The 113,944-nt window shown below is 71.1% G+C and carries 102 protein-coding genes and 2 pseudogenes (1 of these 104 only partly in view); 47 read left to right on the forward strand and 57 right to left on the reverse strand.

The window, feature by feature from the left end:
• On the reverse strand, positions 1–2,038 hold the 5' portion of the coding sequence (locus FDO69_RS01050) for a galactose oxidase family protein (RefSeq protein WP_420878473.1). Its footprint begins 329 nt before the window's first position; the window shows 2,038 of its 2,367 coding nt (coding positions 1–2,038); the start codon lies at positions 2,036–2,038; the stop codon falls past the left edge of the window.
• Positions 2,039–2,158: 120 nt separating this feature from the next.
• Entirely contained in the window at positions 2,159–2,317 is a 159-nt protein-coding gene (locus tag FDO69_RS01055; protein WP_104777662.1) for an Arc family DNA-binding protein, read from the reverse strand.
• Positions 2,318–2,367: 50 nt separating this feature from the next.
• On the opposite strand from FDO69_RS01055, the pseudogene FDO69_RS41725 reads away from it, so the two are divergent.
• Positions 2,368–3,219 (forward strand): annotated as a pseudogene (locus FDO69_RS41725) (RNA-guided endonuclease InsQ/TnpB family protein).
• Between the two features lie 34 nt (positions 3,220–3,253).
• Here the strand turns inward: FDO69_RS41725 and FDO69_RS01065 are convergent.
• From FDO69_RS01065 to FDO69_RS01080, 4 genes are all read right to left on the reverse strand, one after another.
• Positions 3,254–4,453: a glycosyltransferase gene (locus tag FDO69_RS01065; protein WP_104777663.1), complete on the reverse strand. Its 1,200-nt coding sequence runs from the start codon at positions 4,451–4,453 to the stop codon at positions 3,254–3,256.
• Positions 4,450–6,099 (reverse strand): ArnT family glycosyltransferase, encoded by a 1,650-nt coding sequence (locus FDO69_RS01070; RefSeq protein WP_104777664.1) that lies wholly within the window; start codon positions 6,097–6,099, stop codon positions 4,450–4,452. The genes FDO69_RS01065 and FDO69_RS01070 overlap by 4 nt, the downstream gene beginning before the upstream one ends.
• On the reverse strand, positions 6,096–7,379 hold the full coding sequence (locus FDO69_RS01075) for a glycosyltransferase (protein WP_104777665.1): 1,284 nt from the start codon (positions 7,377–7,379) through the stop codon (positions 6,096–6,098). The genes FDO69_RS01070 and FDO69_RS01075 overlap by 4 nt, the downstream gene beginning before the upstream one ends.
• 146 nt (positions 7,380–7,525) lie before the next feature.
• Positions 7,526–9,559, reverse strand: a complete 2,034-nt coding sequence (locus FDO69_RS01080; RefSeq protein WP_167526495.1) for a thioredoxin domain-containing protein — start codon at positions 9,557–9,559, stop codon at positions 7,526–7,528.
• Between the two features lie 171 nt (positions 9,560–9,730).
• Here FDO69_RS01080 and FDO69_RS01085 point away from each other — a divergent pair, with 171 nt between their 5' ends.
• The gene (locus FDO69_RS01085) at positions 9,731–12,931 is read left to right on the forward strand and encodes a tetratricopeptide repeat protein (RefSeq protein ID WP_104777666.1); all 3,201 of its coding nucleotides are present in this window, start codon (positions 9,731–9,733) and stop codon (positions 12,929–12,931) included.
• Positions 12,932–13,247: 316 nt separating this feature from the next.
• Here the strand turns inward: FDO69_RS01085 and FDO69_RS01090 are convergent, their stop codons facing one another.
• The gene (locus tag FDO69_RS01090; protein WP_104777667.1) at positions 13,248–13,547 is read right to left on the reverse strand and encodes a hypothetical protein; all 300 of its coding nucleotides are present in this window, start codon (positions 13,545–13,547) and stop codon (positions 13,248–13,250) included.
• A complete protein-coding gene (gene mca, locus FDO69_RS01095; protein ID WP_102908134.1) occupies positions 13,540–14,421 on the reverse strand; it encodes a mycothiol conjugate amidase Mca in 882 nt (293 codons plus the stop codon). The genes FDO69_RS01090 and mca overlap by 8 nt, the downstream gene beginning before the upstream one ends.
• Before the next feature lie 147 nt (positions 14,422–14,568).
• Between mca and FDO69_RS01100 the strand changes: the two genes are divergently transcribed.
• Together FDO69_RS01100 and greA are read left to right on the forward strand one after the other, a co-directional pair.
• The gene (locus tag FDO69_RS01100; RefSeq protein ID WP_104777668.1) at positions 14,569–14,967 is read left to right on the forward strand and encodes a DUF4307 domain-containing protein; all 399 of its coding nucleotides are present in this window, start codon (positions 14,569–14,571) and stop codon (positions 14,965–14,967) included.
• A 179-nt stretch (positions 14,968–15,146) separates the two neighbouring features.
• Entirely contained in the window at positions 15,147–15,644 is a 498-nt protein-coding gene (gene greA, locus FDO69_RS01105) for a transcription elongation factor GreA (protein ID WP_031104770.1), read from the forward strand.
• 55 nt (positions 15,645–15,699) lie between these two features.
• Here the strand turns inward: greA and FDO69_RS01110 are convergent, their stop codons facing one another.
• From FDO69_RS01110 to ilvA, 3 genes are all read right to left on the reverse strand, one after another.
• A complete protein-coding gene (locus FDO69_RS01110; RefSeq protein WP_104777669.1) occupies positions 15,700–16,557 on the reverse strand; it encodes an ABC transporter permease in 858 nt (285 codons plus the stop codon).
• Complete coding sequence (locus FDO69_RS01115) at positions 16,554–17,531, reverse strand: ATP-binding cassette domain-containing protein (protein WP_104777670.1); 978 nt, start codon at positions 17,529–17,531, stop codon at positions 16,554–16,556. The genes FDO69_RS01110 and FDO69_RS01115 overlap by 4 nt, the downstream gene beginning before the upstream one ends.
• 267 nt (positions 17,532–17,798) lie before the next feature.
• Positions 17,799–19,028, reverse strand: a complete 1,230-nt coding sequence (gene ilvA, locus FDO69_RS01120; protein ID WP_104777671.1) for a threonine ammonia-lyase — start codon at positions 19,026–19,028, stop codon at positions 17,799–17,801.
• A 163-nt stretch (positions 19,029–19,191) separates the two neighbouring features.
• Here ilvA and FDO69_RS01125 point away from each other — a divergent pair, with 163 nt between their 5' ends.
• The 3 genes from FDO69_RS01125 (at position 19,192) to FDO69_RS01135 (ending at position 20,850) form a co-directional block, all read left to right on the forward strand.
• Positions 19,192–19,698 carry a MarR family winged helix-turn-helix transcriptional regulator gene (locus tag FDO69_RS01125; protein WP_170320824.1) on the forward strand — a complete coding sequence of 169 codons (507 nt, stop codon included), beginning with the start codon at positions 19,192–19,194 and terminating at the stop codon, positions 19,696–19,698.
• 380 nt (positions 19,699–20,078) lie between these two features.
• Entirely contained in the window at positions 20,079–20,579 is a 501-nt protein-coding gene (locus tag FDO69_RS01130; RefSeq protein WP_104777672.1) for a sigma factor-like helix-turn-helix DNA-binding protein, read from the forward strand.
• Positions 20,580–20,601: 22 nt separating this feature from the next.
• A complete protein-coding gene (locus FDO69_RS01135; RefSeq protein ID WP_104777673.1) occupies positions 20,602–20,850 on the forward strand; it encodes a hypothetical protein in 249 nt (82 codons plus the stop codon).
• A 22-nt stretch (positions 20,851–20,872) separates the two neighbouring features.
• Here the strand turns inward: FDO69_RS01135 and FDO69_RS01140 are convergent, their stop codons facing one another.
• The gene (locus FDO69_RS01140) at positions 20,873–22,027 is read right to left on the reverse strand and encodes a cystathionine gamma-synthase (protein ID WP_104777674.1); all 1,155 of its coding nucleotides are present in this window, start codon (positions 22,025–22,027) and stop codon (positions 20,873–20,875) included.
• Positions 22,028–22,179: 152 nt separating this feature from the next.
• Here FDO69_RS01140 and FDO69_RS01145 point away from each other — a divergent pair, with 152 nt between their 5' ends.
• From FDO69_RS01145 to FDO69_RS01175, 6 genes are all read left to right on the forward strand, one after another.
• Positions 22,180–23,301 (forward strand): hypothetical protein, encoded by a 1,122-nt coding sequence (locus FDO69_RS01145; protein ID WP_104777675.1) that lies wholly within the window; start codon positions 22,180–22,182, stop codon positions 23,299–23,301.
• 135 nt (positions 23,302–23,436) lie between these two features.
• The gene (gene msrA / locus FDO69_RS01150; RefSeq protein WP_104777676.1) at positions 23,437–24,105 is read left to right on the forward strand and encodes a peptide-methionine (S)-S-oxide reductase MsrA; all 669 of its coding nucleotides are present in this window, start codon (positions 23,437–23,439) and stop codon (positions 24,103–24,105) included.
• Positions 24,098–24,424, forward strand: coding sequence for a hypothetical protein (locus tag FDO69_RS01155; protein ID WP_167526496.1), 327 nt, complete (start codon positions 24,098–24,100; stop codon positions 24,422–24,424). Before msrA ends, FDO69_RS01155 begins: the two co-directional genes overlap by 8 nt.
• A gap of 62 nt (positions 24,425–24,486) precedes the next feature.
• On the forward strand, positions 24,487–25,617 hold the full coding sequence (locus FDO69_RS01160) for an AI-2E family transporter (RefSeq protein ID WP_104777677.1): 1,131 nt from the start codon (positions 24,487–24,489) through the stop codon (positions 25,615–25,617).
• A 196-nt stretch (positions 25,618–25,813) separates the two neighbouring features.
• On the forward strand, positions 25,814–26,509 hold the full coding sequence (locus tag FDO69_RS01170; protein ID WP_104777679.1) for a DUF4389 domain-containing protein: 696 nt from the start codon (positions 25,814–25,816) through the stop codon (positions 26,507–26,509).
• Between the two features lie 82 nt (positions 26,510–26,591).
• The gene (locus tag FDO69_RS01175; RefSeq protein ID WP_104777903.1) at positions 26,592–27,533 is read left to right on the forward strand and encodes a DUF5829 family protein; all 942 of its coding nucleotides are present in this window, start codon (positions 26,592–26,594) and stop codon (positions 27,531–27,533) included.
• 41 nt (positions 27,534–27,574) lie between these two features.
• Here the strand turns inward: FDO69_RS01175 and FDO69_RS01180 are convergent, their stop codons facing one another.
• The 3 genes from FDO69_RS01180 to FDO69_RS01190 form a co-directional block, all read right to left on the reverse strand.
• On the reverse strand, positions 27,575–28,336 hold the full coding sequence (locus tag FDO69_RS01180; protein ID WP_104777680.1) for an SDR family oxidoreductase: 762 nt from the start codon (positions 28,334–28,336) through the stop codon (positions 27,575–27,577).
• Between the two features lie 92 nt (positions 28,337–28,428).
• Positions 28,429–28,812 carry a VOC family protein gene (locus FDO69_RS01185; protein ID WP_104777681.1) on the reverse strand — a complete coding sequence of 128 codons (384 nt, stop codon included), beginning with the start codon at positions 28,810–28,812 and terminating at the stop codon, positions 28,429–28,431.
• Positions 28,813–28,959: 147 nt separating this feature from the next.
• Positions 28,960–30,000: an NAD(P)-dependent alcohol dehydrogenase gene (locus tag FDO69_RS01190; protein ID WP_104777682.1), complete on the reverse strand. Its 1,041-nt coding sequence runs from the start codon at positions 29,998–30,000 to the stop codon at positions 28,960–28,962.
• A gap of 179 nt (positions 30,001–30,179) precedes the next feature.
• On the opposite strand from FDO69_RS01190, the gene FDO69_RS01195 reads away from it, so the two are divergent.
• Complete coding sequence (locus FDO69_RS01195) at positions 30,180–31,094, forward strand: helix-turn-helix domain-containing protein (protein ID WP_104777683.1); 915 nt, start codon at positions 30,180–30,182, stop codon at positions 31,092–31,094.
• A gap of 13 nt (positions 31,095–31,107) precedes the next feature.
• Here FDO69_RS01195 and FDO69_RS01200 read toward each other — a convergent pair whose 3' ends face one another.
• The 6 genes from FDO69_RS01200 to FDO69_RS01225 all read right to left on the reverse strand — a co-directional run bounded on the left by FDO69_RS01200 (position 31,108) and on the right by FDO69_RS01225 (position 39,475).
• The gene (locus tag FDO69_RS01200; RefSeq protein ID WP_104777684.1) at positions 31,108–31,620 is read right to left on the reverse strand and encodes a hypothetical protein; all 513 of its coding nucleotides are present in this window, start codon (positions 31,618–31,620) and stop codon (positions 31,108–31,110) included.
• 94 nt (positions 31,621–31,714) lie between these two features.
• Positions 31,715–34,969 (reverse strand): S8 family peptidase, encoded by a 3,255-nt coding sequence (locus FDO69_RS01205; protein WP_104777904.1) that lies wholly within the window; start codon positions 34,967–34,969, stop codon positions 31,715–31,717.
• A 267-nt stretch (positions 34,970–35,236) separates the two neighbouring features.
• On the reverse strand, positions 35,237–35,920 hold the full coding sequence (locus FDO69_RS01210; protein ID WP_104777685.1) for an ABC transporter ATP-binding protein: 684 nt from the start codon (positions 35,918–35,920) through the stop codon (positions 35,237–35,239).
• Between the two features lie 101 nt (positions 35,921–36,021).
• Positions 36,022–37,470 carry an ABC transporter permease gene (locus FDO69_RS01215; RefSeq protein WP_104777686.1) on the reverse strand — a complete coding sequence of 483 codons (1,449 nt, stop codon included), beginning with the start codon at positions 37,468–37,470 and terminating at the stop codon, positions 36,022–36,024.
• 144 nt (positions 37,471–37,614) lie between these two features.
• Positions 37,615–38,865, reverse strand: coding sequence for a L,D-transpeptidase (locus FDO69_RS01220; RefSeq protein ID WP_104777905.1), 1,251 nt, complete (start codon positions 38,863–38,865; stop codon positions 37,615–37,617).
• Positions 38,866–39,145: 280 nt separating this feature from the next.
• Positions 39,146–39,475 (reverse strand): hypothetical protein, encoded by a 330-nt coding sequence (locus tag FDO69_RS01225; protein ID WP_104777687.1) that lies wholly within the window; start codon positions 39,473–39,475, stop codon positions 39,146–39,148.
• A gap of 109 nt (positions 39,476–39,584) precedes the next feature.
• On the opposite strand from FDO69_RS01225, the gene FDO69_RS01230 reads away from it, so the two are divergent.
• Positions 39,585–39,899, forward strand: a complete 315-nt coding sequence (locus tag FDO69_RS01230; RefSeq protein ID WP_170320818.1) for a hypothetical protein — start codon at positions 39,585–39,587, stop codon at positions 39,897–39,899.
• A gap of 46 nt (positions 39,900–39,945) precedes the next feature.
• On the opposite strand, the gene hutH is transcribed toward FDO69_RS01230, so the two are convergent.
• The 3 genes from hutH to FDO69_RS01245 all read right to left on the reverse strand — a co-directional run bounded on the left by hutH (position 39,946) and on the right by FDO69_RS01245 (position 43,798).
• Positions 39,946–41,484 carry a histidine ammonia-lyase gene (gene hutH, locus FDO69_RS01235; protein WP_104777689.1) on the reverse strand — a complete coding sequence of 513 codons (1,539 nt, stop codon included), beginning with the start codon at positions 41,482–41,484 and terminating at the stop codon, positions 39,946–39,948.
• A 192-nt stretch (positions 41,485–41,676) separates the two neighbouring features.
• Positions 41,677–42,825, reverse strand: a complete 1,149-nt coding sequence (locus FDO69_RS01240; RefSeq protein WP_167526497.1) for a GGDEF domain-containing protein — start codon at positions 42,823–42,825, stop codon at positions 41,677–41,679.
• A 172-nt stretch (positions 42,826–42,997) separates the two neighbouring features.
• Complete coding sequence (locus FDO69_RS01245; protein WP_104777690.1) at positions 42,998–43,798, reverse strand: enoyl-CoA hydratase/isomerase family protein; 801 nt, start codon at positions 43,796–43,798, stop codon at positions 42,998–43,000.
• 228 nt (positions 43,799–44,026) lie between these two features.
• Here FDO69_RS01245 and FDO69_RS01250 point away from each other — a divergent pair, with 228 nt between their 5' ends.
• Entirely contained in the window at positions 44,027–44,839 is an 813-nt protein-coding gene (locus tag FDO69_RS01250) for a RodZ family helix-turn-helix domain-containing protein (protein WP_167526498.1), read from the forward strand.
• Positions 44,840–44,982: 143 nt separating this feature from the next.
• Here FDO69_RS01250 and FDO69_RS01255 read toward each other — a convergent pair whose 3' ends face one another.
• A complete protein-coding gene (locus FDO69_RS01255) occupies positions 44,983–46,089 on the reverse strand; it encodes an adenylate/guanylate cyclase domain-containing protein (RefSeq protein ID WP_104777691.1) in 1,107 nt (368 codons plus the stop codon).
• 242 nt (positions 46,090–46,331) lie between these two features.
• Positions 46,332–47,198: a biotin--[acetyl-CoA-carboxylase] ligase gene (locus FDO69_RS01260; RefSeq protein ID WP_104777692.1), complete on the reverse strand. Its 867-nt coding sequence runs from the start codon at positions 47,196–47,198 to the stop codon at positions 46,332–46,334.
• Between the two features lie 110 nt (positions 47,199–47,308).
• Here FDO69_RS01260 and FDO69_RS01265 point away from each other — a divergent pair, with 110 nt between their 5' ends.
• The 4 genes from FDO69_RS01265 (at position 47,309) to FDO69_RS01280 (ending at position 50,040) form a co-directional block, all read left to right on the forward strand.
• Positions 47,309–48,913 (forward strand): acyl-CoA carboxylase subunit beta, encoded by a 1,605-nt coding sequence (locus FDO69_RS01265; RefSeq protein WP_104777693.1) that lies wholly within the window; start codon positions 47,309–47,311, stop codon positions 48,911–48,913.
• A 25-nt stretch (positions 48,914–48,938) separates the two neighbouring features.
• Entirely contained in the window at positions 48,939–49,148 is a 210-nt protein-coding gene (locus FDO69_RS01270; protein WP_104777694.1) for an acyl-CoA carboxylase epsilon subunit, read from the forward strand.
• Between the two features lie 110 nt (positions 49,149–49,258).
• Positions 49,259–49,387, forward strand: a complete 129-nt coding sequence (mmpB, locus tag FDO69_RS42640; protein WP_104777695.1) for a morphogenic membrane protein MmpB — start codon at positions 49,259–49,261, stop codon at positions 49,385–49,387.
• Positions 49,388–49,419: 32 nt separating this feature from the next.
• The gene (locus tag FDO69_RS01280) at positions 49,420–50,040 is read left to right on the forward strand and encodes a Maf family protein (protein WP_104777696.1); all 621 of its coding nucleotides are present in this window, start codon (positions 49,420–49,422) and stop codon (positions 50,038–50,040) included.
• Here FDO69_RS01280 and FDO69_RS01285 read toward each other — a convergent pair.
• Entirely contained in the window at positions 50,009–50,485 is a 477-nt protein-coding gene (locus tag FDO69_RS01285) for a hypothetical protein (protein ID WP_104777908.1), read from the reverse strand. The two genes, FDO69_RS01280 and FDO69_RS01285, sit on opposite strands and share 32 nt — an antisense overlap.
• A gap of 367 nt (positions 50,486–50,852) precedes the next feature.
• On the opposite strand from FDO69_RS01285, the gene FDO69_RS01290 reads away from it, so the two are divergent.
• Positions 50,853–52,625: an acetyl/propionyl/methylcrotonyl-CoA carboxylase subunit alpha gene (locus tag FDO69_RS01290; RefSeq protein ID WP_104777697.1), complete on the forward strand. Its 1,773-nt coding sequence runs from the start codon at positions 50,853–50,855 to the stop codon at positions 52,623–52,625.
• An 822-nt stretch (positions 52,626–53,447) separates the two neighbouring features.
• On the opposite strand, the gene FDO69_RS01295 is transcribed toward FDO69_RS01290, so the two are convergent.
• Positions 53,448–54,428, reverse strand: a complete 981-nt coding sequence (locus FDO69_RS01295) for a DeoR/GlpR family DNA-binding transcription regulator (RefSeq protein WP_104777698.1) — start codon at positions 54,426–54,428, stop codon at positions 53,448–53,450.
• A gap of 165 nt (positions 54,429–54,593) precedes the next feature.
• A pseudogene (locus tag FDO69_RS01300) lies at positions 54,594–56,051 on the reverse strand (NAD(P)H-quinone dehydrogenase); the annotation flags it as partial.
• 86 nt (positions 56,052–56,137) lie between these two features.
• Between FDO69_RS01300 and FDO69_RS01305 the strand changes: the two are divergent.
• From FDO69_RS01305 to FDO69_RS01315, 3 genes are all read left to right on the forward strand, one after another.
• The gene (locus FDO69_RS01305) at positions 56,138–56,575 is read left to right on the forward strand and encodes a gamma-glutamylcyclotransferase family protein (protein ID WP_104777700.1); all 438 of its coding nucleotides are present in this window, start codon (positions 56,138–56,140) and stop codon (positions 56,573–56,575) included.
• A gap of 107 nt (positions 56,576–56,682) precedes the next feature.
• Positions 56,683–57,507 (forward strand): purine-nucleoside phosphorylase, encoded by an 825-nt coding sequence (locus FDO69_RS01310; protein ID WP_104777701.1) that lies wholly within the window; start codon positions 56,683–56,685, stop codon positions 57,505–57,507.
• 457 nt (positions 57,508–57,964) lie between these two features.
• Positions 57,965–59,620 carry a phospho-sugar mutase gene (locus tag FDO69_RS01315; protein WP_104777702.1) on the forward strand — a complete coding sequence of 552 codons (1,656 nt, stop codon included), beginning with the start codon at positions 57,965–57,967 and terminating at the stop codon, positions 59,618–59,620.
• Between the two features lie 73 nt (positions 59,621–59,693).
• Here FDO69_RS01315 and FDO69_RS01320 read toward each other — a convergent pair whose 3' ends face one another.
• Positions 59,694–60,053: a DUF6204 family protein gene (locus FDO69_RS01320; RefSeq protein ID WP_104777703.1), complete on the reverse strand. Its 360-nt coding sequence runs from the start codon at positions 60,051–60,053 to the stop codon at positions 59,694–59,696.
• A gap of 77 nt (positions 60,054–60,130) precedes the next feature.
• Positions 60,131–60,835: a PH domain-containing protein gene (locus tag FDO69_RS01325; protein WP_104777704.1), complete on the reverse strand. Its 705-nt coding sequence runs from the start codon at positions 60,833–60,835 to the stop codon at positions 60,131–60,133.
• Between the two features lie 124 nt (positions 60,836–60,959).
• Here FDO69_RS01325 and deoC point away from each other — a divergent pair, with 124 nt between their 5' ends.
• From deoC to FDO69_RS01340, 3 genes are read left to right on the forward strand one after another with little or no spacing between them, the layout of a single operon-like run.
• Positions 60,960–61,922 carry a deoxyribose-phosphate aldolase gene (gene deoC, locus FDO69_RS01330; RefSeq protein WP_104777909.1) on the forward strand — a complete coding sequence of 321 codons (963 nt, stop codon included), beginning with the start codon at positions 60,960–60,962 and terminating at the stop codon, positions 61,920–61,922.
• A 21-nt stretch (positions 61,923–61,943) separates the two neighbouring features.
• Positions 61,944–63,380: an aldehyde dehydrogenase family protein gene (locus tag FDO69_RS01335; RefSeq protein ID WP_104777910.1), complete on the forward strand. Its 1,437-nt coding sequence runs from the start codon at positions 61,944–61,946 to the stop codon at positions 63,378–63,380.
• Positions 63,373–64,260, forward strand: a complete 888-nt coding sequence (locus tag FDO69_RS01340) for an aldehyde dehydrogenase family protein (RefSeq protein WP_104777705.1) — start codon at positions 63,373–63,375, stop codon at positions 64,258–64,260. The genes FDO69_RS01335 and FDO69_RS01340 overlap by 8 nt, the downstream gene beginning before the upstream one ends.
• A 99-nt stretch (positions 64,261–64,359) precedes the next feature.
• Here FDO69_RS01340 and FDO69_RS01345 read toward each other — a convergent pair whose 3' ends face one another.
• Positions 64,360–65,166 (reverse strand): TetR/AcrR family transcriptional regulator, encoded by an 807-nt coding sequence (locus FDO69_RS01345; protein WP_234387802.1) that lies wholly within the window; start codon positions 65,164–65,166, stop codon positions 64,360–64,362.
• A 50-nt stretch (positions 65,167–65,216) separates the two neighbouring features.
• Between FDO69_RS01345 and FDO69_RS01350 the strand changes: the two genes are divergently transcribed.
• Together FDO69_RS01350 and FDO69_RS01355 are read left to right on the forward strand one after the other, a co-directional pair.
• Positions 65,217–65,813, forward strand: a complete 597-nt coding sequence (locus FDO69_RS01350) for an NADPH-dependent FMN reductase (RefSeq protein WP_104777706.1) — start codon at positions 65,217–65,219, stop codon at positions 65,811–65,813.
• Between the two features lie 26 nt (positions 65,814–65,839).
• The gene (locus tag FDO69_RS01355; RefSeq protein ID WP_234387803.1) at positions 65,840–67,354 is read left to right on the forward strand and encodes a DHA2 family efflux MFS transporter permease subunit; all 1,515 of its coding nucleotides are present in this window, start codon (positions 65,840–65,842) and stop codon (positions 67,352–67,354) included.
• Between the two features lies 1 nt (position 67,355).
• Here the strand turns inward: FDO69_RS01355 and FDO69_RS01360 are convergent, their stop codons facing one another.
• A complete protein-coding gene (locus tag FDO69_RS01360; RefSeq protein WP_104777708.1) occupies positions 67,356–67,751 on the reverse strand; it encodes a hypothetical protein in 396 nt (131 codons plus the stop codon).
• A 56-nt stretch (positions 67,752–67,807) separates the two neighbouring features.
• Here FDO69_RS01360 and FDO69_RS01365 point away from each other — a divergent pair, with 56 nt between their 5' ends.
• Positions 67,808–68,512, forward strand: a complete 705-nt coding sequence (locus FDO69_RS01365; RefSeq protein ID WP_104777709.1) for a uridine kinase family protein — start codon at positions 67,808–67,810, stop codon at positions 68,510–68,512.
• A 261-nt stretch (positions 68,513–68,773) separates the two neighbouring features.
• On the opposite strand, the gene FDO69_RS01370 is transcribed toward FDO69_RS01365, so the two are convergent.
• The gene (locus FDO69_RS01370; protein ID WP_104777710.1) at positions 68,774–69,529 is read right to left on the reverse strand and encodes a SigE family RNA polymerase sigma factor; all 756 of its coding nucleotides are present in this window, start codon (positions 69,527–69,529) and stop codon (positions 68,774–68,776) included.
• 239 nt (positions 69,530–69,768) lie between these two features.
• Here FDO69_RS01370 and afsQ1 point away from each other — a divergent pair, with 239 nt between their 5' ends.
• The 5 genes from afsQ1 to FDO69_RS01395 all read left to right on the forward strand — a co-directional run bounded on the left by afsQ1 (position 69,769) and on the right by FDO69_RS01395 (position 73,611).
• A complete protein-coding gene (afsQ1, locus tag FDO69_RS01375) occupies positions 69,769–70,446 on the forward strand; it encodes a two-component system response regulator AfsQ1 (protein ID WP_104777711.1) in 678 nt (225 codons plus the stop codon).
• A complete protein-coding gene (locus tag FDO69_RS01380; protein WP_104777712.1) occupies positions 70,443–72,047 on the forward strand; it encodes a sensor histidine kinase in 1,605 nt (534 codons plus the stop codon). Before afsQ1 ends, FDO69_RS01380 begins: the two co-directional genes overlap by 4 nt.
• Complete coding sequence (locus FDO69_RS01385) at positions 72,044–72,664, forward strand: hypothetical protein (RefSeq protein ID WP_389830079.1); 621 nt, start codon at positions 72,044–72,046, stop codon at positions 72,662–72,664. Before FDO69_RS01380 ends, FDO69_RS01385 begins: the two co-directional genes overlap by 4 nt.
• 85 nt (positions 72,665–72,749) lie before the next feature.
• On the forward strand, positions 72,750–73,334 hold the full coding sequence (locus tag FDO69_RS01390; protein WP_104777714.1) for a VanZ family protein: 585 nt from the start codon (positions 72,750–72,752) through the stop codon (positions 73,332–73,334).
• A 64-nt stretch (positions 73,335–73,398) separates the two neighbouring features.
• On the forward strand, positions 73,399–73,611 hold the full coding sequence (locus tag FDO69_RS01395; protein ID WP_104777715.1) for a PspC domain-containing protein: 213 nt from the start codon (positions 73,399–73,401) through the stop codon (positions 73,609–73,611).
• An 80-nt stretch (positions 73,612–73,691) separates the two neighbouring features.
• On the opposite strand, the gene FDO69_RS01400 is transcribed toward FDO69_RS01395, so the two are convergent.
• Both FDO69_RS01400 and FDO69_RS01405 read right to left on the reverse strand, forming a co-directional pair.
• Entirely contained in the window at positions 73,692–74,033 is a 342-nt protein-coding gene (locus FDO69_RS01400) for an ATP-binding protein (RefSeq protein WP_104777716.1), read from the reverse strand.
• Positions 74,034–74,178: 145 nt separating this feature from the next.
• The gene (locus FDO69_RS01405; protein ID WP_104777717.1) at positions 74,179–75,330 is read right to left on the reverse strand and encodes an adenosine deaminase; all 1,152 of its coding nucleotides are present in this window, start codon (positions 75,328–75,330) and stop codon (positions 74,179–74,181) included.
• A 123-nt stretch (positions 75,331–75,453) separates the two neighbouring features.
• Between FDO69_RS01405 and FDO69_RS01410 the strand changes: the two genes are divergently transcribed.
• Complete coding sequence (locus tag FDO69_RS01410; RefSeq protein WP_104777718.1) at positions 75,454–76,212, forward strand: alpha/beta hydrolase; 759 nt, start codon at positions 75,454–75,456, stop codon at positions 76,210–76,212.
• 74 nt (positions 76,213–76,286) lie between these two features.
• Here the strand turns inward: FDO69_RS01410 and FDO69_RS01415 are convergent, their stop codons facing one another.
• Positions 76,287–77,246 carry a LysR family transcriptional regulator gene (locus FDO69_RS01415; protein ID WP_104777719.1) on the reverse strand — a complete coding sequence of 320 codons (960 nt, stop codon included), beginning with the start codon at positions 77,244–77,246 and terminating at the stop codon, positions 76,287–76,289.
• A gap of 63 nt (positions 77,247–77,309) precedes the next feature.
• Here FDO69_RS01415 and FDO69_RS01420 point away from each other — a divergent pair, with 63 nt between their 5' ends.
• Positions 77,310–78,584, forward strand: coding sequence for an MFS transporter (locus FDO69_RS01420; RefSeq protein WP_104777720.1), 1,275 nt, complete (start codon positions 77,310–77,312; stop codon positions 78,582–78,584).
• 320 nt (positions 78,585–78,904) lie between these two features.
• Entirely contained in the window at positions 78,905–79,921 is a 1,017-nt protein-coding gene (locus FDO69_RS01425; protein ID WP_104777721.1) for a sigma-70 family RNA polymerase sigma factor, read from the forward strand.
• On the opposite strand, the gene FDO69_RS01430 is transcribed toward FDO69_RS01425, so the two are convergent.
• Positions 79,805–80,191 carry an STAS domain-containing protein gene (locus FDO69_RS01430; protein WP_138430022.1) on the reverse strand — a complete coding sequence of 129 codons (387 nt, stop codon included), beginning with the start codon at positions 80,189–80,191 and terminating at the stop codon, positions 79,805–79,807. The genes FDO69_RS01425 and FDO69_RS01430 overlap by 117 nt on opposite strands.
• A gap of 156 nt (positions 80,192–80,347) precedes the next feature.
• On the opposite strand from FDO69_RS01430, the gene FDO69_RS01435 reads away from it, so the two are divergent.
• Positions 80,348–81,271, forward strand: a complete 924-nt coding sequence (locus tag FDO69_RS01435; protein WP_104777722.1) for an AEC family transporter — start codon at positions 80,348–80,350, stop codon at positions 81,269–81,271.
• A gap of 1 nt (position 81,272) precedes the next feature.
• Here FDO69_RS01435 and FDO69_RS01440 read toward each other — a convergent pair whose 3' ends face one another.
• The 10 genes from FDO69_RS01440 to FDO69_RS01485 all read right to left on the reverse strand — a co-directional run bounded on the left by FDO69_RS01440 (position 81,273) and on the right by FDO69_RS01485 (position 94,480).
• Positions 81,273–81,857, reverse strand: a complete 585-nt coding sequence (locus FDO69_RS01440; protein ID WP_104777912.1) for a Uma2 family endonuclease — start codon at positions 81,855–81,857, stop codon at positions 81,273–81,275.
• Between the two features lie 91 nt (positions 81,858–81,948).
• Positions 81,949–83,733, reverse strand: a complete 1,785-nt coding sequence (gene ltrA / locus FDO69_RS01445) for a group II intron reverse transcriptase/maturase (protein WP_104777723.1) — start codon at positions 83,731–83,733, stop codon at positions 81,949–81,951.
• Between the two features lie 750 nt (positions 83,734–84,483).
• Positions 84,484–85,767, reverse strand: a complete 1,284-nt coding sequence (locus FDO69_RS01450; RefSeq protein ID WP_104777724.1) for a thymidine phosphorylase — start codon at positions 85,765–85,767, stop codon at positions 84,484–84,486.
• Between the two features lie 85 nt (positions 85,768–85,852).
• Complete coding sequence (locus FDO69_RS01455) at positions 85,853–86,257, reverse strand: cytidine deaminase (protein WP_104777725.1); 405 nt, start codon at positions 86,255–86,257, stop codon at positions 85,853–85,855.
• Positions 86,254–87,519, reverse strand: coding sequence for an ABC transporter permease (locus FDO69_RS01460; protein WP_104777726.1), 1,266 nt, complete (start codon positions 87,517–87,519; stop codon positions 86,254–86,256). The genes FDO69_RS01455 and FDO69_RS01460 overlap by 4 nt, the downstream gene beginning before the upstream one ends.
• Positions 87,516–88,634: an ABC transporter permease gene (locus FDO69_RS01465; RefSeq protein ID WP_104777727.1), complete on the reverse strand. Its 1,119-nt coding sequence runs from the start codon at positions 88,632–88,634 to the stop codon at positions 87,516–87,518. The genes FDO69_RS01460 and FDO69_RS01465 overlap by 4 nt, the downstream gene beginning before the upstream one ends.
• Positions 88,634–90,205: an ABC transporter ATP-binding protein gene (locus tag FDO69_RS01470; protein ID WP_104777728.1), complete on the reverse strand. Its 1,572-nt coding sequence runs from the start codon at positions 90,203–90,205 to the stop codon at positions 88,634–88,636. Before FDO69_RS01470 ends, FDO69_RS01465 begins: the two co-directional genes overlap by 1 nt.
• A gap of 210 nt (positions 90,206–90,415) precedes the next feature.
• Positions 90,416–91,465 (reverse strand): BMP family lipoprotein, encoded by a 1,050-nt coding sequence (locus FDO69_RS01475; protein WP_104777729.1) that lies wholly within the window; start codon positions 91,463–91,465, stop codon positions 90,416–90,418.
• A 280-nt stretch (positions 91,466–91,745) separates the two neighbouring features.
• On the reverse strand, positions 91,746–92,789 hold the full coding sequence (locus tag FDO69_RS01480; protein WP_104777730.1) for a BMP family lipoprotein: 1,044 nt from the start codon (positions 92,787–92,789) through the stop codon (positions 91,746–91,748).
• A 458-nt stretch (positions 92,790–93,247) separates the two neighbouring features.
• Positions 93,248–94,480: a M20 family metallopeptidase gene (locus tag FDO69_RS01485; protein WP_104777731.1), complete on the reverse strand. Its 1,233-nt coding sequence runs from the start codon at positions 94,478–94,480 to the stop codon at positions 93,248–93,250.
• Positions 94,481–94,779: 299 nt separating this feature from the next.
• Here FDO69_RS01485 and FDO69_RS01490 point away from each other — a divergent pair, with 299 nt between their 5' ends.
• The gene (locus FDO69_RS01490) at positions 94,780–95,469 is read left to right on the forward strand and encodes a class I SAM-dependent DNA methyltransferase (protein ID WP_104777913.1); all 690 of its coding nucleotides are present in this window, start codon (positions 94,780–94,782) and stop codon (positions 95,467–95,469) included.
• 39 nt (positions 95,470–95,508) lie between these two features.
• Here the strand turns inward: FDO69_RS01490 and FDO69_RS01495 are convergent, their stop codons facing one another.
• From FDO69_RS01495 to FDO69_RS01510, 4 genes are read right to left on the reverse strand one after another with little or no spacing between them, the layout of a single operon-like run.
• Positions 95,509–96,732: a ferritin family protein gene (locus FDO69_RS01495; RefSeq protein ID WP_104777732.1), complete on the reverse strand. Its 1,224-nt coding sequence runs from the start codon at positions 96,730–96,732 to the stop codon at positions 95,509–95,511.
• Between the two features lie 46 nt (positions 96,733–96,778).
• Positions 96,779–97,717: an N-acetylneuraminate synthase family protein gene (locus tag FDO69_RS01500; RefSeq protein WP_104777733.1), complete on the reverse strand. Its 939-nt coding sequence runs from the start codon at positions 97,715–97,717 to the stop codon at positions 96,779–96,781.
• A 13-nt stretch (positions 97,718–97,730) separates the two neighbouring features.
• Positions 97,731–98,978 (reverse strand): acylneuraminate cytidylyltransferase, encoded by a 1,248-nt coding sequence (locus FDO69_RS01505; RefSeq protein ID WP_104777734.1) that lies wholly within the window; start codon positions 98,976–98,978, stop codon positions 97,731–97,733.
• Between the two features lie 35 nt (positions 98,979–99,013).
• Entirely contained in the window at positions 99,014–100,384 is a 1,371-nt protein-coding gene (locus tag FDO69_RS01510) for a DUF6716 putative glycosyltransferase (protein ID WP_170320819.1), read from the reverse strand.
• 198 nt (positions 100,385–100,582) lie between these two features.
• Between FDO69_RS01510 and FDO69_RS01515 the strand changes: the two genes are divergently transcribed.
• The 4 genes from FDO69_RS01515 to FDO69_RS01530 all read left to right on the forward strand — a co-directional run bounded on the left by FDO69_RS01515 (position 100,583) and on the right by FDO69_RS01530 (position 105,218).
• Positions 100,583–101,569, forward strand: a complete 987-nt coding sequence (locus FDO69_RS01515) for a glycosyltransferase family 2 protein (RefSeq protein ID WP_104777736.1) — start codon at positions 100,583–100,585, stop codon at positions 101,567–101,569.
• On the forward strand, positions 101,569–102,900 hold the full coding sequence (locus FDO69_RS01520; protein WP_104777737.1) for an alpha-2,8-polysialyltransferase family protein: 1,332 nt from the start codon (positions 101,569–101,571) through the stop codon (positions 102,898–102,900). Before FDO69_RS01515 ends, FDO69_RS01520 begins: the two co-directional genes overlap by 1 nt.
• Before the next feature lie 178 nt (positions 102,901–103,078).
• Positions 103,079–104,233, forward strand: coding sequence for an acyltransferase family protein (locus FDO69_RS01525; protein WP_104777738.1), 1,155 nt, complete (start codon positions 103,079–103,081; stop codon positions 104,231–104,233).
• 64 nt (positions 104,234–104,297) lie between these two features.
• A complete protein-coding gene (locus FDO69_RS01530) occupies positions 104,298–105,218 on the forward strand; it encodes a class I SAM-dependent methyltransferase (protein WP_104777739.1) in 921 nt (306 codons plus the stop codon).
• Positions 105,219–105,232: 14 nt separating this feature from the next.
• On the opposite strand, the gene FDO69_RS01535 is transcribed toward FDO69_RS01530, so the two are convergent.
• The gene (locus FDO69_RS01535; RefSeq protein ID WP_104777740.1) at positions 105,233–105,883 is read right to left on the reverse strand and encodes a TetR/AcrR family transcriptional regulator C-terminal domain-containing protein; all 651 of its coding nucleotides are present in this window, start codon (positions 105,881–105,883) and stop codon (positions 105,233–105,235) included.
• A 74-nt stretch (positions 105,884–105,957) separates the two neighbouring features.
• On the opposite strand from FDO69_RS01535, the gene FDO69_RS01540 reads away from it, so the two are divergent.
• Positions 105,958–107,364 carry an FAD-dependent oxidoreductase gene (locus FDO69_RS01540; RefSeq protein ID WP_104777741.1) on the forward strand — a complete coding sequence of 469 codons (1,407 nt, stop codon included), beginning with the start codon at positions 105,958–105,960 and terminating at the stop codon, positions 107,362–107,364.
• Between the two features lie 58 nt (positions 107,365–107,422).
• Here the strand turns inward: FDO69_RS01540 and leuE are convergent, their stop codons facing one another.
• Both leuE and FDO69_RS01550 read right to left on the reverse strand, forming a co-directional pair.
• The gene (gene leuE, locus FDO69_RS01545) at positions 107,423–108,070 is read right to left on the reverse strand and encodes a leucine efflux protein LeuE (RefSeq protein WP_104777742.1); all 648 of its coding nucleotides are present in this window, start codon (positions 108,068–108,070) and stop codon (positions 107,423–107,425) included.
• Positions 108,071–108,117: 47 nt separating this feature from the next.
• A complete protein-coding gene (locus FDO69_RS01550; RefSeq protein ID WP_104777743.1) occupies positions 108,118–109,698 on the reverse strand; it encodes an acyl-CoA mutase large subunit family protein in 1,581 nt (526 codons plus the stop codon).
• Between the two features lie 139 nt (positions 109,699–109,837).
• Between FDO69_RS01550 and FDO69_RS01555 the strand changes: the two genes are divergently transcribed.
• A complete protein-coding gene (locus FDO69_RS01555) occupies positions 109,838–110,686 on the forward strand; it encodes a L,D-transpeptidase family protein (protein WP_104777744.1) in 849 nt (282 codons plus the stop codon).
• Positions 110,687–110,938: 252 nt separating this feature from the next.
• On the opposite strand, the gene FDO69_RS01560 is transcribed toward FDO69_RS01555, so the two are convergent.
• Together FDO69_RS01560 and FDO69_RS01565 are read right to left on the reverse strand one after the other, a co-directional pair.
• Positions 110,939–111,931, reverse strand: a complete 993-nt coding sequence (locus tag FDO69_RS01560) for a hypothetical protein (RefSeq protein ID WP_104777745.1) — start codon at positions 111,929–111,931, stop codon at positions 110,939–110,941.
• Entirely contained in the window at positions 111,931–112,605 is a 675-nt protein-coding gene (locus FDO69_RS01565; RefSeq protein WP_104777746.1) for an RNA polymerase sigma factor, read from the reverse strand. Before FDO69_RS01565 ends, FDO69_RS01560 begins: the two co-directional genes overlap by 1 nt.
• Before the next feature lie 594 nt (positions 112,606–113,199).
• On the opposite strand from FDO69_RS01565, the gene FDO69_RS01570 reads away from it, so the two are divergent.
• Positions 113,200–113,796 (forward strand): carbohydrate-binding protein, encoded by a 597-nt coding sequence (locus tag FDO69_RS01570; RefSeq protein WP_138430024.1) that lies wholly within the window; start codon positions 113,200–113,202, stop codon positions 113,794–113,796.
• Positions 113,797–113,944 lie beyond the last annotated feature (148 nt).

Raw genomic sequence — 113,944 nt, forward strand, 5'->3', positions numbered from 1 at the left:
GGCCCTGGAGGTGCACCCACTCGGCCACCGACGGAACCCCGTTCGCGTCGACCGCGAAGAGCATGTACCAGCCGGGCGGGGCCAGGTTGGGGTTGCTCGTCACGTTCAGGTCGACGTTGTTGCCGTCGACGGACAGCGGCAGGTCCACGAAGCGCTGGTTCGGGTCCGAGGAGTGCGTCACGGCGGCCGGGCGGATCAGTTCGGCCTTGGCGATGGGCCGGTCGACGGTGATCCGCTGGGTGTCGCCGTAGTTCCACCGGGTGTCGATGACGGAGGTGATCGCCGGACGCGGGCCCTTGAACAGATAGGGCGGGCTGTACACCGACACGTCGTGGTTCCACGTGCCGTTGCCCGGGTTGTCGCCGGTCGTCATCACACGGCCGTCGGGGAGCAGGAACGCCGAGGAGTGGTAGCCGCGCGCCTCGGGGTCGACGGCGACCGGGTCGAAGGTCTCCGACGCGGGGTCGAAGATCGACGTCTCGTAGACCGGGTTGGCGCGGTTGTGCAGCGCGCCGCCCGTCTCCAGCACCTTGCCGTCGGGCATGAGCACCGTGGAAACGTACATCTTGCCCTGGTTCCCGGTCTGCGGGACCGGGCCGTTGCCGAGGTCGACCGTGCCCTGCGGGATGGGCGGCCCGGCCACGTAGGCGGGGTTCGGCTGCTTGAGGTCGATGATGTCGGTCAGGCGGTTCGCGTCCGGGTTGGAGTCGATGTTGCCGCCGCCGAGGGTGAGGACCTTCTGGTCCTGCGCCGGGGGCAGCAGCACGCTCGCCGACTGGTCACGCTCGTCCTTGTTGCGCAGGCCCGGGACCTGGGTGGTGGTGTTGGCGCCGTAGTCGTAGATCGCCGAGCCCGTGCCCGGGATGTTGTTGCCGAAGACGTGGCTGCCCGAGTAGAAGAGGCGGCCGTCCTGCATGAGGATCATCGACGGGTACAGACCCCAGTACGACCAGGTCTGGTTGACCTTCCACAGCGGCTGCCACTGCTGCTCGGCCTCGGAGAACAGCTCGGCGGCGACCGAACCGGTGGAGTCCTCGCGCAGCCCGCCGAAGGAGATGACGTCGCCGTTGCCGAGAATCGTCGCCGACGGGTACCAGTGGCCGTCGTTCATGTCGTTGGTCTTGGAGTAGGTCTCGGTCTCCGGGTCGAAGATGTACGAGTCCTTGAAGCCCTCGTAGCCGTGCCCGCCGGGCACCGGGTACGCCTTGTTGCCGCTCATCACCAGCACGCGCCCGTCCTGGAGCTGCACGTGGCCGGAGCAGAACATGTCCTTCGGGGTGGGGATGACCTTGTAGGTGCCCTTCTGCGGGTCGTACACGGCCGAAGTGAAGGTGCCGGCCTTGAACAACGACTCGTCGTTGCCGGAGCCCGCGATCAGCAGCACCTTGCCGCCCCGCAGGACGACCGAGTGCATGGAACGCACCGGGTTCTGCGTGGGCAGCACGTCCCACTTGCCGTTGGCGCACTGGTCGGCGCTGCCGGTGCACGCGGGCGGCAGGACCGGGTCGGGCACCTGGTCCATCGTGTAGTCGTCGGTGGTGGCCGAGCCGGTGCCGTACACGGAGACGCCCCAGGTGATGCGGTCGGTGCCGGCCGGGACCTCGGGGGTGCGGACGGTGGCCTCGGTCCAGTTCCCGGCCAGGTCCAGCGTCTTGAGGTCGGTCCAGTACTGCCAGCCGGCCGTGGTGTCGTGCCGGAACAGGGTGATCGACGCGTCCGGGGTCGTCGTCTTGTACCAGAGGCCGAGGTCGTACTGCTTGCCCGGCGTCACCACCGGCGCGCACGCGGCGGACTCGGTGATCAGCGCCTTGCGGTCGCCCTCGACGCGGCGGGTCAGTTCGACCTTCATCGCCTTGGAGCCGGAGTGCGCGTCGGCCGTGGTGGTGAACGTGAAGTCGTTGTCGCCCCAGCCGGACTTCTCCCAGCAGTACGGCATGCCGTCGGCGCCGGCGGTCTCGAAACCCGGGTTCTTGATGAGGTTGGCGGCGGAGGCGGGCTGGGGTGCGGTCAGGAGCAGACCCGAGGTGAGGGCTGCCACGGACAGGAGTGCGGTCGTTCTGCGACGAGGTTTCACCGGGTACCTCCGAGGGTGCCTCGGCCTCCAGACCGCAGAGGCATCGGACGCCGGCGGAGCAAGGCTGGAAGAGCCGATTCGCCGTCAGGTCGACTCGGTGTTCGCCAAAGCGGTAGTGCGCTCGGCCTCCAAGCGGTAGACGATCTCGGAATTGAGGGACCTGCGGGCGAAGCGGGCCTGGGTGGCCAGCCACTCATGCAGGTCGGCGGGCAGACGGAGCGTGATGCGCTTCTCTTCATCCATGACACCAGACTAGTGCCTTTCTGACGGATTCCCGGTGGTAGAGTGACATCATGACGACACGTCAAAGGAGTTCGGGGGTTGCCGGGCACGCCCGGTACACGTACCGGCTGCGCGTGTCGACGACCGCCCGCACCGCCCTGCTCGCCGAGTGGGACCGATGCCGGTGGATCTGGAACGAATGCCGCGCCAAATCCCGCGCCACGCACACCCACAACCGAACGCAGCCCGAGGACAGGCTGACGTGCGGCCCGGCCCAGCTCGACAAGATGCTGACCGAAGCCCGCGCCGTGGCTGCGTGACTTCGCCAAGTCCCGTTCCAAGGCCTTGAAGGACATCGAGAAGCGGCTGCCAATGCGGCACCCGCCGCGCAGAAGCTGGCGCGCTACCAGCGGATGATGGCCCGCCGTAAGCCCACATGTGGACAGACCGCCTCCAAGGGTTACCGCCAGGCGCAGCATCAGGCCGCGAAGCTGCACAAGAAGGTGGCCCGTCAGCGGCAGGACACCGCCCGCAAGTGGGCCAAGCGCGTCGTGCGCGACCACGACGCCATCGCCGTCGAGGACTTCCGGCCGAAGTTCCTCGCCAAGACCACCATGGCCCACAAAGCCGCTGACGCGGCGATCGGCGCCACACAACAGGCCCTGCTCGAGATGGGCCGCAAGCACGGGCGCGACGTGCGCCTCGTGCACCCAGCGCACACCACCATGGACTGCGCGTCGTGCGGAGCGAGAACCAAGCACGCACTTCCTCTTTCCGAACGTACCTACACCTGCACCGCGTGCGGAGTCGTGTCCCCGAGGGACAAGAACTCCGCACGCGTGATGCTTGTCCGGGCTGGTCTCAACCCGGCTGGTGCCGAGGGCGTAAGACCTCCGGGAGCGCTGCTCCAGGAGGCAGCCTGAGCCAGGATCCTCTCCCTTGAGGGAGGGGAGGATGTCAAACGGCTCTCCTTGCTGTACGGCCGTCGCGCGCGGGCTTCTCCCGGACCCGGCGCGGCAGGTAGACCAGCGCTTCGGTCCCGGCGAAGCGCAGGACGAACGTCGTCACCAGTGCGAGCGCGGTGGCCGACAGCACGCCCAGGTGGAACTGGTGCACGAACAGGGCGATCAGCGGGATGCGCAGCACCAGATCGGCGTTGGCGAGCAGCGCGAACCGCCCGGCCCGGTCCCACCAGCGCCGGTGCCGGCGCCGCTCGCGGAACAGCAGGTGCTCGATGAGCAGGAAGTTCCAGGCGACACCGAGCTGGTTGGCGAGGATCTCCGCCGGTACGTAGTGCATGCCGAGCTCGGTCAGCGCCCACAGGCCGACCAGGTTCGGCAGGAAGCCGGTCAGCCCGATCAGGCCGAACCCGACCATGCGCGCGACCGGCGAGGCGGTGCGCAGCCCGGCCAGGTGCCGCAGAAAGCGGAATCCTTCCTGCGCGGTCGACTTGGACTCCCCGGCGAACCGGTCCTGGAAGACGAAGGGCACCTCGGTGACCGTGCGCGGGCGGCTGCGGACGGCGAGTTCGAGGAGGATCTTGTAGCCGAGCGGCTGGAGCACCTCCGCCGTGACCGCGCTGCGGCGGATCGCGAAGAAGCCGCTCATCGGGTCGCTGATGCCGTGCAGCCGGCGCGGGAACAACGCCTTGGTCAGCCAGGTCGCCCCGCGTGAGACGAAGACGCGGTAGCTGCCCGCGAGTCCGGCCCGGCTGCCGCCCTTGATGTACCGGGAGGCCACGACCAGTCCCGCGTTGGCCCGCTCGCCGGTGGCGACCAGATCGGGCACCAGGGACGGCGGGTGCTGGCAGTCGCCGTCCATGACGACGATCCAGTCGGACGTGGCGGCCTTCATGCCCTCGACGACCGCGCCGCCGAGCCCGCCCACCGGCTCCTCGCGGTGCAGCACGGTCACCGGGAACGGGCAGTCCTGCGCCGCCTTCTCGATGACCTCCGGGGTGTCGTCGGTGGAGTCGTCCACGAAGACGACCTCGCAGGGCAGCCGGGCCGGGACGGCCTCGGTGATCTGGTGCAGCAACTGCCGCACGTTCGCCGACTCGTTGAAGGTCGGTACGACGATGGTGACGGCGCCCGGCTCGGGGACCTCGGTGGTCTCGGTCTCGACGATCTCACCGGGGACGGTGTACTCCTGGCTCATCGCGCGCCTCCGGCGGACGTCTGGATCTGGCGGATCTCGATGCGGTCCTCGCCGGTGCCGAAGGTGGCGACCGGGTCCGAGTGCTCCATGGCGGCCTTGACGTTGGGCAGGTCGGCCGCGTCCCGCCGCACGGTCGGCGAGGCGACGACGTAGTCGAGGTCCTTCCAGCCGCGCGGCATCGTCTTCGTCACCGCCGGGTCGAGGTCGGCCTTGTAGAACCAGATGACGCCCAGGCCCGGCCGGTAGCCCTGGTGCACCAGGTCCAGCCAGAGCGCGTCGTCGACCAGCACCCGGGTGCGCTCCGGGTCCTCGACCTCGGTGGCCAGCCACCTGGACGCGGCGTGGTAGGGGGCGTTGGCGTCGGTGGTGACGGCCGTGCGGGCGCCGTCGTACCAGTGCGGGACGACGTAGGCGCCGGCGGCCAGCGCGAGCACGCCGGCGAGCGCGTACCGGCCCGTGCTGACGTACCGTTTCTCCGCCTCGGAGCGCCAGCGGCTCAGCACCGCGTGGGCGACGGAGGCGGTGCCTCCGGCGAGGACCAGCGCGAGGAACGGCAGGGCCTGGATGACGTACATCGCGGGCAGGTAGCCGTTCGGGCGCAGGGCCAGCGCGGCGAAGACGGCCACGGCCAGGGCGGGCCCGGCCAGGGCGCGGGCCGTGACCGACCAGCGCCAGGTGACGAGCAGCAGCAGGGCGCCCGCGAGGCCGCCGAGGGGCAGGATCCGGTCGTAGTAGAGCCACGACTGGAGCACGCCCCAGGAGCCGGAGCCCTGGTCGAGGATGAACCCCGAACCGGGTCGGGTCATCTGGTACTTGACGCCGTCCCAGAGGGACACGTGCCCTGCGCCCGGCAGCAACTCGCCCTTGAGCAGGGCGAACAGCGGATACGAGAAGCCGATCAGGGTGCAGGCCGTGACGGCTCCGGTGATCGCGAACTTGCGGGTGTCCTGGTGGCTGTGACGCCACATGGTGAGGAACAGGGCGGGCAGGACGACGAGCATCGTCTCCTTGGTGAGCACGGCCGTCGCGGCGGCGATGCCCGCGCCGAAGTGGTGCCAGAGGTGACGGCTCGGGGAGGCGGCCAGGGTGAAGGCGAGCAGTGTCCACATCACCGCGAGGTTGTCGAGGAAGATCTCCCGCTGGAGGACGACCGACAGCGGGGAGAGCCCGAAGAACACCATGCCGAGCGCTGCGGCCCAGCGGGGCAGCGCGAGGCGCCGGCCCAGCACGTAGACCAGGACCGCGCTGATGCCGCTGATCACGAGCATCGCGGCGCGCATGGTGCCCACCGTCATCGACTCGGGGCTGATCAGCGCGGGGATCCAGGTCAGCAGGGCGATCTGGATCCAGCCGAGCGGCGGATGGTCGTACCAGTAGGTGTAGTGGGCGAGTCCGTCGCCCTGCTGGACCGACCAGGCTTGGGCGAGATAGGTGCCCTCGTCGTCGCTGAGGGCCGGGTAGTCGCCGATGTTCCAGCCCTGCACGACGAGGATCGCCACGAGGAGGACACCGCACAGGATCAGGTCGGACCGGGAGGAGCGCAGCCGGCGCGGCGGCTCCACGCGGCGGTGCGCGCCGGTGCGGGGCGCGGGCCGGCGCTGCGCGGGGACCTTCGCAGTGGTCGCCGCGGGAAGGGTGGAGGTCACGCGGGAACGTCCTCTCGGGTCGCGTCCTGCCGGCTCACGGCGCTCTCGTCGAGATGCGCGCCGACGTGGCTCGTCAACTCCCAGTCGTTGCGGCCGCGTTGCTCACGCCACACGGCCCGCACGGCCGCACCGGCGAGCAGGACCTGGTAGAAGGGGCCGCCCAGGACGAGTTTCAGGTAGTGCGCGAAGCGGACGCGCAGCCCGTACTGCCTGCCGAAGTCGTGCAGTCCGACGATCTCGAAGACGAAGGTGACCAGGGCGGTGACGGCCGGCAGGAAGGTGATGAAGGCGATGCCGACGGGCACGTCCAGGAACAGGGCGATCGCCACGTTGAGCGGGATGATCAGGCCGGTGAAGGCCTGCATGAACGGGGTCATCAGGGTGTAGCGGGCGAGCAGCCGCTGCCCGAGGGTGGGCAGTTGCTTCCAGTCCTTCTTCCGGTACACCTGGAGGAAGCCCTGGTTCCAGCGGGTGCGCTGCTTCAGCAGGGACATCAGCGAGCCGGGGGTCTCCTCGCGGGTCACCATGTCGGAGTCGTAGGCGACGACGACCTTCTTGCCGACGCTGGACAGGCGCACGCCCAGGTCGCAGTCCTCGGCGAGGCAGTCGGGGTCCCAGCCGCCGGCTTCCCTGAGGACGTCCGTGCGGACGAAGACGGTGTTGCCGCCGAGCGGAATGAAACCTTTCTGCGCGTGCAGATGGAGCCGCGAGCGGAACCAGAAGAAGTACTCCAGGCAGTTGCGCAGGCTGTACCAGCTGGAGTGGAAGTTGATCAGCTGCACCCCGCCCTGCACGACGTCCGCGCCGGTGGTGAGGAAGGCGTGGTCGACGTGGGCGAGGAGCTCGGGGTGGACCTGGTCCTCCGCGTCGAAGACCCCCACGACGTCGCCGCGGCAGTGCGGCAGCGCCGTGTTCATGGCCTTCGGCTTGTTCTTCCTCTCGTGCGTGTCGACGACGACCCGGACCCGAGGGTCACGCGCGGCGGCCGACTCGGCCACCGCGGTGGTCTCCGGGTCGTCGTGCCCGACGATCACGATGATCTCGAAGTCGGTGTGGCTCGACTCCAGCAGCCGCTGGATCGTGTGGTCCAGCACCGCCTGCTCGTGCCGGGCGGGCAGCAGCAGCGAGAAGGAGACGTGCTCGTCCCCGTCCGGACTGCTGAACCGGGTGGAGGCGAGCACTTCCGGCGTACGCCAGGCGTGCATCTGCCACCACAGGGTGAACGCCGCCATCCAGAACAAGGCAAGCGAAACGGCAGCGATGAAGACAGACGTCAGCAAGCAGATCCCCCCAGATCCCAGAACCCCCGATCGTGACGGTGGGCCGATGCGGCCTCGTCCGCCACGTCACTGTGCAGAGATTAGGGGGGAACTGTGAAGCCTGGGGGCTGTTCAGATAAAGAGCATGTTTCCGTTGATACGTGACTTCAGCCACTCAAGACCGTACTGAGCCGGTCAGGCTCGGTCGTCGGGGCGTCGCATGTGAAGTTACGGCAGACGTACGCGGCCGGTTCACCGCCGACCAGCGGACGGTCCGCGAGCAGGGGAAACTCCTCGCTCCCCGGAACCCCCACAGCGACCACCGCACCGGGCGCGGTGCCCAGGAGTGCCGTGCGGTGCAGGGTCCTCGTGCCCTCGTCGTCGAGGGCCGGACCCACGATCGCGACCTCACGCGGCCCGTCCAGCACCGCCTCCGCCGCGGCCAGCCCCCAGCCGATGAAGCGCGGCACCCGCGGCCCGAGCGCCTTCACGACACCCAACGCCCTCTCGGCCGCGGTGCGGTGAGGCTCGGATCCCGTGTGCGCGGCGTAACTCAGCAGGGCGTTCGCCGCTGCCGTCCAGCCGGACGGGGCCGCGTTGTCGGTCGGGTCCTGCGGACGGCGGATCAACCGCTCGGCGTCGGCCGCGGTGTCGTACAGCGCACCCGACTCGGCATCGGTGAAACGGACCAGGACGTGATCGAGGAGGAACCCGGCGAACTCCAGCCAGACGCCCTCCCCCGTGACGGACGCGAGCGCGAGGAAGCCCTCCGCCACATCCGCGTAGTCCTCCAGCACACCGGCGTTGGCGCCCGCGCGGCCGTCCTTGCTGGTGCGGGTGAGCCGGGCCTGCTCGTCCAGGTGCAGCCGGACCAGGAGGTCGGCAGCGGCGACGGCGGCCTCCACCAGGTCGGGCCGGTCGAAGTAGGCGCCGGTCTCGGCGAGCGCGGCGATCGCGAGGCCGTTCCAGGCGGCGACGACCTTGTCGTCCCGGCCGGGCGCGGGCCGCCCCGACCGCGCCGCCAGCAGTCGCTCCCGGATGGCGGCGACCCTCCCCGCATCGACGACACCGTCCCGCACGGGACGTTGCAGGACGGACGCGCCCTCCTCGAAGGTCCCCTCCTCGGTCACCCCGAAGTGCTGCGCCGCGAGGTCGGCCTCCTGCTCGCCGAGCACCTCCCGCAACTGCTCGGGCGTCCACACGTAGTACGCGCCCTCGACGTGCCGCCCCGTGCCGTCGTCACTGTCGGCGTCCAGCGCGGAGGCGAACCCGCCCTCGTTCGTGCGCAGTTCACGCACCATGAAATCGGCGGTCTCCAGGGCGACGCGCCGCGCGAGCTCCGAGCCGGTGGAACGCCAGAGATGGGCGTACACCCGGCACAGCAGGGCGTTGTCGTACAGCATCTTCTCGAAGTGCGGCACGACCCAGTCCCGGTCGACGGAGTAGCGGGCGAAGCCGCCCCCGAGCTGGTCGTACATCCCACCCCGGGCCATGCGCTCGCAGGTGTCCTGCGCCATCTGCAGGGCCCCCTCGGCGCCGGTGCGGGCGTGGTGGCGCAGCAGGAACTCCAGCACCATGGACGGCGGGAACTTCGGCGCCCCGCCGAATCCGCCGCGCTGCGGGTCGTACTCCCGGGTGAGCCCGAGCAGAGCCTGCGCGAGCTCCTCCTCGCCGGGGGTCCGGGCGTCGCCGTAGGAGATCTCCCGCCCGGCCAGATCCCGGACGATCTTCCCGGCGACCTCGTTCACCTCGTCCCGCCGCTCGTCCCACGCCTGGTGCACGCCTTGGAGCACCTGCCGGAAGGAGGGCATGCCCTGGCGGGGAGCGGGCGGGAAGTACGTACCGAAGTAGAACGGCTCGGCGTCCGGGGTGAGGAAGACGGTCATGGGCCAGCCGCCCTGCCCGGTCGCCGCCTGCACGGCCTCCATGTAGACGGCATCGACGTCGGGGCGCTCTTCGCGGTCGACCTTCACGCTCACGTAGTGCGTGTTGAGGTACTCGGCGGTCTCCTGGTCCTCGAAGGACTCGTGCGCCATGACATGGCACCAGTGACAGCTGCTGTATCCGACGCTGAGCAGCACGGGCACGTTCCGCTTCCGGGCCTCCTCGAAAGCCTCTTCCGACCACGGCCACCAGTCGACGGGGTTGTCGGCGTGCTGGAGCAGGTACGGGGACGTTTCATGAGCCAGTCGGTTCGGCATGCTTCCATCCTGCCTCACGACGGCCACCCGGCCGCGGAACGCGCCCCCCTCGGGCGAGGAGCGGCCCACAGGTCACCTAAGGGCAAACGTTGATCGTCGCCCCCTCGCGCTCGCGCCTCGCACCAAGGACACTCGTAGGCACAGGAGTTGCCGCCGGAGGGGGACCTTGACATGCGGGACGGTCATCGGGCCGAGGCCGAGCGGCTGTTGGGGCGGGCCGTGGAGGAGGAGGTGCGGCGCTCGGGCGGCCGCACCGACGGGAAGGTGCTGCTCGCGCGGGCGCGAGGGGCGCTCGATGTGATGGCGCGGAGCGCGTCCGAGGAGTACGAGGCCTACACCCGCGCCCTGGACGAGGCGGCGGCCGGTCAGCTGACCTTCGGGCAGCGCTACGCCCGGGAGGGCGCCGGGACGCCGCTGCTGGTTGCCGGGGTCGCGGCCCTCGCGGCCGTCGTCGCGGACATGGCACTGGGCACGGGGGCCGGGACCGCTCTCGGGGCGGGTGTGACGGTGGGTGTCGTGGGGGCCGCGGCGACGGTGTTGAAGGTGGTCGGGTCGCATCTGCCGGCCGCGAGCCGGCGCGCCGGGGCCGCGAGCCAGCCCGGCGGGCCCGAACAGCTGCGACTCCAGTGGCTGACGGCGCTGGAGGTGCGGGGTATCCGGCCGTTCCTGGACCAGCAGCGGGTGCTCGCGGCCTCGACCGGGCCGAAGAAGACGGGCGGCCCGCGGCTGCGGGGCGCGGACAAGAGCGCGGCGGCGCGCGGGCGCAATGTGCTGGGGCAGTCCTTCGGGCAGCTCCCGGAACCGGCGGAGCCGTTCGCGGGGCGGCGGCACGAGCTGGCGCAGATCCGGCAGTGGGTGCAGGCGGCCCGCGCGAGCACGGAGACGCAGCCGACCGTGGTCGTGCTGCACGGCAGGCCCGGCAGCGGCCGTACGACGCTCGCGGTGCACGCCACGCATGATCTGAAGGACTACTTCCGCGGCGCGTGCGTCGTCGACCTGCGCGCCGAGGGGCCGGGCGGGTCCCCGCTGTCCACCCGTGACGCCCTGCTGCATCTGCTGAACCGGCTCGGCGCGCCCCGTGAGCAGCTGCTGTTCCGCGAGCGGTCTTCGCCGGACCAGCAGGTCAAGCGGCTGAGCGAGCTCTATCACCAGCATCTGACGGGCCTGCCGGTCACCGTCGTCCTCGACGACGCCTCGGACGCGGAGCAGATCCGCGCGCTGGTCCCGGAGCGGTCCGACAGCCTGGTGCTGGTGACCGCGCGGGGCCCGCTGGAGCTGGAGGGCCTGCCCGCGCGGGTGCACGGGCTGGCGGTGGAGCCGCTGGACGCCGCCGGTGCGGAGGAACTGCTGGGCGCCGCGGCGCAGGACCGCTCCGGGCCGTACGACGCGGAGTCCGCTGACCGGGTCCGGGAGCTGTGCGGTGGGCTGCCGCTCGCGCTGCGCATCGCGGGCTCGTGTCTCGGCCCGCGCTCGCCCCGCGCGCTGGCCACGGACCTCGACGCCTACGGTCCCGTCGAGCCGGTCGAACGCGCCCTGTGGCTGCGCTACACGGACCAGCCGGAGACCGTACGGCGGTTGCTGCGCCGGCTGGCCCTGGCCGGGCGGGCCTCGCTGGGTGCCGCGGCGGCCGCCGCGCTGCTGGCCACCGACGAGGCGGAGGCCAAGCGTCATCTGGGGGTCCTGACCCGGGCCGGCCTGATCGACCACGTCCGGGGCGACCGCTACCGGCTGCACGACCTGGTCCGCTCCTTCGCCCAGGCCCGCCTCCTCGACGAGGAGGAGCCCGCCGAGCGCACGGCGGCGCAGGAGCGGCTGATCGTTAACTACGCCGAGCTGGCCGACTCGGTGCTGCGGATGGTCGACGGCAACATGTCGACCCGCACCAACCGCTTCAGCCCGTACGGCTTCACGTCCCTCGACGAGGCGCTGCGCTGGCTGGACGACGAGTCGAGCTTCATCACGGCGGCGCTGCGGCACGCCGAGGGTGTGGATCAGGCGGCGGTCCTGAACCTGCTGGGCGCCCTGTGCGACTACTGCCTGCTGCGGGGCGACCTGTACCGGCTGGGTGAGATCAGTGAGCTGGCCCAGGCGGTGGACGAGGGCCTGCTGGTCCGCTCGGTGCAGTGGCGCACGGGTATCGCGGCGCGGCAGCTGGGCGAGCTGGACAAGGCCCGCACCACCCTCACGTCGGTCGTGGACCTCTACCGGGAGGCCCACCATGACGCCGGTGCCGCTCGCGCGCTGTGCTCCCTCGGCATCACCCTGCACCACCAGGGCAATCTGACGGAGGCGTCGGAGAAGCTCCGCGAGGCCCTGGCGCTGCAGGCCTCCCCCGAGCTGGCGACGGACCGTGCCTGGACGATGCACGCCCTGGCGGCCGTCGAGCGCGACCGTGCCCGGGTGGGAGAGGCGCTGGACCTGCTGACCGAGTCCCTGGTCCTGCATCGCGCGGGCGAGTCCGTGCACGGCCAGGCATGGGCGCACTTCCAGCTCGGTCAGCTCGGGCTGCGCATGGGCGATGTCCCGCGTGCCGAGGCCGAGCTGCGGGCGGCCCTCGAGCTGTACGGGCGGACCCGTGACGCCCGCGGTGAGGCCTGGGCGCTGACCCAGCTGGCCCGGGCGCTGCTGGTCGCGGGGGACGCGTCCCCCGCCGTGGAGGAGCTGCGCGGGGCGGCTGCGCGCCACCGCGACAACGAGGACGCGCGCGGCGAGGCATGGACGCTGTACTACCTGGGGCAGGCCCTGGAGGAGACGGGCGACCTCGACCAGGCGGTGCGCGAGCTGGAGCGTGCCCGCACGATGTTCTCCCGTATGCGGGACGTCTACGGGCTGGCCTGCGCCCGCCACCACTCGGCCCGTGTCACCCGGGACCAGCGGGCTGCCCAGACGGGCTCCCTGCGCAACTCGGGCTTCGCCCGCCAGCTCCTGGTCGACGCCCGGGCCGACTTCCAGCGCATCGGCGTCGCCCACGGCGAGGCCTGGACGTGTCTGGAGCTGGTGGTCGTGGACGCGGGCAACGCCCGCACCCAGCAGGCCCTGGCCCTGTGCGACGAGGCGGTGGAGCTCTTCGCGTCCTACGGCGACCGCCGGGGCGAGGACTGGGCCCGCTTCCTGCGCTGCACGCTCCTCCCCTACGCGGCCCCGGGCGGCATGGAGGTGGGTACGGCGGTGGCGCAGGAGGAACTGGCGCGGCTGTCCCGCGCGGGCCACGGCCTGCGTGACGGCAAGCTGGACGACTACCTCGACGCGTACGGGCTGCTGCTGGAGCGGGGCATCACCCTGGAGGCGGGCTGGCAGGCCTGGCGCCTCGGCATGGTGCCGAACCGGCATGCGCGGGAGGTGATGGGGGTGGCGGTGGACCCGAAGGCGTAGGCCGTTGCCGGCCTCGGGCGACAAGGCCGGCGCCGGGGCGCTCACGGCACCCGCCGCCGGCGGCGCCCTCCGCGGAACGCGAAGAGACGGAGCACGCGCCCCGGGCGTCTGAAGAGACGCGCCGCTGGAGAGCCCCAGGCGCACGGTTCGCCCGCCCGGCGTGCTCTTCCTCGCCCACGTCTGGAGTCGGCCGCGCGGCCCGTCGGCGGCGATGCGTCGCCGGCCGCCGACGGGTGGTGCCCCTCCGGGTGGTGCCCCTCCGGGTGGTGCCCCTCCGGGTGGTGCCCCCCGGGTGGTGCCCCTCCGGGTGGGGGCGTCAGCCCTGCTTCTTGCCGCCCTGGCCGGAAGGCTCCGCTTGCGCGGCTTCCGCTTGCGTCCGGGACGGCTCCGCCGCCGACTGTTCCGGCTGCTCGGCCTCCGGGTCGGGGGCCTGGTCGAAGTCGACCCGGTTCATGTGCCGGCTCATGGACTTCATCAGGGCCCACACCGCCAGGGCCATCGCCGCGAAGACGATGAAGCCGAGGACGCCGGGGGTGACCTTGTCCTCGTCGACCTCCTTGGCGAAGGAGACGAGGTGCGTCATTGCCAGGCTTGCGCTTGCGCTCATGTCAGGCATTGTCGCGGATGCCCGCAAAGAGGTCGTCCTCGGGGAGGGAGGTATCGACGAGGGCCTTCGCCAGCTCGTACTCCTCCGTCGGCCAGACCTCCTTCTGGATCTCCATGGGCACCTTGAACCAGCCGCCGTCCGGGTCGATCTGCGTGGCGTGGGCGATCAGCGCCTTGTCGCGGATCTCGTAGAACTCGGCGCAGGGGATGTGCGTGGTGAGCGTGCGCTGCTTCATGCCGAACTCCTCCCAGCGCTTGAGCCAGTCCCCGTAGGGAGACTCCATGCCGCGGTCGAGCATCGCCTGGTGCAGGGCCTCGGTGCGCGGGCGGTTGAAGCCCTGGTTGTAGTAGAGCTTCTGCGGCTGGTAGGCGGGGCCGTACTCGGCCTCCGGGTACTTCTCGGTGTCCGCGGCCGACTCGAACGCCACCATGGAGATCTTGTGGGTCATGATGTGGTCGGGGTGCGGGTAGCCGCCGTTCTCGTCGTAGGTGGTGATCACCTGGGGACGGAAGGCGCGGATCTTGCGCACCAGCTCACCGGCCGCGTGGTCCACGTCCTCCAGGGCGAAGCAGCCCTCGGGCAGCGGCGGCAGCGGGTCGCCCTCGGGCAGGCCCGAGTCGACGAAGCCGAGCCACTCCTGCTTGACGCCCAGGATCTCCCGGGCCTCGTCCATCTCCTTCTTGCGTACCTCGTGGATGTGCTCCTCGATGTACGCGTCGCCCTGGAGCTTCGGATTGAGGATGGAGCCGCGTTCCCCGCCCGTGCAGGTCACGACCAGCACGTCCACCCCCTCGGACACGTACTTCGCCATGGTCGCAGCGCCCTTGCTCGACTCGTCGTCGGGGTGGGCGTGAACGGCCATCAGTCGCAACTGGTCAGTCAAGACTCAATCCTCAGTAAGTCGGCGCCCTGTGTGCGTCGGCGCAATCAGCGGCTTCTATAGTGACCGAATCGCGGGGTGAATAATTCCGGGGCCCGGTCCTGGAGCCCCTTCCGGGACCTTCGTCCCGGCCCTGCCAGGAGGACGATCATGAGTTCGGCGAGCACGCGACTGCCCGAGGGCCGTTACGGCCGTTCCTCGGACGAGCGCGCCGACCGCACGCTCAAGGTCGTGGGGGCCGTCCTCGCGGTGGCACTGCTGGGGCTCGTCGGCTGGTTCGGCTACCACTACGTCGCCAAGAACGAGATCAGCGCCGAGGTGATCAGCTTCGAGCCGGGCAAGAGGTCCGTGCGGGTGCATCTGGAGGTCCGCAAGGACGCCGGCGCCGACGGGTACTGCACCGTGCGCTCGCAGGCCGAGAACGGGGCCGAGGTGGGCCGGGCCGACTTCCGCTTCGACGGGGACAGGACCCGCATCGACAAGGTCGTCACGCTCCGTACGACCTCCCCGGGGACGACGGCCGAGCTGCTGGGCTGCCACGCCGGCTGACGACAGCTCGGCGTCACCTGGAATACGTAGAGCCTGACCTGCATTGACGTGATTCTCGTCGCTTATGTCCTCCCCCTCGGGCCCCTGAATTGTTAGGCTCGTGGTTTCGCCCTTCCGTGAAGGAACATTCTTCTGGGTAGGGCGATGCTTTGTATTCCCAGTACCTACGAGGAGCACCTGTGACCCAGACCAGCGAGAACGTCACCTGGCTGACCCAGGAGGCGTACAACAAGCTCAAGGCTGAGCTTGAGCACCTTACTGGTCCCGCGCGGGCGGAGATCTCCGCGAAGATCGCCGCGGCGCGCGAAGAGGGCGACCTGCGTGAGAACGGCGGGTACCACGCGGCCAAGGAGGAGCAGGGCAAGCAGGAGCTCCGTGTGCGCCAGCTCACCCAGCTCCTCGAGAACGCCAAGGTCGGCGAAGCTCCCGCGGCGGACGGCGCGGTGGCGCCCGGCATGGTCGTCACGATCGCGTTCGACGGTGACGAGGACGACACGCTGACGTTCCTGCTCGCGTCCCGCGAGTACGCGAGCTCCGACATCGAGACGTACTCGCCGCAGTCCCCGCTGGGCACCGGCGTGATCGGCCACAAGGTCGGCGAGGACGCGGAGTACGAGCTGCCGAACGGCAAGAAGGCCCTGGTGAAGATCCTCAAGGCCGAGCCGTACGAGGGCTGACCGGCCACCCGATCTCTGAAGTGCCCCCGGCGCCGCTGCGGCGCCGGGGGCATCGTCATGCCGTCGCCGAGCGGTACTTGCGGACCGCCAGGGTCCGGAAGATCACCAGGATCAGGATCGAGTAGATCAGCGAGGCCCACACCGGGTGCTGCATGGGCCAGGCGTCCGACGGGGACTGGCCCGGGCTTGCGAACAGCACACGGCAGGCCTGGACCGTGGCGCTGAAGGGGTTCCACTCCGCGACGTGGCGCAGCCACGGGGTCATGTGGCTGGTGTCCACGAAGGCGTTGGAGATGAACGTGACCGGGAAGAGCCAGATCAGGCCGCTGGACGTGGCCGCCTCGGGGGTCTTCACCGACATGCCGATCAGGGCGCCGATCCAGGTGAACGCGTAGCCGAGCAGGAGCAGCAGGCCGAAGGCCGCGAGGACCTTGGCGGCGTTGGTGCTGCCGTCCGACCCGACGCGCCAGCCGACCAGCAGGGCGACGACGGCGAGGACGACCAGGGTGAGGGCCGTCTGCACGGAGTCGGCGAGGGTACGGCCGGTGAGCACCGCGCCGCGCGCCATCGGCAGGGAGCGGAAGCGGTCGATGAGGCCCTTGTGCATGTCGTCGGCGATGCCGGCGCCGGAGCTGGCGGTGGCGAAGGTGACGGTCTGCGCGAAGATGCCCGCCATCAGGAAGTTCTTGTAGTCGGCGGCGCTGGTGCTGTTGCCGATCTGCATGGAGCCGCCGAAGACGTAGGTGAACAGCACCACGAACATGATCGGCTGGATGAGGCCGTAGATGATCATCTCGGGGATCCGGGACATGCGGATCAGGTTGCGCTTGGCGACGACCATCGAGTCCCGGATCGACTGGCTGACCGGGTTCGCTGCCGGTGCGACCCGCACGGTGTCGGTGACGATGCTCATTGGGCGGCCTCCTTGTCGTTCCCCTGGTCCTTGGCCTCGGCCACGTGTCCGGTGAGGGACAGGAAGACGTCGTCGAGGGTCGGCCTGCGCAGGCCGATGTCGTCGATCTCGATGCCGCGCGTGTCCAGTTCGCGGATGACCTCGGCGAGGAGCTTGGCGCCGCCGGTCACGGGGGCGGTGAGCTTGCGCATGTGCTCCTCGACGGTGGTCTCGCCCTTGCCGAAGCCGGCGAGGACCTCGGCGGCGGACTGGATGTGCTCACGCTGGTGCACCACGACCTCGACGCGCTCGCCGCCGGTGCGGGCCTTGAGCTGGTCGGAGGTGCCCGTGGCGATGACCTTGCCGTGGTCGACCACCGCGATGTCGTGGGCCAGGTGGTCGGCCTCCTCCAGGTACTGCGTGGTGAGCAGCAGCGTGGTGCCGCCGGAGACCAGCTGCTTGATGACCTCCCACAACTGCTGGCGGTTGCGGGGGTCGAGGCCGGTCGTCGGCTCGTCCATGAACATCACGGGCGGCGAGACGACCAGGGCCGCCGCGAGGTCGAGGCGACGGCGCATGCCGCCCGAGTAGGTCTTGGTGGGGCGGTCGGCGGCGTCCGCTAGGTGGAACTGCTCCAGCAGTTCGGCCGCGCGCTCCTTCGCCGCCTTCGCCCGCATCTGGTAGAGCTGGCCGACCATCTGGAGGTTCTCCCGGCCGGTGAGGTATTCGTCGACGGCCGCGAACTGACCGGACAGGCCGATGGAGCGGCGGACCGCGTCGGGCTGTTTGAGCACGTCGATGCCCGCGACGACCGCCCGCCCGCTGTCGGGTCGCAGCAGGGTGGTCAGGCAGCGGACGGTGGTGGTCTTGCCCGCGCCGTTCGGCCCGAGCAGGCCGAGGACCGTGCCCTCGGGCACGTCGAGGTCGACGCCGTCCAAGGCCCTTACATCACCGAAGGTCTTGACCAGACCTTCGGCGTAGATGGCGCCTGGCATATGAGTCTCCACGTCTTCGGGGATGACCGGACGGATGTCCGGTGAAGCTTCTCACCGACACACCATAACGCGATGTATCGCGTCTTACAACGAGTTTTTCCTCGTTGCTCTCCGTGAGACGAAAGGATCTTGGACCGGCTCGGGAGCCGGGCCGGCCGAAGGCCGTGTGGTCAGCCGATGCCGGACGGCTCGGTGCCGGACAGCTCGGTGCCGGACGGCTCGGTGCCGGGCGCTCGGTGGGGGGGCCATCGAGCCGATGGTCCTGAGTCAGCCGATGACCGTGTAACCCGCCTCGCGCAGCGCCTGCCCCACCTCGGTGCAGTGCGCCGGGCCCTTCGTCTCCAGGTGCAGCTCGACCTCCGCCTCCGTGAGCCCGAGCCGTGGGTCGGTTCGCAGGTGGCTCACATCGAGGACGTTAGCGTCGACCACTGACAACACGCCCAGAAGAGTGGCAAGAGCACCGGGCCGGTCCGTCAGCCGCAGCCGGACCGCCAGGTAGCGGCCCTGCGCGGCCATGCCGTGCCGCAGCACCCGCTCCATCAGCACCGGATCGACGTTGCCGCCGGACAGCACCGCGACGACCGGGCCCTCGAAGGCGCCGGGGTCGCTCATCAGCGCCGCGACCGGGCTCGCCCCGGCCGGCTCCACGACCAGCTTGGCCCGCTCCAGGCACAGCAGCAGCGCGGCGGACAGCTCGTCCTCACTGACCGTGCGCACCTCGTCGACCAGCTCGCCGACGATCCTGAACGGCACGTCGCCCGGCCGCCCGACCTTGATGCCGTCGGCCATCGTCGCCGGATTCTCCACCGCCACCGGCCGGCCCGCGGCCAGCGAGGGCGGGTAGGCCGCCGCGCCCGCCGCCTGCACACCCACGACCCGCACCTCCGGGCGCAGCGCCTTCACCGCCACCGCGATCCCGGCGGCCAGCCCGCCCCCGCCGATGCCGACGAGAACCGTGCGCGCCTCGGGGCACTGCTCCAGGATCTCCAGGCCGACCGTGCCCTGGCCCGCGATGATGTCGGGGTGGTCGAAGGGGTGGATGAACACCGCGCCCGTCTCGGCCGCGTACTCCTGCGCGGCGGCCAGCGTCTCGTCGACCACCTGGCCGTGCAGCCGCACCTCCGCCCCGTAGTCCCGGGTGGCGCTGACCTTGGGCAGCGGGGCGCCCTTCGGCATGAAGACCGTGGAGCGCACGCCGAGCAGGGCGGACGCGAGGGCGACGCCCTGCGCGTGGTTGCCGGCGCTCGCGGCGACGACACCGGCGGCACGCTCCTCCGGAAGCAGACCGGCGATCCGCACGTACGCGCCGCGCAGCTTGAACGAACCCGTCCGCTGGAGGTTCTCGCACTTGAGGTGCACCGGCGCGCCGACCATCTGGGACAGGTGCCTGCTGCCCTCCATCGCGGTCACCCGCGCCACACCCGACAGCATCTTCTGCGCGCCGCGCACGTCGTCGAGGGTGACGGGCCGAAAGGAGTCAGCCGTGCTGTAGCTCATGACTCCAGCATCGCAGTTCACAGGCGGGAACGACCGTTGTGACCAACCTCCGAGACCCGCTTTGCGCAGCCCTGGTACGGCCTGCCCTCCGGCCGCGTACCCTGTCCCCCAATCTGCCAGCCCTCCACGAAGTGAGCCCCCGGCCATGCCCACAACACCTGAAATGTCGATGGACATGACGACCGTCGGTGACACCGGTCTTCTCGACACGCTGCAGCACGAGGTGGCGCTGTTCGCCCGCCGTGCCGAACAGACCCGGCTCGGCGGGGTCGGGCAGGTGCGCAACTCCATGGACCGCGCCGCCTATCTGCTGCTCAACCGCCTCGACAAGGAAGGCCCGATGGGCGTCAAGGCGCTCGCCGCCAGCATGGGGATCGACTCGTCGACGGTCACCCGGCAGGTGGCTCCGCTCGTCGACACCGGCCTGGTCAAGCGCACCTCCCACCCCGAGGACGGGCGCGCGGTGGTGCTGCAGCTGTCCCCGCGCGGTCAGGCCCGGCTGGACGAAGTGCGCTCCTCGCGGCGCCAGTTGATGGCCGAGCTGACGCACGACTGGGAGCCCGACGAGCGCGAGGCGTTCTGCGACCTCCTCACGCGCTTCAACACCGCGCTGTCCTCCCGGATGACGGCCCAGGGACTGCCGGGGCCGGAGGCACAGCCGGCGTCCTGAACGCCCCGCGGCCCGGCTCCCGACGGTGTCGGCACGACGACCGGGCCCGCAGGCGGAGGACCGGCCCACCCGTGAACGCCCCGGCCCGCAGGCGGAGGATTCGGCCCACCAGCGAACGCCCCGGCCCGCACGGGGAGGACCGGGCTCACACGCGGACGGCCGGGCCCGCATGCGTGTGGCACCGGCCGAGCCGTGCACTCCACCTGCCGAGGCGCGCCTGGCCCCCCTAGCCGTGCACTCCACCTGCGAGCCGCGGGTACACCGGCCGAGCCGTGCGCGGCTCTTGACCCCGGGGCCTTCCCTGGCCTGATATGAGACCGGGCCCCGTCGCGTGTGGCCGGGGCCCGCGTCCTCAGGGTCGCCGTCGGGCGGGAGGTGCGGTGCTGGAGCGGCATGCGTCCCGGGCAGCCCGTCGCGCCCGGGAGTTCGAGGCGTTCGTCGCGGGCGCGGCCGGGCGGCTGCTGAACGCCGCCACGCTGCTCACCGCCGAGTCCCCCGACGACAACCCACGCGCGCGGCGCCTGCTGACGCTGTCGCTGGCGCACACGTACGCGTGCTGGGACCGGCTGCACGGCGAGGATCCGTACGACCGCACCCGTCGGCAGCTGGCCACCCGCTTCGCGCGCGGCGCCTGGCACCAGCACGGCGCACTCGGCCGCGCCCGGCCGCACCCCGCGAGTCCCCTGGCCCCGCTCACCCCGCAGGAACGGCTGATCCTCGTGGTCCGGCTCCACGAAGGTGTCGCCGAGGAGCAGACGGCCGCCCTGCTCGGTCTGTCCCCGGAGCGCGTACGGGCGATCTGCCACCGGGCGACCTCGGCCCTGCTGCACCGCTCGCGGGGCCCGGCCCCGGCGGTGACGGCCACGAAGGCGATGCCGTGAGCCCGGCCGGCCGGAGAGCGGCATGAGCGGGAACGACCGCGAGGCGACCGTACGCAGGCTCCTGGAGCAGCCGGCGCGGCCGGTGCCGCCCGAGATCCACGCGGAAGCGGTGCGCCGTGGTGGCCGCATGCTGCGGCGCAGGACGCTCGCCCGCCGTCTCATGTGGCTGCTGCTGTTCGCGGCGGCCGTGGCGTTCACGGTGTGGGCGCTGACGGCCCGCCCATGGGTGGAGCCGCCGTCCGACACGACTCCACCCCTCACCGGCTGGTGACCCCGCCAGGGGCCGAACCGGTCTAGCCGAGCGCCTGCTGGAGGTCCTCCACCAGGTCCTCGGCGTTCTCGATGCCGACGGACAGCCGGACCAGGTCGGCGGGGACCTCCAGGGCCGAGCCGGCCACGGAGGCGTGCGTCATGCGGCCGGGGTGCTCGATCAGCGACTCGACGCCGCCCAGGGACTCGCCCAGCGTGAAGATCTTGGCGCGGTTGCACACCGCGACGGCCGCCTCCTCGCCGCCCTCGACGCGGAAGGAGACCATGCCGCCGAACGACTTCATCTGCTTGGCGGCGACCTCGTGACCGGGGTGCTCCGGCAGGCCCGGGTACAGCACGCTCGTCACGCGCGCGTGCCGGGTGAGCATGTCGGCGACCTTGACCGCGTTCTCGCTGTGCCGGTCCATGCGCACGGAGAGCGTCTTGGTGCCGCGCAGCACCAGCCAGGAGTCGAAGGGCCCGGCGACCGCGCCCATCGCGTTCTGGTGGAAGGCCAGTTCCTCGCCCAGCTCGGCGTCACCGGTGATCAGGGCGCCGCCGACGACGTCGGAGTGACCGCCCATGTACTTGGTCAGCGAGTGCACGACGACGTCCGCGCCCAGCGACAGCGGCTGCTGGAGGTAGGGCGTGGCGAAGGTGTTGTCGACGACGAGGCGGGCGCCGGCGTCCCGGGCGACCTGCGCGACGGCGGCGATGTCGGTGATGCCGAGCAGCGGGTTGGAGGGCGTCTCCACCCAGACGACCTTGGTCTTCGGGGTGATGGCGGCCCGGACGGCGGCCGGATCGCTGGTGTCGGCGACGGACCACTCGACGCCCCAGCGGGCGACGACCTTCGCGAACAGGCGGAACGTGCCGCCGTACGCGTCGTTCGGGATGACCACGTGGTCGCCGGGGCTGAGCAGCGTACGCAGCAGGCAGTCCTCGGCCGCCAGCCCGGACGCGAACGCGAGCCCGCGGCGGCCGCCCTCCAGGGCGGCGAGGTTCTCCTCCAGCGCGGTCCTGGTGGGGTTGGCGCTGCGGCTGTACTCGTAGCCGCCGCGCAGTCCGCCGACGCCGTCCTGCTTGTAGGTCGAGACCTGGTAGATCGGCGGGACGACCGCGCCCGTCAAGGGGTCGGCGGTGTTGCCCGCGTGGATCGCGAGCGTCTCGAAGTGCTGACTGATGTGCCTGTCGCTCATGAGCACCGAGGGTAGTGCGCCGGAGCGGCGCGTGCCGGGGGACGGGGCGAGCCGGGGTTGCGCACAGGTCGCGGGACGGCGTGAGCCGGAGTTTTCCACAGGTTCCGGGAGCAGGTTGGCCAATTGTCGGCGCGGTCTGGTTCGCTTGTTGCATGGAGATTCTCTGGGTCCTGATCGCGCTGGTCATGCTGGGCTTCGTGCTGCTCCCCTTCCTGCGGCGCAAGCGCGGTGGTGCGACAGGGCTGGTCTCGCCGGACCACCCGGACGCCGCGGACCCGGCGAACTACGGCTTCGTCCGGGAGGAGGAGCTCGACATCCGCATGCCGGGCCCCGACCAGGACCTGCTGGACGTCCTGGACGTGGTGCAGCGCACGCAGGACCACCGCGCCGCCCAGCAGCTCCTGGCGGGCACGGAGACGGAGGGCGAGCGGCGCTGGCAGCGCGTGCAGGCCTTCGCGGGCGCGGCCTCGCTGGAGCTCTCGCGGCGGCCCGGCGGGGTGAGCGAGGCGCCGGGCGGGCAGTGGCTGCGGGTGTGGCGGGCCGAGGCGCCCAAGGACGCGGGCGGCGCGGCGGTGCACGCCGAGTTCCTGGTGCAGCAGGCGTGGCGGACGGCGACGCCGGGGACGGACGAGTTCCGGATCATCATGGAGGAGGCGCGGACGGCGTGCGGTGAGGCGGCGCTGCTGGCCCCCGGTGACCCGATCCCGTACATCGTCGAGCTGTCGGTGGCCCGCGGCCTCGGCTACTCCCAGAAGGACTTCGAGCAGGTCTGGCTGAAGATCCTGGACCGCGCCCCGGCCCACATGGGGGCGCACCTGGCGGCGCTGCACTACTGGTGCGAGAAGTGGCACGGCTCGCGCGCGGAGGCGTACGCGTTCGCCGAGGCCGCGGCGGCCCGGGCGCCCCGGGGCTCCCTCCTCTCGGCGATGCCCCTGTTCGCGGTGTTCGAGCACCTTCCCGAGGTGACCCTCGTAGCGAGCTTCTGGCAGAGCGAGGTCGTCACGAAGGCGGTCCACGGCGCGCTGCACGCGGTGCACTCGGCCCGCCCCGACGACCCGATGCTGGCCCATGTCCGGCACATGCTGGTGTTCTTCCTCGTCCGCAGCGAGCGCTGGTCGGAGGCCATGAACCAGCTGGTGCACATCGACGGCCACGTGGGCGCCCTGCCCTGGACCCTGTCGGCCGACCCGGCGGCGGAGTTCGCGGTGTACCGGGCCCTGGCGGTGGCGGGCTACGAGGCGAACGGCGGCAGCCCGGCGAGCCTGCCGCACTGACACCCCGCGCGGGGTCCAGTCGGGGTTCAGTGCGGCACTGCACCCCGCACGGGCCCGTCACGCGGGCCAGGGGCCCCGCCGGAATTCGGGGTGGCACCGGCACGTTGCAGTGGCGTCGCCCCGATTGGAGACCGCATGTTCCTGCACAGCCGTACGCCCCAGCTGCCGACTCCCGAGCAGGCGCTGCAAGGCCGCCCGGAGCCGGCGTTCACGGTCCCCGACCGCCACACCGTCCTCGGCAATCCGCTGCTCGGCCCCTACCCCGGGGGCCTGGAGATCGCCGACTTCGGCCTGGGCTGCTTCTGGGGCGCCGAGCGCGCGTTCTGGCAGCTCCCGGCCGGCGTCTGGACGACCCTCGTCGGCTACCAGGGCGGCCACACCGAGAACCCCACGTACGAGGAGGTCTGCTCGGGCCTGACCGGCCACACGGAGGTCGTGCGCGTGGTCTTCGACCCGAGGCAGGTCTCGTACGAGCGCCTGCTGAAGACGTTCTGGGAGTCCCACGACGCCACGCAGGGCTTCCGCCAGGGCAACGACGTGGGCACGCAGTACCGCTCGGCCGTCTACACCCACACCCCCGGGCAGGAGGCCACCGCCAAGGCGTCCCGCGAGGCGTACCAGAAGGTCCTGACGTCCTCCGGCCACGGCGACATCACCACGGAGATCGTCACGGCGCAGGACCGCCCCTTCTACCCGGCGGAGGGTTACCACCAGCAGTACCTCGACAAGAACCCCGCGGGTTACTGCGGCATCGGCGGGACGGGAGTGTCCTGCCCGATCGGTGTGGCCAGGGCCGGTGACTGAACCGGCGAGCTTCGGCGGTGGCTGGATCTTCGAGGAGGGTCTGCGGCCGTTCTGCGAGTCGGTCGCGGAGTTCTGCGGCTACGACTTCGACGACGCGGACTGGCAGGCCGTCGAGAACGCCCTCGCCGAAACGGACGTGGACAAGCCCGACGGCTGGTACGACCACCCGCTGGCGGGCCGGGTGCCGATGACCCTGCTGGTGGCCGCCGACCCCGGCTCCTCCGTCGTCTTCGTCCGGCTCACGGGGGAACCCGACGACCGCACGGGGGCACAGATCGAGGCGGCCCTGCACATCTTCAGCATGTACACCGTCCGCTGACGGCCCGCTTCCGAGGGACGGGGGCTGCTGGGAGCGGACCCGCAGCCAATAGGGTGCCCACTGTGACTGCGCCCCTGAATTCCGAGAGGTCCCGTGCCGCGCTGCGGACATCCGCGCGGGTTTCCGCCGAGTTGCTGCTGGTGCTCGTTATGTCGGCCGTGGCGTTGTGGTTGCTGGGCCGGATGTGGTCCGTGGTGTGGCCGCTCGTGGTCGGGCTGCTGCTGACCACGCTGACCTGGCCCGCGGCCCGGCTGCTGCGCCGTCGCGGGTGGCCGCCCGCGCTGGCAGCGTCCGTGGTGACCGTGCTGTTCCTGCTGGTCGCCGCAGGTGTGGTGGCGCTGATCGCCGTACCGGTGGCGTCCCAGTCCGGGGAGCTGACCGACGGCGTCGTGGAGGGGATCCAGCGGCTGCGCGAGTGGGCCGCCGGGCCGCCGTTGAACATCGGGGACGCGCAGATCAACCAGGCCTTCGACAGCGCGGTCTCCCGCGCCCAGGAGGGCGTCGGCAGCATGGTGGGCGCCGTCGTCACAGGGGTGAGCACCGTGGTGAACGGCGTCGTCACCGCCGTCCTCGCGCTCTTCCTGATGTTCTTCTTCCTGAAGGACGGCCCGCGGTTCCTGCCGTGGCTGTCCCGGCAGCTGCCCGGCCGGCTCGCCACCGACGTGCCGACCGTGTGCGCGCGGAGCTGGGACACCCTGGGTGCCTTCGTACGGTCCCAGGCGGCCGTCGGCCTGCTCGACGCCGTCCTGATCGGGCTCGGCCTGTGGATCCTCGGCGTCCCGCTGGTGCTTCCGCTCGCGGTGCTGACCTTCGTCTCGGCGTTCGTGCCGATCATCGGCGCCCTGTTCGCGGGCTTCGTCGCGGTGCTCATCGCGCTCGTGTCCAACGGGCTCACGGACGCGGTGATCGTGCTGGCGATCATCGTCGTGGTGCAGCAGCTGGAGGGCAACGTCTTCCAGCCCATGATCCAAAGCCGTGGTCTGGGCCTGCACGCGGCCGTCGTCCTGCTGGCGGTGACTCTGGGCGGCAACCTGGCCGGCATCGTGGGCAGCCTGCTCGCCGTGCCCGTGGCCGCGCTGATCGCGGTGGTGTGGAACTACGTGCGCGAGCAGCTCGTCGATCCGGCGGGCGAGGCGGAGGCCGACGAGCCGGGCACCGACGAGCCGGATCCCGGAGTGGCCGTTCCCTCGTAGCGGTCCGGCCGCGGCGGCCCGAGCGCACCGAACCCCACCCGACCGCACCGACCGCACCGACCGCACCGACCGCACCGACCGCACCGACCGCACCGACCGCACCGACCGCACCGACCGCACCGACACGCGAACGGCCCTGCCGGGTCGCGGGACTCCTCCTCGCTTGCGAGTCTGCAGGCGAGAGGAGAGCCGCCCCATGAGTGCTGTCGCCGCGTCACCCGTGCGTCTGGAGGCGTCCGTCGATCCCCGCCTGTCCCGGTGGATGTGGCTGGTGAAATGGCTGCTCGCCATCCCGCACTACGTCGTGCTGGTGTTCCTGTGGATCGCGTTCACCGTCGTGACCGTGATCGCCTTCTTCGCCATCCTGTTCACCGCCCGCTACCCGCGGTCCCTCTTCGACTTCAACGTCGGCGTACTGCGCTGGAACTGGCGGGTCGGCTACTACGCGCACACCGCGCTCGGCACCGACCGGTACCCGCCCTTCACCCTCGCCGACGTGCCCGACTACCCGGCGCGTTTCGACGTCGCGTACCCCGAGCGGCTGTCGCGCGGACTGGTCCTGGTGAAGTGGTGGCTGCTGGCGATCCCGCAGTACATCGTGGTCGCGATGTTCCTCGGGGGCGGCTGGGGCGGGGACGACTGGCGGGGCGGCGGGCTGCTGCCCTTCCTCTCCCTGGTCGCCGTCGTCGTCCTGCTCTTCACCGCCCGCTACCCGCGGCACCTCTTCGACTTCCTGATCGGACTCGCCCGCTGGGCCGCCCGGGTGACGGCCTACGTCACGCTGCTGACGGACCAGTACCCGCCGTTCCGGCTCGACCAGGGCGGGCAGGAACCCTCACCGGCGTCACCAGCGGCCTCACCGCCCCCGGCGGACCCACTGACCAAGGCCTGACCCCGCAAAGGGAACAAACCGCGGCGGAATGGTTTCCTCCCGCCCTACGCTCCCTCGCATGGTTCTCAGACGAGCGTTACAGCTGATCATGGTCATCGCTCTGGCCCTCGCGGGGGCGGTCCAGGGCGGTGTGAGCACGGCACGGGCGGCGGAGAACGGGACCTCGGACGGGCGGCAACTGCTGTTCTACAACCACGCCTACGGCGTGTTCGACCGGCAGACCGCGGACGCCATCGAGCACTCCTCCTACCTGCGGGACTTCGCCGACTTCCAGGTCCGCACCACGACCGGCTCCGGCGGGCAGACCTGGACCGGCCGCTATCTGATGGGGCGCGAGACCTACTTCGAGCTCTTCGGAGTGGGCGATGTACCGGGCAAGGACGGCACCCTCGGCTCCGCCGGCCTGGGCGTGTCCACCGAGCGCGCCGGCGACCTGCCCACGGTGGTCGAGCGGCTGCGGAAGGCCGGGATCAGCGACCCGGTCGAGTTCCCGCAGACGCGCGACTTCGGCGACGGCGTCCCCGTGCCCTGGTTCGACGCGGTCCTCACCACCGACCAGTACGACCTCTTCGGCGCCTGGGGCATGGAGTACCGGCCGGAGTACTTCGCCGACCCGCGCAGCAACACCGAGCCCGCCTCCCACCCCGGTGACGTGGGCCGGGAGCGCTACCTGTCCGACGCCTACCGCGACCACCTGATGCGGGACGTGACCGGCATCCGGCTCGCGGTGACCGCGCGCGACCTCGCCGCCACGGTGCCGCTGCTGAAGGCCGGCGGGTTCGCCGTCCGGTCCCTGCCGGGCGGGGGCGTCCTCGCCAAGGGCGGCGGCACCACGATCCGGTTCGACTCCGTGCCCCTGGACCAGGTGGGCCTCAGGCAGATCGACATGGCGCTGAACCACCCGGTGTCGTACCGGCACGTGGAGCGGATCGGCCACTCGGCCCTCGTGGTCGGCCCGGGTTCCCGAGCGGTGTGGACCTTCGAGGAGCAGGACCGGCCCGACGCGCCGGGCCAGGGCTCCTAGGGCCTGCTGCGGACGCGGGATCGACGCGGAGGGGGCAGGCCTCAGCCCAGCCTCTCCGCCAGGAACTCCTCCCAGGTCCGCTTCCCCGCCTCCGCCCCCGCCGGCGCCAGGTTCTCCCCCGCCCGGTACGCCCGCCCCGCCTTCCCGGGGATGCGCACCGGCAGCATGGGGCGGCGCCTGCCGGTCAGGCGGAGGTAGGGGCGGGCCAGGGCGGCGAGGTCGTGGAGGTGCGGTCCGGCCAGGTCCGGTACCAGGCCGGAGGGGGCGCCGAGGGTCAGTTCCGCGAGGCGGGCGGCGACCTCGCGGGAGTCGACCGGCTGGAGCCTGAGGCCGCCGGGGACCGGGAAGACCGGCAGCTTCGCCATCTTCTCGACCATGGTCAGCGTGAGCTCGTGGAACTGGGCCGCGCGCAGGGTGGTCCACGGGATGCCCGACTCGGCGACAGCCCGCTCCGACTCCAGCTTCGTCCGCATCCAGGCCAGCGGGACCCGGTCGGCGCCGATGACCGAGACGTAGACCAGGTGCCGCACGCCGGCCCGGGCCGCGGCGGTCACCAGGGCTCGGGTCGCCTCGTCGTCGCCCTTGGGGCCGCCCGCCAGGTGCAGCACGGTCTCCACCCCGTCGACGGCGGCCTCGACGCCCTCGCCCTTCAGCAGGTCACCGGTGACGTGCTCGATGCCGTCCCCGGCGGGGCGGGCGTGCCGGGTGAGGATCCGCACCTCGTGGCCGGACGCGCGCAGCAGCGGGACGACGTGGGCACCGAGGGTGCCCGTGCCGCCGGTGACCAGGATCGGTGCTGTCATGACTGCTCCCCAGCTGTTTCATCGGGTGATGTCGCCTTCGCCGGTATGACGCGCGGCGGCGCGATGATGTGACGAGCAGGGGTGCGGACGGCTCAGCCGCCGCTGCCGTAGGGCCTCGTGATGATCTCCAGGCGGTGCCCGTCGGGGTCGTCGAAGTAGGCCCCGCGGCCGCCGTCGTTGTGGTTGATCTCCCCGGGGCGGCTGTGGAACGGGTCCGCCCAGTAGGTCAGGCCGGCCTCCTGGATGCGGCCGAAGATCTCGTCGAACTCGTCCTCCGAGACGAGGAAGGCGTAGTGCTGCGGCGTGATGGCGCCGGGGCTGTCCATGAAGTCGAGCGTCACGCCGTTGGAGATCTCGACCGGGAGGAACGGGCCGTAGGGCGGGCTCACGTCGAGCCCCAGGAGGTCGGCGAGGAACCGGGCCGAGGCGCGCTTGTCGTGGGCGACGACGATGGTGTGGTTCAGCTGCACGGTCATGGTGGCCTCCCCTGACGTACGTGGCGGCGGACCCCTCTGGTGCACTCCCCCACGTGTACCCCGCCCGCACCCCGCCGTGCATCCCGAAAGCCCTGAGGGCCCCGGCACGCGGCCGGGGCCCTCAGGGCAGCTGTAACAGGTCAGAAGTCAGATCGTCGCCGTGTCGATCACGAACCGGTAGCGCACGTCGCTGCTCTGGACCCGCTCGTACGCCTCGTTGATCTGGTCGCCGCGGATCAGCTCGATCTCGGCGCCGAGGCCGTGCTCGGCGCAGAAGTCCAGCATCTCCTGCGTCTCGGCGATACCGCCGATCATGGAACCGGCGAGGGTCTTGCCGCCGCCGATCACCGAGAAGAGGTTGAGGGAGACGGGCTCCTCGGGGGCGCCGACGTTGGCCAGCGTGCCCTCGGTCTTCAGCAGGGACAGGTAGGCGTTGAAGTCCAGCGGGGCGGACACCGTGGACACGATCAGGTCGAACGTGCCGGCCAGCTCCTCGAAGGTCTTCGGGTCGCTGGTGGCGTAGTAGTGGTCCGCGCCCAGCCGCAGGCCGTCCTCCTGCTTGCGCAGGGACTGCGACAGCACGGTCACCTCGGCGCCGAGCGCGTGGGCGATCTTGACGCCCATGTGGCCGAGGCCGCCCAGGCCGACGATCGCGACCTTCTTGCCGGGACCGGCGCCGAAGCGGCGGAGCGGGGAGTAGAGGGTGATGCCGGCGCAGAGCAGCGGCGCGGCGACGTCGAGGGAGAGGCCGTCGGGGATGCGGACGACGAAGTTCTCGTCGACGACCACGTTCTGCGAGTAGCCGCCGTAGGTGGGCTCGCCGTCACGGCCGATGCCGTTGTACGTCGGGACGTTGCCCTGCACGCAGTACTGCTCGCGGCCGGCCTTGCAGTTCTCGCACTCGCGGCAGGAGTCGACCATGCAGCCGACGCCCACGCGGTCGCCGACGGCGAACTTCGTGACGCCCGGGCCGACCGCGGAGACGACACCGGCTATCTCGTGGCCGGGGACCATCGGGAAGATCGCCTCACCCCAGCCCTCCTGGGCCTGGTGGATGTCGGAGTGGCAGATGCCGGCGAACTCGATGTCGATCAGGACGTCGAACTCGCGGACCTCTCGGCGCTCGATGGTGGTGCGCTCCAGCGGAGCCTTGGGGGCGGGAGCGGCGTACGCAGCAACAGTGGTCATGCCGGGGGTTCTCCTAGCGGGGTTGTGTGCCCGGCTGCCTTCTGGATCTTCTGACCGGGCACGACACCAGCCTGCCCGATTCGCGAGGGCTCACCCAGACCACGGTTTTGCGTACGCACACGGTGCGTACCACTGGCGGGGTCAGGCTGGTGTGCGTACGACCGTGAATACTGGAGCGCATGGACGAACAGCCCGAACCCGCACAGACGGCCGGCGGCGGCCTGGACCGGCGCGCCGAGCTCAGCGAGTTCCTGCGCACCCGGCGGGCCCGGCTGAAGCCCGAGGACGTGGGGCTGCCCGACTTCGGGCGGCGGCGGGTGCCCGGGCTGCGTCGTGAGGAGCTCGCGCAGCTGGCGGGGGTGTCCGTGGCGTACTACACGCGGCTGGAGCAGGGCAACGGCCGCAACGTCTCGGCGGAGGTGCTCGACGCGATCGCCCGCGCCCTGCGGCTGAGCGACGCCGAGCACGCGCACCTGATGCACCTGGCGAAGCCGAAGCAGCACAAGAAGAAGCCGGTGGCACGCAGCCAGCAGGTGCGGCCGGCGCTGCGGCATCTGCTGGACTCGATCGAGAGCGTCCCGGCGTACATCGTCGGGCGCCGCTCCGACATCCTGGCCTGGAACCGGATGGCGTCGGCCCTCTTCGGCGACTGGGCGGAGGTGCCGGCCCAGGAGCGGAACTGGGCGCGGATGGTGTTCCTGCGGCCGGACTACCGCGAGCTGTACCTGGAGTGGGAGCAGAAGGCGTCCGACATGGTCGGCTACCTGCGCATGGACGCGGGCTGCCACCCGGACGACCCGCGGCTGTCTGCACTGGTGGGTGAGCTGTCGGTGAAGAGCGAGGACTTCCGCCGCCTGTGGGCCGCCCACAACGTGAAGGAGAAGAGCTACGGCGTCAAGCGCATGCGCCACCCCCTGGTCGGCGACCTGACCCTCTCCTTCGAGACGTTCCGCCTGGTCGACGACGCCGAGCAGTCCCTGGTCACCTACCACGCGGAGCCGGACACCCCGTCGGCGGAGGCCCTGCGGCTGCTGGCGAGCTGGGGGGCGGACGCGACGCGCTCCGGGACCAGGGCTTCGACGCCGTCGGAGTGAGCGGGCCGGTGTGTCAGTCCGGCACGCCGAGGTCCTCCCGCATCAGTCGGCGCATCGCGGACAGCCTCGGCTCGGCCTCCTTCAGCTCACGAAGAGCCCCCTCCGCGCTCTCGCCGTCCCGGGCCACGCCCCGGTCGAGCCGCTTGACCGCCGCGTCGATGCCGGCGAGGACCTCGTTCACGGAGCGCGAGGCATCGAGGATGCGCTCCGGCACGATCATCTGGGCCTCGGCGTACCGGTCCCGGTAGTCGCGCCGGGTCTCTTCGAGCTGGTCGCGCTCGGCATCGCCGTAGACCCCGTCGCGGAGGCGGTGCAGGGCGTCCTTCAGCAGTGTGTGGAACTGGCGTGAGGCTCTGTTCATCGCCGTGTACGCGTCCCTGCGCTCCTCGAAGCGCCGCCGCCGCTCGTCGGCCCGGGTCTCCTCGTCCCGCTGCCGGGCGGAGAGCCGCTGGCCGAGCACCGGCGCGAAGAGGGTGCCGAGGACGCCCACCACGGCGGTGATCATGGCGGTCACTGCGGCAGTCATGCCAGGACCCTACTGACGCGACGGGCCCGCCGGGAAGCCGAAGCTCCCGACGGGCCGTCAACGCGCTTGCGCTACTGCCTGCTTGCCACGCGTGCTACTTGCCGTAGAACGCGTTGTAGATCGAGATCGTCGACTTGTTGCCCTTCTTGTCGGCGATCTTGGCGTGGAAGGAGATGCCCTTGCCCTTCGCCGGGTTCTTGACGCTCACCTTGCCGTCCTTGACGGTGAGCTTCTTCCAGGTCTTGCCGTAGTCGTACGACACGTACACCGACAGCGACTTCAGGTTGCTGCCCTTGGCCGCGCCCTCGACGGTGACCGGGACCTTGACGGTCTTGTCGGCCGGGGCCTTGCTGCCCAGGTCCGTGGTCGCGAGGAAGCGGGCCGTGGAGACGGGCAGCTTCGTGATGTCACTGGTCTTCTTCGAGCGGAACGTCCAGCTGGCGTCGACGCGGGTGGAGGCCGAGGCGACCTTGACGCTGCGCTTGACCGATGTGGTCAGCTTGTACTCGGCGTCGGCGGCCGGGACCTTGAACTGCTTGTCCCCGAACAGCGGGTCGTCGTTGCTGCCGACCTTGGTGCCGTTGCGGTAGAGCGTCGTGTCGACCGCGGAGAACTTCGAGTAGCCCACGTTGCCCTTGCCGTCGGCGAACAGCGGCAGCGAACCGTAGATCTGGTTGCCCTCACGGATGACACCGAAGTCGCCGGTCAGGCGCGGCCCGAAGACAGCCGTGTTGACGGTCTTGGAGTAGCTCTTGCCGGCGGCGAACGTGTGCGTGCCCATCGCGTAGGCGGCCTCGTCGATCGGGAAGCCGTCCGCGTCCAGACCACCGGACTGGGCGAACTCGAGCTGCCATTTCACGCCACCCTGGGCGGACAGGTGGAGTGTGCGGGTGTCGGGCAGGGCCTGCTGGAGGCCGATCGAGGAGGCGCTGGAGCTCCACGGCATCCAGCCCACCGCGTTGATCGAGCCCTTCTTGCCGCTCGCCGAGGCGCCGAGGCCGGCCTTCACCGTGGCGAGTTCGCTCGCCTTGTAGTGCTTGGTGAAACCGGTGGCCAGCTGCTTGACCGGGCCGCCGGCGATGATGTCGTACTCCTCCTTGCCGCCCTTGGACCAGTGGCCGTCCCATTGCTGGGTCACCGAACCGTCGGTGATCTGCGGGCCGACGTGGGCGCTGCGGAACTTGTCGTAGGAGTCCAGCCACCAGCCGAAGCCGTAGCTGGTGTCATCGGTCTCCACCGTGTAGTCGGCCGAGGCGAACTCCGACTTGACGCCCGTGGCCGGGACGGTGATGTCCACCGGCTTGGCCTTGCGGGCGTCCAGGGTGACCGTCGTGTTCTTGGTGAGGTTCAGCTTCGGCTGGGCGAGCCAGTCCACGCCCTCGAACTTCTCCGGGTCGTCGCCCACGAAGACGCTCGTGTTCAGGATGTAGGTGCCCTTGGGGAGGCGGGCGGTGACCGTGCCGTCCGCGTCGTACGGCATGGCCTCCTTGCCCTTGCCCAGGCCCGCGATGCCGGTCAGGTCGGCGCTGTAGTTCTTGGCCGCCTTGCCGTCGCGGTCGAGGAACTTCAGCGTCACGTCGTACGACTCGACCTCACGCTGCACCGCCGCCGCCGTGCGGACGGTCTGGCCGTCGCCCGTCGCCGTCACGTACGCCGAGTACGCGCCGTCGACGGTGCCGCCCAGCTTGGTGTCGACGGTGAACGGCACGGAGGCCTTGCCGCCGGCCGGGACCGTCACCGAGGTGGCGCCGAGCTTGAAGAAGCCGGCCGGGACGGCCTGCCCCTTCGGGTTGGTGGCCGTCGACGAAAGCTTCAGCGTGACGTCCTTCGTACCGAGGTTGCGGTACGTCAGCTCCTTGGTGACCGGCTTGTCGTCGGTGTGGGGCCACTGCTGCACCCCGAAGCTCACCGAGGCCGGATCGGCGATCACGGACTGCTTGATGGCCTTGTCGACCTGTATCCGGCCCGAACCCTGCTGGAACGGGGTGTACTTGCCGCCCTTGGTGGAGCCGGTGAGGGCGCCCTTGAGCTCGGCGTACTTCCAGTCCGGGTGCTGCTGCTTGAGGATCGCCGCCGCGCCCGCGACATGCGGGGTCGCCATCGACGTACCGGAGATCGTCATGTAGCCGGCCGGCTTCTCGCCGACCTCCTGGGCTATCTGGTTGCCCGGGGCGGAGGCCGCGGTGATGTCCACGCCGGGCGCGGTCACGTCGGGCTTGAGGGCGCCGTCCAGGCCGGGGCCACGGCTGGAGAAGTCGGCCAGCACGTCCTTGTCGTCGACCGCGCCGACCGTCAGGGCCGCGGCGGCGCTGCCCGGGGAACCGATGGTCTGGTCGCCGAAGTCGCCCTCGTTGCCGGCCGCGATGGCGAACAGGACGCCCTTCTCGTCGGACAGCTTGTTCACCGCCGCTTCCAGCGGGTCGATCGCGGGCGTGTCGCCGCCGCCCAGGCTCATGTTGATGACGTCGGCGCCCTCGGCGGCGGCCCACTCCATGCCGGCGAGGATCTCGGAGTCGCTGCCGAAGCCGCCGTCGTCGAGGACCTTGCCGTTGAGGATCTTCGCGCCGGGCGCGACGCCCTTGTACGTGCCGCCGGACTTCTTGCCCGTGCCGGCCGCGATGGACGCGACGTGCGTGCCGTGGCCGACCTTGTCGGAGGCGTCGGGCGAGGTGGTGAAGTTCTTGGCGCCGACCACCTGACCCTTGAGGTCGTCGTGGGTGCCGTCGACACCGGTGTCCAGGACGGCGATCTTGACGCCCTTGCCGTCGTAGCCGGCCGACCAGGCCTTGGGCGCGCCGATCTGCGCGACGGACTTGTCGAGGCTGGCCTTGCGGACGCCGTCGAGCCAGACGTGCGCGATCCCGGCGGCGGTCTTCTCGCCGTTGGTGACCGCGTCCCAGAGCTCGGGGGTGTCCTTCTGCGGTGTCTGCACCGCGTCCGCGTTCACGGACTTCAGCGCGCGGCTCAGGGTGCCGGCCTCGCGGACGTCGGCCTTGGTGGCCGCGGCGCTGCCCTGGTAGCCGACGATGACCTTCAGGCCCTTCTTCTGGGCCTTGCGGGTCGCGGACTTGTTCAGCTCGGTGACGTCGAAGAGCCGCTGGTCGAGCTTGCCGGAGGCGACCAGGCGGGCGGCGTCGGCCGGGATGACGAGGGTGTGGCCGTCGACCTTGCGGACCTGGGCGGGTACGTTCTCACGGCCCTTGGCGTGCTCCAGGCCGATGACACGGCCCTTGGCGTCGAGGACGACCCGGTCGCCGGTGATCAGCGTGATGCGGTGCTTGGCGGTCAGGGACGCCGGCTTGGCGGCCGCTGCCGCCTGTTCGCCGTTGGCCGACGCCGGGCTGGTCATGCCCGCCGCCAGGGCCACGGCAGCCGCTGTGGCGACCGTGGCCGCGCACGCCCTTTTCACTTGTCTGCGCAAGTTTCCCCCTTGCAGAAGAACCGGGCGAATTCCCCGTTCACCCGGCCGGGGGTGGTCTCGTACGCATGCACGTCCACCCCCCGGAATACGCAGTATGCCGAGGGGTGATCAGGTGCTCAATAGATGAGATGAAGGTAAGAAATTCGTCGGCCGACTGTTACACGGCCGTCGGAACTCCGTTACAGGGCCGCGGGGTTACGCACGCGCGTTCTCCTTGACAGTGATCCGGCCCTTGCGGAGCGTCGCCAGGCGCGGGGCCTTCCGCGCTATCGCCGAGTCGTGGGTGACCATCACGAAGGTGAGGCCGAGCTCCTCCCACATGCGTTCGAGTACGTCCATGATCTCGTCGCGCATCGATTCGTCGAGATTGCCGGTGGGTTCGTCGGCGAGGAGCACCTTCGGCTGTTTCACCAGGGCCCGGGCGATGGCCACGCGTTGCTGCTGACCGCCGGACATCTCGCCGGGCAGATGCGCGAGGCGCTCGCCGAGACCGACCGACTTCAGTGCCTCGGCGGCCTGTTCGCGTCGCTGTTTCGGTTTCACGCCGAGCGGGACGAGGGCGGTCTCCACGTTTTCCTGCGCGGTGAGCGTCGGGATGAGGTTGAAGGACTGGAAGACGAAGCCGATGCTTTCGCTTCTGACCCGGGTCAGTCGTGCCTCCGGCAGTGCGGCGAGATCGGTGCCGTCCAGGACGACCCGTCCGGAGGTGGGGCGGTCCAGACCGCCGAGCATCTGCAGCAGGGTGGATTTGCCGCCACCGGTGGGGCCTTGAATGACGAGCCGGTCGCCGTCGGGGATGGTCAGGTCAATGCCGTCGAGGGCTTGGACGGTGTCTTTGGAACGGGTGTAGTGCTTGGTGACAGCTCTCAGTTCGTACATGGCGGAAACTCCTGAATCGTCTCGAAGTGCGGGTGCGTGGGGGTTGTTCGCGCTCACGCGGCGGAGCCGCGTATCGACACGGCCCCGCGCCCCTGAAGGCGCTATTCGACTCGGCGCAAAGCGTCCGCCGGGCGGAGCCGCGAGGCCCGCCAGCCGCCGAAGGCACCTGCGATCAGCCCGCCCGTCACGGCCAAGGCCACCGCCAGCGCGATGGTCGTCAGGCTGACCGGTGCGGTGAGGGCGACGTCGAGGGTCTTCGTGACCGCCGCACGGCCCGGGCCACCGCCGAAGCCGCCTCGGAAACCCTCGCCCCCACCGCCCCCGCCCACCTGCGCCTGCAGCGTGGGGCTGACGGCTGTCACGGCGTACGCCCCCGCCAGGCCCAGCGCGATCCCCAGCGCACCGCCCACCAGGCCGTTGACGACCGCCTCTCCGACCACCTGCCGCGTCACCCGGCTCGACTTCCAGCCCAGTGCCTTGAGGGTGCCGAACTCGCGGACCCGCCGGGAGACCGCCGAGGACGTCAGCAGGCCCGCCACGAGGAACGCGGCCGCGAGCACCGCGATCGAGAGCCACTTGCCGACGCTCGCGGCGAGGGAGGAAGCCGTGGACAGCGAACCGGAGACGGTGTCCGCGAGGTCGGCGGAGGTGGTGACCGTCGTGCCCGGGATGTTCTTCTGGATCTCCGACTTGACGCCGCCGATCCGCTGCGAGTCGGTGGCCTTGACGTAGATCGTGGTGACCTTGTCCTTGGCGCCGGCCAGTGTCTGCGCCTGCTTCAGCGGGACGTAGAGGTTCGCGGCCGCGTCCCCGCTGTCGGCCGTGGCGATGCCGATCACCTTGAAGGTGCTGCCCTTGATGGTGACCGTGGAGCCGGCCTTGAGCTTCTTCTCCTTGGCGTACGCCGAGTCCGCGACGGCGACCTTCGCGTTCGTCTCGGCCGTCGTGAACGTGCGACCGCTGGTGATCTTCGAGGAGGTCAGCGGGCCGAGGGCCGGCTTGGTGACGTCGGTGCCGTAGACCGAGTAGTTGTTGACGTCGAAGTCGGCGCCGCCACCCTCGACCCGGCCCTGCGGCGAGGGCAGGGCCCCGCCCCGGCCGCGGCCCTGCCCGCCACCCGCACCCTGCTCGAACCGGCCCCGCGTGAACGCACCGCTGACCTTGACGACCTGGAGGCTCAGCCCGCCCACCGCGTCGGCGACGCCGCTCTGCGCGTCGACCTTGCCCACGGTCGAACTCGCCAGCGTCTGGAAGCCCCGCACCATGACGCGGTCGCTGCTCTGCTCACCGGTCGAGCCGTCGTCCTGTGCGTCGAAGCGGAAGCGCGGCCGCTCGGAGCTGCTCGCGGCGGGTGCCGCTGCCTTGGTGACGGTCATGTCCGTGCCCAGCCCGTACAGCGACTGGAGGACCTTGTCCTGCGCCCTGCCCATGCCGGCGGACACGGACGTGACGACGATGACCAGCGCGATACCCAGCGCCAGTCCGGAGGCGACGACGAAGGCCGCCTTTCTGCGGCGGCGCAACTCGCGCCTCAGGTAGGTGAAGAACATGGCCGCAAGCTAGGGACGGTCTGTGATGAGGGCTTGAGCCTGGCATAAGAGGTGGATGAGAACAGCGCAAAGGCCGCCGCCCGCCCCTCGTCCGGGGGTGGGCGGCGGCCTTTCGTCAGCCAAGCGGTGAGAACCGGCGCGCCGTCAGGCCGCCGAACCGGCCTTCCAGTCGGCCCAGCTCATGTTCCAGCCGTTGAGGCCGTTGTCCGGCGCGACCGTCTTGTCGCCGGTGTTCTCCACGACCACCACGTCACCGATGATCGAGTTGTTGAAGAACCAGGCGCCCGGCGTGTTCGGGTCGTTGGCGCCCTTGGCGTCCTGCAGGCCGACGCAGCCGTGGCTGGTGTTCACGCTGCCGAAGATGGACTTCGCGCCCCAGTAGTTGCCGTGGATGAACGTGCCGGAGCTGGAGAGGCGGATGGCGTGCGGCACGTCCTTGATGTCGTACTCACCCTTGCCGTCGTCGTCCGTGAAGCCCACGGTCGCGCCGTTCATGCGCGTCTCCTTGAACTTCTCGGACATCACCATGGTGCCCTCGTAGGTCTTGTTCTCGGGCGAGCCGGCGGAGATCGGGATCGTGCGGACGACCTTGCCGTCCTGCGTGATCTTCATCTTCTTGGTCTTCGCGTCGACGTACGAGACCTGGTTGCGGCCGATCTTGAAGGTGACCGTCTTCTGCTGGACGCCGAAGACGCCCTTGGCTCCCTCGACGCCGTCGAGCGCGAGCTTCAGCGTGACGGTGGAGCCTTCCTTCCAGTAGTCCTCGGGCCGGCAGTCCATGCGGTTGGCGTTGAACCAGTGGCAGGCGACCTCCTGGCCGCTGGTCGTGCTGACCTTGATGCCCTTCTGGACCGCGGCCTTGTTGGTGATCGCCTTGTCGAAGTTGATCGAGACCGGCATGCCGACGCCGACGGTGGTGCCGTCGTCCGGCGTGAAGTTGCCGATGAAGCTGTTGGCCGGGGAGACCGTGGTGAACGAGGCGTTCTCGTGGGCGACGCGACCGTCGGAGTCCTTCGCCTCGGCCGCCAGCTTGTAGGTGGTGGACCGCTCCAGCTGGCCGGTCGGCTTCCAGCTGGTCTTGTCAGCGGATATCTGGCCGCTCACCTCGGTGCCCTCGGACGTCGTCATCTTGACGTCCGTGAGCGTGCCCTTGCTCACGGTGACGGCGGCGGAGTTGTTGATGGAGGCGTTGTCCGAGCCGTCCTCGGGCGTGATCTTGATCTGGGCCTCGGAGGTCTTCTTCGCCGCGGCCTCGTCGACCTTCGACTGGGAGCTGTCACCTCCGTCGCCCCCGGAGGCGTTGTCGTCGCCGCCGGAACACGCCGAGAGCATCAGAACTCCGCCGAGCAGTGCGGACGCGACCGTCAGGCCCTTGCGCCGCTTACTGACCGTCATCACACGCTTCTCCATCGTTGCCGATTTCCCCAAAACCCCGAGTGTCCCCGTCATCACCGAGTGCCCCGTCACCACTGAGTGCCCCCGCCGGATCTCGTGAGTCCTCATCCGGAACTTTCAACGCTACGGCCGGCTCGTCCGGTTCCCCAGGTCGCGCAGGTGTGGGGATCACCACGTCCGTGACGGACGGTACCGGCGAAACGGGTGCGGTCGGTGCGCCGTTTGAGACGCGAAGACCCCGGGCGGCGGTTGCCACCCGGGGTCACGAATCCCGGACGGTTCAGCCGTCGCCGTCCTCGCCATCATCCTCGTCAAGGTCCCAGTCCGGCGACTCGGGGTCGTAGTCGACCCGCTCGCTGCTCCAGGAGGCCTGCTGGAGTTCCACCCCCGGCACCTCGCTGACCAGGTCGAACGGGTCCACGAGGTACGCGAGGGCCTCCGCGGTGTCTTCCGTCACAGTGCTCTCGGCGTGGGCCCGCTCCGCCGCAGGCACCTCCGCCTCGTCGGCGATCTTGCGCAGCGCGGACTTGGTGACCGCGTCCGCGTCGTCCACCTCGAGAACGAGTTCCACCCGAAGCCGTACAAAACGTGATGTCTCTGGAGTGCTCATGGCGGGAGCGTACGTCCAGGCCCTCCCGTGACTTTCCCGTGACCCGCGACTTTCACTAACATCGCTCCACACGGCCAATTCGCCGACGTCACAAGGGGATCGATATTCCGTGTCATCCGCTCGCCGCCCGTTGCTGACCGCCACCGCCGCAGCGTCCCTGCTGGGCGCCATGTGGTTCGTCCCGTCCGCGAACGCGACGCCGGACTCCCCGGTGAGAGACGCGGTATCGACGAGCCCGTCGCCGCAGGTCACGCAGCAGGCCCGGATCGCGGCCACGACCGCCGACGCCTCCGTCACCGGTACCCGCCTCGCCGACACGGGCACCTTCGACAGCACCCCGTACGTGATCGGCGGGACCTTCTGCCTGACGCTGGGCGCCGGGTTCGTCGTGTACTCGGTGCGCCGGGAACGCCTCGGTTTCTGACGGCCGTTGAGGCGGGGCCCCGCCGGACGACGGGACCCCTCCTGCCCTACTGGAGCGGCCCGGTGACCTTCTCCACCGCGGCCAGCAGCCGCCCGTCGCGCACGAACGCGTCGGCCGCGGCGAGGTCGGGCGCGAGGAACCGGTCCGGCCCGGCCCCCTCGACTCCGGCCTCCCGTGCCGCGTCGATGGCCGCCCGCGACGCGGGCGCCGGAGTCAGCCCCTCGCGCAACTCCACTGCGCGCGCGGCGGCGTAGAACTCGATGGCGATCACGCGCGTGAGGTTGTCGACGGCCGTGCGCAGCTTGCGCGCCGCCGACCAGCCCATCGATACGTGGTCCTCCTGCATGGCGGAGGACGGGATCGAGTCGGCGGACGCCGGTACGGCGAGCCGCTTCAGCTCGCTCACCAGCGCGGCCTGCGTGTACTGAGCGATCATCAGGCCCGAGTCCACACCGGCGTCGTCGGCGAGGAACGGCGGCAGGCCGTGGCTGCGGTTCTTGTCGAGCAGCCGGTCGGTGCGCCGCTCGGCGATGGAGCCGAGGTCGGCGGCGGCGATGGCCAGGAAGTCCAGGACGTAGGCGACGGGCGCCCCGTGGAAGTTGCCGTTGGACTCCACCCGGCCGTCGGGCAGGACGACGGGGTTGTCCACGGCGGAAGCCAGCTCGCGGTCGGCGACCAGCCGGGCGTGGGCCATGGTGTCCCGGCCGGCGCCGGCGACCTGCGGGGCGCAGCGCACCGAGTAGGCGTCCTGCACGCGCGGCGCGTCGTCCTGGTGGTGCCCGGTCAGGCCCGAGCCCTTGAGCACGGCCAGCATGTTGGCGGCGCTGGCGGCCTGCCCCGGGTGCGGCCGGATGGCGTGCAGCTCGGGGGCGAGGACCTTGTCGGTGCCGAGCAGGGCCTCCAGCGACAGGGCGGCGGTGACGTCGGCGGACCGGTAGAGCCTCTCCAGGTCGGCCAGGGCCATCACCAGCATGCCGAGCATGCCGTCGGTGCCGTTGAGGAGGGCGAGGCCCTCCTTCTCACGCAGTTCGACGGGCTGGATGCCGTGCGCGGCGAGGAGTTCGGCGGCCGGGCGTACGACACCGTCGGGGCCCTCGGCGTCACCCTCGCCCATCAGCGCGAGGGCGCAGTGGGACAGCGGTGCGAGGTCGCCGGAGCAGCCGAGGGAGCCGTACTCGTGCACGACCGGGGTGATCCCGGCGTTGAGGAGGTCGGCCATGGTCTGCGCGACCTCGGGGCGTACGCCGGTGTGGCCGGAGCAGACGGTCTTCAGCCGCAGGAACATCAGGGCGCGGACGACTTCGCGCTCCACGGCCGGGCCCATCCCGGCGGCGTGCGAGCGGACGATGTTGCGCTGCAGCTGCGCGCGCAGCTCCGGGCTGATGTGCCGGGTCGCCAGGGCGCCGAAGCCGGTGCTCACGCCGTACACGGGGTCCGGCTTGGCCGCCAGCGCGTCCACGATCTCGCGGGCCGCGGCGAGGGCGGCCACGGCCTCCTCGGAGAGCTCGACGCGGGCGCCGCCGCGCGCCACGGCGAGCACGTCGGACGCCGTGACCCCGGCCGTCCCCACCACCACAGTGTGCATATCCATATTCAGGAGCGTACGCAGTGAATTCGATGATGTCACCACTGGGGGCGGCGTTCACCCCTTACCGAATGCGTCACACGACCCGGTCGGGGGCAAAGTGCGTCCCGGATCAGGGTGCCGGCGGGACTTCAGGGCGGGTGCGGGATCAGGGCGTGCGCGGCCGGGGGCGCGGAATCGAGGCGTGCGGGGTCAGGGCGCGTGTCGGCCCCGGAATCGCCGGCGCTCACCGCCGGCCTCCCGGGACGGTTCGTCCGCGAGCCGCACGACGGGATCGTCGGGCCCGGCCCGCCCCGCGACGACCGGCCTGGCCGCCCGTTCGGCCTTGGCCCGGTACTGGGCGGCGTCGGCGAGCCGGAACAGCCGACGGGCGGAGCGGACCTGCCCGATCGGGTCCTCGGTGGAGGCGACCCCGCAGGCCACCCCGTCTCCGAGCTCCAACTCGGCGGCCCTGCGGCACAGTTCGTTGGCCGCCTTCACGACCTGGTCGGCGGGCGGCCCGACCGCGAGCAGACAGAACTCGTCCCCGCCCAGCCGCGCGGCCAGCGCCCCCGGCAGCATGGCCCCGCACAGCGACAGCACCGACCCGAACCGCTCCAGGAGCCGGTCACCGGCGGCGTGCCCATGGGTGTCGTTGACCCGCTTGAGCCCGTTGAGATCGCAGACGACGAGACTGACCACGACGTCGTCCCGGCGGTGCCGCTCGATCGCCTGCTCCAGGCGTACGTCCACGGCGCGGCGGTTGGCGAGTCCGGTGAGGGAGTCGGTGAAGGCGAGCCGCCGGACCTCCTCCAGCCGCTCGGTCTGGGCGAGGCCGGCGGCCACGACGGAGGCCAAGACGGTGGCGAAATCGGCGTCGCCCCGCCCGAAGACGGCCTCACCGGCCGGACGGGCGACATACAGCTCGCCCCAGGCCCGCCCGTGCAGCACGATGGGCGCGACCACGCAGCAGCCGCGGCCGCGGCGCCGCAGGGCGGCGACCCGCTGGTGGCAGTACCCGGGCCGCCCGGCGGCGGGCCCCTCGGCGGTCTCCACCCACGCGTCGGGCTCCCCGCCACCGGCCCACTGCTCGTGCAGGAACTCGGTGATCTCCGCGAACTGGTGCACCGGGTAGGCCTCGTCCTCCGGGAATTCCTCCTCCCCTTCCGCCAGCTCGCCCACGTTCACGAGGACCCGCAGCCGCCCGAGCTCGCGCTCCCACACCGACAGCGCGGCGAAACTCCCACCCAGCGCCCGGCACGCCCCGGCGGCCGCGGCGCGCCACGCCTCACGTGACCCGTGCGCGGCCGCCATCCCCTGAGCCAACGCGACGACGGCCGCCAGCCGTCTGTCCTCACCCATCACTCCAGGCTAGGGAGTTTTCAGCCAGACTGACGTGTTTACGACGCGAACGGGGACGACCGGTTGGTGTGGGTCGCCCCGGCCGTGCTGTTCGGCGCGGGGCTGTGATTGGCGGGTGGGAGCGGGGCTGTGGTTCGCGGGTGGGAACGGGCGCCCGGGTCCGCCTCGGCCGCTACTCCCCCGGCCACTGCGGCTTGCGCCGCTCGTTGAAGGCCGCGACCCCCTCCGCCCGGTCACCCGAGAAGGCCGTCGCCCGCCATGCCGCGTCCTCGACCTCCAGCCCGGCCCGCAGGTCGAGCCCCTGCCCGAGCCTCAAGGCCCGCTTCGCCGCCCGCAGCCCCACCGGCGAGTTCCCGGCGATCCGCGCCGCCAGAGCGAGCGCCTCCTCCCGGTCCCGCCCCTCCTCCACCAACTGATCGACCAGCCCCAGCTCGCCCGCCTCCACGGCCTCCACCCGCCGCGCGGAGAAGATCAGCTCGGCCGCCCGGGCCGCCCCGACGCGCCGCGGCAGCAACTGCGTGCCCCCGCCCCCGGGGATCACCCCGACCGACACCTCCGGCAGCCCCACCACCGCGGTCCGGTCCGCCACGATCACGTCGCACGCCAGCGCCAGCTCGAACCCGCCACCGAGCGCGAAGCCGTGGACCGCCGCCACCGTCGGCACCGGCAGCTCCAGGACGCCGGTGTACGCCCCCCGCGTCACCGGGCGCTGCCGCAGCAGGTCCGCGTCGCTGAAGGAGTTCCGCTCCTTCAGATCCGCCCCGACGCAGAAGGCCCGCTCATGCGTCGAGGTCAGCACGACCGCCCGCACGTCCCGGTCCTCCCCCAGCGCCGTACAGGCCCCGGCGATGGACCGCGCCATCTCCGTCGACACCGCGTTCATGGCCTTGGGCCGGTCGAGGACGAGCTCCGCGACATGCCCCTGCTCATGCCGCCGCACCAGCACGAACTCCCCGAACCGTTCCTCACTCATGACACCCTCCGGTTAACGCGGGTTAACAAGGTCGACGGTTCGATCATCGCAGCCCCACCCGACCCGCGAAAGGGCGGACTCGCCCGGCTTCCACCACCCCCCGCCCACCCGTTCGAGTGACATCACCCCAACTCCGGCACAACCGCCCATGGGAGCGCATAGCGTGCGTCCCCCACGGCGCACAGGGGGCGCATGTGCTGCGGGGAGGGATCGTTTCGGGGAGGGACCGTGAGGACGACGAACACGCCGACGAGGCCACGAGAGAACACCAGAGCCACCACGACACCGCACCGACGTGAGCCCGCGCCCCACCAGGCCACCACGACACCGCACCGACGTGAGCCCCCGCCCCACCAGGCCACGACGGCACCACACCGCCCTGAGCCCGCGCCCCACCAGGCCACCACGACACCGAACCGCCCTGAGCCCGCGCCCCACGAGCCGGCCCCGGCCGAGATCGGCCCCTTCGCACCGCGTGTCCGGGGTCGTCACCGCAAGCCCCGCCCCCGCAAGGTCCTGCTCGCCGCCGGCGGCCTCGCCCTCGCCACGGGCGCCCTGAGCCTCCTGCGCCTGACCTCCGGCCCGGGCTCCGAGGCGGGCACCCTCGGGGCCGGCCCCCGCCCGGACCCCGCCGCCACCTCCACGGACTCCACGGACGACGCCACCCGCACCGCCGCAAGCCTCCCGGCCGACCCCGACGCGAGCCCCTCCTCCACCACGGCCCTGGGCGGCCTGACCCCGTCGCCGGTCGCCAAGGGCACCCGGCCGTCCCAGTCCGCCACGGCCGACACCCCGGGGGCGGCCACGGCCGACACCCCGGCACCCATCACCGTCCCCGGCACGCCGAACGCCCCCGCCCCCTCACCGACGGCCTCAAAATCCGGCGACGCGCCCCGCCCGGCCCCTCCCCCACCCGCCCCGCCGACCCGGACCACACCGGATCCCGCACCCGCACCCGAGGAGCCGAAGAAGCCCCACGACCCGGACCTGTGCGTGCCGGTCATCGGCCTGTGCGTGGACTCCCCGGTCGACCGCCCCTGACGAGCGAGGCGAGGCGCTCCGGCACAGGGACCCGACACTCCGGCACAGGGACCCGACACTCCGGCACGAGGACCTCGCACTCCGGCACAAGGACCCGGCACTCCACACGGATCCGGCGCCCGGCACAGGGACCCGACGAGCGGCTACGGGGCCCCGTCGCGCCGCGTGAGCAGCCACGGCTCCACGACGCCCAGCCCACGCACCGGCCGCTGCCACATCGGCTGCAGCCCGAACCGGTAGACCGGGGGCTCCTCGCCCTCCTTCTCCGCCGCCGCGGCCTCCTCGGCCGCCTCCGCCTCCGAGGCCGGAGCGTCCTGCGTACGGATCAGCTCCTCGGCGAAGGCGGTGTCCACCAGCACGGCGTCCTTCGGGGCTATCGACGTGAGCCGGGAGGCCAGGTTCACGGTCGTACCGAACACATCACCCATACGGGTGGTCACCGTGCCGAACGCCATGCCGACGCGCAGCTCCGGCATCGTCTCGTCGTGCGCCATGGTCTCGATCAGCCGCAGGGCGATCTCGGCGGCCGTGCCCGCGTCGTCGGCGGCGTAGAGCACCTCGTCGCCGAGGGTCTTGATCAGCCGCCCGCCGTTCGCGGCCACCAGGTCAGCGGCCGTGGTCTCGAAGGCCTCGACCAGTTCGCCGAGCTCCTCCTCCTCCATGCGTCGGGTCAGCCGCGTGAACCCGACCAGGTCGGCGAAGCCGACGGCCAGGCGCCGGTCGACCATCTCCTCGTCGTCCGCCACCTGCACGACCCGTCCCGCGGAGGCGGCGAGCTGGCGGCGCCAGACGTAGACGAGGAACTCCTCCAGCTCGGGCAGGAGCAGCTCGACGATCGGATACGTCACCTCGGTGCGGGTCATGCCCGGCTCGGGCGGCTCGGTCAGTCCCTCCAGGAAGGAGTCGATCTGCCACTCGGCGAGCCGCGCGGTGGTCTGCCCCGTGGACCGGGCGACCTGAACGGCCATCGCCTCGCTCAGCAGGCCCGCCTCCACGAGACCGGCCAGGCGCCGCAGCGCGAGGACGTCGGCCTCGGTGAGGGCCTTGGCCTGACCGATGTCGGCGAAGCCCATGGCCCGCCAGAAGCGGGAGGCCAGTTCCATGGAGACGCCGGCGCTGCGGGCCGCCTGAAACGGGGTGTAGCGGCGCTCGGCGCCCAGGATGAGCCCTTCGAGGCGCAGGGCGAGCGGATCCTCGCCGGAGTCGGCGCCCTGCGCGTCCGTGCCGGAACCCGAGTCGTCGACGGTCACGCGTGTTGCCCTTCCGATCTGTCACGGTCATGTATCGACCGGCCTCAACTCTACGGCAGGTGTGCGCCAGCTCACTCCGTCAGGTTCGGCCGAGGGGTGGGTGCCCGGGGTTTGCCCGCTACTCGGCGTTGGTGCCGGGCCCTCCGGGGGCTGCCGCCCAGACCCCCGCTTCGGCCTGAGCGGCCTCGTCCTTCATCGCCGGACGGGCTGGAAGCACCTGGCCCGCGCCCGGCCTCAGGCGCTCACGCCGGCCTCAGGTGCACGATGTCCCCGGCTCCGACAGGCTCCTGCACCCCCGCCTCCGTCGCCAGTACGAGCCGCCCGTCTCCGTCCACGGCCACCGCTTCCCCCACGACCGACCGATTCCCCGGCAGCTCCGCCCGCACCACCCGCCCGAGCGTCGCGCAGCCTGCCGCATATGCCTCCTGCAACCCGCACACCCCCGGTTCGCCCTCGGCCGCGCGCCACTTGCCGTACCAGTTCTCCAGGGAACGCAGCACCCCGCGAAGCAGCGGATCGCGGTCCGTGCTCACCGCCCCGGCCAGCGCCAGGGAGCCCGCCGTCGGCACGGGCAGCTCGTCGTCCTTCAGCGAGACGTTGATGCCGACCCCGATGACGACCCCACCGTCGCCGGCTCCCTCGGCCAGAATGCCGCCGGCCTTGCGTTCCTCCTCCCCCACCGTGACCAGCACGTCGTTCGGCCACTTCAGGGCCGTGTCCACGCCCGCGGTCCGGGACAGCCCCGTCGCCACCGCAACGCCCGTGAGCAGCGGCAGCCAGCCCCACCGCGCCACCGGCACCTCGCCCGGCGTGAGCAGGACCGAGAAGAAGAGACCGGACCTCGGCGGTGCCGTCCACTGCCGGTCCAGGCGCCCGCGCCCGGCCGACTGCTCCTCGGCGATCAGCACCGCGCCCTCGGTGACCTCCCCCTTCGCCGCCCGGGCCACCAGATCGGAGTTGGTAGAACCGGTGCGCTGCACCACCTCCACCTCCGACCACAGCCCTTCCGGCCGCAGCAGACCCCGGCGCAGGGCGGTGACATTGAGGGGCGGACGGTCCAGGTCGGACCAGCGGCTCCCGTTCGGCTCTGATGCATCTCGCGGCGTCATGCAAGCCACCCTAGGTGTGGTAAACGCCGCACTGCCGATGCCGAGGCACCCCACTAGTCTACGGATGAGTAACCGTCCCCCCTTTTGAGCAGGCAGGGAGCCGCATCCCGATGTCCGAGCCGGAAGAGCAGCAGCAGCCCGACATTCACACGACCGCGGGCAAGCTCGCGGATCTGAAGCGACGCATCGAGGAAGCGACACACGCCGGCTCCGCTCGTGCCGTCGAAAAGCAGCACGCCAAGGGCAAGCTGACAGCCCGTGAGCGGATCGACCTCCTGCTCGACGAGGGCTCCTTCGTCGAGCTCGACGAGTTCGCCCGGCACCGCTCCACGAACTTCGGCCTCGACAAGAACCGCCCGTACGGCGACGGGGTCGTCACCGGGTACGGCACCGTCGACGGCCGCCCGGTCGCCGTGTTCTCGCAGGACTTCACCGTCTTCGGCGGTGCCCTCGGCGAGGTCTACGGCCAGAAGATCGTCAAGGTCATGGACTTCGCCCTGAAGACCGGCTGCCCGGTCATCGGGATCAACGACTCCGGCGGGGCGAGGATCCAGGAGGGTGTCGCCTCGCTCGGCGCCTACGGCGAGATCTTCCGCCGCAACACCCACGCCTCCGGCGTCATCCCGCAGATCAGCCTGGTCGTCGGACCGTGCGCGGGCGGCGCGGTCTACTCGCCGGCCATCACCGACTTCACGGTCATGGTCGACCAGACCTCGCACATGTTCATCACCGGCCCCGACGTCATCAAGACCGTCACCGGCGAGGACGTCGGCTTCGAGGAGCTGGGCGGCGCCCGGACCCACAACGCGACCTCCGGCGTCGCCCACCACATGGCGGGCGACGAGAAGGACGCCATCGAGTACATCAAGCAGCTGCTGTCCTACCTGCCGTCCAACAACCTCTCCGAGGCGCCGGTCTTCCCCGAGGAGGCCGACCTGGAGGTCAGCGACGAGGACCGCGAGCTGGACGTGATCGTCCCGGACAGCGCGAACCAGCCGTACGACATGCACACGGTGATCGAGCACGTCCTGGACGACGCCGAGTTCTTCGAGACGCAGCCGCTGTACGCGCCGAACATCGTCACCGGCTTCGGCCGGGTCGAGGGCCACCCCGTCGGCATCATCGCCAACCAGCCGACACAGCTCGCCGGGTGCCTGGACATCAAGGCCAGCGAGAAGGCCGCCCGCTTCGTGCGGACCTGCGACGCCTTCAACGTCCCGGTGATCACGTTCGTCGACGTCCCCGGCTTCCTGCCCGGCGTCGGCCAGGAGCACGACGGCATCATCCGCCGCGGTGCCAAGCTGATCTACGCCTACGCCGAGGCGACCGTCCCGCTCATCACGATCATCACGCGCAAGGCCTTCGGCGGCGCCTACGACGTCATGGGCTCCAAGCACCTGGGCGCCGACCTCAACCTCGCCTGGCCCACCGCCCAGATCGCCGTCATGGGCGCCCAGGGCGCGGTCAACATCCTGCACCGCCGCACGATCGCGGAGGCCGAGGCGAACGGCGAGGATCTGGAGGCGGTCCGGGCCCGGCTGATCCAGGAGTACGAGGACGCCCTCCTCAACCCCTACGTCGCGGCCGAGCGCGGTTACATCGACGGGGTGATCATGCCGTCCGAGACCCGCCGGCACGTCGTACGGGGTCTGCGTCAACTGCGTACGAAGCGGGAATCCCTGCCCCCGAAGAAGCACGGCAACATCCCCCTCTAGCCCGCAGCGAGCCCAGGAGGCCCACATGACGATCAAGGTCGTACGGGGCAACCCGACCCCGGAGGAGCTGGCCGCCGCCCTGGCGGTGGTCAGGGCGCGCGCCGCGGCGGTGGCAGCCGCCCCGCCCGGCGCGCCGACGTCCCGCGATTCCTGGTCCGACCCGTCCCGCATCGCCGCCCACCGCCTGCCCCAGCCGGGGCCGTCGGCATGGGGCCGCACCTACTGGCCGGGCTAGAGCTCCCGTCCCGAGGGGCGCGGGGAACCGCGCACGTGGCAGAAACGCGGGGCGCCGATTTGAGTACCGCTACTCAGGCGCCCCGCCCTGCCGGGCCGCACGCTGGTGGCATGCTGTGGTCCGACCCCGAGAACGAACCGCCCGACGAGATGCGTGACATGCAGGACATGCTGCGGCGGCTGAGCGTTCTCCTGGCCCTGGCCATGGTGCTGGGGATGATCGTGATCGGCGTGAGGTGAGACGCGCCGGGTGACGCCGATACGCTGAACGCATGACAGATCAGCCGCGCCGCCGACTCGTCCTCGCCTCCCAGTCCCCCGCCCGGCTCGGCCTGCTCCGCCAGGCCGGCCTCGCCCCCGAGGTGATCGTGAGCGGCGTCGACGAGGACGCCGTCACCGCTCCCACCCCCGCCGAGCTGGCGCTGGCCCTGGCCGAGGCGAAGGCCTCGGTCGTGGCGGCCCGGCCGGAGGTCAAGGGCGCGCTCGTGATCGGCTGCGACTCGGTGCTGGACCTGGACGGCCAGGCCCTCGGCAAGCCCGCCGACGCCGAGGAGGCCACCGCGCGCTGGAAGTCGATGCGCGGCCGGGCCGGCACCCTCCAGACGGGCCACTGCGTCTACGACACGCTCACCGGCCGGTACGTCTCCGCCACCGCGTCCACGGTCGTCCACTTCGGCGAGCCGACCGACGAGGAGATCGCCTCCTACGTCGCCTCCGGCGAACCCCTCTACGTCGCCGGGGCGTTCACCCTAGACGGCCGCTCGGCGCCGTTCATCGACGGCATCGACGGCGACCACGGCAACGTCATCGGCATCAGCCTCCCCCTGGTCCGGCGGCTGCTCGCCGACCTGGGCGTGGGCATCACGGAGTTGTGGGCGCCGGCGGAGAAGTGACCGGGGACCCGTCGCCGCTCTTCCCGCCCGCGGGCGCGGCGTCGGCGTGCTCCGCCGGGCGGTCGTAGGTCATCAGCAGCAGCACGATCAGGGCGAGCACCAGCTCCATGAACAGGAACGCGGGCCAGCCGACGGGGCCCCAGGTGAACGCGCCCAGCAGTGCGTGCACGACGGCCGCGCTGATCAGCAGCACGCGTCCGAAGCCCGCCGGGGGCCGGTCCCGCAGCGCCACCAGCAGGGCGACCAGGCCGCACAGGGCGAAGTAGAGGCCGAAGGCGATCCCGCCGATCTTCGACGACATCGACATCATGTGCGGGTCAAGGCCGGCCAGCGACATGTCCTGCCGGTCGACGACCATCCCCAGGAACCAGTTGAGTGCCGCGACGCCGAACGCCTCCGCGAACAGCACCACCGCCACGACCCACGCCACCGGCCTGCGTATCACCGGGCCCACCCTCTTCCCTTGAAGACATCGCGAACGCTACATGGGGGCACCCCCTGCTCCGTTGAGCTTGGGGGACGGTAAACCGGGGGACAAGGGTCCGGTAGCGGGCAAAGAATCATTGGGCCATTCGTAGGGACTCGACAAAGAAACCGAGTGGCCCGCAGCACGTGATGACAGAGACCTTGACCACAGGAGACGGCTAGGGTTTCCCGCAGGAGTACTGCGTACCGCGGTGCGACAAGGGATTTCGCGAGTCGAGCGAGCCACGCATCACGCTCCGTGTGGGCAAGCTCACCACTGGGGACGGGTCGAAGTGTCGTGTCGGCTGTCCCTAAACTCGGCTTGTTTCAAGGAGGGAGCCTCAATCGTGCGCAAGGTGCTCATCGCCAACCGTGGCGAAATCGCTGTCCGCGTGGCCCGGGCCTGCCGGGATGCCGGTATCGCGAGCGTGGCCGTCTATGCCGACCCGGACCGGGACGCTCTGCATGTCCGCGCCGCGGATGAGGCGTTCGCCCTGGGCGGTGACACGCCGGGCACCAGCTACCTCGACATCGAGAAGGTGCTGGGCGCCGCCCGCGAGTCGGGCGCGGACGCGATCCACCCCGGCTACGGGTTCCTCTCCGAGAACGCCGAGTTCGCTCAGGCGGTCCTGGACGCGGGCCTGATCTGGATCGGCCCGCCGCCGCAGGCGATCCGCGACCTCGGTGACAAGGTCGCCGCCCGGCACATCGCGCAGCGCGCGGGTGCCCCGCTGGTGGCCGGCACGCCCGACCCGGTGTCCGGTGCCGACGAGGTCGTCGCGTTCGCCGAGCAGCACGGCCTGCCGATCGCGATCAAGGCCGCGTTCGGTGGTGGCGGTCGTGGTCTGAAGGTCGCCCGCACCCTCGAAGAGGTGCCGGAGCTGTATGACTCGGCGGTCCGTGAGGCCGTCGCCGCGTTCGGCCGGGGCGAGTGCTTCGTCGAGCGCTACCTGGACAAGCCGCGGCACGTGGAGACCCAGTGCCTGGCCGACCAGCACGGCAACGTGGTCGTCGTCTCCACCCGTGACTGCTCCCTGCAGCGCCGCCACCAGAAGCTGGTGGAGGAGGCCCCGGCCCCCTTCCTGTCCGACGCGCAGGTGGAGGAGCTGTACTCCTCCTCCAAGGCGATCCTGAAGGAGGCCGGCTACGTCGGCGCCGGCACGGTCGAGTTCCTCGTCGGCCTCGACGGCACGATCTCCTTCCTGGAGGTCAACACCCGTCTCCAGGTGGAGCACCCGGTCACCGAGGAGGTCGCCGGCATCGACCTGGTGCGCGAGATGTTCCGTATCGCCGACGGCGAGGAGCTCGGTTACGGCGACCCGGAGCTGCGCGGCCACTCCTTCGAGTTCCGCATCAACGGCGAGGACCCGGGCCGCAACTTCCTCCCGGCTCCCGGCACGGTCACGACGTTCGCCCCGCCGTCCGGCCCGGGTGTCCGTCTGGACGCGGGTGTGGAGTCCGGTTCGGTCATCGGCCCGGCGTGGGACTCCCTGCTGGCCAAGCTGATCGTCACCGGCCGCACGCGTAAGGAGGCGCTGCAGCGGGCCGCCCGTGCGCTGGAGGAGTTCCAGGTCGAGGGCATGGCGACGGCGATCCCGTTCCACCGCGCGGTGGTGAAGGACCCGGCGTTCGCGCCGGAGCTCACGGACTCGACCGACCCGTTCACGGTGCACACGCGCTGGATCGAGACGGAGTTCGTCAACGAGATCAAGCCGTTCGCCGCGCCGGCCGATGTGGACGCGGACGAGGAGCCGGGCCGCGAGACGGTCGTCGTCGAGGTCGGCGGCAAGCGCCTCGAGGTCTCCCTGCCGTCGTCGCTGGGCATGTCGCTGGCCCGTACGGGTCTTGCGGCCGGCGCCAAGCCGAAGCGCAGGGCGGCGAAGAAGTCGGGCCCCGTGGCGTCCGGCGACACCCTCGCCTCCCCGATGCAGGGCACCATCGTCAAGGTCGCCGTCGAGGAGGGCCAGGAGGTCAAGGAGGGCGACCTGGTCGTCGTCCTGGAGGCCATGAAGATGGAGCAGCCGCTGAACGCACACCGCTCGGGCACGATCAAGGGCCTGAGCGCGGAGATCGGCGCGTCGGTGACGTCGGGCGCGGCAATCTGCGAGATCAAGGACTGACGTCCCCATACTTGGCGCGGCGCCTACCCCTCGGCGGGGTCGGGGCCGCGCCTCGGTGTTTCCGGCCTACCCCTCAGGGTGGGTCGAGGCGCAGCGGTAGGTGTACGGCCTACCCCTCGGGAGTGGGTCGTGGCCGCACCGGGGGTAACGAGCGCCTACGGCGCGGGTCTGAGTCGGGGCCGCGCCGGGGGGTGTCCGTCCTCGGAACGGCGCGATGGGGTCTCACGCCGACTGACTGTCCGTTGACGCGCCAACCGCTGCGGGCGGACACCCCCCGACACGTCCCCTTCCCGCCGTACGCGGGTGCGGGAGCGTCGTGGCTTGCGCCGCGTACGCGCGGCGGCGTGCTTGTCCCGCGTACGCGCGGCGGCGGGCTTGTCCCGCGTACGCGCGGCGGCGGGCTTGCCCCGCGTCCGCGCGGCGGCGGGCTTGCCCCGCGTCCGCGCGGCGGCGGGCTTGCCCCGCGTCCGCGCGGCGGCGGGCTTGCCCCGCGTCCGCGCGGCGGCGGGCTTGCCCCGCGTCCGCGCGGCGGCGGGCTTGCCCCGCGTCCGCGCGGCGGCGGGCTTGCCCCGCGTACGCGCGGCGGCGGGCTTGTCCCGCGTACGCGCGGCGGCGGGCTTGCCCCGCGTACGCGCGGCGGCGGGCTCAGCTGCGGGCATGCGTGCCGCTGGGGCGGCACGGGTGGGCGTGGGGGTCCCACCTGCTCGAGCGAAGCCGAGAGCTTGGGGGAGGCACCCCGCTCCGCCGGGTTGCGGACCCACCCGGCCTCAGCCACAACACCGGGTGCCGGGAAGGAAACCGGGGCTCAGGTCGCCGTCGGCGTCACCGGCGCCGCAGATCAGCCACCCGCGCCCGCTCCGCCCCCTGCTCACCCAGCATCGATGCAGAGGCAGACCTCAACTGTCCCCCGGCCCCCGGCACCTGGCGCCGAGGCCCGGGCACCGGCACGTCCCGCCGCTGCTGGCGCGCCGGGACGGAATCACCCCCCGGGCCCCCCGCACCCGACCCGGCCGTGCCCCCCTGCCCCCCGGCGACAGCGATCTGCACGCCCTGGTCGGCCAGCGCCTGGAGTTCCGTGCCCGCGCGGTCGTCATGGGCGGGCGGCTCGTCCGTGACGAGGCGCGTGATGAGATCCGTCGGCACGGTCTGGAACATGGTGTCGGTACCGAGCTTCGTGTGGTCGGCGAGCACCACCACCTCCGCCGCGGCCTGGACCAACGCCCGGTCGACGGACGCCGACAGCATGTTGGACGTGGACAGCCCGCGCTCGGCGGTCAACCCGGCCCCGGACAGGAACGCCCGCGACACCCGCAGCCCGTGCAGGGACTGTTCCGCCCCGCTCCCGACCAGCGCGTAGTTCGAACCGCGGAGCGTGCCGCCGGTCATGACGACCTCGACCCGGTTGGCATGGGCCAGCGCCTGGGCGACGAGGAGGGAGTTGGTGACGACGGTGAGCCCGGGCACCCGGGCGAGCCGGCGGGCCAGCTCCTGGGTCGTCGTACCCGCCCCGACCACGATCGCCTCTCCCTCTTCCACGAAGGTCGCGGCGAGGTCGGCGATGGCGGTCTTCTCGGCGGTCGCGAGATGAGACTTCTGCGGAAAGCCGGACTCCCGCGTGAAACCGCCCGGCAGTACCGCACCGCCGTGCCGGCGGTCGAGGAGTCCTTCTGCCTCCAGCGCGCGCACGTCCCGCCGTACGGTCACTTCGGAGGTCTGGACGACGCGGGCGAGCTCACGGAGCGACACGGCCCCGTTCGCTCGCACCATTTCGAGGATCAATTGGCGACGTTCTGCAGCGAACACGAAACTGACAGTAACGCCAGCGACCGTCTGCTTTCAGCAGTTTGCGCTGAATAGCAGAAGATGTTCGCACTCAGCAGCGGGAAGTGGTATAGGGCCTAGTCCCGCCGCCTATGCCGTACGAATGGTCGAACACTCCCCGTGACCAGCGAGGAGTCGATTTCGGACTCAGCCCTCGCCGTTCTCCTTGCGCGTGTGCAACTGCCGTGCCACCTCGGCGATCGAGCCCGACAGGGAGGGATAGACGGTGAAGGCGTTCGCGATCTGTTCGACGGTCAGATTGTTGTCGACCGCGATCGAGATGGGGTGGATCAGTTCCGAGGCACGCGGCGCCACGACGACACCGCCGACCACGATGCCCGTGCCCGGCCGGCAGAAGATCTTGACGAAGCCGTCGCGGATGCCCTGCATCTTGGCCCGCGGGTTGCGCAGCAGCGGCAGCTTCACGACCCGGGCGTCGATCTTCCCGCCGTCCACGTCGGCCTGGGTGTAGCCGACGGTGGCGATCTCCGGGTCGGTGAAGACGTTCGAGGAGACCGTCTTCAGGTTCAGCGGGGCCACGGCGTCGCCCAGGAAGTGGTACATGGCGATGCGGCCCTGCATGGCGGCCACGGACGCGAGGGCGAACACGCCGGTCACGTCACCGGCCGCGTACACGCCGGGAGCGGTCGTACGGGAGACCCTGTCGGTCCAGATGTGGCCGGACTCGCGCAGCCGGACACCGGCGTCCTCCAGCCCCATGCCCGCGCTGTTGGGCACGGCACCGACGGCCATGAGGCAGTGCGACCCGGTGATGACCCGCCCGTCGGCGAGGGTCACCTCGACCCGGTCCCCCACCCGCTTGGCGGACTGCGCGCGAGAACGCCCCATGACGTTCATGCCGCGCCGCCGGAAGACGTCCTCCAGCACGGCCGCCGCGTCCGGGTCCTCGCCGGGCAGCACCCGGTCGCGCGACGACACGAGCGTCACCCTGGAACCCAGCGCCTGGTAGGCACCGGCGAACTCGGCACCGGTCACACCGGACCCGACCACGATCAGCTCCTCGGGGAGCTCGTCGAGGTCGTACACCTGGGTCCAGTTCAGGATGCGCTCGCCGTCCGGCTGGGCGTCGGGCAGCTCACGAGGATGTCCGCCGGTCGCGATGAGCACGGCGTCCGCGGTCAGGGTCTCCTCGCTCCCGTCGGCGGCGCGCACCACCACCTTCCGCGACCCGTCGAGCGCCTGCATGCCCTCCAGCCGCCCGCGCCCGCGCATGACACGGGCCCCGGCACGCGTCACGGAGGCCGTGATGTCGTGCGACTGGGCGAGCGCGAGCCGCTTCACACGCCGGTTGACCTTGCCCAGGTCGACGCCCACCACCCGAGCGGCCTGCTCCATCGGTGGGGTGTCGTCGGCGACGATGATCCCCAGCTCCTCGTACGAAGAGTCGAAGGTGGTCATCACCTCGGCCGTGGCGATCAGGGTCTTCGACGGCACGCAGTCGGTGAGCACCGACGCCCCGCCCAGACCGTCGCAGTCGACGACGGTCACCTCCGCGCCGAGTTGGGCGGCCACCAGGGCCGCTTCGTATCCGCCGGGTCCGCCACCGATGATCACGATCCGAGTCACGTACTCCATTGTCCCGCACGCAACAACGTGACACCGCCCGGGGGCCCACCCATGCGCCTGTCGTTACACGAGTGACGCCGGACCACCTGCCGTACCCTTCCCCCATGTCGCTCTACGCCGCGTACGCCGGCAACCTCGACGCGCGGCTGATGTCCCGCCGCGCCCCGCACTCGCCGCTGCGCGCCACCGGCTGGCTGAACGGATGGCGACTGACCTTCGGCGGCGAGCACATGGGCTGGGAGGGCGCGCTGCCGACGATCGTGGAGGACCCGTTGTCCCAGGTCTTCGTCTCCCTCTACGACATCGCCCCGATGGACGAGGAGTCGCTGGACCGCTGGGAGGGCGTGGGCCTCGACATCTACCGCCGTACGCGCGTACGGGTCCACACCCTGGACGGTGAGGACAGCGCCTGGGCCTTCGCCCTGAACGCCTACGAGGGCGGTCTGCCCTCCGCGCGCTACCTGGGCGAGATCGCCGACGCAGCCGAGTCGGCCGGCGCCCCCCACGACTACGTGATGGAGCTCCGCAAGCGCCCCTGCTGAGGGGCCGCCCGCGCGAGGCCACTCGTCGGAAACGACAAGACAACGATCGCCACCCCGTGAGCTCTGCCATCTACGCGCGTAGGCAAACAGCGGCTACCCTCTTCGGCGTGAACGCATCTCTTCTTCCGGACGACATCCAGGGCGACCCCCACGCGGCCGCCGACGCCGCCGCGGCCCGCCTGCGCGAACTGACGGGTGCCGAGACCCACGACGTCGCCCTCGTGATGGGCTCCGGCTGGGCTCCGGCCGTGGACGCCCTGGGCGCCCCCGAGGCCGAGTTCCAGGTCACCGAGCTCCCCGGTTTCCCGCCGCCGGCGGTGGAGGGCCACGGGGGCAAGATCCGCTCGTACCGGATCGGCAACAAGCGCGCCCTGGTCTTCCTGGGCCGTACGCACTACTACGAGGGCCGCGGGGTGGCCGCGGTCGCCCACGGCGTCCGCACCGCGGTCTCGGCCGGCTGCAAGACGGTCGTCCTCACCAACGGCTGCGGCGGCCTGCGCGAGGGCATGCGCCCCGGCCAGCCGGTCCTCATCAGCGACCACATCAACCTCACCGCCACCTCCCCCATCATCGGCGCGAACTTCGTCGACCTCACCGACCTGTACTCCCCGCGCCTGCGGGCCCTGTGCAAGGAGGTCGACGCCACGCTGGAGGAGGGCGTCTACGCCCAGTTCCCCGGCCCGCACTACGAGACTCCGGCCGAGATCCGCATGGCCCGGGTCATCGGTGCGGACCTGGTGGGCATGTCGACGGTCCTCGAGGCGATCGCCGCGCGTGAGGCGGGCGCGGAGGTCCTGGGCATCTCCCTCGTCACCAACCTCGCGGCGGGCATGACGGGCGAGCCCCTGAACCACGAGGAGGTCCTCCAGGCGGGCCGCGACTCCGCGACGCGCATGGGTTCCCTGCTCACGCAGGTCCTGGGCCGCCTGTAAGAAGGCTTCGCGGCAGGGGGAGGCACCGCCAGGCGGCTGCGGGTCCATAGGGGCTGGTCGCGCAGTTCCCCGCGCCCCCAGGGGGTTGCAGCCGCGTCCGCCCACTCCTGCGGCACGAGTGCCGCAGCTGGGCGGGACGAGTGCCGCAGTTGGGCGGGACGAGCGGCCCGCCCCACTCGCCGCACCCGCCGTCGGACGCAAGGGGACGTGTCGGGGGGTGTCCGCCCGCAGCGGTTGGCGCGTCAACGAAGGGTTAGTCGGTCTCCGACCCCATCGCGCCGTTCCGAGGACGGACACCCCCCGGCGCGGCCCCGACCCCCACCCGGCGCAAGGCGAAAGACGCGCACCCCCACCACCCCGCGCAGGCCACCGCAAGCCGCCGCAGGCCACCGCAAGCCGCCGCAAGCCGCCGCAGACCGTCGCACACACACCACACCGGAGAGGCTGACCCCACACCGTGCACGAAGAACTCATCGCACAGGCCCAGGCGTGGCTCACCGAGGACCCCGACCCGGACACCCGCACCGAGCTGGCCGGCCTCATCGACGCCCGGGACCACACCGAGCTCGCCGCCCGCTTCAGCGGCACGCTCCAGTTCGGCACGGCCGGCCTCCGCGGCGAACTCGGCGCCGGCCCCATGCGCATGAACCGCTCGGTCGTCATCCGCGCCGCCGCGGGCCTCGCCGCGTACCTCAAGAAGCAGGGCCACGACAACGGCCTCGTCGTCATCGGCTACGACGCCCGCCACAAGTCCCACGACTTCGCCCAGGACACCGCCGCCGTCATGACCGGCGCGGGCCTGCGCGCGGCCGTCCTCCCCCGCCCCCTCCCGACCCCCGTGCTCGCCTTCGCGATAAGGCACCTAGGCGCGGTCGCGGGCGTGGAGGTCACCGCCAGCCACAACCCGCCCCGCGACAACGGCTACAAGGTCTACCTCGGCGACGGCTCGCAGATCGTCCCCCCGGCGGACGTCGACATCGCGGCGGAGATCGCCGCCGTCCCGTCCCTCACCACCGTCCGACGCCCCACCGACGGCTGGGACACCCTCGACGACAGCGTCCTCGACGCCTACCTCGCCCGCACGGACGCCGTCCTGTCCGAGGGCTCCCCCCGCACGGCCCGCACGGTGTACACGGCGATGCACGGCGTCGGCAAGGACGTCCTCCTGGCCGCCTTCGCCCGCGCCGGCTTCCCGGAGCCGGTCCTCGTCGCCGAGCAGGCCGAACCCGACCCGGAGTTCCCGACCGTCGCGTTCCCCAACCCGGAGGAACCCGGCGCGATGGACCTGGCCTTCGCGACGGCCCGCGCCGCCGGGACCGCCCCGGACCTGATCATCGCCAACGACCCGGACGCGGACCGCTGCGCCGTCGCCGTACAGGACGGAAGGCAGGGCACCCCCGGCACCGACTGGCGCATGCTGCGCGGCGACGAGGTCGGCGCGCTGCTCGCCGCCCACCTGGTCCGGCGCGGAGCGACCGGCACCTTCGCCGAGTCGATCGTCTCCTCGTCCCTCCTCGGCCGGATCGCCGAGAAGGCGGGCCTCCCCCACGTCGAGACCCTCACCGGCTTCAAGTGGATCGCCCGCGCCGAGGGCCTGCGCTTCGGCTACGAGGAGGCCCTCGGCTACTGCGTGGACCCCGACGGCGTACGCGACAAGGACGGCATCACCGCCGCGCTGCTGATCACGGAACTGGCCTCCCAGCTCAAGGAGGAGGGCCGCACACTCCTCGACCTGCTGGACGATCTGGCGGTGGAGCACCGCCTGCACGCGACGGACCAGCTCTCGGTCCGCGTGGAGGACCTCTCCCTCATCGCCGCCGCGATGCGCCGCCTGCGCGAACAGCCCCCGACGGAACTGGCCGGCCTGCAGATCACCCGAACCGACGACCTCACCAAGGGCACGGCGGAGCTCCCGCCCACGGACGGTCTGCGCTACACCCTGGACGGCGCGCGGGTGATCGTCCGCCCGAGCGGCACGGAGCCGAAGCTGAAGTGCTACCTGGAGGTCGTGATCCCGGTCGGGTCGCACAAGGACCTCCCGCAAGCCCGCGCGAAGGCGACGGCGCTACTGCAGTCGATCAAGCGCGACCTGTCCACGGCGGCGGGCATCTGAAGCCGAAGCCCCGCACCACCACCCCCGCCGAGGCTCCGCACCCCGCCGAGGGTCCGCACCCCCCGCCGAGGCCTCAGGACCCCTTCCGGGCGGCCTCCCGCCGCTGCCGCTTGCCGAGAGGCGCCTGGGAGAGGTCCTCGGCGGTGGACCTGAGGTTCTTGTAGCCGTACCCACGCTGCTCCAGCCACGCCCGCGCCGACGCCTCGGCCCGCTCGGTGGCCTCCAGGATGTCCTCCTCGGCCTCCCCGGAGTCCAGGAAGCGGAAGGTGAAGGCGGGCCGCACGGCCACGTCGTAGGTGAGGCTGCCCTCGGGCGTGAAGGCCGCGCGCAGCACGTCGTGCTCGGCGGCCCGCTCCAGCAGTTCGGCCCGCTGCTCGGCGCTCAGCCCGTCGAAGACGCCTCGCACGGTGACACGGAAGGTACGGGTACTCATGCCCCGAACCTAGGCGCGGGGGTCGCACCGCCTCCACCACTTTTTCGCGGCGGCCGGCCATCGCCCTTTCGCGGCGGTCAGCCCAGAGCCACAAGGATCAACACCAGCACGGCCCCGGCGACCGCCGGCGCCAGCACCTCGTAGGCCCACCGGACGGTCACCTCGCCCTGCGCCGACTCCGCCTGGTGCCGCGCCTCGTACAGCCCGCGCAGCTCGTCCATGATCCGGTCGGTCTCGGCCCGTACGGGCCCGTCGGAGACGGAATCCCCGCCGAGGCCATCGCCCAGGCCCGCCCGCATCCCGAGCGCACTGCCTCGGCCCTCGTCCCGGCCCATCTCCCGCCGCGCCTGTGCCGTCGCCCGCATCTCGCGCCGCGCGGCCTTCTTGCGCGCACGCAGCGAGACGGGCACGGCCCACAGCTGGTACTTCGTACCGGACTCGGTGAGGACCTCGTTCGAGTACGCGGAGCGCAGCGAGGCGACCCGGCCCCAGGGCACGACGACGAGCCGGAAGGGGTTGCGGATCCGCAGCCGGTCCTCGCCGGCGTACACCGCCGGCCGCAGGGTGAAGGCGACGACCAGCGGTGCGACGAGGAGCAGCACGGCGAGCGCGAGCCACGGGGTGCGTCCCTCCCCGGAGATCACCGCGTCGATACCGAGCCACCCGGCGATGGCGAGCAGCAGGACGCCACCGGCGATGGCCGGGACCGACCGGTACACCCGGTCCTTGGACTCGGACTCCGAGGGCTGCGGCGCCGGCGGCTGTGGTTCGGGGCTCGTCATGCCTCGATTCTGCCGGACCCTCGCGCGGGTCCCTCATCCGCCCGAGGGCAAGCGTCGGATCCGCCCGGGAGAGAACCGGGGACTGTACAGCCGCTACGCGCGTAGATATGCTCGTCTGGTGACCATGCCCAGTTCTGCACTCACCGCAGCTCACCCCCTCAAGGACGTCGCCGCGTCCGACAGCGCGCTGCGCCGCTTCCTCCACGGGCTCCCCGGCGTCGACGCGGTCGGACTCGAGGGCCGCGCGGCCTCGCTCGGCACCCGTTCGATCAAGACGACCGCGAAGGCGTACGCCATCGACCTCGCCATCTCGATGGTCGACCTGACGACGCTGGAAGGCGCGGACACCCCGGGCAAGGTCCGGGCGCTCGGCGCGAAGGCGGTCAAGCCCGACCCGACGGACCGTACGACGCCCGCCACCGCGGCGGTCTGCGTCTACCCCGACATGGTGGCCGTGGCCAAGGAGGCCGTCGCCGGCTCCGGCGTGAAGGTCGCCTCCGTGGCCACGGCGTTCCCGGCCGGACGCGCCGCGCTCGACGTCAAGCTGGCCGACGTGCGCGACGCGGTCGCGGCGGGTGCCGACGAGATCGACATGGTCATCGACCGCGGGGCGTTCCTCGCGGGTCGATACTTGAAGGTGTACGACGAGATCACCGCCGTGAAGGAGGCCTGCGGCACCTCGGCGCGCCTGAAGGTCATCTTCGAGACCGGCGAGCTCTCGACGTACGACAACATCCGCCGCGCGAGCTGGCTCGGCATGCTGGCGGGCGCGGACTTCATCAAGACCTCCACCGGAAAGGTCGCGGTCAACGCGACCCCGGCGAACACGCTGCTCATGCTGGAGGCGGTGCGGGACTTCCGAGCGGAGACCGGCATCCAGGTCGGTGTGAAGCCGGCCGGCGGCATCCGCACCTCCAAGGACGCCATCAAGTTCCTCGTGCTGGTCAACGAGACCGCGGGCGCGGACTGGCTGGACAACCACTGGTTCCGCTTCGGCGCCTCCTCGCTGCTGAACGACCTGCTGATGCAGCGGCAGAAGCTGGCCACCGGCCGATACTCCGGTCCCGACTACGTGACGGTGGACTGAGACCCCATGACTATGGAAAACGTGTCTTCGGTATTCGCATACGCCCCGGCCCCCGAGTCGCGCGCGATCGCCGACATCGCTCCCTCGTACGGCCTGTTCATCGACGGCGAGTTCGTCGAAGCGGCGGACGGCAAGGTCTTCAAGACCGTCTCCCCGTCCACCGAGGAGGTCCTCTCCGAGATCGCCCAGGCCGGTTCCGAGGACGTCGACCGCGCGGTGAAGGCCGCGCGCCGGGCCTTCGAGAAGTGGTCGGCGCTGCCGGGCTCGGAGCGCGCGAAGTACCTCTTCCGGATCGCGCGCATCATCCAGGAGCGCTCCCGCGAGCTCGCCGTCCTCGAAACGCTCGACAACGGCAAGCCGATCAAGGAGACGCGCGACGCCGACCTGCCCCTGGTCGCCGCGCACTTCTTCTACTACGCGGGCTGGGCCGACAAGCTCGACCACGCCGGCTTCGGCGCGAACCCGAGGCCCCTCGGTGTCGCGGGCCAGGTCATCCCCTGGAACTTCCCTCTCCTGATGCTGGCGTGGAAGATCGCCCCGGCGCTCGCGACCGGCAACACGGTCGTGCTGAAGCCGGCCGAGACCACCCCGCTCTCGGCGCTGTTCTTCGCGGACATCTGCCGCCAGGCGGGCCTGCCCAAGGGCGTCGTCAACATCCTCCCGGGCTACGGCGACGCGGGCGCGGCGCTGATCGCCCACCCCGACGTGAACAAGGTGGCCTTCACCGGTTCCACGGCCGTCGGCAAGGAGATCGCCCGCACGGTCGCCGGGACCAACAAGAAGGTCACGCTCGAACTGGGCGGCAAGGGCGCCAACATCGTCTTCGACGACGCCCCCATCGACCAGGCCGTCGAGGGCATCGTCAACGGCATCTTCTTCAACCAGGGCCAGGTCTGCTGCGCGGGCTCCCGGCTGCTGGTGCAGGAGTCGATCCAGGACGAGCTCCTTGAGTCCCTGAAGCGCAGGCTCTCCACCCTCCGCCTCGGTGACCCCCTCGACAAGAACACCGACATCGGCGCGATCAACTCCGAGGAGCAGCTCACCCGCATCACCTCGCTCGTCGAGCAGGGCGAGGCGGAGGGCGCCGAGCGCTGGTCGCCGGCGTGCGAACTGCCGGAGAGCGGTTACTGGTTCGCCCCGACGCTGTTCACGAACGTCACCCAGGCGCACCGGATCGCCCGGGACGAGATCTTCGGCCCGGTGCTGTCGGTGCTGACCTTCCGCACCCCGGACGAGGCGGTCGCCAAGGCGAACAACACGCCGTACGGCCTGTCCGCCGGCATCTGGACGGAGAAGGGCTCGCGCATCCTGGCGGTCGCGAACAAGCTCCGCGCGGGGGTCGTCTGGTCCAACACGTTCAACAAGTTCGACCCGACGTCGCCGTTCGGCGGTTACAAGGAGTCGGGCTTCGGCCGCGAGGGCGGCCGCCACGGCCTGGAGGCGTACCTCGATGTCTGATGCACGACTGTCGGTGTTCAAGACCTACAAGCTGTACGTCGGCGGGAAGTTCCCGCGTTCCGAGAGCGGCCGGGTGTACGAGGTGACCGACTCGAAGGGCAAGTGGCTGGCGAACGCGCCGCTGTCGTCCCGCAAGGACGCCCGTGACGCGGTCGTCGCGGCGCGCAAGGCGTTCGGCGGATGGTCCGGGGCGACGGCGTACAACCGCGGCCAGGTCCTCTACCGCGTCGCCGAGATGCTGGAGGGCCGCCGCGACCAGTTCACCCGTGAGGTGGCCGACGCGGAGGGCCTGTCGAAGTCCAAGGCGGCCGCGGTCGTGGATGCGACGATCGACCGCTGGGTCTGGTACGCGGGCTGGACCGACAAGATCGCCCAGGTGGTCGGCGGCGGCAACCCGGTCGCGGGCCCGTTCTTCAACCTGTCCTCCCCCGAACCGACCGGTGTGGTCGCGGTGCTGGCGCCGCAGGAGTCGTCGTTCCTGGGACTGGTGTCGGTGCTCGCCCCGGTGATCGCGACGGGCAACACGGCGGTCGTGGTGGCGAGCGAGAAGTCCCCGCTTCCCGCCCTGTCCCTGGCCGAGGTGCTGGCCACCTCGGACGTCCCCGGCGGCGTGGTCAACGTCCTGTCGGGCCGTACGGCCGAGATCGCGACCCCGCTGGCGGCCCACCAGGACGTCAACGCGATCGACCTCGCGGGCGCCGACGAGGTGCTGGCGAAGGAACTGGAGATCGCGGCGGCCGACAATCTGAAGCGCGTCGTCCGTCCACAGCCTGTGGATTACGCGGAGACCCCCGGGATCGACCGCCTGACGGCGTTCCTGGAGACCAAAACGGTCTGGCACCCCACGGGGTCACTGGGCGCGTCGGGTTCCTCGTACTAGCCCACGCCCCCGATACGGAAGCCCCGGCCCTCCTCCGTCCAGGAGGCCCGGGGCTTCTCCGCGCCTTGATCCAGGACGCTTCTCCCCGTCCGCTGCGCCTCAGACCCCGAGCCGCAGCCCGATGCCGTCGAGAACGCAATCGAGGCCGAATGCGAACTCCCAGGCCCGGTCGTCCTTGCGGGTCGCGCCGAGGGCGTACTGCTCGAAGGCCGGGTAGCGGCCCGTGCTGATCAGGTAGCGCATCTGCGGGGCGAGCGCCTGGCGGGTCTCGTCGCCGCTGGTCCAGCCGTTGCGTTCCTGGTAGTCGCGCAGGGCGATCTCGGTCTGGGCCGAGCCGTGGACGAAGGAGGTGACGGCCCGGAAGGCGGCCATCATCGAGTCGGCGTCCAGGCCGCAGACGGCGAGGGCGGCCAGCTGCCGTTCCGCGACGGCCATCCGTGACGGGGTGAGCATGATGACCGAGGTGGGCATGGCCGCCATCCACGGGTGGGCGAGCATCAGCTCCCGGGACTGCAGGGCGTAGGAGCGCAGCACCTCCCGCCAGTCCGTGGTGCCCTCCGGGACGGTCAGGTCCCGGGAGACCCGGTCGATCATGAGTGCCCACAGGTCGTCCTTGCCGTCGACGTGCCGGTAGGCCGCCATGGGGGCGACGCCCAGCTTGCCGGCGAGGCGGCGCATGGTGACGGCGGCGCCGCCCTCCTCGTCGGCGATCTCGACCGCGGCGGCGGCGATGCGCTCCAGGGTCAGCGAGGCGCGCGGGAGGGGGGCGGGCCGCTCCATGCGCTCCCACAGCGAGGGCGCCTCGGCCCCGCCCTCCTCGCCCTCCTTCTTCGCGACCGCCATGGCCGGCTCCTCTCGGTCGATGTCGCGTACAGCGTATCTCCAGTAGACGGCGTACACATCCATGTGTACGTTGTACGCAAGAAGATACGCCGTACTCATCCAGGGGGAGATCCATGCCCGACACCACCGAACCGCTCCGTGTCGCCGTCCTTGTCGGCTCGACCCGCGAGGGGCGCTTCGCACCCGTGGTGACGAAGTGGCTGACCGGCCATCTCGACCAGCGCGACGACCTGGTGGCCGACGTCGTCGACCTCGCGAAGACGCCACTGCCGACCGTGTTCCCGGCGTTCGGCCGGCAGCCACCGCCCGGCTCCCGGGAGCAACTGGCCCTCGTCTCACCGCGGCTCGCGGCGGCCGACGCCTTCGTCCTCGTCACGCCCGAGTACAACCACAGCTTCCCGGCGTCCCTGAAGAACGCGATCGACTGGCACGGCGAGGAGTGGCACGGCAAGCCGGTCGGCTTCGTCTCCTACGGCGGCATGTCCGGCGGCCTGCGCGCGGTGGAGCATCTGCGGGTCGTCATGGCCGAGGTGAACGCCACGACCATCCGCAACACCGTCAGCTTCCACGACGCGTGGAGCCGCTTCGACGAGGACGGCGCCTGCAAGGACCCCGCCGCCGACACGGCCGCCAAAGCCCTGCTCGACCAGCTCGCCTGGTGGGGCCACGCCCTGCGGGACGCCAAGTCCGTCCGCCGCTACGTCGCCTGACCACCGGCCCGGACACAGGGGGAATCATGGACACTCGCACCACGGCGACGGCCACGGAAGAGGCCGCCCGCCCCGCCCCGCCCTCCCGGCTCGTCATCCTCGGACTGCTCCTCGGCATCGTGCTCGCCACGCTCGACGGAACCGTAGTCGGCACCGCGCTGCCCACCATCGTCGGCGATCTCGGCGGCCTCGACGCCCTCTCCTGGGTGCTCACCGCCTATCTGCTGACCACGGCCGTCTCCACCCCGATCTGGGGCAAGGTCGGCGACCTGTACGGCCACAAGGGCAGCTACCTCACGTCCATCACCGTGTTCCTGACCGGCTCGGTGCTGTGCGGACTCGCGCAGGACATGGGCCAGTTGATCGCCTTCCGGGCCCTGCAGGGAATCGGCGCGGGCGGCCTGTTCGTAGGGGCGCTCTCACTCATCGGCACGCTGCTCACCCCTGCCGAGGCCGGCCGTGCCCAGTCACTGATCGGGGTGCTGCTGCCCGCCGCGATGATCGGCGGCCCCCTGGTCGGCGGCTTCCTCACGGACCACCTGGACTGGCGCTGGGTGTTCTACGTCAACGTCCCGGTCGGCGCCGTCGCGCTGATCCTCATCGGCCACGGTGTCCGGCTGCGCACGGCCCGTGTGAAGGCTCCGATCGACCTGGCGGGGGCCGGGCTGCTCACCGGCGCGATCCTCGCCCTGACCCTGCTGGCGAGCTGGGCCGGGACGACGTATGCCTGGACGTCACCGCAGGTCATCGGGCTGGGTCTGGCCTGTGTGGTGGCGCTGGCCGCCTTCGTGCGGGTCGAGCGGCGCGCGCCTGAGCCGGTGATCCCGCCCCGGCTGTTCAGGGACCGGAACTTCACGGTGGCGCAGGTCCTCAGTTTCGTCACGGGCGCGGCCATGCTCGCGGCGGCGAGCTACCTGCCGCAGTACCTGCAGTTCGTGCGGGACATGTCGTCCACCGAGAGCGGACTGCTGCTGCTCCCGCTGATGCTGGGCATGATGGGCGCCCAGCTCGCCATCGGCCGGCGGATCGCCGGTGGCGGACGCTACCGCGCCTATCCGGTCATGGGCGGCGCGCTGGCCGCGGCGGGGGCACTGTCCCTGCTGACGCTCGGCACGGACACGACGGTGCCCGTCACCTCCGGCCTGACGCTGGCGCTCGGCGTCGGCATCGGCTGTCTGATGCAGCCGGCGATGCTCATCACCATGAACAGCGCCGAGCCCCGCGACATGGGTGCGGCCAGCGGCACCCAGACGCTGCTGCGCACCGTCGGCGGCTCCCTGGGCGTCGCCGTGCTCGGGTCCGTCTACACCGGCCGGCTCACGGCTGCCGTGACGGACGGGCTCGGTGCCGAGGGCGGGCGGCTCGCCGAAGGGGAGCTGACGCCCGGACTGTTGCGGGACCTGCCGGAACCGGTCCAAGACGCGTTCCGGACCGGCGTGGTGGACGGCCTGCACGGCGTCGCGCTCGGCGTTGTCGCACTGTCCGCCGTGGCCTTCGCGGTGGCGTGGCTGGTCCGGGAGGTCCCGCTGCGAGGGCGGTGAGTTACCGCGAGAGCGGCTCGTTCAGGCGCTCCACCACCGGGATGCCCCCGATCGACGGCGCCTGCGCCACCGGCCCCGTCACCTCCCGGGACGACATCGGCTCGAAGTCGGCGACCTCGGTGCCGACGCTGTTGTCGAGCGGGTCGACCCCCGTGCCGGCGAGGGGGTTGGGCTTGAGGCCCGTGATCGTGCCGGTGGTGTAGGCGAGGGTGTCGCTCGCCGCCTGGAGGCCGGCCCGCGGGTCGGTCTTCCCCACAGAGGTGTGGACCACGTCCAGGACCGAGCCGGTGCCCGCCGCTGCCGCCGCCGCACCGGCTCCCAGCGCCATGCCGGCGGTCGCGAGGACGGCCAGGGCACGCTGGGCGGTCGGCTTCATGGGTGAGTCGTGTCGGGCCATCACTGCCACCTTTTGACGCTGCGGGTAATCGGAACGACACGAAGGGTAGTTGAGATGTGACGCACGCATCAAAGCCGACCCGCGGGGTCGTACGGCCCCCGGTCGATGCCTCACACTGGTGTCCCGTGAGTTCTCCTGCGCCCATACCGACGCGAGTCGTGCTGCTCTGCGGCCCTTCCGGCTCCGGCAAGTCCCTCCTCGCGGCCCGCTCCGGCCTCCCTGTGCTGCGGCTCGACGACTTCTACAAGGAGGGCGACGACCCGACACTGCCCCTGGTCGCGGGGAGCTCCGACATCGACTGGGACCACCCGGACTCCTGGGACGCGCAAACGGCCGTCGCCGCGATCACCGACCTGTGCCGCACGGGCCGTACGGAGGTTCCCGTCTACGACCTCTCGCTCAGCGCCCGCACCGGCGACGAGACGGTCGACATCGGACGGACCCCGCTGTTCATCGCGGAGGGCGTCTTCGCCGCGGAGATCGTCACGCGCTGCCGTGAACTCGGCGTCCTCGCCGACGCGCTGTGCCTGAGCCGGGGCCCGGTGAAGACGTTCCGCCGACGCTTCCTGCGGGACCTGAAGGAGGGCCGCAAGTCGGTGCCGTTCCTGCTGCGCCGCGGCTGGCGCCTGATGCGGCAGGAGCGCACGATCGTCGCCCGCCAGACCGCGTTGGGCGCGTACGCCTGCGACCGCGACGAGGCGATGGGCCGGCTGGCGGCAGCGGCGGCAGGCAGGTGCGAGAGCCTCCGCACGGCGGCCTAGACGGAACAGCCGAGGTGGCAGATGACCTGGGCGTAAGGCGACCGGACAGCAGGCGGCCTCGACAGCAGGTGCCCGAGGGCGCCTGCCGGTCGCGGCGGTCAGGGCACGAAGAAAGCGGGACTGGACGGACCCCCCCGGCCCTCCAGTCCCGCTTCCCCGTTCCCCCGTTGTCCTCCCCCGAGTCCCCACTCTCCTGCGAGGACGCCCCCCAGCGTCCGTGCAGTTCCCCCGTGGGTCCCCTTGTGGTGCTCCCCCCGACCTTCAGGCGACGAGCTCGCCGAAGGCGTCCTCCTCGTCACGGCCGAAGCTGAGGACCTCGTCCTCACGCAGCCGGCGGAGTGACCGCCAGATGCTGGACTTCACCGTGCCGACACTGATGTCGAGGATCTCCGCGATCTCCGGGTCCGTGCGGCCCTCGTAGTAGCGCAGGACCAGCATGGTGCGCTGGAGTTCGGGCAGCCGGGCCAGCGCCTGCCACAGGACCGCGCGCAGCTCGGTGCCGCGCATCGCGTCCGTGTCACCGGGCGTCTCCGGCAGTTCCTCGGTCGGGTACTCGTTGAGCTTGCGGCGCCGCCAGGCGCTGATGTGCAGGTTGGTCATGGTGCGGCGGAGGTATCCGCCGACCGCGGCCTTGTCACTGATCCGGTCCCACGCCTTGTACGTCGAGAACAGCGCGCTCTGCAGCAGGTCCTCGGCCGCGAAGCGGTCGCCGGTCAGGTGGTAGGCGGTTGCGTACAGGGAGGCGCGGCGCTCCTGGACGTAGGCGGTGAACTCCGCCTCCGCCGCCGAGCGGCGCTCCCCCGAGCCCTCCCCGTACGCGGCTCCCCCGTGAGCCGCCCCCGTCCCCTTGTTCTCCCCCGTGTGTGCGTCAACCACCGTCATGAACCCGGTGTGCTGACGCCCGGTACCGTGAGCGCACCCCCGCGTGCTCACCACACCGGACTTCTCGGAACCCCGGTGCACGTCGTGCAGACGCGTGACAACTGCGCTGGTGCTGATGCCGTGCAGCGTGTTCATCTCGCGCCCCCCGTCGTGGACTTCCGATGTGCGGCCCGCCTGTTCGGGCGGGCTTCCTTGCCTGTGCCGAGAAGCTTGCCGCGGCACTTTCATGGCCGTGTCCGCCGACTGTCACAGGCCTGTCACAGGGGTCGGCCACAGGCCGGCCACGGGTCGTCCACAGGCGCCGGCGCTATCGGCCCGCAACGACTGGGCCCCACCGGTCGAACCCCGACCCCTCCATGGGCCAGAATGAGCGCGTGCCTTCCCTGTTGCTGATCGAGGACGACGACGCCATCCGGACGGCCCTGGAGCTCTCACTGACGCGCCAGGGTCATCGCGTGGCGACCGCTGCCAGCGGTGAGGACGGTCTGAAGCTGCTCCGTGAGCAGCGGCCGGATCTGATCGTTTTGGACGTGATGCTGCCCGGCATCGACGGGTTCGAGGTGTGCCGGCGCATCCGGCGCACGGACCAGTTGCCGATCATCCTGCTGACCGCGCGCAGCGACGACATCGACGTGGTGGTCGGGCTGGAGTCCGGCGCCGACGACTACGTGGTCAAGCCGATCCAGGGGCGGGTGCTGGACGCCCGGATCCGGGCGGTGCTGCGGCGCGGCGAACGCGAGTCGACCGATGCGGCGAGCTTCGGGTCGCTGGTCATCGACCGTGCGGCCATGACCGTGACGAAGAACGGCGAGGACCTCCAGCTCACGCCGACCGAGCTGCGGCTGTTGCTGGAGCTGAGCCGGCGGCCGGGCCAGGCGCTGTCCCGGCAGCAACTGCTGCGGCTGGTGTGGGAGCACGACTACCTGGGCGACTCGCGTCTCGTGGACGCGTGTGTCCAGCGGCTGCGTGCCAAGGTCGAGGACGTGCCGTCGTCCCCGACGCTGATCCGTACCGTGCGGGGTGTCGGCTACCGGCTGGACGCGCCTCAGTGACACAGGCGCACCAAGGGGGGGCCCACGGCTGGACCGGGGCGCGCAAGGGAGTTCTGTCGCGGCTGCGTTTCACCAGCCTGCGGCTGCGGCTGGTCGTCGTCTTCGGACTGGTGGCCCTCACGGCCGCCGTGTCCGCGTCCGCCATCGCGTACTGGCTCAACCGCGAGGCCGTGCTCACCCGCACCCAGGACGCCGTGCTGCGCGACTTCGAGCAGGAGATGCAGAACCGGGCGGGCGCGCTGCCCGAGCGTCCCACGCAGGACGAGCTGCAGCACACCGCGGGCCAGATGGCGGGCAGCGACCAGCGCTTCAGCGTGCTGCTGGTCGGCCGCGACACCGAGGGCCGGACCGTCTACGGCAGCTCCGGCGGGCTGAACGGCTTCTCGCTGCGGGACGTGCCGAAGTCGCTGCGCACGGCGGTGAACAGGACGCAGAAGGTCGACGGGGCCAACAAGTACCCGTACCACCTGTACTGGCAGCGGATAGTCGACCACGACACCCCGTATCTGGTGGCCGGTACGCGGGTGATCGGCGGCGGCCCGACCGGTTACATGCTCAAGTCGCTGGAGCCGGAGGCCAAGGACCTCAACTCGCTGGCCTGGTCGCTGGGCATCGCCACGGGACTCGCGCTGATCGGCTCGGCGCTGCTGGCGCAGGCCGCGGCGACGACCGTGCTGAAGCCGGTGCAGCGGCTCGGGACGGCCGCGCGGCGGCTCGGCGAGGGCAAGCTGGACACCCGGCTGCGGGTGTCCGGGACCGATGAACTCGCCGATCTGTCACGGACGTTCAACTACGCTGCCGAGGCGCTGGAGAAGCGGGTCGAGGACATGGCCGCGCGGGACGAGGCGTCCCGGCGGTTCGTCGCGGACATGAGCCATGAACTCCGTACCCCCCTCACCGCGATCACCGCCGTGACGGAGATCCTGGAGGAGGAGCTGGAGGCGGAGACCGGCAGCATGGACCCGATGATCGAGCCCGCCGTCCGGCTGGTGGTCAGCGAGACGCGGCGGCTGAACGACCTGGTCGAGAACCTGATGGAGGTCACCCGCTTCGACGCGGGCACCGCGCGGCTCGTCCTGGACGACGTCGACCTCGCCGACCAGATCACCGCCTGCATCGACGCCCGGGCCTGGCTGGACGCGGTGGAGCTGGACGCCGAGCGCGGCCTGCACGCCCGGCTGGACCCGCGCCGCCTGGACGTCATCCTGGCCAACCTCATCGGCAACGCGCTCAAGCACGGCGGCTCCCCGGTGCGGGTGTCCGTGCGGGAGGCGGACGACTCGATCGTCATCGAGGTCCAGGACCACGGGCCCGGCATTCCGGAGGACGTCCTGCCGCACGTCTTCGACCGCTTCTACAAGGCCAGCGCCTCCCGGCCGCGCTCCGAGGGCAGTGGCCTCGGGCTGTCCATCGCGCTGGAGAACGCCCACATCCACGGCGGTGAGATCACCGCGGCCAACTCGCCCGACTCGGGCGCGGTGTTCACCCTGCGGCTGCCGCGCGGCACGTCCCCCGCGGAGGAGCAGCCCGCCGAGGACGAGCTGGGGCAGGACAGCGGCACCGACCGGCCGCAGGGCGAGGACTCGAAGGGGGACGCATGATGACCGCGCGTCTGGCGGCCGTGTCCCGGCTGCTCGCCGTTCCGGCGCTCGCCGTGCTGCTGGCCGGCTGCGGGATCCGGGCCACGGAGGTGCCGACGAACTTCGGGCCCGCGCCCTCAAGGGTGCAGTGCTCCCTCTCCGAGTCGGACGTCTCCACCCAGGCGACCCGGGGGGTGCCGGTGCAGGTGTTCCTGCTGTGCGGGTCCTCGCTGGTGACCGTCGACCGGACCGTGCGGGTCCCGGACGGCGCGGCCGACTCCGAGCGGCGCATGCTCGTCGCGCAGGGCCTGCTGGACCAGCTCGCCACACCGCCGTCGACCGCCGAGAAGGAGGCCGGCTACAGCACGGACGTCCGCGGCGGCATCACGGTCGGCCGGCCGCGCCCCGGCGACCCGGAGGACACGCTGCGGCTGAGCACGGCACCGGCCGGCCTCACCAGTTACGCCCTCGCGCAGATCGTGTGCACCTTCTCCGACTCGGCCGCGGCCGAGGGCGACGGCTCGGTGATCCTGGGCGGCCCCGGTGCCGAGAGCCCGCGCCGCTACGAGTGCACCGACGAGGTGCGGGCCCGGCCGGGCAGCACGGAACCGCCGTCGAAGGACGCGGCCGGGGAGTGATCCGCCGGGGCTGTGGCGTATGCCTCACAGGGCCGACGGGGTCCATCCCGGAACCGAAGGCGCCGAAGGCCGCGTCTTGGGGGGCGTGCAGCGTCAAGGCTCCATCGGCGGCAGCGCCGCGTCCCGCATCCGTGTGACAGGAGGTGTCCTCCTCGTCGCACACCTGGCGTTCGTCGCCTGGTTCACGCTGCGGCCGCTGGACGTGCCCTGGGTGATGCCCGCCAATCTCCGACCGTTCGCCGGTATCCGGGCCGATCTCGCCCTGGGCTGGCCCGAGGCGGCCCGCCGGATCGGGGAGGGGCTGGCCCTGCTCGCCCCGCTGGGTGTGCTGCTGCCGCTGGCGGGCGGCAGGCTGGTCGTCTCGCCGCTGGCGTCCCTGCTGCGCACCGTCGCGGCCGGGGCGCTGCTCTCCTGGGGCATCGAACTGCTGCAGACCGGCGTGCCCGGTCAGGTCGTCGACGTCGACTCGCTGTTCCTGAACACCGTGGGCGTGGCCCTCGCGCATCTCGCGCTGGTTCCGGCGGGCCGCTCCTGGCTGCGCCGCCGCACCACCGCCCGGCTGCTGCGCGCGCCCCTCCCTCCGGAGGAGCCGGCTCAGGGTCGGACCCCGACGATTCCCAGGGTCGGGATCGCCCCGTGGAGCGACGCTTTGCCCCCTTCGTCTCCGTAGCGTGGAGTGCAGATGGGGTACTCGGACGAGAGGCCTCACCGCACCGACGTTGAAGGAGTCGCACATGTCCCGCCTCGCCCGCCCCACCCACGGCCGCATGATCGGCGGAGTGTGCGCCGCACTGGCCCGGCGCTTCGGCACCTCCGCGACCACGATGCGGGTGATCTTCCTGATCTCGTGTCTGCTGCCCGGCCCGCAGTTCCTGCTGTACATCGCGCTGTGGATCCTGCTGCCCGCGGAGGACAAGACGCACGGCAAGGCCCGGACGGCCTGGTGACGCCCGTATGTGAGAACGCCGATGGGGCGCACCCGTGCGGGTGCGCCCCATCGGCGTGTGCGTCCGCCTCGACGGGAGGCTCAGACGGCCGGAACGCCGTTCACCGGCAGACCCTTGGTCGGGAGCCCGCCGAGCAGCTTGGCGGCCGGGCCGGTCGGGCCCTGGGCGAGCAGCTGCCCGGCGACCGGCTGGGCGGCGGCGAGACCGGTGCCGGCCAGAGTCTGCCCCTGGCCCACCGCCTCACCCGCGCCCGCCGGCAGCGTCTGGGAGAGCTGCTCCGCCGGGGCCACCGCGGTGACGGTCTCCAGCGCCTGGGCGGGGTCCGGGAGGGCCGGGGCGGCGTTGGCGGCACCCGCACCGGCGGCGGCGAAGGCGGCACCGAGAGCGGCGACACCGAGGGTCTTGGCAGCAGACTGCTTCATGAAAATGCGTCCTCGTTACGGGATGACGGGTGTGAGCGGTTCCGCGACCGTAATCAGGCGGCCCTGCCCGCCGCAAACATCGAAATGCGGACGGATGGTGAACACCGCCCGCATTCACTGTGTGCCGAACACCCCTGATTCAGCCCTACAAGGCGCCAGAACCGCTGGTGGAAGCGGTCTGACGGAACAGCCATTCGGATTTCAGCTCGGCATATCCGGGCTTGATCACGTCATTGATCATGGCCAGTCGTTCATCGAAAGGAATGAAAGATGATTTCATCGCATTGACGGAGAACCACTGCATGTCGTCGAGCGTGTAACCGAACGCCTCGACAAGGTGCTCGAATTCCCGGCTCATACTGGTGTGGGACATCAGGCGGTTGTCCGTGTTGACCGTGGCCCGGAAGTGCAGCCGGCGCAGCGGACCGATGGGGTGCTCGGCGTACGAGGACGCGGCCCCGGTCTGGAGGTTGGAGCTCGGGCACAGCTCCAGCGGGATGCGCTTGTCGCGGACGTAGGAGGCGAGCCGCCCGAGTTCGACCCGGCCGTCCTCGTGGACCTGGATGTCGTCGATGATCCGCACGCCGTGGCCGAGCCGGTCGGCGCCGCACCACTGCAGGGCCTGCCAGATGGAGGGCAGGCCGAAGGCCTCGCCGGCGTGGATGGTGAAGTGGTTGTTCTCGCGCTTGAGGTACTCGAAGGCGTCCAGGTGCCGGGTGGGCGGGTAGCCGGCCTCGGCACCGGCGATGTCGAAGCCGACGACGCCCAGGTCCCGGTACCGGTTGGCCAGTTCGGCGATCTCCAGGGCACGGGCCGCGTGCCGCATGGCGGTGAGCAGCGCGCCCACGCGGATGCGCAGACCGTTGCCCCGGGCGCGCCGCTCCCCTTCCCGGAAGCCCTCGTTGACGGCCTCGACGACCTCTTCGAGACCGAGGCCGCCCTCCAGGTGCTGCTCGGGGGCGTAGCGCACCTCGGCGTAGACGACGCCGTCCGCGGCCAGGTCCTCGGCGCACTCGGCGGCGACCCGGACCAGGGCGTCACGGGTCTGCATGACGCCGACGGTGTGCGAGAACGTCTCCAAGTACCGTTCCAGGGAACCGGAGTCGGCGGCCTCGCGGAACCAGACGCCGAGTTTCTCGGGGTCGGTGTCGGGGAGCTGGGTGTAGCCGCAGGCGCGGGCGAGTTCGACGATCGTGCCGGGGCGCAGACCGCCGTCGAGGTGGTCGTGCAGCAGAACCTTGGGTGCCCGGCGGATCTGGTCCGGTGTCGGGGTGTTCGGCGTGGTCTGGCTCGTCATTTCCGCACTGTAACTCCTACGCGCGTAGACGGCGCGTTCCCGGACGCTTGACGTTTTCGTCGATACGTAACGGTGACCCCGAGGACGGGTCGAGTACACCCGCGTTTCTGACACTGTTCTGTCATGGCACACCAAGCGACGCCGGTTCGCAGGGCCCGGCTGGGCAGGGCACTGGGTCCGGCACCGACGGCGGTGAGCGGCGTGGTGCTGCTGCTCCCCGGCGGCGACGAGGTCAGTGGCCGCAGACCGTCGCCCCTGCTGGCGGCCGCTTCCGTGCGTGCCGTCGGGCGCCGCCTGGCCCGCGCGGGCCGGGACGAGGGTCTCGCCGTGCACGTGGTGCACTACCGCTGCCGCGGCTGGAACGGCGACGAGGCCAATCTCGCGCAGGACGCGACCTGGGCGGCCGACGAGGTCGTCCGGCGGTACGGGGACGTCCCGGTCTGTCTCGTCGGTCTCGGGATGGGCGGCCGGGCCGGGCTGCGGGCGGGGGGCCACGACGCCGTCAACTCCGTGCTGGCGCTCGCCCCTTGGCTGCCGGAGGAGGACGTCGCGGCGCCACCCGAACCGGTGAAGCAGCTGGTCGGGCGCCAGGTGCTGATCGTGCACGGCACGAGCGACGGGCGGACGGATCCAGAGCTGTCGTTCCGGCTGGCGGCACGGGCGAAGAAGGCGAACCGGGACGTGTGCCGGTTCGAAGTGCACGCGGACGGGCACGGGTTGCATCAGTACCGGGACGAAGTGGTGGCTCTGGCCGAGGACTTCGTGATGGGGGCGTTGTTCGGGCGGGCGGTGTCGCGGCCGGTGCGGGACGCGTTCGCGGCGCCGCCGCCGTTGGGGTTGCGGATGCCGCTCGCTGCGGGGTTCAGTCCTTCGAGGCGGTAGCGCCGTTCAGGTTGCGGTGGTTTCGGGGTGCGGGTGGTGTGTGGTTGCTCGCGCAGTTTCCCGCCCCCCCAAGATCAGGGCAGCAGGCTCCCCCTCCTTGAGAGCAGGAACTTCTTGAAAGCCGCTACCGGCGGCGTGTCCGGGTGGCCCTCCAGCCAGGCCACGCCGATTTCCCGGGCCGCTCTCGGGGCCGTGACCGTCAGTTCCACCACCCCTGGGCGCGGGACCGCCGGTGGAGGCAGGAGGGCGACTCCGAGGCCCGCTGCCACCAAGCCCCTCAGTGTTTCCGCCTCCTCGCCCTCGAAGGCGATGCGGGGCTTGAAGCCGGCCTCGCTGCAGAGGTCGTCGGTGATGCGGCGCAGGCCGTAGCCGGGTTCCAGGGTGACGAACGTTTCGTCCGCGGCCTCGGCGAGGCGGATGCGGCGGCGCCCGGCCAGGGAGTGGTCGGCGGGGACGACCAGGCGCAGCTTCTGCTCATCCAGGCGGCGGGCCACCAGATCGGGGGCGTCCGGCACCGGGGACGTCAGGCACAGGTCGAGCTCGCCGGCGCGGAGGCGTTCCAGCATGGCCTCGCCGTAGTTCTGGACGAGGCTGAAGCGGACCCGCGGATGGTCCGCGCGGAAGGCGTGCAGCAGGCCCGGGACGGTCTCGGCGCCCATGGTGTGCAGGAAGCCGAAGGCGACCTTGCCGGTGGTCGGGTCGGCGTCGGCGCGCACCTCCTCGGCGGCACGCTCGACCTCGGCCAGGGCGCGCTCCACGGAGGCGAGGAAGGTGCGGCCGGCCGGGGTGAGGGAGACCGTGCGGCCGTGCCGGGCGAACAGGTCGACGCCCAGGTCCTGCTCCAGGCGGGCCATGGACCGGGAGAGGGTCGACTGGGGGACGTTCATCTCCTGGGCGGCGCGGGTGACGTGCTCGGTACGGGCGACGCCCGCGAAGTACGCGAGGCGCGGCGCCAGCACCTTCGACATCTGTGCCATGTCTTCTGTGTCACTGCTTGGTGACAGGCGACCCTGTGAGCTTGGCTGATGCACCATGGGAACGATTATGACCGTTCCATGCATTGGACGGATGAGTGGGGGCGTCCGTAGGTTCGAGGCATGTCTCCCGCCAGTACCGGGGCGTCCACCGTCGTGGGCGCCGATGTCTCTGTCCCTGCTGCCGACTCCCGTGTCTCGCCGGGCGGACCCGGCTACCGCCGGATGAGCTTCGCCCTCTTCCTCGCGGGTGTCGCGACCTTCGCGCTGCTGTACTCCACCCAGGCGCTGCTCCCGCTGATCTCCGGCGAGTTCGGGGTGGCGGCGAGCGACGCGAGCTGGACGGTGGCCGCCGCGACGGGCGGGCTGGCGCTGTTCGTGCTGCCGATGAGCGCCCTGTCGGAGCGATACGGACGCCGGGCAATCATGACCGCGTCGCTGGCCGTGGCCGTCACGCTCGGGCTGCTGGTGCCCTTCGCCCCCTCCCTCGGCGCGCTGATCGCGCTGCGGGCCCTGCAGGGCGCCGCCCTGGCCGGGCTGCCGGCGTCGGCGACCGCGTACCTCGCGGAGGAGGTCACCCCCAAGGCTCTGGTCACCGCCATCGGCCTGTTCGTCGCCGGCAACAGCGTCGGCGGGATGAGCGGCCGGGTCATCACCGGCTGGGTCGCGCAGGAGTGGGGCTGGCGGGTCGCCGTCGGGGTCATCGGTGTGATCGCGGTGGCGTGCGCGGTGGCCTTCCGGCTGCTGCTGCCCGCCCCGCGGCACTTCAGGGCCGGTTCGCTGCGACCGCGCGTCCTGGCCCGGACGGTCCGTGACCACCTGTCCAACCCGCTGCTGTGCCGGCTGTACGCGATCGGCGCGCTGTTCATGACGGTGTTCGGCGGCGTGTACACGGTCATCGGCTACCGGCTGACCGAGGCCCCGTTCTCGCTGCCGCAGGGCATCATCGGCTCGATCTTCCTGGTGTACCTGGTCGGCACGGTGTCGGCGTCGACCGCCGGCCGGCTGGTCGGCCGGCTGGGCCGCCGGGGCGCGCTGTACGCGGGCGGCGGCACGACGGCCGCGGGCCTGCTGCTGTCCCTGGCGGGCACCCTGCCGCTGGTCCTGCTGGGCCTGGTCCTGATCACGGCGGGCTTCTTCGCGGGCCACGCGGTCGCCTCCTCGGCGGTCAGCAAGACGGCCACGCACGGCCGCGCCCAGGCCTCGGCGCTGTACCAGTCGGCGTACTACATCGGCTCCAGCGCGGGCAGCACGGTCGGCGCGATCGCCTTCCACGCGGGTGGCTGGGCCGGGACGGTCGGGGTCGGGCTCCTGGCGGTCCTGGGCGTCGTGACGATCACCGTCTTCGGGACCCGGGCGGCCCGACTGCAGCGCCGGCGGCTGGCCACGGCCGCCTGAGCCTCGACGCCGTTCCTCCCCCTGGTCGGGGCCGGTTGTCAGTGGGTGCGGATACCGTCCGCGTCGGCTGACCACCGGACCGAGCAGGGGGATTTTTTCATGGAATTCCGGATCGACCGTAGCCGGGGAGCACCGGCATCTGCTGATGTCGGTCAAGGAGCTGGTGTGAAGGCCTGCGGGTCTGTCTCAGCCCGTCTGGATCAACCCCTTCGACCTGCGCTTTTGTGCGCTCGGGGGGCCGTTGTCAGTGGGCTGCGGTAGCTTCCGAAGTACTGGGGCGCAACGGCGCGTGAACAGAACGTCCACAGGGGTGGGTGGAGATGGCGAACGGCACGGCGACATCGACGGACCTGGACACCAGGCTGGAGGCACACCGAACCGAGCTGACGGGGTACTGCTACCGGATGCTCGGGTCCTCCTTCGAGGCGGAGGACGCGGTGCAGGACACGATGGTCCGCGCCTGGCGCAGCTACGACAAGTTCGAGGGCCGCTCCAGCCTGCGTTCCTGGCTCTACCGGATCGCGACCAACGTGTGCCTGGACATGCTGACCGCGGGCAACAAGCGGGCCCGGCCCATGGACCTGACCGAGTCCACCCCGCTCGCCCGGGCCGCGCTCTCCCCCCGCCCGGACAACACCTGGCTGGAGCCCATGCCCGACGCCCGTGTGCTGCCCACGACCCACGACCCGGCGGAGGCCGCGGTCGCCAAGGAGTCCGTGCGGCTCGCCTTCATGGCCGCCCTCCAGCAGCTCCCGGCCAAGCAGCGGGTTGTGCTGATCCTGCGCGAGGTCCTGGCCTGGAAGGCCAGCGAGGTCGCCGAGCTGCTGGACACCTCGGTGGCGTCGGTGAACAGCGCCCTCCAGCGGGCCCGCGCCACCCTGGCCGAGCGGCAGGAGCCGGGCGCCGACGCGGCGGTCTCCGACCCGCTGGACGAGGACCAGAAGAAGCTGCTGGACCGCTATGTGGCGGCCTTCGAGGGCTACGACATGGCGGCGCTGACGGCCCTGCTGCACGAGGACGCGGTCATGACGATGCCGCCGTTCGACCTGTGGCTGACCGGCACGCGGGACATCACCGGCTTCATGACCACGCTCGGCGCGCCCTGCGCGGGCTCCCGGCTGGTGCCCGTGCAGGTCAACGGCCTGCCGGGGTTCGCCCAGTACAAGCCGGACCCGGACAACGGCGGCTTCATGCCGTGGGCGGTCCAGGTGCTGGAGCTCTCAGGCGGCCGGATCACCGGGTTCCACTGCTTCCTCGACACCCAGCGCTGGTTCCCGCTCTTCGACCTCCCCCTCCACCTCGAAGCGGAGACCGACCAGGTCGAGCACGGCGCGTAGGGCCGGGTCGGGGTCGCGCAGCCGGATCCGTCCCCCGGCCCGGCGGGCGGCCAGCTGGAGCCTCGCCAGCAGGTCGACGGCGGCGAGCCCCGGCGGCCCCAGGCCCGCGACATCGCACACCACGACCCGGGCACCGCTGCCGTGCAGCAGTGCCCGCACATCGTCGCTGAGCCCTCTCACCTCGTCCCGGGTGAGGGGGCCGGGCAGTACGAGCACGGGCGGTGTCATGGCGTCCACGATCGGTAGACCGGGCGGGCGGCTGTAACTCATCGCGACTGTCCGTCCTGCCGGGCCGCCGTGCGGCCTGCCGACGCCGTAAGGATCACATTGACCCGGGCAGCGCCTTCCCCGGAGGGTTTGCTGTATGCCCCAACCATCTGCCCATGCCGCGCTGCTCCATGCCCTCCTCGTCTGCAGGGAGGTGCCGTGCGGGGGGTGCTGAGCGGGTTCGCGGTCATCGCCGTCGTCATCGGCGTCGGCTATCTGATCGGCCGGCGGGGGTATCTGGGCGACGGCGGCCGCGAGGTCCTCACCAAGCTCGCCTTCCACGTCGCGTCCCCGGCGTTGCTCTTCACGACCCTCGCGCAGGCCGACCTCTCGGTGATCTTCTCCGACCGGCTGCTGGTCACGGCGATGAGCACGGCAGCGGCCGCGGGTGTCTTCGTGGCGGTGGGCGCGGCGCGGGGCTGGGGCGTGGGCCGGACGACGATCGGCGCGCTGTGCTCCAGTTACGTCAACTCCGGGAACCTGGGCATCCCGATCGCCGTGTACGTGCTGGGCGACGCGTCGCTGGTCGCGCCGGTGCTGCTGTTCCAGCTGGTCGGGGTGACGCCCGTGGCGCTGACGGTCCTGGACCTGGCGAGCGGTGGGGAGAAGCGGCCGCTGTGGCAGCGGCTGCTCACGCCGCTGCGCAATCCGATAGCGCTGGGTTCCCTGGCCGGGGTGGCGGTCTCGGCGTCGGGCCTCAGGGTGCCGGGACCTCTGCTGGACCCCCTCACCCTGATCGGCAACATGTCGGTCCCTGCGGTCCTGCTGGCCTTCGGCATCTCCCTGCGCGGCAGCACGCTTCCGCTGCGCGGCGCGGAACGGGCCCCGGTACTCCTCGCCGTGGCCCTCAAGTCGGTCGTCCAGCCCCTGGCAGCCTGGGCCCTGGCGGCGGGCGTCTTCGGCCTGCACGGTGCCCTGCTGCTCGACGTGGTGGTGACGTCCGCACTGCCGGCGGCGCAGAACCTGTTCACGTACGCGAGCAGCTACCGGGTGGGCGAGGTGATGGCGAGGGAGGCGATCCTGCTGTCGACGGTGCTGGCGGTTCCGGTGCTGGTGGTGGTGGTGGCGGCGGTGCTGGGGTGACTCAGCCCTCCGGAAACTCGCCGGTGTCGATGACGAGGCCGAAGGGAGCCGGCAGCTTGATCGACTCGCCGAACTTCGCGTTGCCCAGGGGGCGGTAGACATCGCCCTTGGGCTCGCCGTAGAGCGTCACGGTGGGGCCGTCGGCAGCCCAGCGGTCCACGAGGAGGTAGAGCGGAATACCGGCAGTGGCATAGGCGGCCGGCTTGCTGACCCGGTCGTGGCGAGCGTTGGACTTGGACGTGACCTCGACTACGAGTTCGGCGAGGGCGGCCGGGATGTGGGTGTCCGTGTCAGCGTCCTCCCGCACGGGGGCCACCACGAGATCTGGGATGAGCATGCCGAGACGTGACGGCACGGCGATCGCCAGTGTCTGGAAAATCTCCCAGTCCTCGGGGATCACGGAGTAGAGGCGACGCTGGATGCGGGCCGCGATCACATTGTGGCGGTAAGCGGGAGCAGGTGACACGGTGATGATCCCCTCGATGATCTCCACCTTGCTGCCCTCGGGCCAATCCATCTCCTCCCAGAACCGGACGAGGTCGTCCCAGCTCTGTTCGGGGTCCTGGCTCACGGTGAGTGCGCTCAGTCGGGTAGCCGGAGGGCGTTGCCGCCCCCCGGCCCCCTCAGAACCGGACGTGCGGCTGTTCACCGCATCCGGCTCAAGCGGGCCCCTGGAGTCACGCGGGTCGGTCATCTTGCTTGGCCCTTCTGTGATCGCCGGCGTGGTGCTGGCGATGGCAGTCAGCGTGTACGAGGCGAAGGTTCGTCCGCTCGTCCGTGCCGCCGTCGCGCCGATAGATGAAGTGGTGCTTGTGCAGCGGCTTCATCGATGCCGAGAACCACGCGGCCCACTCGCGAGGGTTGTCCGGTGTGTACTCGGCGTCGGGGATCAACGGCTGTTTGCACAGCGGACAGATCCCCTTCTGGCGGGATGCGAGGGTAATGGTCCACCTGTCGGCGGTCCCGGGCATCCTCCTGCTACGGCGGCTCACCCAGTAGTCGGCCAGCGAGGGGTCGTCAGGAGAGTTGCCCTCCTTGACGATCACGTGCCGGACGATTCTGGTCCAGTTGAACTTGTAGAGATAGGTGCCGGTATCCCGGTCACCGAATACCCACTGGTCCTTCCGGGTCGAGTTGAAAACGCCGTAGTGCTTGGCCAGGCGCCAGCTCTTCGGCTTGTTCGGGTGGGAGTGTTTGACCCACTTCTGCGTGAGCGTCCACATGTAAAAGTCCAGGGACTTGAAGGTCTCCTTGGACACCACCGTCCGGTAGTAGGTGGCCCAGCCCTTGATGATCGGGTTGAGCTTTCTCACCACAGCCGCAGCGTTCGCCCCTCTCAGGCCGATCACTTCACTGCGGAGCCGTTCCCGGACCCTTCTTACGGCCGCCTTACTCAGCTTGATCAGCAGGGTGCCGTTGTATCTCCTGATATTGAACCCGAGGAAGTCGAAACCTTCTTCAAGGTGGATGACGGATGTCTTCTCCTCGTTGAAGGCGACCCCCCGCGGGGCCATCCATTGAGACAACTGCTCCTTGACCCGGCGTGCCTCCTCTTCACTGTGACAGAACACAGCGAAGTCGTCTGCGTACCGGACCAGCACCGGGGCATCTCTTCGGGACTTGTTGGAGCGTCCCTCTGCGAGGTGCCCGGCTGCCGTTTCCATGCCGTGCAAGGCCACGTTGAGCAGCAGTGGGCTGATGACACCGCCCTGAGGAGTTCCCTCCTCAGTGGGCGAGAGACGTCCGCCGTCCATCACTCCCGCTGTGAGCCATCCTCGGATTGCATCCCGTGCAGGGAAGGCCCCGATGAGGTTCATCAAGTGGTCGTGTGAGATGCGGTCGAACGCCGCCGTCAGGTCCGCATCGAGCACCCATAACCGCTTGGCCCGTTTCTGGCCTGCGACGATGTAGATAGCGCCGATCGCGTCATGACAACCCTGGCCGGGGCGGAAGCCGTAGCTTCGTTGTTCGAACCGGGCTTCCCACTCGGGTTCCAGTGCGTTCTTGACGCGGGCCTGGCGGACCCGGTCACGGATGACTGGAATACCCAAGGGTCGCTGCTTTCCGTTGGCCTTGGGAATGTACACGCGCCGGACGGGCAGGGGTTTTCCAGGCGAGCGTTCCGCTGTGATCTCAGCAGCCAGCCGTCCTCGCGCGATCGGAGTGAGCGCGCGTTCCTGATCGATCCCGGCCGTCCGACGGCCTGTGCTCTGCTGCGTTACCCGCTTCACGCTCACGAGCGTGTTCGAGTGGGACCGCAGCATGAGCTTCTGCAAGTTGCGGACCTTCTTAAGGTCCCCTTCCTGCGCGGCTGTGAAGATGCGCTGCCTCAGTCGCCGTACCGACGCCTCCGCCTTGGCCCAGTCGATGCTGTGCCAGGTCTGGGCGTAGTCCTCTGGTCCGTTCGCCGTCGTAGGAGGCAGCGCCGCCGTAGCGGTCACTGCCACACCTGCCTTCGGCATCCAACTTGCCCTTCGGTTCGGGGTTCTTCACAGTTCTTCTTCACGGGCCTACCTGATCCGCGTGGGCTCCCTTTCGGGCCGGGGCATCGTGCCTCGTATCCGACGAGTTATGGGACACGGCTGGGGACACCGCGTCCTTTTCCTCTGGGCTTTCGCCCTGTCGGCGTTCGCTTCTCGGATCATCCTGTCCCGCTGGAGGCTTGGTCCTTCGTTACCTCCGGATTACCGGGATCAACTCCCGGACTCCAACGGGGTTTCCACGTTCCGCTCCCACAAGATGCGACCGGGGTGGGCTCCCTCTTAATCCCGGGCCCGACGGTGTCCTCCCCCTTCGGCCCCAATCTTCAGGGGTCGTCGTGCGCTCTTCCGCGCCAGGGCCTGTCTGCCGCCGACAGCTCACCATCGACGCGGCACAGGAGTTACGGGACTTCTTCAAGGGTTCATTTTCATTAGCCCGTCCGGTCTTCCCCTCGCTTGTTGCGACCCGATGGCCGGGCTGCTCTTGAGCTTTCCCTTCCGGCTTCACACCCCGCCGTTACCAGCGACGCATGCGGAAGTGGGGACGGACCTTGGACACTGGTCCGGGATGACCTGCTCATGATCTTCTTCCCCTTGCAGGTCATCTACTTGGGTGGAGCGACTTCGTGTCGCACTGGCGGTCTCCTATCGGTGCGTCACCGACTCCAGCATGCCGAACGGGATCGGCGAGGGTCCACCGATCCCGTTCACCCGTAAGTGGAAGCCCCAAGGTCAGGCGATACGTTCCAGCACCACCGGCGACGCCGTGACGTCCGTGCCCTCGGCCGCGATGTCGTAGGAGCCCTCGATCGACTGCAGGGCGTACTCGAAGCGTTCCGGGGTGTCCGTGTGGAGGGTCAGCAGGGGCTGGCCCTCGGTGACCGTGTCGCCGGGCTTGGCGTGCAGTTCGACGCCCGCGCCCGCCTGCACCGGGTCCTCCTTGCGGGCCCGGCCCGCGCCGAGGCGCCAGGCGGCGACGCCGATGTCGTAGGCGTCGAGGCGGCTCAGGACGCCGGAGGACGGGGCCTTGATCACGTGCTGCTCGCGGGCGACCGGCAGGGCCGCGTCCGGGTCGCCGCCCTGGGCCGCGATCATGCGGCGCCAGACGTCCATCGCCGAGCCGTCGGCGAGGGCCTTCGCCGGGTCGGCGTCCTTGATGCCGGCGGCGTCGAGCATTTCCCGGGCGAGCGCGATCGTCAGCTCGACGACGTCCGCGGGGCCGCCGCCCGCCAGGACCTCGACGGACTCGCGGACCTCCAGCGCGTTGCCCGCGGTGAGGCCGAGCGGGGTGGCCATGTCCGTGAGGAGCGCGACCGTCTTCACGCCGTGGTCGGTGCCCAGGCCGACCATCGTGGAGGCCAGTTCGCGGGCATCTTCGAGCGTCCGCATGAACGCGCCGGTGCCGACCTTGACGTCCAGGACCAGCGAGCCCGTGCCCTCGGCGATCTTCTTCGACATGATCGAGGACGCGATCAGCGGGATCGCCTCGACGGTGCCGGTCACGTCACGGAGTGCGTAGAGCTTCTTGTCGGCGGGGGCCAGGCCGTCGCCGGCGGCGCAGATGACCGCGCCGGTGGTGTCGAGGACGTTCAGCATCTCCTCGTTGGACAGCAGCGCGCGCCAGCCGGGGATGGACTCCAGCTTGTCGAGCGTGCCGCCGGTGTGGCCGAGGCCGCGGCCCGACAGTTGCGGGACAGCCGCGCCGCAGGCCGCCACCAGGGGGGCCAGGGGCAGTGTGATCTTGTCGCCGACGCCGCCGGTGGAGTGCTTGTCGGCGGTCGGGCGGGACAGGGACGAGAAGTCCATGCGCTCGCCGGAGGCGATCATCGCGGCCGTCCAGCGGGCGATCTCGCGGCGGTTCATGCCGTTCAGCAGGATCGCCATGGCGAGAGCGGACATCTGCTCGTCGGCGACCTCCCCGCGGGTGTACGCGTCGATGACCCAGTCGATCTGCGCGTCGCTGAGTTCACCGCGGTCCCGCTTGGTGCGGATGACGGAGATGACGTCCATGGCCATGGCTTGGCTTCCTTCCGAGGTTTCCAGAAGCCGTACGGCCCCCCTGAGCCGGTCGCGTGAGCAACTCAGAGGGGCCGCACGGAGATTACTTGCTGAGGTGCTCCGGGCCGAAGGCCTGGGGCAGCATCCGGGACAGCGGGAGGATCCCCTCGGGGGTCTCCAGCAGGAGGTCCGGGCCGCCGAACTCGTGGAGCAGCTGGCGGCAGCGTCCGCACGGGACGAGCGTGTCGCCCTCGCGGTCGACGCAGGTGAAGTGCGTCAGCCGGCCGCCGCCGGTGTTGTGCAGCTCGGACACCAGGCCGCACTCGGCGCACAGTCCGAGTCCGTACGAGGCGTTCTCCACGTTGCAGCCGGAGATGATCCGGCCGTCGTCGACGCGGGCCGCCACGCCGACCGGGTAGCCGGAGTACGGGGCGTACGCCCGGGACATGGCGTCCCGCGCCACAGCGCGCAGCGTCTCCCAGTCGACGTCCGGGCCGGTGCCGGTCACTTGCCCTGCCCCTTCCGGTACGGCAGTCCGTCCGCCTTCGGCATCCGCAGCCGCTGCGCGGACATGGCGAGGACCACCAGGGTGATGACGTACGGCGTGGCGGAGACGACCTGGTTCGGGACCTCGTCGGTGCTCGCGTACCAGGCGAAGACCAGGGCGGCGACGACCGCGGTGATCATCGACGGGGCGTACTTCTTGCGGACCACCAGGAAGATCGCCCCGATGATCAGCAGCAGCGCGCCGAGCAGCAGCAGGGCGTGCACGTTGGAGGAGCCGCCGCGCAGGTTGAGGCTGTCGGTGTAGCCGAACAGGCCCGCACCGAGGGCGAGGCCACCCGGCATCCAGTTGCCGAAGATCATCGCCGCGAGACCGATGAAGCCGCGTCCGCTGACCTGGCCCTCCAGGTAGAAGGGGTTGGCGACGATGGACAGGAAGGCACCGCCGAGGCCGGCCAGACCGCCGGAGATGACGACGGCGATGTACTTGTACTTGTAGACGTTGACGCCGAGGGACTCGGCGGCGACCGGGTTCTCGCCGCAGGAGCGCAGCCGCAGGCCGAACGCGGTGCGCCACAGGATCCACCAGGTGCCGGGGATCAGCGCGATGGCGATCAGGGTCAGCCAGGAGACGTTGGTGACCAGGCCGCCGAGCAGGCCGGCGATGTCCGAGATCAGGAACCAGCCGTGGGCGTTGAGGTCCCGCAGGGCGTCGGACAGTCCCGGCACCGTGAAGTTGCCGAGGGAGTCCACCGCCGGGGACTGCTTGGCGGAGCCGCCCGTGTGGCCCTCGAAGGCGAGGGGCGCGAGGTAGCGGGTGGCGCCGAGGGCGAGGATGTTGATGGCCACACCGGAGACGATGTGGTTGACGTTGAAGGTGACGGTCACGAGGGCGTGCAGCAGACCGCCGATCGCGCCGCCGAGGATGCCGACCAGGACACCGGTCCACGGGCCCCACTGGAAGCCGGCCCAGGCGCCGAACCAGGTGCCGAGGATCATCATGCCCTCGAGGCCGATGTTGACCACGCCCGCGCGCTCGGCCCACAGGCCGCCCAGACCGGCGAGGCCGATCGGCACGGCGAGCTGGAGCGCGGTGGACATCTGGCTGACGTTGGTGATGCCGTCGGCGCCGGTGACGATGCGGACGATCGAGGTGAGCGCCAGGCCTCCGGCGATGACGAGCAGCAGGACGGGCCACGACAGGCGGCGGCCGGTCGGCGCCGCGGGCTGCAGCGTGGGCTGGTTGACGTCGGTCGCGGTGGTCATCGGCCAGCCACCTCCTTCGTGTTCTGAGCGCCGAGGACGTGTCCGGCGGCGAGTTCGGCGCCGACGCGACGCTGCTGGCGGCGCAGGCCCCATTCGCGGACGGCCTCGTAGGAGACGACGACCGAGAGGACGATCAGGCCCTGCATGATGACCGCGATCTCCTTGTCGTAGCCGTGGAAGTCCAGCTCGGGCGAGGCCTTGTCGAGCCAGGCCCACAGCAGCGCGGCGAAGGCGATGCCGACCGGGCTGTTGCGGCCGAGCAGGGCGATGCCGATGCCGAGGAAACCGATGCCGGTGGGAAAGTTGAGGTCGTAGGTGTGGCTGTCGCCGAGCAGGATCGGCAGGCCGGCCAGGCCAGCGATGCCGCCGGAGATCAGCATGGCGGTCAGCACCATGCGCTTGGGGTCGACGCCACTGGCCGCGGCGGCGGTCGTCGAGGCGCCGGAGGCTCGCAGGTCGAAGCCGAAGCGGGTGCGGTTGAGGACGATCCAGTAGCCGATGCCGAGCAGGACGGCGAGCAGCACCAGGCCGTAGATCTCACCGGCGTCGCCCAGGCTGATCCCGGGGATCCAGCCGGACTCGGACATCTCGCCCGTGGTGTTGTTGTTGCCGGCCTTGACGCCGAAGACGTTCGGCAGCCACATGTAGGCGATCACGGAGGTGGCGATCGCGTTGAGCATGATCGTGGCGACCACCTCGCTGACGCCGCGGGTGACCTTGAGGACGCCGGCGATGCCGGACCAGAAGGCGCCGGTGAGGACGGCGGTCAGGAGCAGCAGCGGGACCTGCAGGGCGGCCGGCAGGTTCACATGGGCGCCGACGACGGCGGCCATCATGGCGCCGAGCTGGTACTGGCCGTCGACGCCGATGTTGAACAGGTTCATGCGGAAGCCGATGGCCACCGCGAGGGCCGCGATGTAGTACATCGAGGCCTGGTTGATGATCAGGACCTGGATGTCGGAGAAGCCCAGCTGCTCGAACATCAGGGCGAACGGCTCGAAGGGGCTCTTGCCCGAGGCGAGCAGCACGATCGCACTCAGGACGAAGGCCACGGCCAGCGCGATGACCGGTCCGGCCACCGCGAGGAGCAGGCGCTCCTTGTCGAACTTCTTCATCAGCGGGCCTCGTCTTCCGGAGACTCGGGGGCGTCGGCCTTCGAGATCTCGGGGGTGTCGTCGTGCGCGAGGTGCCCGGTGGCGGCACCGGTCATGGCCGAGCCGAGCTCCTCGGGGGTGATGGTGGCCGGGTCGGCGTCGGCGACCAGCTTGCCGTTGTAGATCACGCGCAGCGTGTCGGACAGGCCGATCAGCTCGTCCAGGTCGGCGGAGATCAGCAGCACGGCCAGGCCCTCGCGGCGCGCCTCGCGGATGTGGTCCCAGATGGCGGCCTGGGCGCCGACGTCCACGCCCCGGGTGGGGTGCGCGGCGATGAGGAAGCGGGGCTTGTGGCTCATCTCGCGGCCGACGATCAGCTTCTGCTGGTTGCCGCCCGACAGGGAGGCGGCGGTGACGTCGATGCCGGGGGTGCGGACGTCGTACTCCGTGACGATCCGGCGGGTGTCCTCCTGGGCCGCCTTCGGGTCCAGCCAGACGCCCTTGGCGAGGGGCTTCTCGGTGACGTGGCCGAGGATGCGGTTCTCCCAGAGGGGTGCCTCCAGCAGGAGGCCGTGGCGGTGGCGGTCCTCGGGGATGTAGCCGATGCCCTGCTCGCGGCGCCTGCGGGTGGGCCAGGCGGTGATCTCCTCGTCGGCGAGCCGGATGGTGCCGCTGTCGGCGGACCGCAGGCCGATGAGGGCGTCGACCAGTTCGGTCTGGCCGTTGCCCTCGACGCCGGCGATGCCGAGGACCTCGCCCGCGTGGATGGTGAAGCTGATGTCGTCCAGGAGGGCCTTGCCGCCGGGGGCCGCGAGGCGCACCTGGTCGACGGTGATGACCGGGCGGTCGGTGACCGTGGACTCGGCCGTCTCGGGCGTGGGCAGCTCGCTGCCGACCATCATCTCGGCGAGCTGACGGGGCGTCGTCTCGGAGGGGACGGCCGTGCCGACGGTGGTGCCGCGGCGGATGACGGTGATCTCGTCGGCGACGGAGAGCACCTCGCCGAGCTTGTGGGAGATGAAGATGACCGACAGGCCCTCGGAGCGCAGTTCGCGCAGGTTGGCGAAGAGCGCGTCCACTTCCTGCGGCACGAGCACGGCGGTCGGCTCGTCGAGGATGAGGGTGGTGGCTCCGCGGTAGAGGACCTTGAGGATCTCCACGCGCTGGCGGGCTGCGACACCGAGCTCCTCGACGAGGAGGTCGGGCTCGACGCCGAGGCCGTAGCGCTCGGAGAGCTCCTTGATCTTGCGGCGGGCCTTGGCGCCGATGCCGTAGAGCTTCTCGCTGCCGAGGACCACGTTCTCGAGGACCGTGAGGTTGTCGGCGAGCATGAAGTGCTGGTGGACCATGCCGATGCCGCGGACGATGGCGTCGGCCGGCGACGAGAAGGTGACCTGTTCGCCGCCCACCGAGATGGTGCCCTCGTCCGGCTTCTGCATGCCGTAGAGGATCTTCATCAGCGTGGACTTGCCCGCGCCGTTCTCGCCGACCAGGGCGTGCACGGTGCCCTTGCGGACGCTGAGGTGGATGTCGTGGTTGGCCACGACTCCGGGGAAACGCTTGGTGATCCCGGCGAGTTCGACGGCGGTCACCGATTCGTTGACCGCCGCTCCGGCCGGAGGGCTGCTGGACGCGTTGATGGCGCACTCTCCTGGGGACGGGGGCCGTCTACGCGCGTAGCGCCCCTACGGCATACAAAGGGGCCGACGCCCCGCGGCAACGGGGCACGAGGAGCAGCTCCCCGTACCCCGTCGAGCGGACGTAACCCCGGGGGTTACCGCCTGCTTCGAGGCAGTCGCTCGTCAGCTGCTCTTGACCTTGATCTGGCCGCTGATGATCTTCTCCTTGGCCGTCTTGATGGCTGCCTGGAGCTCGGCGTCGTCCGCGAACTTCGGGTTGGAGTTCGACAGGCTCACCTCGCCGGACTTCAGATCGCCACGAACGATACCGGTCTCGGGCTTGCCGTCCTCGACCGACTTCGCCAGGTTGTACACCGCCTTGGCGACGTCCTTCATCGCCGACGTCAGGATGGAGTCCTTGTACTTGGCAAGGGCTTCCTGCTGGTACTGGTCGGAGTCGACACCGACGGCCCACACCTTCTTGGCGGCGGCGGCCTCGATGACGCCCTGACCGGACAGGCCGGCGGCCGCGTAGACGACGTCGGCCTTCTTCTCGATCTGACCCTCGGCAGCCGTCTTGCCCTTGTCGGGGCTGGCGAAACCGCCCTCCTCGGCCGTCTGCGTCAGGTACTGCGAGAGCACCTTGACCTTGGGGTCGGTGTCCTTGACGCCCTGCGCGAAGCCCGCCTGGAACTTGTGGATCAGCGGGATGTCCACGCCGCCGACGAAGCCGACGACCTTCGTCTTGCTGGTCTTGGCGGCGGCGACGCCGGCCAGGTAGGAGGCCTGCTCCTCGTTGAAGACCAGGTCGGCCACGTTCTTGGTGTTGATCGTGGCGTCGTCGACGATGCCGAAGGTGGTCTTCGGGAACTTCTCCGCGGCGCCCTTCACGGCGGCGGCGTACGCGTAGCCGACACCGACGACCGGGTTGTAGCCCTGCTTGGCCAGGGAGACCAGGCGCTGCTCCTTGTCGGCGTTCGTCTCGCCCTCGGTGGGCTCCACGTCGGCCGTCTGGTACCCGAACTCCTTCTTCGCCTGCTCCAGGCCCGCGTAGGCGGCGTCGTTGAAGGACTGGTCGCCCTTGCCGCCGACGTCGTAGGCGATGGCGAGGCCCTTGTCGCCCTTCGAGTCCGACGACCCGGCAGAGGTCGAGGTGCCGCCGCAGGCGGAGAGCGCGAGGGCCAGGGAGGCGGTCGCTGCGCCTGCGACCGTGATCCGGGATATCCGGCGCATGTGTGGGTGCTCCTGTCGTACAACCGAGGTGCACAGCGCCGGACGGTTCAGCTTCAGCGCTGGCTTCGCCGCAGATTAACGCGCGTAGACCTGCCTGAAAACCCCTTCTGTCCACCTTGTTATGCGCCCGTGGCCAAGCCATCACCCGCGCTTGGCCGGGGCGTTGCCGACCGCAAACGGGGGGTGGCTCTGGGTGATCCGGTCCGGGAGAGCCGGGACACGCGGAGCGGGCGGGTACCCAGGGGGTGCCCGCCCGCTTCGGCTGGTCAGACCGGTCGGATCACTCGGTGTTGACCTTGATCTTGCCGTCGATGATCTCCTGCTTGGCCTTGTTCACCGCGTCCTGGAGACCCGCGACCTTCGCGTACTGCGGGTTGGACTCCGCGAGGCCCACGCCGTTGACCTTGAGGTCGAAGGTCTGGGTGCCCGTCAGCGGCTTGCCGTCGTGGACCGACTTGGACAGCGTGTAGACCGCGCCGCCGACGTCCTTGAGCGCGGAGGTGAGGATGTAGTTCTTGTACGGCGCCAGGGCGGCCTGCTTGTACTGGTCGGAGTCGACGCCGATCGCCCAGACCTTCGCCTTGGCGGCGGCCTCGATGACACCCTGGCCGGACAGACCGGCGGCCGCGTAGAGCACGTCGGCCTTCTTCTCGATCTGGCCCTCGGCGGCGGCCTTGCCCTTGTCGGGGCTGGAGAAGCCGCCCTCCTCGGCCGTCTGCGTCAGGTACTGCGACAGGACCTTCACCTTGGAGTTGGTGTCCTGCACGCCCTGCTTGTAGCCGGCCTCGAACTTGTGGATCAGCGGCACGTCGACACCGCCGACGAAGCCGACGACGTCGGTCTTCGTGGCCTTGGCGGCGGCGACACCGGCGAGGTAGGAGGCCTGCTCCTCGGCGAAGACGAGGGAGGCGACGTTCTTGCCCGGGACGACGGAGTCCACGATGCCGAAGGTGGTCTTCGGGTACTTGGCGGCCACGGCCTTCATCGCCGGGCCGTAGGCGAAGCCGACGCCGATGACCGGGTTGTAGCCCTGCTTGGCCAGCGAGGCCAGGCGCTGCTCCTTGTCGGCGTTCGTCTCGCCCTCGGTGGGCTCGATGTCGGCCGTCTTGTAGCCGAACTCGTCCTTGGCCTTCGTCAGGCCCGCGAAGGCGGCGTCGTTGAAGGACTGGTCGCCCTTGCCGCCGACGTCGTACGCGATGGCCACGCCGCGGTCGCTGCTGTCACTGTCGCCGCTGTCACTGCTGGTGCCGCCGCAGGCCGTGGCGACGAGCCCGAGCGACGCGACCCCCACCGCGACACGGGTCAGTTTGGAAATCCGACGCATCTGAAGTTCCCCATTCTCCAAAGCCCCGCGATGGGTGCTCGGTTCGGCGCACATTAACGCGCGTAGACACTCCTGGGAACGGTTCGCCGCGGGGCCGTTATCCATTCGTGCCGATGGCCGGTTACGCCCTTGTGAACCACGGGATCGAACGGGGTCGAAAGGTGTAGTCGGGAACACGGCGCGTGCCTACCTCGTGACGCGCACCAGGCTGCCGTGAGGCTGCGCCGCTCGCAACCGGAGGGTAGGCCGTCGGGCCCGGGGGTGTGGCAGCCCGGGCCGGGGCCGTGAGGGTCGAGGTCGTCGGACCCGTGCGGCGGCGTCGTGGTTTTCGCGCAGTTCCCCGCGCCCCCGAGCACCCGTGCGGCGCCGTCGTGGCTTGTCGCGCAGTTCCCCGCGCCCCTGAGAAAGGCACCACCGCCCCCGCCCGGAGGAAGGCAGGGGCATCCGGTCAGGCGGTCCTAGCGGAGGCCGTTGACCAGGGCCGCGGCTGTGAAGAGTTCCACGCCTACCGTGATGGCCGACTCGTCGACGTCGAAGTCGCCCTGGTGGAGGTCGCGGATCTGGCGTTCGCCGGGGGTGCGGACGCCCAGGCGGGCCATCGCGCCGGGGACGTGCTCCAGGTACCAGGAGAAGTCCTCGCCGCCGAGGCTCTGCTCGGTGCCCTCGACGGACTCGACACCGCGCCGGGCGATCATCGCGTCGCGCAGCAGCTCGGTGACGCCGGGCTCGTTGACGACGGGCGGCACGCCGCGGACGTAGTTGATCTCCGACTTGGCGCGGTACAGGTTGGCGATCTCGTCGATGGCCGCGACCACCACGTCGGGGGCCTGCCGCCACGCCTCCAGGTCGAGGCAGCGCACGGTGCCGGAGAGCTCGGCGTGCTGCGGGATCACGTTCGGCGCGTGCCCGGACTCGACGCGGCCCCAGGTGATGGCGAGCCCGCTGCGGCTGTCGAAGCGGCGGCCGACCAGCGCGGGCACGTCGGTGACGACGCGGGCGGCGGCGGTGACCAGGTCGGTCGTGAGGTGGGGGCGGGCGGTGTGGCCGCCCGGACCGTCGAGGCCGATCTCCAGCCGGTCGCAGGCCGAGGTGATGGGACCCTCGCGGAGTCCGATCTTGCCGGCGTCCACCCGGGGGTCGCAGTGCACGGCGATGATCGCGCCCACGCCTTCCAGCGCCCCGCACTTGATGACGTCGGCGGCACCGCCGGGCAGCACCTCCTCGGCGGGCTGGAAGATCAGCCGGACGGGGCGGGGCAGGGCGCCCCGGCGGTGCAGCTCGGCGAGGACGAGGCCGGCGCCGAGGACGACGGTGGTGTGCACGTCATGACCGCAGGCGTGCGCACGGTCGGGCACGGTCGAGCGGTACGGGCAGTCCGTCTTGGTGTCCGGGATGGGCAGGCCGTCGATGTCGGCCCGCAGGGCCAGCATGCTGGGACCGCCGTCCCACTGCTCACCCTCCACGCCGATGTCACAGACGAGTCCGGTCCCCACGGCGAGGACGCGCGGCTTGAGGCCGGCCCGCTCGAGCCGCTCCTTGATCGCGGCGGTCGTGCGGAACTCCTGGTTGCCGAGCTCCGGGTGCATGTGCAGGTCGCGCCGGAACGCGATGAGCTCGGCCCGCAGAGCGTCGGGCAGCGCACCGGGGAGCACGGCTCCGCCGGGAAGATCGACCTCGGACTCCAGTGACATCAGTGGCTTCACCCTTTGAAGGGTAGGGCGCCCGGGCGGTCGACCGACCCTGGATCAACAAAACTTCAACCCGATAGGGGAAGAAAATATGATCGCCCGGCGCATAGCTATCAAGTGAGATGGGTAAACTCGCCTGCCTTTTGGGCCGGACCGGGCCATCCACCCCCCAGAGTGTGACTTCGACCACATCGGCGTCACGACTCCGGTATCCATCCATCCTCTCCACGGATACCACGCCGTGCGCGGCGAACACCGGCGTGTTCATCTGCCGGACGCGAGTCCCCACTAGTGTGCGCTTCGTGCGCGCCCCCGATTTTGTCGAGTCCACGCAGGCCTCGTACGACGCCATCGCCGAGGCCTACGCCGCTGAGCACCCCGACAGCCTGGCCGGAAGACCGCTGGAGCGGGCGCTGCTGTCGGCCTTCGTGGAGCTGGTCCGGGCGCCGGGGGCGCCCGGCCGGCCGCCGGTCGCGGACATCGGCAGCGGGCCGGGGTACGTGACGGCGCGGCTGCACGAGGCCGGGCTGCCGGTGTTCGGGGTCGACGCGTCGCCCCGCATGGTGGCCCTGGCCCGTCGCGCCCACCCGCAGCTGCGCTTCCACGTCGGTTCGATGACGGCCCTGGACCTGCCGGAGGCGACGCTCGGAGGCATCGTCGCGCTCTACTCGATCATCCATGTGCCGGACGATCACCTGCCGTCCGTCTTCGCCGGGTTCCGCCGCGTCCTGCTGCCGGGGGCGCCGGTGCTGCTCGGCTTCCAGTCCGGGGACGAGGACGGGCATCAGCGCCTGACCGAGCGCTTCGGGCAGGAGATCTCGCTCGACTACTACTGGCGCACTCCGGACACCGTCGTCGAGCACCTCACCGGGGCGGGCCTCGACCTCCACGCCCGTGTCCTGCGCGAGCCCGAGGCCGGGGAGAAGCTGCCGCGCGCGTTTCTGCTCGCGCGCAGGCCGGCGGTGGACGGGGAGCCCGCGGCGGAGGCGTAGGGCCTGTCGTCCGGTCCAGCGACCAGGGGGCTCCGGTTCCTATCCGGCCGCCACCGCTCCCGGTGCCCCTGCCGGGCCCGGCAGGCCCGAGGGGGGCGGTGGGCCCGAGGGGCGCGGTGGGGCGGTGAAGCGCGCCGTGCCCGCCGGTCCCGTGGGGTCGGCCGGCTCCGCCGTGCCCGGGTGCGGCGGCCCCGGCGGAGACACCGGGGCCGCCGGCGACAGCCGGTGCACGTCCCGGGCCGTTCCCGTCACCCCGGACAGGAAGCCCTGGGCGCGTGGGGAGGCGTTCTCGGTGAGCCAGGCGGGGTCGATGTCGCAGACCGCGACGCGTACCTCCGTGCCGGACAGGGCGAGGGGGAGGGTGTGGACGACCGTGGAGGGGAAGCTGAGGATCGTCCGGCCGATGGGGCCGCGGCGGGCGATCAGTTCGAGGGGGAGCTCGGGGCGGACGATTTCCAGGCCCGTTGCGACCGCGAGGCGGTGGAGCTTGTCCGTGCTCTCGCGGCGGTGGGCGAAGTAGCGGGTGGCGCCGTGCGCCCTGGCCAGGGCGTGGACGGCCTCCAGATAGCGGCCGTCGTCCACCACGCCGGTCTCCACCAGGGACGTGCCGACCAGGTCGGCGCCCTTGGTGATCCGGGGCGGGCCGAAACGGGCCCGGGTCCAGGCGAAGGTGTTCTCGCTGACCGTGACGCCCGCCGGGGTCTCCTCCATCGGCATGGAGGAGAAGATCTCGATGCGGCGACGGTCGCCGGGGGTCAGCCGGCGGCGGGCCGAGGCCGACACCGGCGCGAAGACCACGTCCCGCGGGCCGGGGCGGCCGCCCTTGCGGTGCCAGCGCACCAGCCGCTCGCCACGGGCCAGCTGCCCGACGAACTCCATCGTCGCCGTGCCGTCGTCGACGACGACCAGGTCACGGGCGCGGGTGATCGTCAGCAGCAGCTGGACGTAGCGGGAGAAGGGGTCCCCCAGCACGACGCGGCGTGCCCTGCGCAGCAGGCCGGTCAGTCCGCCGATGGTCTGGAAGGGCGCGAGCGGCCCGCCGCGCGCTTCCTCCCAGCGGACCTCGTGCCCCTCGTCGCGGGCCAGGTCGGACATCCGACGCAGCTGGCCGCGCGTCATCGGGTCGACGGGCGACAGCACCACGAGGGTGAGCCCCACGCCGGGGGCGTGCGCGTGCGCCCACTCCAGCACGTTCAGCAGCTGTACCGGGCTCTCGACGAAGGCGAGAGTGTGGGGGCCGGCCTTCCCGGCGCGGGGGCTCATCGACGTACGACCGTCCCGTCGTAAGGGGGGTTGTGGGGGTGTGCGTTCAGACGCCGACCGGCTCGCCCGCCGCCGTGGCGATCTCCGCCTCGGCGACCACACCGGCGACGCGGCGCAGCTTCTTCATCGGGCCCAGCTCGGACTCGTAGACCTTCTTGACGCCGTCGCCGAGGGAGGCCTCGATGGTGCGGATGTCGCGGACGAGGCGCGTGAGGCCCTGCGGCTCCACGGAGGCGGCCTGGTCGGAGCCCCACATGGCGCGGTCGAGGGTGATGTGACGCTCGACGAAGGTGGCGCCGAGGGCGACCGCGGCGAGCGTGGTCTGGAGGCCGGTCTCGTGGCCGGAGTAGCCGATCGGGACGTTCGGGTACTCCTCCTGCAGGGTGTTGATCACGCGGAGGTTGAGCTCCTCGGCCTTCGCCGGGTAGGTCGAAGTGGCGTGGCAGAGAAGGATGTTCTCGCTGCCCAGGACCTCGACCGCGTGGCGGATCTGCTTCGGGGTCGACATGCCGGAGGACAGGATGATCGTGCGGCCGGTCGCGCGCAGGGCGCGCAGCAGCTCGTCGTCCGTGAGGGAGGCGGAGGCGACCTTGTGGGCGGGGACGTCGAACTTCTCCAGGAAGGCGACGGCCTCGGTGTCCCACGGGGAGGCGAACCAGTCGATGCCCTTCTTCTTGCAGTAGGCGTCGATCTGGCCGTACTCCTCCTCGCCGAACTCCACGCGGTGGCGGTAGTCGATGTACGTCATGCGGCCCCAGGGGGTGTCGCGCTCGATGTCCCACTGGTCGCGCGGGGTGCAGATCTCCGGGGTGCGCTTCTGGAACTTGACCGCGTCGCAGCCGGCCTCGGCGGCGGCGTCGATGAGCTTGAAGGCGTTCTCGATGTCGCCGTTGTGGTTGATGCCGATCTCGCCGGTGACGTAGACGGGGCGGCCGGGGCCGGCCTCGCGCGAACCGAACTTGCGGATGCGGGAGTTGTTGCTCATGGCGAAGAGTTCCTTACTTGGTGAGGGAATCGAGAGAGGGGCCGAGGATCCAGCTGGCGATCTCCCGGATCGCGCCGTCACCGCCGGGGACGGTGGTGACCGCGCGTGCGGCGCCGCGCACGACGTCGTGGGCGCTCGCGACCGCCACGGGCCAGCCCACGAGGGCGAAGCACGGGAGGTCATTGACGTCGTTGCCGACGTAGAGCACGCGCTCCGGCGCGATGCCCTGCTCCTCGCACCACTGCTTCAGCGCGAGGTCCTTGCGGTCGATGCCGTGCAGCACCGGGAGCTTGAGCTTCCGGGCCCGGGCGGCGACCACAGGGTTCTGTTCCGTGGACAGGATCAGCATCTTCAGGCGACCGCTCGCTCGGAGGGCCGCGATGCCGAGTCCGTCCCCGCGGTGCACGGAGACGAACTCCCGTCCGTCGGAGTCGACCAGCACCCGGTCGTCGGTCTGGGTGCCGTCGAAGTCGAGGACGACCGCGTCGATGTCGTCGGCGGTCGGGAGGGCGCCGGGGCGGTCCGCGTCGAAGAGCGGTGCGAGGGCCCGGGCGCGGGCGAGGTCGTGCGGGTCGTCGATCTCCAGCACGCGGGCCGGGTCGGTCCGGACGAGTTCGGTGTGTCCGAAGAAGCGGTGCTGGTGCTTGCGGAAGCCCGCCGCGTCCATCGCGTAGGCGGCGCCGGTCTCCAGCAGGTCCTGGGGGCGGTCCTGGCGGCGGGGCCGGAAGGACTTGTCGTGGTTGACGCCGTAGCCGCCGGTCCCCTCCCCGGAGGTGGCCTCGGTGTCGGCGTCCCTCCAGATGAACCCGTGGAACGGCGCCACGGTCACCGCGGTGTCGGCGCCGTTCTCGGCGATCGCGCCGGCCACCCCGTCGATGTCCTCGCGGACGATGAACGGGCTGGTGCACTGCACGAGCAGGACCACGTCCACCGGCGCCCCGTGCAGGGCCTCGTGGGCGTCCATGGCGTGCAGGACGGCGGCCTCGGAGGTGGCGGTGTCGCCGGCGATGGCGGCGGGCCGCAGCACGACCTCGGCTCCGGCCTCGCGGGCGGCGGCCGCGATGGCCTGGTCGTCGGTGGAGACCACGACGTCCGTCACCAGCCGGGTCGACCGGCACTCGCGCACCGCCCGTGCCACCAGCGGGACACCGCCGACGGGGAGGAGGTTCTTCGCGGGCACGCCCTTGGAGCCGCCGCGCGCGGGGATCACCGCGAGCACGCGGCGCACGGAGGCGCCTCGGCCCGCTTGTGGATGGGACATGGGGTCTACTCCTTGGGCAGGGGTCTCGGGGCGGCTCACAGCTCCCCCATCCGCCGGATGACGGGCGCCACGCGCTGCACGCCGTGGCGGTAGGCGCCGCGCGCCGCCCGGCGCACGATCTGCCGGACCGGTCCGGGGTCCTTGTCGGCGGCGGGCGCGCCGGGCAGCGGGGTGCCGTCCGGGCCGAGGTGGTGGCGGGCGAGGATCCTGGGCAGATAGCCGGGCGCGGTGACGGGGGTGTAGTACGGGGTCAGCGGGGGCAGGCCGCCGGGCCGGTCGAGCAGCTCGGCGATGCGTTCCCGGGCCGCGTCGAAGGCGGAGTCGTAGGATCCGTCGGCCGCGACGCCCTGCCGGGAGACCCACTCCTCGTCGGGCACGGGCCGGTGCCCGGCGTCGAGCTGGTCCCAGGAGGCGAGGCAGCCGGAGCCCACGAAGTGGTGGTTGCCGAGCGACTCGCGGATGCCGAGGTCGCTCAGCACGACGGTCGGGATGCGGCGGTGCAGCGACTCCAGGGCCGCCGTGGAGCTGACGGTCACCAGCAGGTCGGTCCGGTCGAGGACCTCGCCCATGTTGCCGTAGACGAGGCTGAAGTTGGCGGGCGGATCGAGGCGCTGCACCAGCTTCTGGTACGGCAACTCCTCGATGTGGGTCGTGTGTTCGCCCGGCTTGGAGCGCAGCTTCAGCAGCACCTCGCGCTCGGGGTGCCTGCGGGCGTGCTGCACCAGCCGGTTCAGCAGGTACGTACGGTCCTTGCGGCTGTCCGGGACGGAGGGCTGGGCTGCGAACACCACCGTGTAGGGCCTGCGCCCTTGCTTCGCGGAGAGGTCGTGTTCACCTTCGTACGGCGCGCCGCCGAGGAACGGCAGGGCCACCTCCGTCACCGACGAGGCGTCGGCGCCCACTCCCTCGTAGACGGCCCGGAAACGGTCCGCGTCCTGGCGGGAGTTGGCGAGCACCAGGTCCGCGCCGTGCCGCAGCAGCAGGCCGTCGGCGAGCTTCTCGTAGACGACACCGACGTAGCCGGTGACGACGACGGGCCGCGAGGCGCGGTGCTCCCAGACACGTGCCAGGCCGTGCAGCATCGCCTGCACACCGCCGCCGACCAGGGACAGGACCAGGACGTCGTAGGTTCCCTCGGCCATGGCGCGCAGAAACTCGACGGCGGTGACCTCCCGAAGCGAGTCGGCGCGCACGCCCACTTCCTGAAGCTGGCGCGGGGTGGGCGTCGCCCGGCCGCGCAGCAGGAATCCGTCGAGGAGGGGGCCGCCTTGCGCGGCTTCGCGCGCTGCGGCTTCCATGGACGGTCCCGGGGCGATGCGGTCCGCGGTCAGCGCACCCCATTTCCATCGGGTGTCGCTGTCCGCGAGGACGGCGATTCGCGGGCGCTTCGGTGTACTTGCTGGCACGTCGACGACGCTAGGAAGCGAATCCTAGGTATGGCGGAACCCCGACTCAACGAAAAGTTAACAACAGCCCACCGAGAGCCGAACTGGCCTGCTGGAAGGCCGGAAGTACACGCGGTGCACCGTTCTGACACATTGAGTTCACCCGGTGTACCTTCATCGGAAAGTTCAGCTGCCGGGCGGCCTCCTAACGTTTTGCGGGTGCCTAAGCTTTCCGTGATCGTGCCGTTCTACAACGTGCAGCAATATGCCCCGGACACCCTCAGAAGCCTTCGGTCCAACGCCGACCGAGATTTCGAGTTCATCCTGGTCGACGACCATTCCAAGGACGAAACTCCGGCCATTCTCGAACGAGCGGCCGAGGAGCTTTCGGATGTGGCCCAGGTGCGGTACATCCGCCACGAGCAGAACGGCGGGCTCGCCACCGCGCGCAACACCGGCCTGGACGCGGCGCAGGGCGAGTACCTGACGTTCCTGGACGGTGACGACTGGCTGGCCCCCGGCTACCTCGCCGAACTGGTGTCCGCGATGGACGACTTGGGGTGCGACTTCGTGCGCACCGACCATGTGCAGGCCACCGCGCGCGCCCGTTCCGTGCACCGGGTCCCGGTCGGGCGGCGCTGGGAGGCGTTCGACCCGCGGGAGGCGATCCTGCCCGCCCACCGCTCCACCTCCGTCGACTACGCCTACGCCTGGGCCGGCGCCTATCACCGCCGCCTGGTCGACAAGGGCGTACTCCACTTCACCGACGGGCTGCGCACGGCCGAGGACCGGCCGTGGATCTGGAAGCTGCACCGTGAGGCGGAGTCGTTCGCCGTGGTGAGCCTGCTGGGCGTGTTCTACCGGCGCGGGGTGGCCTCGTCCCTGACGCAGATCGGCGATGTGCGCCAGCTCGACTTCATCCGCGCCTTCGACCAGGTGATCGAGGAGACGGCCGCGGACCGCGACGCCGACCGGCTGCTGCCCAAGGCGGTGCGGACCTACTGCGCGATCATCGCCCACCACCTCTCCAACGAGGACAGGTTCGAACCGGCCGTGGCCAGGCAGCTGCGGTCGATGAGCGCGGCGGCCATCAAGCGCATGCCGCAGGACGCACTCGCCGACGCACTGGAGGCCATGGACATGGACCGCTCGTCCACACTGCGGCGGCTGCGGCGCCGGGTCACCACGACGGGAGCGGCCGCCTGATGCCCGGGACCACTCAGATCTTCTGCGCCTCGACGCTGTACGGCGTCGCCACCCTGGCCGCCGCGATCGACTCCGACCTGTTCGAGGAGCCGGACCGTCGGGTGCTGCTGGTGTTCAACAACTCCGCGACCCCTGAGACCACTTTGGCCCTGGACGAGATGCCGGGCTTCGCCCCGCTGCGCGAGCACTTCGACGAGGTGCTGTCCTGGAACGAGGCGATCCGCCCCTTCCACCCCGGGGCCTGGACGCCGCGCTCGGACGACATCCCGCTCTTCGAGCGCTATCTGCGGCTGCTGTGGGGCCTCGGCGACGACCGGGTGAGCCTGGTGCTGGAATCCATCCAGGTGGCCCCCGCCCTGACGGTGGCCCAGCTGTTCACCGACGCCCCCGTCGACGTCTACGCCGACGGCCTGATGAGCTACGGCCCGACCCGCAACAAGCTGGACCCGCTGGTCGGCACGCGCGTGCGCAGGCTGCTGCACCTGGACCTGGTGCCGGGGCTCACGCCGATGCTGCTCACCGAGTTCGGCGTGCCGGCGCACCTGGTGCCGACGACGGCGTTCCTGAAGGTGCTCGGCGAGGTCACCGAGACCGTGCCCGAACTGCCCGCCCTGCCCGGCGACTCGGCGCTGCTGCTCGGCCAGTACCTGTCGGCGCTGAACATCCTCTCCCCCGAGGAGGAAGAGGACCTGCACGTGCGGATGATGCGGGGCGCGGTCGCCCGCGGCCACCGCACGGTCGTCTTCAAGCCCCACCCGACCGCACCGGCCCGCTACAGCCGCGCCCTGGAGACCGAGGCCGACAAGCTCGGCGTCGACCTGACCGTCCTGGACACGCCCGTGCTCGCCGAGGTGCTGTTCGACCGGGCCCGGCCCGCGCTGGTCGTCGGCTGCTTCTCGACCGCGCTGTTCACGGCCTCCGCCTTCTACGACCTGCCCGTCGCCCGCATCGGGACCGAACTGCTGCTGGAGCGGCTGACGCCGTATCAGAACAGCAACCGGGTGCCGACCGCCCTGGCGGACGCGCTGCTGCCCGACCTCGAGAGCGGCAAGGACGGTGACCTCCTGCCGGCCGAGCGGCTGTCCGCCCTCGTCACGGCCCTCGGATTCACCATGCAGCCGCAGATCTACCCGGATCTGCGCCCGCAGGCCGAGCGGTTCCTCGCCCGGCACCTCGGCCCGCGCACCCGGCGCTACTTCAAGAAGCGCCGCCTCACCGCGCTCGGGCTGCCCGGGGGGATTCCGCAGCGACTGGCGTTCCTGCCACGCAATTCCACAGCACGCCGGGTGGTCCGGCGGGCCCGGGCCCTGCGCAAGGCGGTACGCCGCTGAGCCGGTCCCGCCCGGCGGCCCGACCGGCCCCGGCGACATCCAGATGAACCCATGGGGACCGGCAGGCGAAGCCTGTCGCCATCGAACGTAATTCCGTCAACTCTCGTCCTAGGGTGACAGGCGCCCGCCCACAGGCGGCTCAGGCAAAGGACATACGAACCACACAGAGGTTTCCAGCGTGACCGAGACGGTCGTCAGCACCCGCAAGCCACAGCCCGGCGTCGCCGTGCTGGTCGAACCACCGGGCGCCACGACCGTCCCACGGCGCAGAAGCGACTCCGCCGGGCGGCTGCGCGCCCTGGACGGACTGCGGCTGGTGGCCGCGCTGATGGTGGCGCTGTACCACTACGGCGGGCGCGGCGGTGAGGTCGCCCAGGCCTGGGGCACCTCGCCCCGGGACCAGTTCCCCACCCTGCACTCGCTGTTCGCCTACGGCTGCCTCGGCGTCCAGGTCTTCTTCGTGATCAGCGGGTTCGTGATCTGCATGAGCGGCTGGGGCCGTCCCCTGAAGTCGTTCTTCGCCTCCCGCGCCTCCCGGCTGATGCCCGCCTACTGGGCGGCGATCCTGCTGGTGACCGGCGTCTTCGCACTGCCGGTGGTCGCCTACAAGGCGGTCTCGCCGAGCGACGCCCTGGTGAATCTGACGATGCTCCAGATGCCCCTGGGCGTGGACCGGGTGCTCGGGGTGTGCTGGACCCTGTGGGCGGAGGTCCGCTTCTACGCCCTGTTCGCCCTGTGCGTCGTGCTGCCCGGGGCGAACCGCCGCCGGGTGGTCATGTTCTGCGCGGGCTGGATGCTGGCGGCCGTGATCGCCGAGAACGCGAACATGCCGCTGCTCGACATCGTCCTGATGCCCGAGTACGCGCCCTTCTTCATCGGCGGTGTCGGCCTCTACCTCGTGCACCGCGACCGGCGGGACGTCCACGGGTGGGGCATCGTGGCCGTCAGCTGGCTGATCGGTCAGCATTACGCGGTGCAGTCGCTGTGGCACGCCCCCGATCCGGAGGCCTTCTCCTACCGCTCGTCGTTCGGGATCATCGCCGTCGTCACGTTCGGCTTCGTGGCGGTCGCCGCGATCGCGCTGGGCCTGCTGGGCCGGGTGAACTGGCGGTGGCTGACGGTCGCGGGCGCGCTGACGTACCCCTTCTATCTGGTCCACGAGCATCTCGGCTGGGTGGTGATCCAGGCCCTGCACCGCGGTCTGGGGCTGGCGTCCGGGGTGACTTTCGTACTGACGGTGGCGTCAATGCTGCTGCTGGCGTGGTTGCTGCACAAATATGTGGAGAAGCCGTTGACGCCCCGGCTGCGGGCGGCCCTGACGAAGACCCGCTGACGCTGTTCACGGGACGTTCAGCCGGCCGTCGATCGGGGCAACGCTCGGAGAGGAGGCTCGTCCCATGACCCACGCACAAGCGATCGACGCGCACCCCGGCGAACTCGCCGACGTCCCCGGCTGGTTCCCGGCCCTGGACCAGACGCTGTTCACCTGGCTCCTCGAACAGCAGAAGACGTCCGGCATAAAGGGTGACCTGCTGGAGCTCGGCGTCTACCTGGGCAAGAGCGCGATTCTCCTCGGCCACCACCTCCAGGACGGCGAGCGGTTCACGGTCTGTGACCTGTTCGAGGGCGACGCCCCGGACGACGCCAACAAGGCGGAGTCGGCCAAGTCGTACGCCTCCCTCACCCAGCAGGCGTTCGAGCGGAACTACCTCTCCTTCCACGACACCCTGCCCACGGTGATCACCGGCCCCAGTTCACTCGTGGACGAGAAGGTGGCCCCGGACTCCTGCCGCTTCATCCACATCGACGCCTCACACCTGTACGAGCACGTGTACGGCGACATCGGCGCGGCCCACGACATCCTGCTGCCCGAGGGCGTCGTGGTCCTGGACGACTTCCGGTCCGAGCACACCCCGGGTGTCTCGGTCGCCGCCTGGGAGGCCGTCCTCAACCGCGGTCTGCGCCCGATCTGCCTCAGCACGCAGAAGCTGTACGCGACCTGGGGCGACCCCGAACCGCTCCAGGAGGAACTGCTCGCCATGCTCCGGCTGCGCACGGACGTCGGGCTGAGCGTGCAGGAGGCGGCCGGGCACCGGCTGATCCGGACCCGCTCCCGGGGCATGAAGCCTCCGGCCTTCCCGCCCTCGCGGCACTACGCGGAGCCCGAGCCCGCCCCGGTGCGCGCCCCCGAGGTCAGCGCATCGCGTGCGGCGCGCCCGGCCCGGCCCACCCCGTCCGTGGCCCGCCGGCTCGCCAAGGACCTGCTGCCGCCCGTCCTCACCCGGGCCGTACGGCGGGCCCGCACGAAACGGTCCTGACCCGCCGGACCGCCTCATGAGACCCCGTAGCGCGCCCCGATCCCCCCGATCACGAGGGCGAGTCCCTCCTCGAAGTGCCGGTCGTAGTCCTCGAAGATCTCCGCGCCCGCCTGGGCCGACAAGGGAAAGTCGGCCATCAGGCGGGCGCGTTCGTCCATGTCGTAGCCTTCGCGCCGCTCACCCGGGAGCGGCTGGACGCCCTGCTCCTCGGTGACGAAGCCCAGCGTGTACAGGTACGCCGTGGTGAGCGCGCGGGCCGCCTGGGCGAGCGTGAACCCGGCGGCCGTGAGCAGGCGCAGGTTGTCCTCCATCTGCCCGGCGTGCTCGATGCCGGTGAAGCGTGAGCCGCTGAACACCTTCGCGCCGTCCCGGTACCCGAGCAGGGCCGTGCGCAGGCCCCGGTTGGCCTTGAGCAACCGGTCCTGCCAGGTGTCGGCCGGGTCGAGGGCGGAGCCGGCGACCATCCGGCGGTACATCTCCGTCGCCATCTCGTCGAGCAGCGCCTGCTTGTCCTTGAAGTGCCAGTAGAGGGCGGGCGCCTTCACGTCCAGCTCCCGGGCGATGGCGCGCAGGGTCAGGCCGTCGAGGCCCACCTCGTTCAGCAGCCGCAGCGCGGTGTCGGCGACCCGGCGGCGGTCGAGGGGCTCGCGTCGTTCCGTACTCACGCTTGACAACTTAACACCGTTAAGGCGACTCTCGTGAAGCGAAGCTACTTAACGACGTTAAGGAGAGGTGGCCGATGAGCAGGGACACGGACGTACTGGTGGTGGGCGCGGGCCCGACGGGTCTGGCACTCGGGATCGACCTCGCCCGGCGGGGCGTGGCCGCGCTGGTCGTGGAGCGGGCCGGGGCGTTGTTCCCCGGCTCGCGCGGCAAGGGGATCCAGCCGCGCACGATGGAGGTCTTCGACGACCTGGGTGTGCTCGACGCGATCCGGGCGGCGGGCGGCCCCTACCCGGTGGGGGTGATCTGGCAGGGCGGCGAGCGGGTCGGCGAGCACCGGATGTTCGACGCGGCCGAGCGAAGCGAGGACGCGCCGTACACGGAGCCGTGGATGGTGCCGCAGTGGCGCACGCAGCAGATCCTGCGGGCGCGGCTGGAGGAGCTGGGCGGACGGGTGGCGTTCGGCAGGGAGGTCGTCGGGCTGACGCAGGACGCGGACGGGGTGCGTGCCGAGTTCGCCTCGGGCGAGACCGTCACCGCCCGGTACGCCGTGGCGGCGGACGGCGGCCGCTCGACCGTGCGCAGGCTGCTCGGCATCGGCATGACGGGCGAGCTGGTCGACCCGCACCCGACGCTGGTGGCGGATGTCCGCATCAGCGGCCTGGGCCGGGACGACTGGCACGTCTTCCCGCCCGGTGACGGCGACGGCTTCCTCGCGATCTGCCCGCTGGCCGGCACCGAGGACTTCCAGCTGGTGGCGCAGTTCCCGGACGGGACGGCACCGGACCTCTCACTGGAGGGTGTCCGCAAGGTCGTCGCCGTGCGGTCGCACCTCGCGCCGGAGTCCGTGACGGAGCTGCGGTGGGCCTCGGACTTCCGCCCCCGGGCGGCCCTCGCGGACCGCTTCCGTTCCGGGCGGGTCTTCCTCGCCGGCGACGCGGCGCACGTGCACTCCCCCGCCGGCGGCCAGGGCCTCAACACCAGCGTCCAGGACGCCTACAACCTGGGCTGGAAGCTGGGCGCGGTGCTGCGCGACGGCGCGGACCCGGCCCTGCTCGACTCCTACGAGGAGGAGCGTCGGCCCGTAGCCGCCGCTGTGCTCGGTCTGTCCACGGCCGTGCACCGCGGCGAGACGCGGCGGGGCGAGGCGACCTGCCAGCTCGGGATCGGCTACCGGGATTCGCCGCTCACCCGCGAGACCCGGACCCGCCCGGGCCCGCTGCGGGCGGGCGACCGCGCACCCGACGGGACGGTGGCCGGCGTCCGGCTCTTCGACGCGTTCCGCGGCCCGCACTGGACGCTGCTGGCCCTCGGGAATACGCAGGCACCGGACCTCGGCGCACGCATCCCGGTCGTCCGGGGCCCCGCACCGGCGGTGTACGGGCCCGGCCTGTACCTCGTCCGCCCCGACGGCCATGTCGGCTGGGCGGGGGACACGGCGGCCGGACTCCCGGACCACCTGGCCCGCTTCGGCCAGGGCTGAAGGGTGTTGCGGAGGGCCCGGTCTCGGGCATGTGGCAACGCCCTGTAGCCCCGGTGCGCTACGAACTCGCCAGCGACAGCTTCACCGCGAACCCGAGGAACAGCGCGCCCGCCGCCGAGGTCGCCCCCGCCGACAGGCGCCTGCGGCGGCGGAAGGCGGCGGCCAGCCGGGTGCCGCCGAATATCAGCGCGCTGAGGTAGAGCACGCTGGCGAACTGGGCGAGGGCGCCGAGGACGACGAAGGACAGGGCGGGGTAGGCGTACCCCGGGTCCACGAACTGCACGAAGAAGGCGACGAAGAAGAGGATCGCCTTGGGGTTGAACAGGCTGACGACGAAGGCACGGCCAAAGGGCCGCTCCTCGGCGGGCGCGGGCGCCTCGTCACCGGCGGTCCGCTCCGCACGCGTCCGCCACATGCCCCACGCGGCCCGCAGCATGCCGATGGCCAGCCAGGTCAGATATCCGGCCCCGGCGTACTTGACGACGGCGAACAGCACGGCGTTCGCCTGGAGCAGCGAGGCGACTCCGGCCGCGGACAGCGTCATCAGCACCGCGTCCCCGCACCAGACTCCGGCCGAGGCGGTGTATCCGGCGCGCACACCACGGCGGGCGGCCACGGACAGCACGTACAGCGAGTTGGGACCGGGCAGCAGAATGATCAGGACGAGGCCCGCCAGGTAGGTGGGCAGATCGACGACACCGAACATGCGAGTGAGTGTCGCACGCGGGTCCGACATCCCCGCCCGGCCGCAGGTCAGAAGACGTCGGACGGGACGTACGCCCCCCACACCTCGCGCAGCGCGTCGCAGACCTCGCCGACGGTGGCCCTGGCCCTGAGCGCCTCCTTCATCGGGTAGAGGACGTTGTCCTCGCCCTCGGCGGCCTTCCGCAGCGCCGCCAGGGCCGCGTCGACGGCCGGCTGGTCGCGCTCCGCGCGCAGGGTGGCCAGGCGTTCGGCCTGCCGGGTCTCGATGGCCGGGTCGACGCGCAGCGGCTCGTAGGGCTCTTCCTCGTCGAGCCGGAAGCGGTTGACGCCGACCACGACCCGCTCACCGGAGTCCGTCTCCTGGGCGATGCGGTAGGCGTTGCGCTCGATCTCGCCCTTCTGGAAGCCCTGTTCGATGGCGTCGACGGCGCCACCGAGCTCCTCGACCCTGTCCATCAGCTCCACGGCGGCGGCTTCGAGGTCGTCGGTCATCTTCTCGATGACATAGGACCCGGCGAAGGGGTCGACGGTGGCGGTCACGTCGGTCTCGTGGGCGAGGACCTGCTGGGTGCGCAGGGCGAGGCGGGCGGACTTGTCGGTGGGCAGGGCGATGGCCTCGTCGAAGGAGTTGGTGTGCAGCGACTGCGTCCCGCCCAGGACCGCGGCCAGCCCCTGCACGGCGACGCGCACCAGGTTGACCTCGGGCTGCTGGGCCGTCAGCTGCACGCCGGCCGTCTGGGTGTGGAAGCGCAGCATCAGCGACTTGGGGTTCCTCGCGCCGAACTCCTCACGCATCACCCGCGCCCAGATCCGCCGCGCCGCACGGAACTTCGCCACCTCCTCCAGCAACGTCGTGCGGGCCACGAAGAAGAACGACAGGCGGGGCGCGAAGTCGTCGACGTCCATGCCGGCCGCGACCGCGGTGCGCACGTACTCGATGCCGTCGGCGAGGGTGAAGGCGATCTCCTGCGCGGGCGAGGCACCCGCCTCGGCCATGTGGTAGCCGGAGATCGAGATGGTGTTCCACTTCGGGATCTCGGCCCGGCAGTACCTGAAGATGTCCGCGATCAGCCGCAGTGACGGCTTGGGCGGGAAGATGTAGGTGCCCCGGGCGATGTACTCCTTCAGCACATCGTTCTGGATCGTGCCCGTCAACCGGTCCGCCGGGATCCCCTGCTCCTCGGCCACCAGCTGGTACAGAAGCAGCAGCAGGGCCGCCGGGGCGTTGATCGTCATCGACGTCGAGACCTGGTCGAGCGGGATCCCGCCGAACAGCACCCGCATGTCCTCGATCGAGTCGACGGCCACTCCCACCTTGCCGACCTCGCCGTGGGCGATCGGCGCGTCGGAGTCGTGGCCCATCTGGGTGGGCAGGTCGAAGGCGACCGACAGCCCCGTCGTGCCGTGGGCGATCAGCTGCCGGTAGCGGGCGTTGGACTCCGCGGCCGTGCCGAAACCGGCGTACTGGCGCATGGTCCAGGGGCGGCCCGTGTACATCGACGGATACACACCACGGGTGTACGGGTACGCCCCCGGCTCCCCCAGCTTCTTTGCCGGATCCCAGCCCTGGAGGTCCTGCGGACCGTAGAGCGGCTCGATGGGCAGTCCGGACTCCGACTCACGCGCCATGGTGGGTTGCCTCCCGCAGAGAGTGACCTCGCTCACCACCATGCCCCCTGGTTCGCGACGGGTCACGCCCGGGGAACATCTCAGGTGACATCCGGGCGTGCCGGTGAGACGAGCGGGGGGCCGTGTGCGTAGTACGGGCATGGGGAGAGCGTTCACAGCGGGACTCGCCGTACTGGCCGCGCTGACCGGCTGCACGGTGCAGGCGCCCGACGGCGAGGGCAAGCGCCGCTCGCCGGTGCACATCGAGCTGCCCGACGGCACCCCGTCCCAGGGCCGTACACCCGCCGGTGGCGGCGACACACCGCGTTCCGCGCCGCCGTCGGGCGACGACAAGCCCCGTGCCGCTCCCACCCCGCCCCGCGTGCTGTGGTCACGCGGCGACACCGGCCGCGACGTCCGGGAGCTCCAGGCCCGGCTGCGCCAGGTCGCCTGGCTCTTCGAGGGGCCGACCGGGACGTACGACGAGGCGACGCAGCGGGCGGTGAGCGGCTTCCAGGGCAAGCGCGGGCTGCCGCGCACCGGGAAGGCCGACGCCGTCACCTGGCAGCGGCTGCTGGGCATGACGCGCGAGCCGGGCCACTGGGACCTGTACCTGATGGGCGGCCAGTCGGCCGACCCGCCGGACCCGCGCTGCCGGTCCGGCCGGGTGCTGTGCATCGACAAGACCAGCAGGACGCTGCGCTGGATGGTCGACGGGCGGACGGTCTCGACGATGGCGGTCCGCTTCGGTTCGCAGGGCACGCCGACCCGGGAGGGCGTCTTCTCCGTCTACTGGAAGTCCCGGGACCACGTCTCGACGCTCTACGACTCGCCCATGCCGTACGCGATGTTCTTCAGCGGCGGCCAGGCCGTGCACTTCTCGGCGGACTTCGCCGCCCGGGGCTACGCGGGGGCCTCGCACGGCTGCGTCAACGTACGGGACGAGGCGGCGATCGCAGAGCTGTACGCGCAGGTCCGCGACGGCGACAAGGTCGTCGTGTCCTGGTGACAGCGGGAGAGGACGTTGGGGCGCGGGCGGGACCGGGGGAACGTGTCCCGCCCGCGCTCGGTGCACGAGCCGTAGGTACGGGGGGAACCCCGGCTCTGTGCGACGGCCGATGACCAGTCGGCTCACTTCTTACTGCGCCGGGGCGACCGAAAACGTCACACCCTCGGCCGAACCAATTTCACGGAGTACGAAACCGCAGGTCACAGCGTTGCGAAAGGGGTCCCGGTCGTCCGGAGCCGGCCACGGTCCGCGTCAGTCACCGTCGTCGCCCCCTTTGACGGACCGCTTCTCGGCCTTCCGCTCGGCCTGCTGGCCGGCCTTCCGCTCGGCCTTGTCCTGCTGACGGTCCTGCTTGCGGCCCTGCTCACCGTCCTGCTTGCGGTCCTGCTGCCGGTTCCGGTCCGCGCCCCCGCCCTGGTGGTGTCGCTGATCCGCGCGGTCGTCATTCCGGCGCTCTTCCGAGCGGGGACCGGCCGAGGACAGGACGTCCTTGCAGTACTTCCACACCCGCCGGTCGCCCGCCGCGTCCCGCAGGGCTCGCCTGCGGTCGGGGTCCGGCCGCTTTCCGTCGCGCAGGTCGCGGCAGGCCGCGGTGATCTCGCTGCGCTGGTCGCCGGAGCGGTCCTTCCGCTCGTCCGGCGCCGGGGCGGCGTCGTCGCGCTGCTCGTCGTGGCCCTGAGGAGGGTCCTCGTCAGGGGCGGAACCGCCCTGAACGGCGTCGCTCGGCGACGGCGACGCCGGCGGGCGCTCCGGGTGGGTGACGGAGGCCGAGACGGAGGCGCCGGGCCGGGGCTCGTCGCCGCCGAACGGTGCCCTCAGGACTCCGGTTCCGGCCGCGAGGGCGACCCCGCCGGCCATGCCGACGGCCAGCACGGCGGCCAGGCCGAGGCGCACCGGGCGGGCCCAGCGGGGCGGCCGGCCGGTGCCGGTGCCGCTGCCACCGGGGGTTCCGATCCGGACCAGCCCTGCGTCGGCGACCCGGGCGGCGGCCCGTCCCCCGGCGTCCGTACGGGCTGCGGCCGCATCGGCGCGTTCCGCGCGGTGCTTGCGGAAGGCGGCCACCGCGGCTGCCTCGCCGGGGAGTTCATCGCTGGTCAGCGGGGGTACGGCGGACAACGCGCCGAGGGTCCTGGCAAGGTGTTCGGCCTGCTCCCGGCCGGCGCCTTCGACAGCTCCGGGTGGCTCTCCGCTCAGCAAACGCTCCGCCGTTTCGCGGTCCAGCCACCTGTACTGCTCGTCGGCCATCACACATCCTTCTGCGTCCGCGCGACGCTGTGCGTCACACCTGCGGACGTCACCGCACCGCCGCGCGGTTCTCTCTGGGGCGGCAGGGCGTCGAGCACCCCGGCCGATTCCGGATCGGCCTGCGGGTCGCCGCCGAGCAGTTCGGCAAGCCGCTTCAGGCCCCGGTGCGCCGCCGTGCGGACCGCTCCCGGGCGCTTTCCGAGCGTCTCGGCCGCGGTCTTCGCGTCGAGCCCCACCACCACACGCAGCACGACCGCTTCGGCCTGGTCCTGCGGCAGCCGGGATATCAGGGAGAACGCGCCGTTCGTGGCGAGCGCCTCGATGGCCTCGCCCGCGGTGTCCGACTCGGCGGCCCGGCCGGTCAGCTCGGTCTCGTCGCCGCCGATCGCGGGCCGGCGCCCGCGCATGCGTATGTGGTCCAGGGCGCGGTTGCGGGCGATCCGGGCGGCCCAGCCGCGGAAGCGGTCCGCGTCGCCGGTGAACCGCTCCAGATCGCGGGCTATCTGGAGCCACGCCTCGGACGTCACGTCCTCGGCGTCGGGGTCGCCGACCAGCGTCCGTACGTACCCGAGCAGCCGCGGGTGCACGGTGCGGTACACAGTCCGGAACGCGTTCTCGTCTCCGTTCTGTGCCGCGCGCACCGCGGCGGTCAGCTCCGCGTCGTCCCCCAGCACCGCGCGCCCTTCTGCGCCTAAACCGGCGCCGCTCTCGCGGACCGGGTTCTCGCCGTCGTGGTTGCTCAATTGGTGGTTGCGGTCACAAGCCCGCAGGTGGTTGCGGTGGTCTCGCCGCCTTCGCTGTTGGCGCGAATGGCACGTTACGACCTGAAACCACTCCCCGTCCATGTCCGTCCAGGATGCAACTAAGCCGTGACGCGGAGGAGTGTGACAGAAAACGCACACCGGGCGCTGTAGGGAGTACGGGCCGCCGCGCGGCCCGTACCGCGCGGCGGCCGGGGCCTCTCCTGTGGGGGGTGGCGGCCCCGGCCGTCTCCGCGGTCTAGGGCTCTGACCTGCGGTTATGCGCGATTTTCGGGACCAACGCGGCCAGCGCGTGACCAGCGCGACCGGATGCCTCGTCAGCCGTTCCCCGGGCCGATGCGCTGAGCCGTCCCGGACACTGAATCGTCGACCACTTCGACGCGACGCTGCCGTGCTGCAAGCATCTATGACCACCGGAATGTCGCTGGTGAGCAGGCACATGTGTACGTGAACTACGAGACTTGCGGCCACCGCTCGCGACGGGCACCGGAGGATCCGGCCGACGGCGTGATCGTCAGACCGGACACCCCGCTCGTCCCGGACACCGCCACCTACGTCCGCGACGCGAGCGGGAAGAACGGCCCCATGGTCGCGACCACCGTCACCCGCCACGGCGAGCTGACCGCCGGGTACGTCTACGCCTACGCCCGTGACGTCCCGACACCGGAACCGGCCGCCTTCTACGAGGCGGAGGACGCCACGCCGTCCGGCCCCCAGGTGGGCACCGGGCACCCCGGCCCCTCCGGCAGCGGTTACGTCGACTTCCAGCACACGGCCCCCGTGACCCGCGACGGGTCGTACCTCCAGGTGGTGACGGTGGGCAGGTCCGGGATCGCGTTCCTCGGCGACGCGGGCAAGTTCGTGTCACTGGGCAGGCAGCGGATCGCGGAGTTGTCGGACGACGGCACGGTGCGCGCGACCATCGCGTACGCCGACGGCGAAGGGCCGGTCACCCTGCACGGGTACTCCCCGGCCGATGTGTCGGTGTCCGCCACCGGCGGCCGGGCGGGCGACGTGACGTACGACTTCTCGACGCGGCGGTTCTCGGTCCCCATCACGCCCTACGAGGGAAGCTCCTCGGTGAGGGGTGAGATAGCGCGATAGCGGGGCCGTCCGCGGTCGCGGATGTGGGCCCGATGGGCCGTCCCAGCAGCCCGGGGGAGGTAGCCACTGGGACGGCTCCATTCAACGTAGAACCCGCGGACGGGGCGGTCCACGAATTTGAGCTATTCCAGAGGAAAGGCGTCAGCGG

The organism is Streptomyces tibetensis, from assembly GCF_007655005.1.
Classification (GTDB): domain Bacteria; phylum Actinomycetota; class Actinomycetes; order Streptomycetales; family Streptomycetaceae; genus Streptomyces; species Streptomyces tibetensis.

Bases quoted from the DNA above. Each gene is read 5' to 3' on its own strand.
- msrA (WP_104777676.1), top strand. From the start codon at position 23,437: ATGTTCCTGCACAGCCGTACGCCCCAGCTGCCGACTCCCGAGCAGGCG.
- FDO69_RS01305 (WP_104777700.1), top strand. From the start codon at position 56,138: ATGTCGCTCTACGCCGCGTACGCCGGCAACCTCGACGCGCGGCTGATG.
- leuE (WP_104777742.1), bottom strand. From the start codon at position 108,070: ATGTTCGGTGTCGTCGATCTGCCCACCTACCTGGCGGGCCTCGTCCTG.
- FDO69_RS01530 (WP_104777739.1), top strand. From the start codon at position 104,298: ATGACCCACGCACAAGCGATCGACGCGCACCCCGGCGAACTCGCCGAC.
- FDO69_RS01415 (WP_104777719.1), bottom strand. From the start codon at position 77,246: ATGGTGCATCAGCCAAGCTCACAGGGTCGCCTGTCACCAAGCAGTGAC.
- FDO69_RS01215 (WP_104777686.1), bottom strand. From the start codon at position 37,470: ATGTTCTTCACCTACCTGAGGCGCGAGTTGCGCCGCCGCAGAAAGGCG.
- FDO69_RS01360 (WP_104777708.1), bottom strand. From the start codon at position 67,751: ATGGCCCGACACGACTCACCCATGAAGCCGACCGCCCAGCGTGCCCTG.
- deoC (WP_104777909.1), top strand. From the start codon at position 60,960: ATGCCCAGTTCTGCACTCACCGCAGCTCACCCCCTCAAGGACGTCGCC.
- FDO69_RS01270 (WP_104777694.1), top strand. From the start codon at position 48,939: ATGACGATCAAGGTCGTACGGGGCAACCCGACCCCGGAGGAGCTGGCC.
- FDO69_RS01055 (WP_104777662.1), bottom strand. From the start codon at position 2,317: ATGGATGAAGAGAAGCGCATCACGCTCCGTCTGCCCGCCGACCTGCAT.
- FDO69_RS01405 (WP_104777717.1), bottom strand. From the start codon at position 75,330: ATGACGAGCCAGACCACGCCGAACACCCCGACACCGGACCAGATCCGC.
- FDO69_RS01350 (WP_104777706.1), top strand. From the start codon at position 65,217: ATGCCCGACACCACCGAACCGCTCCGTGTCGCCGTCCTTGTCGGCTCG.
- FDO69_RS01100 (WP_104777668.1), top strand. From the start codon at position 14,569: ATGAGTTCGGCGAGCACGCGACTGCCCGAGGGCCGTTACGGCCGTTCC.
- FDO69_RS01260 (WP_104777692.1), bottom strand. From the start codon at position 47,198: ATGACGCCGCGAGATGCATCAGAGCCGAACGGGAGCCGCTGGTCCGAC.
- FDO69_RS01145 (WP_104777675.1), top strand. From the start codon at position 22,180: ATGGAGATTCTCTGGGTCCTGATCGCGCTGGTCATGCTGGGCTTCGTG.
- FDO69_RS01325 (WP_104777704.1), bottom strand. From the start codon at position 60,835: ATGACGAGCCCCGAACCACAGCCGCCGGCGCCGCAGCCCTCGGAGTCC.
- FDO69_RS01505 (WP_104777734.1), bottom strand. From the start codon at position 98,978: ATGTCCCATCCACAAGCGGGCCGAGGCGCCTCCGTGCGCCGCGTGCTC.
- FDO69_RS01345 (WP_234387802.1), bottom strand. From the start codon at position 65,166: ATGGATGTGTACGCCGTCTACTGGAGATACGCTGTACGCGACATCGAC.
- ilvA (WP_104777671.1), bottom strand. From the start codon at position 19,028: ATGAGCTACAGCACGGCTGACTCCTTTCGGCCCGTCACCCTCGACGAC.
- hutH (WP_104777689.1), bottom strand. From the start codon at position 41,484: ATGCACACTGTGGTGGTGGGGACGGCCGGGGTCACGGCGTCCGACGTG.
- FDO69_RS01210 (WP_104777685.1), bottom strand. From the start codon at position 35,920: ATGTACGAACTGAGAGCTGTCACCAAGCACTACACCCGTTCCAAAGAC.
- FDO69_RS01225 (WP_104777687.1), bottom strand. From the start codon at position 39,475: ATGAGCACTCCAGAGACATCACGTTTTGTACGGCTTCGGGTGGAACTC.
- mmpB (WP_104777695.1), top strand. From the start codon at position 49,259: ATGCTGTGGTCCGACCCCGAGAACGAACCGCCCGACGAGATGCGTGAC.
- FDO69_RS01465 (WP_104777727.1), bottom strand. From the start codon at position 88,634: ATGAAGAAGTTCGACAAGGAGCGCCTGCTCCTCGCGGTGGCCGGACCG.
- FDO69_RS01085 (WP_104777666.1), top strand. From the start codon at position 9,731: ATGCGGGACGGTCATCGGGCCGAGGCCGAGCGGCTGTTGGGGCGGGCC.
- FDO69_RS01450 (WP_104777724.1), bottom strand. From the start codon at position 85,767: ATGGCCATGGACGTCATCTCCGTCATCCGCACCAAGCGGGACCGCGGT.
- FDO69_RS01385 (WP_389830079.1), top strand. From the start codon at position 72,044: ATGATGACCGCGCGTCTGGCGGCCGTGTCCCGGCTGCTCGCCGTTCCG.
- FDO69_RS01180 (WP_104777680.1), bottom strand. From the start codon at position 28,336: ATGACAGCACCGATCCTGGTCACCGGCGGCACGGGCACCCTCGGTGCC.
- FDO69_RS01420 (WP_104777720.1), top strand. From the start codon at position 77,310: ATGTCTCCCGCCAGTACCGGGGCGTCCACCGTCGTGGGCGCCGATGTC.
- FDO69_RS01065 (WP_104777663.1), bottom strand. From the start codon at position 4,453: ATGAGCCAGGAGTACACCGTCCCCGGTGAGATCGTCGAGACCGAGACC.
- FDO69_RS01205 (WP_104777904.1), bottom strand. From the start codon at position 34,969: ATGACCAGCCCGGCGTCGGCCAACGGCGAACAGGCGGCAGCGGCCGCC.
- FDO69_RS01185 (WP_104777681.1), bottom strand. From the start codon at position 28,812: ATGACCGTGCAGCTGAACCACACCATCGTCGTCGCCCACGACAAGCGC.
- FDO69_RS01280 (WP_104777696.1), top strand. From the start codon at position 49,420: ATGACAGATCAGCCGCGCCGCCGACTCGTCCTCGCCTCCCAGTCCCCC.
- FDO69_RS01265 (WP_104777693.1), top strand. From the start codon at position 47,309: ATGTCCGAGCCGGAAGAGCAGCAGCAGCCCGACATTCACACGACCGCG.
- FDO69_RS01125 (WP_170320824.1), top strand. From the start codon at position 19,192: ATGTCGATGGACATGACGACCGTCGGTGACACCGGTCTTCTCGACACG.
- FDO69_RS01520 (WP_104777737.1), top strand. From the start codon at position 101,569: ATGCCCGGGACCACTCAGATCTTCTGCGCCTCGACGCTGTACGGCGTC.
- FDO69_RS01080 (WP_167526495.1), bottom strand. From the start codon at position 9,559: ATGCCGAACCGACTGGCTCATGAAACGTCCCCGTACCTGCTCCAGCAC.
- FDO69_RS01245 (WP_104777690.1), bottom strand. From the start codon at position 43,798: ATGAGTGAGGAACGGTTCGGGGAGTTCGTGCTGGTGCGGCGGCATGAG.
- FDO69_RS01140 (WP_104777674.1), bottom strand. From the start codon at position 22,027: ATGAGCGACAGGCACATCAGTCAGCACTTCGAGACGCTCGCGATCCAC.
- FDO69_RS01340 (WP_104777705.1), top strand. From the start codon at position 63,373: ATGTCTGATGCACGACTGTCGGTGTTCAAGACCTACAAGCTGTACGTC.
- FDO69_RS01395 (WP_104777715.1), top strand. From the start codon at position 73,399: ATGTCCCGCCTCGCCCGCCCCACCCACGGCCGCATGATCGGCGGAGTG.
- FDO69_RS01110 (WP_104777669.1), bottom strand. From the start codon at position 16,557: ATGAGCATCGTCACCGACACCGTGCGGGTCGCACCGGCAGCGAACCCG.
- FDO69_RS01190 (WP_104777682.1), bottom strand. From the start codon at position 30,000: ATGACCACTGTTGCTGCGTACGCCGCTCCCGCCCCCAAGGCTCCGCTG.
- FDO69_RS01195 (WP_104777683.1), top strand. From the start codon at position 30,180: ATGGACGAACAGCCCGAACCCGCACAGACGGCCGGCGGCGGCCTGGAC.
- FDO69_RS01200 (WP_104777684.1), bottom strand. From the start codon at position 31,620: ATGACTGCCGCAGTGACCGCCATGATCACCGCCGTGGTGGGCGTCCTC.
- FDO69_RS01135 (WP_104777673.1), top strand. From the start codon at position 20,602: ATGAGCGGGAACGACCGCGAGGCGACCGTACGCAGGCTCCTGGAGCAG.
- FDO69_RS01400 (WP_104777716.1), bottom strand. From the start codon at position 74,033: ATGAAGCAGTCTGCTGCCAAGACCCTCGGTGTCGCCGCTCTCGGTGCC.
- FDO69_RS01550 (WP_104777743.1), bottom strand. From the start codon at position 109,698: ATGGCGCGTGAGTCGGAGTCCGGACTGCCCATCGAGCCGCTCTACGGT.
- FDO69_RS01370 (WP_104777710.1), bottom strand. From the start codon at position 69,529: ATGAACACGCTGCACGGCATCAGCACCAGCGCAGTTGTCACGCGTCTG.
- FDO69_RS01500 (WP_104777733.1), bottom strand. From the start codon at position 97,717: ATGAGCAACAACTCCCGCATCCGCAAGTTCGGTTCGCGCGAGGCCGGC.
- FDO69_RS01560 (WP_104777745.1), bottom strand. From the start codon at position 111,931: ATGGCCGACGAGCAGTACAGGTGGCTGGACCGCGAAACGGCGGAGCGT.
- FDO69_RS01090 (WP_104777667.1), bottom strand. From the start codon at position 13,547: ATGCCTGACATGAGCGCAAGCGCAAGCCTGGCAATGACGCACCTCGTC.
- FDO69_RS01555 (WP_104777744.1), top strand. From the start codon at position 109,838: ATGGGGAGAGCGTTCACAGCGGGACTCGCCGTACTGGCCGCGCTGACC.
- FDO69_RS01425 (WP_104777721.1), top strand. From the start codon at position 78,905: ATGGCGAACGGCACGGCGACATCGACGGACCTGGACACCAGGCTGGAG.
- ltrA (WP_104777723.1), bottom strand. From the start codon at position 83,733: ATGCCGAAGGCAGGTGTGGCAGTGACCGCTACGGCGGCGCTGCCTCCT.
- FDO69_RS01355 (WP_234387803.1), top strand. From the start codon at position 65,840: ATGGACACTCGCACCACGGCGACGGCCACGGAAGAGGCCGCCCGCCCC.
- FDO69_RS01495 (WP_104777732.1), bottom strand. From the start codon at position 96,732: ATGAGCCCCCGCGCCGGGAAGGCCGGCCCCCACACTCTCGCCTTCGTC.
- FDO69_RS01430 (WP_138430022.1), bottom strand. From the start codon at position 80,191: ATGAGTTACAGCCGCCCGCCCGGTCTACCGATCGTGGACGCCATGACA.
- FDO69_RS01480 (WP_104777730.1), bottom strand. From the start codon at position 92,789: ATGCGTCGGATTTCCAAACTGACCCGTGTCGCGGTGGGGGTCGCGTCG.
- FDO69_RS01540 (WP_104777741.1), top strand. From the start codon at position 105,958: ATGAGCAGGGACACGGACGTACTGGTGGTGGGCGCGGGCCCGACGGGT.
- FDO69_RS01460 (WP_104777726.1), bottom strand. From the start codon at position 87,519: ATGACCACCGCGACCGACGTCAACCAGCCCACGCTGCAGCCCGCGGCG.
- FDO69_RS01240 (WP_167526497.1), bottom strand. From the start codon at position 42,825: ATGGGTGAGGACAGACGGCTGGCGGCCGTCGTCGCGTTGGCTCAGGGG.
- FDO69_RS01485 (WP_104777731.1), bottom strand. From the start codon at position 94,480: ATGTCACTGGAGTCCGAGGTCGATCTTCCCGGCGGAGCCGTGCTCCCC.
- FDO69_RS01170 (WP_104777679.1), top strand. From the start codon at position 25,814: ATGAGTGCTGTCGCCGCGTCACCCGTGCGTCTGGAGGCGTCCGTCGAT.
- FDO69_RS01410 (WP_104777718.1), top strand. From the start codon at position 75,454: ATGGCACACCAAGCGACGCCGGTTCGCAGGGCCCGGCTGGGCAGGGCA.
- FDO69_RS01475 (WP_104777729.1), bottom strand. From the start codon at position 91,465: ATGCGCCGGATATCCCGGATCACGGTCGCAGGCGCAGCGACCGCCTCC.
- FDO69_RS01320 (WP_104777703.1), bottom strand. From the start codon at position 60,053: ATGAGTACCCGTACCTTCCGTGTCACCGTGCGAGGCGTCTTCGACGGG.
- FDO69_RS01220 (WP_104777905.1), bottom strand. From the start codon at position 38,865: ATGACGGTCAGTAAGCGGCGCAAGGGCCTGACGGTCGCGTCCGCACTG.
- FDO69_RS01115 (WP_104777670.1), bottom strand. From the start codon at position 17,531: ATGCCAGGCGCCATCTACGCCGAAGGTCTGGTCAAGACCTTCGGTGAT.